The 112,987-nt window shown below is 53.7% G+C and carries 128 protein-coding genes, 2 tRNA genes, 12 pseudogenes and 1 riboswitch (1 of these 143 only partly in view); of the genes and pseudogenes, 69 read left to right on the plus strand and 73 right to left on the minus strand.

Going from position 1 to position 112,987, the window contains the following annotated elements:
* Window positions 1-26: 26 nt before the first annotated feature.
* From ACQ86N_RS35765 to ACQ86N_RS35775, 3 genes are all read left to right on the plus strand, one after another.
* Window positions 27-938 carry a hypothetical protein gene (locus ACQ86N_RS35765; RefSeq protein ID WP_431211221.1) on the plus strand — a complete coding sequence of 304 codons (912 nt, stop codon included), beginning with the start codon at window positions 27-29 and terminating at the stop codon, window positions 936-938.
* A 229-nt stretch (window positions 939-1,167) separates the two neighbouring features.
* Window positions 1,168-3,003 carry a glutamine--fructose-6-phosphate transaminase (isomerizing) gene (glmS, locus tag ACQ86N_RS35770; protein ID WP_431211222.1) on the plus strand — a complete coding sequence of 612 codons (1,836 nt, stop codon included), beginning with the start codon at window positions 1,168-1,170 and terminating at the stop codon, window positions 3,001-3,003.
* Window positions 3,004-3,062: 59 nt separating this feature from the next.
* Complete coding sequence (locus ACQ86N_RS35775; RefSeq protein ID WP_431211223.1) at window positions 3,063-5,273, plus strand: DUF4954 family protein; 2,211 nt, start codon at window positions 3,063-3,065, stop codon at window positions 5,271-5,273.
* 12 nt (window positions 5,274-5,285) lie between these two features.
* Here ACQ86N_RS35775 and ACQ86N_RS35780 read toward each other — a convergent pair whose 3' ends face one another.
* The 6 genes from ACQ86N_RS35780 to ACQ86N_RS35805 form a co-directional block, all read right to left on the minus strand.
* Window positions 5,286-5,486: a hypothetical protein gene (locus tag ACQ86N_RS35780; RefSeq protein ID WP_431211224.1), complete on the minus strand. Its 201-nt coding sequence runs from the start codon at window positions 5,484-5,486 to the stop codon at window positions 5,286-5,288.
* Between the two features lie 72 nt (window positions 5,487-5,558).
* Window positions 5,559-6,869, minus strand: a complete 1,311-nt coding sequence (gene der / locus ACQ86N_RS35785) for a ribosome biogenesis GTPase Der (RefSeq protein WP_431211225.1) — start codon at window positions 6,867-6,869, stop codon at window positions 5,559-5,561.
* A gap of 60 nt (window positions 6,870-6,929) precedes the next feature.
* On the minus strand, window positions 6,930-7,799 hold the full coding sequence (gene era, locus ACQ86N_RS35790) for a GTPase Era (protein ID WP_431211226.1): 870 nt from the start codon (window positions 7,797-7,799) through the stop codon (window positions 6,930-6,932).
* A gap of 62 nt (window positions 7,800-7,861) precedes the next feature.
* Window positions 7,862-7,936: transfer RNA gene (locus ACQ86N_RS35795), tRNA-Met, on the minus strand.
* 143 nt (window positions 7,937-8,079) lie between these two features.
* Complete coding sequence (locus ACQ86N_RS35800) at window positions 8,080-8,793, minus strand: head GIN domain-containing protein (RefSeq protein ID WP_431211227.1); 714 nt, start codon at window positions 8,791-8,793, stop codon at window positions 8,080-8,082.
* 9 nt (window positions 8,794-8,802) lie between these two features.
* Window positions 8,803-9,537 carry a head GIN domain-containing protein gene (locus ACQ86N_RS35805; RefSeq protein WP_431211228.1) on the minus strand — a complete coding sequence of 245 codons (735 nt, stop codon included), beginning with the start codon at window positions 9,535-9,537 and terminating at the stop codon, window positions 8,803-8,805.
* A 164-nt stretch (window positions 9,538-9,701) separates the two neighbouring features.
* Window positions 9,702-9,801: riboswitch (TPP riboswitch) on the plus strand.
* A 59-nt stretch (window positions 9,802-9,860) separates the two neighbouring features.
* Here ACQ86N_RS35805 and ACQ86N_RS35810 point away from each other — a divergent pair.
* Window positions 9,861-11,576 (plus strand): TonB-dependent receptor, encoded by a 1,716-nt coding sequence (locus ACQ86N_RS35810; RefSeq protein WP_431211229.1) that lies wholly within the window; start codon window positions 9,861-9,863, stop codon window positions 11,574-11,576.
* Window positions 11,528-12,127: a hypothetical protein gene (locus ACQ86N_RS35815; protein ID WP_431211230.1), complete on the plus strand. Its 600-nt coding sequence runs from the start codon at window positions 11,528-11,530 to the stop codon at window positions 12,125-12,127. The genes ACQ86N_RS35810 and ACQ86N_RS35815 overlap by 49 nt, the downstream gene beginning before the upstream one ends.
* A 65-nt stretch (window positions 12,128-12,192) precedes the next feature.
* Here ACQ86N_RS35815 and ACQ86N_RS35820 read toward each other — a convergent pair whose 3' ends face one another.
* The 5 genes from ACQ86N_RS35820 to ACQ86N_RS35840 form a co-directional block, all read right to left on the minus strand.
* Window positions 12,193-12,501: a rhodanese-like domain-containing protein gene (locus tag ACQ86N_RS35820; protein WP_431211231.1), complete on the minus strand. Its 309-nt coding sequence runs from the start codon at window positions 12,499-12,501 to the stop codon at window positions 12,193-12,195.
* Between the two features lie 82 nt (window positions 12,502-12,583).
* The gene (locus tag ACQ86N_RS35825) at window positions 12,584-12,790 is read right to left on the minus strand and encodes a hypothetical protein (protein WP_431211232.1); all 207 of its coding nucleotides are present in this window, start codon (window positions 12,788-12,790) and stop codon (window positions 12,584-12,586) included.
* A gap of 53 nt (window positions 12,791-12,843) precedes the next feature.
* Window positions 12,844-13,401, minus strand: a complete 558-nt coding sequence (locus tag ACQ86N_RS35830) for a PASTA domain-containing protein (protein WP_431211233.1) — start codon at window positions 13,399-13,401, stop codon at window positions 12,844-12,846.
* Between the two features lie 64 nt (window positions 13,402-13,465).
* Window positions 13,466-14,458, minus strand: coding sequence for a D-alanine--D-alanine ligase (locus ACQ86N_RS35835; RefSeq protein ID WP_431211234.1), 993 nt, complete (start codon window positions 14,456-14,458; stop codon window positions 13,466-13,468).
* A gap of 565 nt (window positions 14,459-15,023) precedes the next feature.
* Window positions 15,024-15,371, minus strand: coding sequence for a 4Fe-4S dicluster domain-containing protein (locus tag ACQ86N_RS35840; RefSeq protein WP_431211235.1), 348 nt, complete (start codon window positions 15,369-15,371; stop codon window positions 15,024-15,026).
* 263 nt (window positions 15,372-15,634) lie between these two features.
* Between ACQ86N_RS35840 and ACQ86N_RS35845 the strand changes: the two genes are divergently transcribed.
* The 3 genes from ACQ86N_RS35845 (at window position 15,635) to ACQ86N_RS35855 (ending at window position 18,503) form a co-directional block, all read left to right on the plus strand.
* Window positions 15,635-16,864 (plus strand): hypothetical protein, encoded by a 1,230-nt coding sequence (locus ACQ86N_RS35845; protein ID WP_431211236.1) that lies wholly within the window; start codon window positions 15,635-15,637, stop codon window positions 16,862-16,864.
* Window positions 16,865-16,977: 113 nt separating this feature from the next.
* Window positions 16,978-17,556 (plus strand): trypsin-like peptidase domain-containing protein, encoded by a 579-nt coding sequence (locus ACQ86N_RS35850; protein ID WP_431211237.1) that lies wholly within the window; start codon window positions 16,978-16,980, stop codon window positions 17,554-17,556.
* Window positions 17,553-18,503 (plus strand): PDZ domain-containing protein, encoded by a 951-nt coding sequence (locus ACQ86N_RS35855; protein ID WP_431211238.1) that lies wholly within the window; start codon window positions 17,553-17,555, stop codon window positions 18,501-18,503. Before ACQ86N_RS35850 ends, ACQ86N_RS35855 begins: the two co-directional genes overlap by 4 nt.
* 169 nt (window positions 18,504-18,672) lie before the next feature.
* Here the strand turns inward: ACQ86N_RS35855 and ACQ86N_RS35860 are convergent, their stop codons facing one another.
* Window positions 18,673-19,953 carry an alpha-amylase family glycosyl hydrolase gene (locus tag ACQ86N_RS35860; protein ID WP_431211239.1) on the minus strand — a complete coding sequence of 427 codons (1,281 nt, stop codon included), beginning with the start codon at window positions 19,951-19,953 and terminating at the stop codon, window positions 18,673-18,675.
* Window positions 19,954-20,305: 352 nt separating this feature from the next.
* On the opposite strand from ACQ86N_RS35860, the pseudogene ACQ86N_RS35865 reads away from it, so the two are divergent.
* Window positions 20,306-21,450: pseudogene (locus tag ACQ86N_RS35865) on the plus strand (4-hydroxy-3-methylbut-2-enyl diphosphate reductase).
* Here the strand turns inward: ACQ86N_RS35865 and ACQ86N_RS35870 are convergent.
* The 6 genes from ACQ86N_RS35870 to ACQ86N_RS35895 all read right to left on the minus strand — a co-directional run bounded on the left by ACQ86N_RS35870 (window position 21,437) and on the right by ACQ86N_RS35895 (window position 26,295).
* A complete protein-coding gene (locus ACQ86N_RS35870) occupies window positions 21,437-21,685 on the minus strand; it encodes a hypothetical protein (protein ID WP_431217722.1) in 249 nt (82 codons plus the stop codon). The pseudogene ACQ86N_RS35865 and the gene ACQ86N_RS35870 overlap by 14 nt on opposite strands.
* Entirely contained in the window at window positions 21,625-22,773 is a 1,149-nt protein-coding gene (locus ACQ86N_RS35875) for an acetyl-CoA carboxylase biotin carboxylase subunit (RefSeq protein ID WP_431211240.1), read from the minus strand. Before ACQ86N_RS35875 ends, ACQ86N_RS35870 begins: the two co-directional genes overlap by 61 nt.
* A gap of 52 nt (window positions 22,774-22,825) precedes the next feature.
* On the minus strand, window positions 22,826-23,323 hold the full coding sequence (gene accB / locus ACQ86N_RS35880) for an acetyl-CoA carboxylase biotin carboxyl carrier protein (RefSeq protein WP_431211241.1): 498 nt from the start codon (window positions 23,321-23,323) through the stop codon (window positions 22,826-22,828).
* A gap of 193 nt (window positions 23,324-23,516) precedes the next feature.
* A complete protein-coding gene (gene efp, locus ACQ86N_RS35885) occupies window positions 23,517-24,080 on the minus strand; it encodes an elongation factor P (RefSeq protein WP_431211242.1) in 564 nt (187 codons plus the stop codon).
* Between the two features lie 292 nt (window positions 24,081-24,372).
* Window positions 24,373-25,878 carry a M56 family metallopeptidase gene (locus ACQ86N_RS35890; protein ID WP_431211243.1) on the minus strand — a complete coding sequence of 502 codons (1,506 nt, stop codon included), beginning with the start codon at window positions 25,876-25,878 and terminating at the stop codon, window positions 24,373-24,375.
* Window positions 25,879-25,938: 60 nt separating this feature from the next.
* On the minus strand, window positions 25,939-26,295 hold the full coding sequence (locus ACQ86N_RS35895; RefSeq protein WP_431211244.1) for a BlaI/MecI/CopY family transcriptional regulator: 357 nt from the start codon (window positions 26,293-26,295) through the stop codon (window positions 25,939-25,941).
* A 108-nt stretch (window positions 26,296-26,403) separates the two neighbouring features.
* On the opposite strand from ACQ86N_RS35895, the gene ACQ86N_RS35900 reads away from it, so the two are divergent.
* From ACQ86N_RS35900 to mdh, 3 genes are all read left to right on the plus strand, one after another.
* A complete protein-coding gene (locus ACQ86N_RS35900) occupies window positions 26,404-26,553 on the plus strand; it encodes a hypothetical protein (protein ID WP_431211245.1) in 150 nt (49 codons plus the stop codon).
* On the plus strand, window positions 26,550-26,942 hold the full coding sequence (locus tag ACQ86N_RS35905; protein WP_431217723.1) for a TlpA family protein disulfide reductase: 393 nt from the start codon (window positions 26,550-26,552) through the stop codon (window positions 26,940-26,942). Before ACQ86N_RS35900 ends, ACQ86N_RS35905 begins: the two co-directional genes overlap by 4 nt.
* Before the next feature lie 80 nt (window positions 26,943-27,022).
* Window positions 27,023-27,952, plus strand: a complete 930-nt coding sequence (gene mdh, locus ACQ86N_RS35910; protein ID WP_431211246.1) for a malate dehydrogenase — start codon at window positions 27,023-27,025, stop codon at window positions 27,950-27,952.
* Between the two features lie 71 nt (window positions 27,953-28,023).
* Here mdh and ACQ86N_RS35915 read toward each other — a convergent pair whose 3' ends face one another.
* Window positions 28,024-29,091, minus strand: a complete 1,068-nt coding sequence (locus tag ACQ86N_RS35915) for a DUF3667 domain-containing protein (protein ID WP_431211247.1) — start codon at window positions 29,089-29,091, stop codon at window positions 28,024-28,026.
* 348 nt (window positions 29,092-29,439) lie between these two features.
* Here ACQ86N_RS35915 and ACQ86N_RS35920 point away from each other — a divergent pair, with 348 nt between their 5' ends.
* Entirely contained in the window at window positions 29,440-31,815 is a 2,376-nt protein-coding gene (locus ACQ86N_RS35920) for an ABC transporter permease (RefSeq protein WP_431211248.1), read from the plus strand.
* A gap of 249 nt (window positions 31,816-32,064) precedes the next feature.
* Here the strand turns inward: ACQ86N_RS35920 and ACQ86N_RS35925 are convergent, their stop codons facing one another.
* From ACQ86N_RS35925 to ACQ86N_RS35940, 4 genes are read right to left on the minus strand one after another with little or no spacing between them, the layout of a single operon-like run.
* A complete protein-coding gene (locus ACQ86N_RS35925; protein WP_431211249.1) occupies window positions 32,065-32,946 on the minus strand; it encodes a glycosyltransferase family 9 protein in 882 nt (293 codons plus the stop codon).
* 3 nt (window positions 32,947-32,949) lie between these two features.
* Window positions 32,950-34,197, minus strand: a complete 1,248-nt coding sequence (locus ACQ86N_RS35930) for an MFS transporter (RefSeq protein WP_431211250.1) — start codon at window positions 34,195-34,197, stop codon at window positions 32,950-32,952.
* Window positions 34,121-34,990, minus strand: a complete 870-nt coding sequence (locus tag ACQ86N_RS35935; RefSeq protein WP_431211251.1) for a DedA family protein — start codon at window positions 34,988-34,990, stop codon at window positions 34,121-34,123. The genes ACQ86N_RS35930 and ACQ86N_RS35935 overlap by 77 nt, the downstream gene beginning before the upstream one ends.
* Before the next feature lie 10 nt (window positions 34,991-35,000).
* Window positions 35,001-36,242 (minus strand): dicarboxylate/amino acid:cation symporter, encoded by a 1,242-nt coding sequence (locus tag ACQ86N_RS35940; protein ID WP_431217724.1) that lies wholly within the window; start codon window positions 36,240-36,242, stop codon window positions 35,001-35,003.
* A 140-nt stretch (window positions 36,243-36,382) separates the two neighbouring features.
* Here ACQ86N_RS35940 and ACQ86N_RS35945 point away from each other — a divergent pair, with 140 nt between their 5' ends.
* The 3 genes from ACQ86N_RS35945 to ACQ86N_RS35955 all read left to right on the plus strand — a co-directional run bounded on the left by ACQ86N_RS35945 (window position 36,383) and on the right by ACQ86N_RS35955 (window position 38,679).
* A complete protein-coding gene (locus ACQ86N_RS35945; protein ID WP_431211252.1) occupies window positions 36,383-37,339 on the plus strand; it encodes an amino acid permease in 957 nt (318 codons plus the stop codon).
* Entirely contained in the window at window positions 37,230-37,877 is a 648-nt protein-coding gene (locus tag ACQ86N_RS35950) for an APC family permease (RefSeq protein ID WP_431211253.1), read from the plus strand. The genes ACQ86N_RS35945 and ACQ86N_RS35950 overlap by 110 nt, the downstream gene beginning before the upstream one ends.
* Before the next feature lie 79 nt (window positions 37,878-37,956).
* Complete coding sequence (locus tag ACQ86N_RS35955) at window positions 37,957-38,679, plus strand: YebC/PmpR family DNA-binding transcriptional regulator (RefSeq protein WP_431211254.1); 723 nt, start codon at window positions 37,957-37,959, stop codon at window positions 38,677-38,679.
* Between the two features lie 76 nt (window positions 38,680-38,755).
* Here ACQ86N_RS35955 and ACQ86N_RS35960 read toward each other — a convergent pair whose 3' ends face one another.
* Genes ACQ86N_RS35960 through ACQ86N_RS35975 form a run of 4 tightly spaced genes read right to left on the minus strand, consistent with a single transcriptional unit; the run spans window position 38,756 to window position 41,148 of the window.
* Window positions 38,756-39,571: an alpha-ketoacid dehydrogenase subunit beta gene (locus ACQ86N_RS35960; RefSeq protein WP_431217725.1), complete on the minus strand. Its 816-nt coding sequence runs from the start codon at window positions 39,569-39,571 to the stop codon at window positions 38,756-38,758.
* Window positions 39,456-40,541 (minus strand): thiamine pyrophosphate-dependent enzyme, encoded by a 1,086-nt coding sequence (locus tag ACQ86N_RS35965; RefSeq protein ID WP_431211255.1) that lies wholly within the window; start codon window positions 40,539-40,541, stop codon window positions 39,456-39,458. The genes ACQ86N_RS35960 and ACQ86N_RS35965 overlap by 116 nt, the downstream gene beginning before the upstream one ends.
* Window positions 40,538-40,798: a hypothetical protein gene (locus ACQ86N_RS35970; RefSeq protein ID WP_431211256.1), complete on the minus strand. Its 261-nt coding sequence runs from the start codon at window positions 40,796-40,798 to the stop codon at window positions 40,538-40,540. Before ACQ86N_RS35970 ends, ACQ86N_RS35965 begins: the two co-directional genes overlap by 4 nt.
* Window positions 40,795-41,148, minus strand: coding sequence for a hypothetical protein (locus ACQ86N_RS35975; RefSeq protein ID WP_431211257.1), 354 nt, complete (start codon window positions 41,146-41,148; stop codon window positions 40,795-40,797). Before ACQ86N_RS35975 ends, ACQ86N_RS35970 begins: the two co-directional genes overlap by 4 nt.
* 369 nt (window positions 41,149-41,517) lie before the next feature.
* Between ACQ86N_RS35975 and ACQ86N_RS35980 the strand changes: the two are divergent.
* From ACQ86N_RS35980 to ACQ86N_RS36020, 9 genes and pseudogenes are all read left to right on the plus strand, one after another.
* A pseudogene (locus ACQ86N_RS35980) lies at window positions 41,518-41,571 on the plus strand (hypothetical protein); the annotation flags it as partial.
* A 7-nt stretch (window positions 41,572-41,578) separates the two neighbouring features.
* Window positions 41,579-41,866 carry a DUF1573 domain-containing protein gene (locus ACQ86N_RS35985; protein WP_431211258.1) on the plus strand — a complete coding sequence of 96 codons (288 nt, stop codon included), beginning with the start codon at window positions 41,579-41,581 and terminating at the stop codon, window positions 41,864-41,866.
* Window positions 41,867-41,871: 5 nt separating this feature from the next.
* Complete coding sequence (locus ACQ86N_RS35990; RefSeq protein WP_431211259.1) at window positions 41,872-42,303, plus strand: DUF1573 domain-containing protein; 432 nt, start codon at window positions 41,872-41,874, stop codon at window positions 42,301-42,303.
* Window positions 42,304-42,431: 128 nt separating this feature from the next.
* Window positions 42,432-43,403, plus strand: coding sequence for a pyridoxal phosphate-dependent aminotransferase (locus ACQ86N_RS35995; RefSeq protein WP_431211260.1), 972 nt, complete (start codon window positions 42,432-42,434; stop codon window positions 43,401-43,403).
* Window positions 43,404-43,414: 11 nt separating this feature from the next.
* A complete protein-coding gene (locus ACQ86N_RS36000) occupies window positions 43,415-43,630 on the plus strand; it encodes a hypothetical protein (protein ID WP_431211261.1) in 216 nt (71 codons plus the stop codon).
* 740 nt (window positions 43,631-44,370) lie between these two features.
* Window positions 44,371-44,444: transfer RNA gene (locus ACQ86N_RS36005), tRNA-Met, on the plus strand.
* 143 nt (window positions 44,445-44,587) lie between these two features.
* Window positions 44,588-45,586 (plus strand): Gfo/Idh/MocA family protein, encoded by a 999-nt coding sequence (locus tag ACQ86N_RS36010; RefSeq protein WP_431211262.1) that lies wholly within the window; start codon window positions 44,588-44,590, stop codon window positions 45,584-45,586.
* 250 nt (window positions 45,587-45,836) lie between these two features.
* On the plus strand, window positions 45,837-46,421 hold the full coding sequence (locus ACQ86N_RS36015) for a Crp/Fnr family transcriptional regulator (RefSeq protein WP_431211263.1): 585 nt from the start codon (window positions 45,837-45,839) through the stop codon (window positions 46,419-46,421).
* Window positions 46,422-46,572: 151 nt separating this feature from the next.
* Window positions 46,573-46,632, plus strand: a pseudogene (locus tag ACQ86N_RS36020) (hypothetical protein); the annotation flags it as partial.
* Window position 46,633: 1 nt separating this feature from the next.
* On the opposite strand, the gene ACQ86N_RS36025 reads toward ACQ86N_RS36020, so the two are convergent.
* Both ACQ86N_RS36025 and ACQ86N_RS36030 read right to left on the minus strand, forming a co-directional pair.
* On the minus strand, window positions 46,634-46,798 hold the full coding sequence (locus ACQ86N_RS36025; RefSeq protein WP_431218032.1) for a hypothetical protein: 165 nt from the start codon (window positions 46,796-46,798) through the stop codon (window positions 46,634-46,636).
* Between the two features lie 385 nt (window positions 46,799-47,183).
* Window positions 47,184-47,447, minus strand: a complete 264-nt coding sequence (locus tag ACQ86N_RS36030) for a hypothetical protein (protein WP_431211264.1) — start codon at window positions 47,445-47,447, stop codon at window positions 47,184-47,186.
* 196 nt (window positions 47,448-47,643) lie between these two features.
* Here ACQ86N_RS36030 and ACQ86N_RS36035 point away from each other — a divergent pair, with 196 nt between their 5' ends.
* From ACQ86N_RS36035 to ACQ86N_RS36080, 10 genes and pseudogenes are all read left to right on the plus strand, one after another.
* A complete protein-coding gene (locus ACQ86N_RS36035) occupies window positions 47,644-47,940 on the plus strand; it encodes an ABC transporter permease (protein ID WP_431211265.1) in 297 nt (98 codons plus the stop codon).
* Window positions 47,937-48,251 carry a hypothetical protein gene (locus tag ACQ86N_RS36040; RefSeq protein WP_431211266.1) on the plus strand — a complete coding sequence of 105 codons (315 nt, stop codon included), beginning with the start codon at window positions 47,937-47,939 and terminating at the stop codon, window positions 48,249-48,251. Before ACQ86N_RS36035 ends, ACQ86N_RS36040 begins: the two co-directional genes overlap by 4 nt.
* Window positions 48,252-48,261: 10 nt before the next feature.
* Window positions 48,262-49,398, plus strand: coding sequence for an ABC transporter permease (locus tag ACQ86N_RS36045; protein WP_431211267.1), 1,137 nt, complete (start codon window positions 48,262-48,264; stop codon window positions 49,396-49,398).
* 115 nt (window positions 49,399-49,513) lie between these two features.
* The gene (locus tag ACQ86N_RS36050; RefSeq protein ID WP_431211268.1) at window positions 49,514-49,738 is read left to right on the plus strand and encodes a hypothetical protein; all 225 of its coding nucleotides are present in this window, start codon (window positions 49,514-49,516) and stop codon (window positions 49,736-49,738) included.
* Between the two features lie 17 nt (window positions 49,739-49,755).
* The gene (locus ACQ86N_RS36055) at window positions 49,756-50,241 is read left to right on the plus strand and encodes a hypothetical protein (RefSeq protein WP_431211269.1); all 486 of its coding nucleotides are present in this window, start codon (window positions 49,756-49,758) and stop codon (window positions 50,239-50,241) included.
* The gene (locus tag ACQ86N_RS36060) at window positions 50,144-50,578 is read left to right on the plus strand and encodes a hypothetical protein (RefSeq protein WP_431211270.1); all 435 of its coding nucleotides are present in this window, start codon (window positions 50,144-50,146) and stop codon (window positions 50,576-50,578) included. Before ACQ86N_RS36055 ends, ACQ86N_RS36060 begins: the two co-directional genes overlap by 98 nt.
* A pseudogene (locus tag ACQ86N_RS36065) lies at window positions 50,466-51,418 on the plus strand (DUF2330 domain-containing protein). The gene ACQ86N_RS36060 and the pseudogene ACQ86N_RS36065 overlap by 113 nt, the downstream one beginning before the upstream one ends.
* A complete protein-coding gene (locus ACQ86N_RS36070; protein ID WP_431211271.1) occupies window positions 51,387-51,626 on the plus strand; it encodes a hypothetical protein in 240 nt (79 codons plus the stop codon). Before ACQ86N_RS36065 ends, ACQ86N_RS36070 begins: the two are co-directional and overlap by 32 nt.
* On the plus strand, window positions 51,623-52,039 hold the full coding sequence (locus ACQ86N_RS36075; protein WP_431211272.1) for a hypothetical protein: 417 nt from the start codon (window positions 51,623-51,625) through the stop codon (window positions 52,037-52,039). Before ACQ86N_RS36070 ends, ACQ86N_RS36075 begins: the two co-directional genes overlap by 4 nt.
* Window positions 51,972-54,341, plus strand: coding sequence for an ABC transporter permease (locus tag ACQ86N_RS36080; RefSeq protein WP_431211273.1), 2,370 nt, complete (start codon window positions 51,972-51,974; stop codon window positions 54,339-54,341). Before ACQ86N_RS36075 ends, ACQ86N_RS36080 begins: the two co-directional genes overlap by 68 nt.
* A gap of 107 nt (window positions 54,342-54,448) precedes the next feature.
* On the opposite strand, the gene ACQ86N_RS36085 is transcribed toward ACQ86N_RS36080, so the two are convergent.
* From ACQ86N_RS36085 to ACQ86N_RS36105, 5 genes and pseudogenes are all read right to left on the minus strand, one after another.
* Window positions 54,449-54,760 carry a DsrE family protein gene (locus ACQ86N_RS36085; protein ID WP_431211274.1) on the minus strand — a complete coding sequence of 104 codons (312 nt, stop codon included), beginning with the start codon at window positions 54,758-54,760 and terminating at the stop codon, window positions 54,449-54,451.
* 147 nt (window positions 54,761-54,907) lie between these two features.
* A pseudogene (locus ACQ86N_RS36090) lies at window positions 54,908-56,259 on the minus strand (EF-Tu/IF-2/RF-3 family GTPase).
* The gene (locus ACQ86N_RS36095; RefSeq protein ID WP_431211275.1) at window positions 56,241-57,044 is read right to left on the minus strand and encodes a GTP-binding protein; all 804 of its coding nucleotides are present in this window, start codon (window positions 57,042-57,044) and stop codon (window positions 56,241-56,243) included. Before ACQ86N_RS36095 ends, ACQ86N_RS36090 begins: the two are co-directional and overlap by 19 nt.
* A 296-nt stretch (window positions 57,045-57,340) precedes the next feature.
* Window positions 57,341-57,631 carry a hypothetical protein gene (locus tag ACQ86N_RS36100; RefSeq protein WP_431211276.1) on the minus strand — a complete coding sequence of 97 codons (291 nt, stop codon included), beginning with the start codon at window positions 57,629-57,631 and terminating at the stop codon, window positions 57,341-57,343.
* A 52-nt stretch (window positions 57,632-57,683) separates the two neighbouring features.
* Window positions 57,684-58,274, minus strand: coding sequence for a Crp/Fnr family transcriptional regulator (locus tag ACQ86N_RS36105; protein WP_431211277.1), 591 nt, complete (start codon window positions 58,272-58,274; stop codon window positions 57,684-57,686).
* Window positions 58,275-58,323: 49 nt separating this feature from the next.
* Between ACQ86N_RS36105 and ACQ86N_RS36110 the strand changes: the two genes are divergently transcribed.
* The 7 genes and pseudogenes from ACQ86N_RS36110 to ACQ86N_RS36140 all read left to right on the plus strand — a co-directional run bounded on the left by ACQ86N_RS36110 (window position 58,324) and on the right by ACQ86N_RS36140 (window position 63,587).
* Window positions 58,324-58,989 (plus strand): nitroreductase family protein, encoded by a 666-nt coding sequence (locus tag ACQ86N_RS36110; protein WP_431211278.1) that lies wholly within the window; start codon window positions 58,324-58,326, stop codon window positions 58,987-58,989.
* A gap of 817 nt (window positions 58,990-59,806) precedes the next feature.
* Window positions 59,807-60,163: pseudogene (locus ACQ86N_RS36115) on the plus strand (phospholipase D-like domain-containing protein); the annotation flags it as partial.
* 136 nt (window positions 60,164-60,299) lie between these two features.
* A complete protein-coding gene (locus ACQ86N_RS36120) occupies window positions 60,300-60,947 on the plus strand; it encodes a phospholipase D-like domain-containing protein (protein WP_431211279.1) in 648 nt (215 codons plus the stop codon).
* Window positions 60,948-61,060: 113 nt separating this feature from the next.
* A pseudogene (locus tag ACQ86N_RS36125) lies at window positions 61,061-61,243 on the plus strand (hypothetical protein); the annotation flags it as partial.
* 10 nt (window positions 61,244-61,253) lie between these two features.
* The gene (locus ACQ86N_RS36130) at window positions 61,254-62,375 is read left to right on the plus strand and encodes an O-acetylhomoserine aminocarboxypropyltransferase/cysteine synthase family protein (protein ID WP_431211280.1); all 1,122 of its coding nucleotides are present in this window, start codon (window positions 61,254-61,256) and stop codon (window positions 62,373-62,375) included.
* Window positions 62,376-62,513: 138 nt separating this feature from the next.
* A complete protein-coding gene (locus ACQ86N_RS36135) occupies window positions 62,514-62,867 on the plus strand; it encodes a hypothetical protein (RefSeq protein WP_431211281.1) in 354 nt (117 codons plus the stop codon).
* Window positions 62,868-62,876: 9 nt separating this feature from the next.
* Window positions 62,877-63,587, plus strand: coding sequence for a hypothetical protein (locus ACQ86N_RS36140; RefSeq protein ID WP_431211282.1), 711 nt, complete (start codon window positions 62,877-62,879; stop codon window positions 63,585-63,587).
* A gap of 2 nt (window positions 63,588-63,589) precedes the next feature.
* Here the strand turns inward: ACQ86N_RS36140 and ACQ86N_RS36145 are convergent, their stop codons facing one another.
* The 8 genes and pseudogenes from ACQ86N_RS36145 to ACQ86N_RS36180 form a co-directional block, all read right to left on the minus strand.
* Entirely contained in the window at window positions 63,590-65,305 is a 1,716-nt protein-coding gene (locus tag ACQ86N_RS36145) for a discoidin domain-containing protein (protein ID WP_431211283.1), read from the minus strand.
* A gap of 31 nt (window positions 65,306-65,336) precedes the next feature.
* Complete coding sequence (locus tag ACQ86N_RS36150) at window positions 65,337-65,528, minus strand: alpha-L-fucosidase (RefSeq protein ID WP_431211284.1); 192 nt, start codon at window positions 65,526-65,528, stop codon at window positions 65,337-65,339.
* Between the two features lie 262 nt (window positions 65,529-65,790).
* Entirely contained in the window at window positions 65,791-66,855 is a 1,065-nt protein-coding gene (locus tag ACQ86N_RS36155; RefSeq protein ID WP_431211285.1) for a family 20 glycosylhydrolase, read from the minus strand.
* Window positions 66,856-66,916: 61 nt separating this feature from the next.
* Window positions 66,917-67,189: pseudogene (locus tag ACQ86N_RS36160) on the minus strand (family 20 glycosylhydrolase); the annotation flags it as partial.
* Window positions 67,186-67,527, minus strand: a complete 342-nt coding sequence (locus ACQ86N_RS36165; protein WP_431211286.1) for a family 20 glycosylhydrolase — start codon at window positions 67,525-67,527, stop codon at window positions 67,186-67,188. The pseudogene ACQ86N_RS36160 and the gene ACQ86N_RS36165, both read right to left, overlap by 4 nt.
* Entirely contained in the window at window positions 67,527-68,426 is a 900-nt protein-coding gene (locus ACQ86N_RS36170) for a hypothetical protein (protein WP_431211287.1), read from the minus strand. Before ACQ86N_RS36170 ends, ACQ86N_RS36165 begins: the two co-directional genes overlap by 1 nt.
* Entirely contained in the window at window positions 68,401-68,844 is a 444-nt protein-coding gene (locus ACQ86N_RS36175) for a beta-galactosidase (RefSeq protein WP_431217726.1), read from the minus strand. The genes ACQ86N_RS36170 and ACQ86N_RS36175 overlap by 26 nt, the downstream gene beginning before the upstream one ends.
* Window positions 68,818-69,833 (minus strand): annotated as a pseudogene (locus ACQ86N_RS36180) (beta-galactosidase); the annotation flags it as partial. The gene ACQ86N_RS36175 and the pseudogene ACQ86N_RS36180, both read right to left, overlap by 27 nt.
* 162 nt (window positions 69,834-69,995) lie before the next feature.
* Between ACQ86N_RS36180 and ACQ86N_RS36185 the strand changes: the two are divergent.
* From ACQ86N_RS36185 to ACQ86N_RS36240, 12 genes are all read left to right on the plus strand, one after another.
* Complete coding sequence (locus tag ACQ86N_RS36185) at window positions 69,996-70,430, plus strand: sigma factor (RefSeq protein ID WP_431211288.1); 435 nt, start codon at window positions 69,996-69,998, stop codon at window positions 70,428-70,430.
* Entirely contained in the window at window positions 70,372-70,515 is a 144-nt protein-coding gene (locus ACQ86N_RS36190) for a sigma factor-like helix-turn-helix DNA-binding protein (protein WP_431211289.1), read from the plus strand. Before ACQ86N_RS36185 ends, ACQ86N_RS36190 begins: the two co-directional genes overlap by 59 nt.
* Complete coding sequence (locus tag ACQ86N_RS36195) at window positions 70,512-70,742, plus strand: hypothetical protein (protein WP_431211290.1); 231 nt, start codon at window positions 70,512-70,514, stop codon at window positions 70,740-70,742. Before ACQ86N_RS36190 ends, ACQ86N_RS36195 begins: the two co-directional genes overlap by 4 nt.
* Window positions 70,743-70,816: 74 nt before the next feature.
* On the plus strand, window positions 70,817-71,353 hold the full coding sequence (locus ACQ86N_RS36200; RefSeq protein WP_431211291.1) for a hypothetical protein: 537 nt from the start codon (window positions 70,817-70,819) through the stop codon (window positions 71,351-71,353).
* Window positions 71,350-72,021, plus strand: coding sequence for a FecR family protein (locus ACQ86N_RS36205; RefSeq protein WP_431217727.1), 672 nt, complete (start codon window positions 71,350-71,352; stop codon window positions 72,019-72,021). Before ACQ86N_RS36200 ends, ACQ86N_RS36205 begins: the two co-directional genes overlap by 4 nt.
* Window positions 72,022-72,344: 323 nt before the next feature.
* A complete protein-coding gene (locus tag ACQ86N_RS36210; RefSeq protein WP_431211292.1) occupies window positions 72,345-72,602 on the plus strand; it encodes an STN domain-containing protein in 258 nt (85 codons plus the stop codon).
* Window positions 72,603-72,616: 14 nt separating this feature from the next.
* Window positions 72,617-73,774, plus strand: coding sequence for a SusC/RagA family TonB-linked outer membrane protein (locus ACQ86N_RS36215; protein WP_431217728.1), 1,158 nt, complete (start codon window positions 72,617-72,619; stop codon window positions 73,772-73,774).
* A complete protein-coding gene (locus ACQ86N_RS36220) occupies window positions 73,761-75,563 on the plus strand; it encodes a SusC/RagA family TonB-linked outer membrane protein (protein ID WP_431217729.1) in 1,803 nt (600 codons plus the stop codon). Before ACQ86N_RS36215 ends, ACQ86N_RS36220 begins: the two co-directional genes overlap by 14 nt.
* Before the next feature lie 125 nt (window positions 75,564-75,688).
* The gene (locus ACQ86N_RS36225) at window positions 75,689-77,416 is read left to right on the plus strand and encodes a RagB/SusD family nutrient uptake outer membrane protein (protein WP_431211293.1); all 1,728 of its coding nucleotides are present in this window, start codon (window positions 75,689-75,691) and stop codon (window positions 77,414-77,416) included.
* Window positions 77,417-77,765: 349 nt separating this feature from the next.
* Window positions 77,766-78,248: an SDR family oxidoreductase gene (locus ACQ86N_RS36230; protein ID WP_431211294.1), complete on the plus strand. Its 483-nt coding sequence runs from the start codon at window positions 77,766-77,768 to the stop codon at window positions 78,246-78,248.
* Complete coding sequence (locus tag ACQ86N_RS36235; RefSeq protein WP_431211295.1) at window positions 78,223-79,044, plus strand: hypothetical protein; 822 nt, start codon at window positions 78,223-78,225, stop codon at window positions 79,042-79,044. Before ACQ86N_RS36230 ends, ACQ86N_RS36235 begins: the two co-directional genes overlap by 26 nt.
* Window positions 79,045-79,177: 133 nt before the next feature.
* Window positions 79,178-79,342: a hypothetical protein gene (locus tag ACQ86N_RS36240; protein ID WP_431211296.1), complete on the plus strand. Its 165-nt coding sequence runs from the start codon at window positions 79,178-79,180 to the stop codon at window positions 79,340-79,342.
* Window positions 79,343-79,529: 187 nt separating this feature from the next.
* Here the strand turns inward: ACQ86N_RS36240 and ACQ86N_RS36245 are convergent, their stop codons facing one another.
* Window positions 79,530-79,718, minus strand: coding sequence for a hypothetical protein (locus ACQ86N_RS36245; RefSeq protein WP_431211297.1), 189 nt, complete (start codon window positions 79,716-79,718; stop codon window positions 79,530-79,532).
* The gene (locus ACQ86N_RS36250) at window positions 79,711-79,845 is read right to left on the minus strand and encodes a hypothetical protein (RefSeq protein ID WP_431211298.1); all 135 of its coding nucleotides are present in this window, start codon (window positions 79,843-79,845) and stop codon (window positions 79,711-79,713) included. The genes ACQ86N_RS36245 and ACQ86N_RS36250 overlap by 8 nt, the downstream gene beginning before the upstream one ends.
* Here ACQ86N_RS36250 and ACQ86N_RS36255 point away from each other — a divergent pair.
* Window positions 79,840-80,121, plus strand: coding sequence for a hypothetical protein (locus ACQ86N_RS36255; RefSeq protein WP_431211299.1), 282 nt, complete (start codon window positions 79,840-79,842; stop codon window positions 80,119-80,121). The two genes, ACQ86N_RS36250 and ACQ86N_RS36255, sit on opposite strands and share 6 nt — an antisense overlap.
* A 73-nt stretch (window positions 80,122-80,194) precedes the next feature.
* Here ACQ86N_RS36255 and ACQ86N_RS36260 read toward each other — a convergent pair whose 3' ends face one another.
* The 5 genes from ACQ86N_RS36260 to ACQ86N_RS36280 all read right to left on the minus strand — a co-directional run bounded on the left by ACQ86N_RS36260 (window position 80,195) and on the right by ACQ86N_RS36280 (window position 82,263).
* Window positions 80,195-80,467, minus strand: coding sequence for a hypothetical protein (locus ACQ86N_RS36260; protein WP_431211300.1), 273 nt, complete (start codon window positions 80,465-80,467; stop codon window positions 80,195-80,197).
* Window positions 80,468-80,540: 73 nt separating this feature from the next.
* On the minus strand, window positions 80,541-80,855 hold the full coding sequence (locus tag ACQ86N_RS36265; protein WP_431211301.1) for a hypothetical protein: 315 nt from the start codon (window positions 80,853-80,855) through the stop codon (window positions 80,541-80,543).
* Window positions 80,848-81,132 (minus strand): hypothetical protein, encoded by a 285-nt coding sequence (locus tag ACQ86N_RS36270; RefSeq protein ID WP_431211302.1) that lies wholly within the window; start codon window positions 81,130-81,132, stop codon window positions 80,848-80,850. Before ACQ86N_RS36270 ends, ACQ86N_RS36265 begins: the two co-directional genes overlap by 8 nt.
* Entirely contained in the window at window positions 81,117-81,731 is a 615-nt protein-coding gene (locus ACQ86N_RS36275; RefSeq protein ID WP_431211303.1) for a sialate O-acetylesterase, read from the minus strand. The genes ACQ86N_RS36270 and ACQ86N_RS36275 overlap by 16 nt, the downstream gene beginning before the upstream one ends.
* Before the next feature lie 298 nt (window positions 81,732-82,029).
* Entirely contained in the window at window positions 82,030-82,263 is a 234-nt protein-coding gene (locus ACQ86N_RS36280) for a YciI family protein (protein WP_431211304.1), read from the minus strand.
* A 491-nt stretch (window positions 82,264-82,754) separates the two neighbouring features.
* On the opposite strand from ACQ86N_RS36280, the gene ACQ86N_RS36285 reads away from it, so the two are divergent.
* Complete coding sequence (locus ACQ86N_RS36285) at window positions 82,755-84,182, plus strand: M20/M25/M40 family metallo-hydrolase (protein WP_431211305.1); 1,428 nt, start codon at window positions 82,755-82,757, stop codon at window positions 84,180-84,182.
* 7 nt (window positions 84,183-84,189) lie between these two features.
* Here ACQ86N_RS36285 and ACQ86N_RS36290 read toward each other — a convergent pair whose 3' ends face one another.
* Both ACQ86N_RS36290 and ACQ86N_RS36295 read right to left on the minus strand, forming a co-directional pair.
* Window positions 84,190-84,459 (minus strand): aldo/keto reductase, encoded by a 270-nt coding sequence (locus ACQ86N_RS36290; protein WP_431211306.1) that lies wholly within the window; start codon window positions 84,457-84,459, stop codon window positions 84,190-84,192.
* Between the two features lie 16 nt (window positions 84,460-84,475).
* A complete protein-coding gene (locus ACQ86N_RS36295; RefSeq protein ID WP_431211307.1) occupies window positions 84,476-85,222 on the minus strand; it encodes an aldo/keto reductase in 747 nt (248 codons plus the stop codon).
* Window positions 85,223-85,387: 165 nt separating this feature from the next.
* On the opposite strand from ACQ86N_RS36295, the gene ACQ86N_RS36300 reads away from it, so the two are divergent.
* Window positions 85,388-86,134 (plus strand): AAA family ATPase, encoded by a 747-nt coding sequence (locus tag ACQ86N_RS36300; protein WP_431211308.1) that lies wholly within the window; start codon window positions 85,388-85,390, stop codon window positions 86,132-86,134.
* 1,138 nt (window positions 86,135-87,272) lie between these two features.
* Entirely contained in the window at window positions 87,273-87,638 is a 366-nt protein-coding gene (locus ACQ86N_RS36305; RefSeq protein WP_431211309.1) for a helix-turn-helix domain-containing protein, read from the plus strand.
* A gap of 45 nt (window positions 87,639-87,683) precedes the next feature.
* Here ACQ86N_RS36305 and ACQ86N_RS36310 read toward each other — a convergent pair whose 3' ends face one another.
* The gene (locus ACQ86N_RS36310) at window positions 87,684-89,981 is read right to left on the minus strand and encodes an ABC transporter permease (protein ID WP_431211310.1); all 2,298 of its coding nucleotides are present in this window, start codon (window positions 89,979-89,981) and stop codon (window positions 87,684-87,686) included.
* Between the two features lie 163 nt (window positions 89,982-90,144).
* Between ACQ86N_RS36310 and ACQ86N_RS36315 the strand changes: the two genes are divergently transcribed.
* On the plus strand, window positions 90,145-90,396 hold the full coding sequence (locus ACQ86N_RS36315; protein WP_431211311.1) for a hypothetical protein: 252 nt from the start codon (window positions 90,145-90,147) through the stop codon (window positions 90,394-90,396).
* A gap of 13 nt (window positions 90,397-90,409) precedes the next feature.
* Window positions 90,410-90,721 (plus strand): hypothetical protein, encoded by a 312-nt coding sequence (locus ACQ86N_RS36320; protein WP_431211312.1) that lies wholly within the window; start codon window positions 90,410-90,412, stop codon window positions 90,719-90,721.
* 237 nt (window positions 90,722-90,958) lie between these two features.
* On the opposite strand, the gene ACQ86N_RS36325 is transcribed toward ACQ86N_RS36320, so the two are convergent.
* Window positions 90,959-91,414, minus strand: coding sequence for a hypothetical protein (locus ACQ86N_RS36325; RefSeq protein ID WP_431211313.1), 456 nt, complete (start codon window positions 91,412-91,414; stop codon window positions 90,959-90,961).
* Between the two features lie 340 nt (window positions 91,415-91,754).
* Between ACQ86N_RS36325 and ACQ86N_RS36330 the strand changes: the two genes are divergently transcribed.
* Window positions 91,755-92,765, plus strand: coding sequence for a phospholipase D-like domain-containing protein (locus tag ACQ86N_RS36330; RefSeq protein WP_431217730.1), 1,011 nt, complete (start codon window positions 91,755-91,757; stop codon window positions 92,763-92,765).
* A 160-nt stretch (window positions 92,766-92,925) separates the two neighbouring features.
* On the opposite strand, the gene ACQ86N_RS36335 is transcribed toward ACQ86N_RS36330, so the two are convergent.
* The 5 genes from ACQ86N_RS36335 to ACQ86N_RS36355 form a co-directional block, all read right to left on the minus strand.
* On the minus strand, window positions 92,926-93,378 hold the full coding sequence (locus tag ACQ86N_RS36335) for a hypothetical protein (protein WP_431211314.1): 453 nt from the start codon (window positions 93,376-93,378) through the stop codon (window positions 92,926-92,928).
* On the minus strand, window positions 93,341-93,931 hold the full coding sequence (locus ACQ86N_RS36340; protein ID WP_431211315.1) for a metal-dependent hydrolase: 591 nt from the start codon (window positions 93,929-93,931) through the stop codon (window positions 93,341-93,343). Before ACQ86N_RS36340 ends, ACQ86N_RS36335 begins: the two co-directional genes overlap by 38 nt.
* Window positions 93,932-94,005: 74 nt before the next feature.
* The gene (locus tag ACQ86N_RS36345) at window positions 94,006-94,335 is read right to left on the minus strand and encodes a ribose-5-phosphate isomerase A (protein WP_431211316.1); all 330 of its coding nucleotides are present in this window, start codon (window positions 94,333-94,335) and stop codon (window positions 94,006-94,008) included.
* Window positions 94,232-94,483: a ribose-5-phosphate isomerase A gene (locus ACQ86N_RS36350; protein ID WP_431211317.1), complete on the minus strand. Its 252-nt coding sequence runs from the start codon at window positions 94,481-94,483 to the stop codon at window positions 94,232-94,234. Before ACQ86N_RS36350 ends, ACQ86N_RS36345 begins: the two co-directional genes overlap by 104 nt.
* Window positions 94,377-94,745, minus strand: a complete 369-nt coding sequence (locus ACQ86N_RS36355) for a ribose-5-phosphate isomerase A (protein WP_431211318.1) — start codon at window positions 94,743-94,745, stop codon at window positions 94,377-94,379. The genes ACQ86N_RS36350 and ACQ86N_RS36355 overlap by 107 nt, the downstream gene beginning before the upstream one ends.
* Before the next feature lie 403 nt (window positions 94,746-95,148).
* On the opposite strand from ACQ86N_RS36355, the gene ACQ86N_RS36360 reads away from it, so the two are divergent.
* The 6 genes and pseudogenes from ACQ86N_RS36360 to ACQ86N_RS36385 all read left to right on the plus strand — a co-directional run bounded on the left by ACQ86N_RS36360 (window position 95,149) and on the right by ACQ86N_RS36385 (window position 98,009).
* Window positions 95,149-95,640, plus strand: a complete 492-nt coding sequence (locus ACQ86N_RS36360; protein ID WP_431211319.1) for a pyridoxal-phosphate dependent enzyme — start codon at window positions 95,149-95,151, stop codon at window positions 95,638-95,640.
* A complete protein-coding gene (locus ACQ86N_RS36365; protein ID WP_431211320.1) occupies window positions 95,528-95,926 on the plus strand; it encodes a pyridoxal-phosphate dependent enzyme in 399 nt (132 codons plus the stop codon). Before ACQ86N_RS36360 ends, ACQ86N_RS36365 begins: the two co-directional genes overlap by 113 nt.
* A 160-nt stretch (window positions 95,927-96,086) precedes the next feature.
* The gene (locus ACQ86N_RS36370) at window positions 96,087-96,287 is read left to right on the plus strand and encodes a Mov34/MPN/PAD-1 family protein (RefSeq protein ID WP_431211321.1); all 201 of its coding nucleotides are present in this window, start codon (window positions 96,087-96,089) and stop codon (window positions 96,285-96,287) included.
* Window positions 96,284-96,370 (plus strand): annotated as a pseudogene (locus tag ACQ86N_RS36375) (Mov34/MPN/PAD-1 family protein); the annotation flags it as partial. The gene ACQ86N_RS36370 and the pseudogene ACQ86N_RS36375, both read left to right, overlap by 4 nt.
* A gap of 191 nt (window positions 96,371-96,561) precedes the next feature.
* Window positions 96,562-97,936, plus strand: a pseudogene (gene moeB, locus ACQ86N_RS36380) (molybdopterin-synthase adenylyltransferase MoeB).
* Complete coding sequence (locus ACQ86N_RS36385) at window positions 97,881-98,009, plus strand: rhodanese-like domain-containing protein (protein WP_431211322.1); 129 nt, start codon at window positions 97,881-97,883, stop codon at window positions 98,007-98,009. The pseudogene moeB and the gene ACQ86N_RS36385 overlap by 56 nt, the downstream one beginning before the upstream one ends.
* A 564-nt stretch (window positions 98,010-98,573) precedes the next feature.
* On the opposite strand, the gene ACQ86N_RS36390 is transcribed toward ACQ86N_RS36385, so the two are convergent.
* The 7 genes and pseudogenes from ACQ86N_RS36390 to ACQ86N_RS36420 form a co-directional block, all read right to left on the minus strand.
* Window positions 98,574-99,263, minus strand: a complete 690-nt coding sequence (locus ACQ86N_RS36390) for a transketolase C-terminal domain-containing protein (RefSeq protein ID WP_431211323.1) — start codon at window positions 99,261-99,263, stop codon at window positions 98,574-98,576.
* A gap of 109 nt (window positions 99,264-99,372) precedes the next feature.
* Window positions 99,373-100,641 (minus strand): annotated as a pseudogene (locus ACQ86N_RS36395) (thiamine pyrophosphate-dependent enzyme); the annotation flags it as partial.
* A 20-nt stretch (window positions 100,642-100,661) separates the two neighbouring features.
* The gene (locus ACQ86N_RS36400) at window positions 100,662-100,877 is read right to left on the minus strand and encodes a fumarylacetoacetate hydrolase family protein (protein WP_431211324.1); all 216 of its coding nucleotides are present in this window, start codon (window positions 100,875-100,877) and stop codon (window positions 100,662-100,664) included.
* Complete coding sequence (locus ACQ86N_RS36405; protein WP_431211325.1) at window positions 100,843-101,274, minus strand: fumarylacetoacetate hydrolase family protein; 432 nt, start codon at window positions 101,272-101,274, stop codon at window positions 100,843-100,845. Before ACQ86N_RS36405 ends, ACQ86N_RS36400 begins: the two co-directional genes overlap by 35 nt.
* Window positions 101,275-101,568: 294 nt before the next feature.
* Entirely contained in the window at window positions 101,569-102,147 is a 579-nt protein-coding gene (pth, locus tag ACQ86N_RS36410) for an aminoacyl-tRNA hydrolase (RefSeq protein ID WP_431211326.1), read from the minus strand.
* 163 nt (window positions 102,148-102,310) lie between these two features.
* A complete protein-coding gene (locus ACQ86N_RS36415; protein WP_431211327.1) occupies window positions 102,311-102,955 on the minus strand; it encodes a 50S ribosomal protein L25 in 645 nt (214 codons plus the stop codon).
* A 99-nt stretch (window positions 102,956-103,054) separates the two neighbouring features.
* Window positions 103,055-104,005, minus strand: coding sequence for a ribose-phosphate pyrophosphokinase (locus ACQ86N_RS36420; RefSeq protein WP_431211328.1), 951 nt, complete (start codon window positions 104,003-104,005; stop codon window positions 103,055-103,057).
* 139 nt (window positions 104,006-104,144) lie between these two features.
* Here ACQ86N_RS36420 and ACQ86N_RS36425 point away from each other — a divergent pair, with 139 nt between their 5' ends.
* On the plus strand, window positions 104,145-104,489 hold the full coding sequence (locus ACQ86N_RS36425) for a hypothetical protein (protein ID WP_431211329.1): 345 nt from the start codon (window positions 104,145-104,147) through the stop codon (window positions 104,487-104,489).
* A 148-nt stretch (window positions 104,490-104,637) separates the two neighbouring features.
* Entirely contained in the window at window positions 104,638-105,228 is a 591-nt protein-coding gene (gene radC / locus ACQ86N_RS36430) for a RadC family protein (RefSeq protein ID WP_431217731.1), read from the plus strand.
* Window positions 105,229-105,342: 114 nt separating this feature from the next.
* Here radC and ACQ86N_RS36435 read toward each other — a convergent pair whose 3' ends face one another.
* The 8 genes from ACQ86N_RS36435 to ACQ86N_RS36470 all read right to left on the minus strand — a co-directional run.
* Window positions 105,343-105,672, minus strand: coding sequence for a DUF3467 domain-containing protein (locus ACQ86N_RS36435; protein ID WP_431211330.1), 330 nt, complete (start codon window positions 105,670-105,672; stop codon window positions 105,343-105,345).
* Between the two features lie 194 nt (window positions 105,673-105,866).
* Window positions 105,867-106,346: a lipid-binding protein gene (locus ACQ86N_RS36440; RefSeq protein WP_431211331.1), complete on the minus strand. Its 480-nt coding sequence runs from the start codon at window positions 106,344-106,346 to the stop codon at window positions 105,867-105,869.
* A gap of 26 nt (window positions 106,347-106,372) precedes the next feature.
* Entirely contained in the window at window positions 106,373-106,771 is a 399-nt protein-coding gene (locus ACQ86N_RS36445) for a hypothetical protein (RefSeq protein ID WP_431218033.1), read from the minus strand.
* Window positions 106,716-107,888, minus strand: coding sequence for a SusD/RagB family nutrient-binding outer membrane lipoprotein (locus tag ACQ86N_RS36450; protein WP_431211332.1), 1,173 nt, complete (start codon window positions 107,886-107,888; stop codon window positions 106,716-106,718). The genes ACQ86N_RS36445 and ACQ86N_RS36450 overlap by 56 nt, the downstream gene beginning before the upstream one ends.
* Before the next feature lie 19 nt (window positions 107,889-107,907).
* The gene (locus ACQ86N_RS36455; protein ID WP_431211333.1) at window positions 107,908-111,153 is read right to left on the minus strand and encodes a SusC/RagA family TonB-linked outer membrane protein; all 3,246 of its coding nucleotides are present in this window, start codon (window positions 111,151-111,153) and stop codon (window positions 107,908-107,910) included.
* Between the two features lie 293 nt (window positions 111,154-111,446).
* Entirely contained in the window at window positions 111,447-111,935 is a 489-nt protein-coding gene (locus ACQ86N_RS36460) for a hypothetical protein (protein ID WP_431211334.1), read from the minus strand.
* Window positions 111,936-111,999: 64 nt separating this feature from the next.
* On the minus strand, window positions 112,000-112,533 hold the full coding sequence (locus ACQ86N_RS36465) for a carboxypeptidase-like regulatory domain-containing protein (RefSeq protein WP_431211335.1): 534 nt from the start codon (window positions 112,531-112,533) through the stop codon (window positions 112,000-112,002).
* Between the two features lie 88 nt (window positions 112,534-112,621).
* Window positions 112,622-112,987: the 3' portion of a DUF1735 domain-containing protein gene (locus ACQ86N_RS36470; RefSeq protein ID WP_431211336.1), read on the minus strand. 327 nt of this gene lie beyond the right edge of the window; only the last 366 of its 693 coding nucleotides appear in the window; its start codon lies off the right edge, out of view — the gene reads right to left on this strand; it ends in the stop codon at window positions 112,622-112,624.

Raw genomic sequence — 112,987 nt, forward strand, 5'->3', positions numbered from 1 at the left:
TTTCCAGCACATACTAAATGCGTGTTATGAACCCGAGAATATTAATCCCCCTATTCATTTTAGTCCTCGCCGGTATGTCCGTCACACCCACATTCGCACAACGTCGCGGAGGCGGCGGTGGCGGAGGCTTCAGAGGCGGTGGTGGCGGCGGCGGCATCCATTCTTCCGGCGGAGGCTTCAGGGGCTCCAGCGGATTCGGCGGCGGCGGAGGTTTCAGAACTGCCACCGGATTCGGGGGTGGCGGCACCCGCAGCGTCAGCGGCTTCAGAGGCGGCTACTCAGGCAGCGCCAGAACCATCAGCGGCTCCCACACCTATATCGGCAGCGGCTATCGCGGCGGTTACCGCGGCGGATACGCCGGCGGCTATCGCGGTGGATACTATGGCGGCTACCATGGTGGTTACTACGGAGGCTATCGCGGTGGCTACTACGGAGGCTACCGCGGCTATGGCGGCTGGGGCTGGGGCCTCGGTCTCAGCCTGGGCTGGCCCTGGTACGGATACGGGTACGGTTACCCCTACGGGTACGGATACCCCTATGGATACGGTGGCTACGGCTATCCCTACTACGCCTATCCCCCCACAATAGCACCCGCGCCCTACTACGACGAAGATTTCGACGACCCCGAAGACCCGTACGGCGACGGCACCCCATCTCACCGGCCACAACAACAACAGCAACAGCCGGACAATAACTACCAGCCCGACCGTAACAACAACGACAACTACAACGACAACTATAACGGGAACAACAGTAATAATGACAATTATTCCAACCCCAACGACACGACACTGTCCAACCGTCCCGGAACCAACGAACACCCCTCTTCCGGACAGTCCTCCCGCTCCTCCGAAAAGGTTTGGGTAAAAGGACACTGGAAGAACACCGACGCCGGCTGGGTATGGATCGAAGGATATTGGAAGAACAAATACAATTAAATCTATAATCGACACGTTTATCAGGGGCTTCCCAAAAAGGGAAGCCCTTTTGCTTTATTTAAAGATAATTGGCTAATATTGCCCCGGCTAAAATTTTGCAGGAATAGGGCTTACACAAAAATAACCCTATTCCTGCAAACCGCTAATGATTGGCCTTGCGGCCGAGCCGCTTCCAGCGGCTCATAATCGGGCTAAACCACCTGAACAACCTGCAAAAAAATAATATTCTATGTGTGGCATTGTCGCTTATATCGGTCCAAGGGAAGCCTACCCCATCATCCTGAAAGGTCTCAAACGCCTCGAATACCGCGGCTATGACAGCAGCGGCGTAGCCCTCCTCAACAACGACCTCCGCGTCTATAAAAAGAAAGGCAAAGTAGCCGAACTGGAAGACAGCCTCGTCGGCAAAGACCTCCACGCCAACGCCGGCATGGGACACACCCGCTGGGCCACCCACGGCGAACCCAACGACCGCAACGCCCACCCCCACAGCTCAGCCAGCGGCCGCCTCGCCATGATCCACAACGGCATCATCGAGAACTATACCCAGCTCAAGAACGAACTCAGCCGTAAAGGATACCAGTTCAAAAGCGATACCGACACCGAGGTCCTCCTCAACTTCATCGAAGACATCCAGAAAAATAACAACTGCGGACTCGAAGAAGCCGTCCGCATCGCCCTCAAACGCGTCGTCGGAGCCTACGTCATCGTCCTTCTCGACAAGGAATCCCCCGACACCATCATCGCCGCCCGCAAAGGCAGCCCGCTGGTCATCGGCATCGGAAAAGGCGAACACTTCCTCGCCTCCGACGCCAGTCCCATCATCGAATACACAAAAGAAGTAGTATACGTCAACGACTACGAGCTCGCCATCCTCAAACCCGACGAGCTCATCCTCAAAAATCTCGGCAACGAAAAACTTACCCCCTACGTCCAAAAGCTCGACCTCGAACTCGCAGCAATTGAAAAAGGCGGCTACGACCACTTCATGCTGAAGGAAATTTTCGAACAGCCCGACACCATCTTTGACTGCCTCAGAGGCCGCCTCGACGTCACCAAGGGCACCATCACGATGGCCGGGATCCAGCAGAACATAGAAAGACTCACCAAAGCCAACCGCATCATTATGGTCGCCTGCGGCACCAGCTGGCACGCAGGCCTCGTAGCCGAATACATCTTCGAAGAACTCTGCCGCATACCGGTAGAAGTAGAATATGCCTCGGAATTCCGCTACCGCAACCCCGTGATCCACCCCGGCGACGTCATCATCGCCATCTCCCAGAGCGGAGAAACCGCCGATACCATCGTCGCCATCGAAAAAGCCAAAGAGAACGGCGCCTTCATCATGGGCGTGGTCAACGTCGTCGGCTCCTCCATCGCACGCATCTCCAACGCTGGCGCCTACACGCACGCCGGCCCCGAGATTGGAGTCGCCAGCACCAAAGCCTTCACCGCCCAGCTGACCGTCCTGACCATGATCGCCCTCAAGGTCGCCAAGGAGAAAGGCACCATCGACACCACCCGCTACATGCAGCTGCTCGCCGAACTTCACAACATGCCCGAAAAAGTAAAAGAAGTACTTCAGCTCGCCAAACCCATACAACAGCTCGCGGAAAAATATAAAGACGCCGCAGACGCCCTCTACCTCGGACGCGGATACAACTTCCCCGTCGCCCTCGAAGGCGCCCTGAAATTAAAAGAGATCAGCTATATCCACGCCGAAGGCTACCCAGCCGCCGAAATGAAACACGGCCCTATAGCCCTCGTCGACGAACACCTCCCCGTCGTATTCGTTGCGACAAAAGACTCCTACCACGAAAAGATCGTCAGCAATATCCAGGAGATCAAAGCCAGAAAAGGAAAGGTCATCGCCGTCATCAGCCAGGGAGACGAGATCATCGAAAAAATGGCGAACGACTACATATCGATCCCCGAAACCGACGAGCTCGTCGCCCCAATCCTGAGCGTAATTCCCATGCAGCTCCTCGCCTACTATATCGGCGTGGCCAAAGGCTATGACGTCGACAAGCCCCGCAACCTGGCCAAGAGCGTGACCGTGGAATAAAGGGTCACCTACCTCCAGGAAGGCAACATTTAATAAGTGGAACGATACAACATCAAAAGATGAACGAAATAAAGAAGAGCCCTATCGATTCCCTGGGTTACCAATTCATCGATAGCCGCTATTTACCAAAAGGTAAAGACGAATACCACCTGCGCAATATCCAGAACCGCAGCGGCATCGGCTACCGCCAGCTGAGTGCCTACGAAATAGAGGTACTGGTCCGAAACCGCAACACCTCCGCCAACTGGAACCATATCCTCGTCTCGGACGCCTTCACGCCCGAACTCGTGCAGAACTGCAAATTCTTCGGCCTGGTCCGCATCGGCAAACTCGACCCGCTATACCTCGAGTTTCACGACCTCCGCCGCCCCGTCGGCCTCTATAACAGCACCATCATCAGCTGCGACTTCGGGGACAACGTCTGCATCGACAACACCAACTACCTCTCCCACTATATCATCGGCAACGAGGTCATGATCGTCAATACCAACGAACTGACCACCACCGACCACGCCAAATTCGGCAACGGCATCCTCAAGGAAGGCGAAGAAGAATCCATCCGGATCTGGCTCGAAGTGTGCAACGAAAACGGTGGGCGATCCATCATCCCCTTCAACGGCATGCTACCCGGAGACGCATGGATCTGGAGCCGCTTCCGCGACGACGAAGTCCTCCAGGAAAAACTCAAGGAATTTACCGCCGCCGCCTTCGACGCCCGACGCGGATACTACGGCAAGGTCGGCGACCGCACCGTCATCAAGAACTGCAAGATCATAAAAGACGTCTGGATAGGCAGCGACGCCTACCTCAAAGGCGCCAACAAGCTGAAGAACCTGACCATCAACTCCTCCCCCGACGCCAAATCCCAGATAGGTGAAGGATGCGAAATGGTCAACGGCATCATCGGCGTCGGCTGTCGTATCTTCTACGGGGTCAAAGCCGTCCGCTTCATCATGGCCTCCCACTCCCAGCTGAAATACGGCGCACGTCTCATCAACTCCTATCTCGGCAACAATGCTACCATCTCCTGCTGCGAAGTGCTCAACTCACTTATCTTCCCGGCACACGAGCAGCACCATAATAATTCCTTCCTCTGCGCTGCCCTCGTAATGGGGCAGAGCAATATGGCCGCCGGCGCCACCATCGGGTCCAACCACAACTCGAGAAGCCCCGATGGCGAGATCATCGCAGGCCGCGGCTTCTGGCCGTGCCTCTGCGTCAGCCTCAAACACAACTCGCGCTTCGCCTCCTTCTCGATCCTGGCCAAAGGCGATTACCCCGCGGAACTCGACATCCCGGTGCCATTCAGCCTCATCGCCAACGACGTCAGCAAGGACGAACTCATCGTAATGCCCGCATACTGGTTCCTCCACAATATGTATGCGCTCGCCCGCAACTCCTGGAAATATATCGACCGCGACAAACGCACCGACAAGACCCAGAACCTGGAGTTCAACTACCTTGCCCCCGACTCCATCAACGAAACCCTGCGGGCCATCCACCTGCTCGAAAAATTCACCGGCCAGGCCTACGCCCTGCAAACCGGACGCGGAGGAAAAAAACAGACCTCCGACGAATACATCGCGATCGGAGCCGAACTGCTCGCCAACAACCCGGAAAAAGTAGGCCAGCTCGATATCTTCGCCTACGGGTGGGAGAACGGCGACCGCAAAGTACGCCTCATAAAAGTCGTACAGGCCTGGACCCTGTTCCGCGAACTCATCGTACACCACGCAGTCAACCAACTGCTGCTTCTTATAAAGGAAAAGAATATCGGCAGCTTCGAAGCGCTGCAGCAGGCCGTCCCCTCCAGCCTGACCCTGGCCGACTGGGTCAACGCCGGCGGACAGCTCATCCGCGAATCGGAGATGCAAAAACTCATCGACCAGATCCACAGCGGACGCATAAAGAGCTGGGACCAGATCCACCAGTTCTACCGCCAGCAGAACGAACAATACAGCGCCGACCGGCTACAGCACGCACTCGCCGCGCTAAGAGAAAGCACCGGCATCTCCCTCCGCCGCAGCAAGCCCATCGCACTGAAGGGTCTGCTCGAACAAAGTCTCCGCACAAAGGAATGGATGACCAAAGAGATCTACACGACCCGCGCAAAAGACTATAGCAACCCCTTCCGCCAGATGGTCTATGACTCACCGGAAGAAATGGACGCCGTCATCGGCAAACTGAAAGACAATAGTTTTATAAGACAGGAGAAAGAAAACCTGAAGAAATACAGAAAGGAAATAGAAGAGATCATCTCCTTCCTGTAAGTGCGGATCGAACTACATCTTCTTTGTAGTGTCCTTGCTGGCACTGTCCTTCTTCATCGAAGAAGAATCAGCAGGAGCCTTGACGGAATCCGCGGCCATCCTCGTAGCGCTGTCAGCAGCTGCTGTCGGAGAAGCGGCCCCATCAGCGCCTGCACTGTTGTTGCAGGCAGCCATAGCCACAGCTACGGCAATAATGACAAATACTTTTTTCATGGAAATTTCTTTGCGGCGCAAATTAGGAAAATCCCTCTAATTTTTCCAAACCCCATTCCGTAGTTTACGACCTCACTTCTTCCGGAAGAATAGCCGCACCGGCACCCCCTTGAAATTAAAGTTTTCCCTCAGCTTGTTCTCCAGATAATTCTTATACGGCTGCTTTACATCGTCCGGGAAATTACAGAAGAAAGCAAATGAAGGCACATGCGTCGGCAGCTGTGTGATATATTTTATCTTCAGCGGATGTCCCCGCACTACGGGCGCATGGTAGGCTTCCACCGCTTTTAGCATCACCTCGTTGAGCTGCGCCGTAGGCACCTTGCGCTGCTTGTTCTCAAATACCTCCAGCGCCGCTTCTACTGCCCGGAAGATCCGGGTCTTCTCCAGCACGCTGACGAAAAGGATCGGCAGGTCGGTAAATGGAGCCAGACGCTCTTTCAGATTCTTCTCATAGTCCCTGGCCGTATTAGTTTCCTTCTCGATCAGATCCCACTTGTTGACCAGCACAACGATCCCCTTTCCTTTCTTGATGGCCATGCTGAAGATATTCAGGTCCTGCGCCGTGACCCCCTTGGACGCATCCAGCAGCAAAAGACAGACATCCGCTTCATCCATCGCCTTGATAGCCCTGATCACGGAATAGAACTCCAGATCCTCATGCACCTTGGTCTTGCGCCGGATCCCGGCCGTATCGATCAGTATAAAATCTTTCTGGAACAGATTATAGCGGGTATGGATAGTGTCCCGCGTGGTCCCCGCAATATCGCTCACAATGGTCCGCTCCTGTCCGATCAGCGCATTTAGCAGCGAAGACTTTCCCGTATTGGGCTGCCCGATGATCGCAAACTTCGGAAGCCCCTCTTCCCCTTCAAATTCCTGCTCCTCGGTGATCAGCCCGGTCACGGCATCGAGCAGCTCGCCCGTTCCGCTACCCGTCATCGAAGAAAGAAAAAAGATATCGTCAAAACCCAGACTATAGAACTCAGCCGCTTCCAGCAGCCTGTCACTGTTGTCCACCTTGTTGACGGCAAGAAATACAGGCTTGACCGTCCGCCTCAGCACATCCGCCATCGCTTCGTCCAGGGTCGTAATCCCCGTCGCCGCATCGACCATAAATATCAGGGCATTCGCCTCCTCCAGCGCGATCAGCACCTGTTTCTTGATCTCCCGCTCGAATACATCCTCGCTGTCCGGCACAAACCCGCCCGTATCGATAAGGTTGAAAGACTTTCCCGCCCACTCTGCCACACCATACTGCCGGTCACGCGTCACGCCGCTCACGTCATCCACGATAGCCTTCCGCTGCTCGAGCAAACGATTGAAAAAAGTACTCTTCCCCACATTGGGCCGGCCTACAATGGCCACTGTAAATCCGCTCATAACTTAATTAATTATACATAATCCCCTTCGATTCCTCCCATTTCACCCCTATTCTCCCCCTCAACTATATCCATACTCCTTCAAGAAATTCTCAGTGTCCCTCCACTTCGGCCTGACCTTCACAAAAAGCTCCAGAAAAACCTTCCGTCCTATAAACTCCTCGATATCCTTCCTCGCCTCCGAACCCAGCTTCCTGATCATCTTCCCGGCCTCGCCAAGGATAATCCCCTTCTGCGACTCCCGCTGCACTATAATATCCGCCCTCACCTTGGTCAGCGTCGTCTTCTCCTTGAACTCCTGTACCAGCACCGTCGCCTGATAAGGGATCTCATCCCCATATAAAAAGAATATCTTCTCCCTGATCAGCTCCCCGACAAAGAACTTCACCGGCAGATCGGTCAGGTCATCCCCCTCGAAAAAGGGCTCACCCTCAGGCAGGAACTTCAACACCGTCTTTAGCAGCTCGGGAACATTCGTCTTCTTCAGCGCAGATATCCCAACCACTACTTTACAATAATTCTTTTCCGCAAAATAGGCACGAACTTCTTCCACTTTCTCCCGGGGCACCCCGTCCAGCTTGTTCAGCACGACGATCGCCGGCGCCTTCAGCTTCAGCGCCTGGAACAGCTGGTCATTCTCCTCGGGATTATCCTGGATATCCACCAGCAGGATGGCCAGATCGGCATCCTCCAGCGAGCTCTTGACGGCCTGCATCATCTTCTCATGCAGCCGGTACCGTGGCTCGATAATACCCGGCGTGTCGGAAAAAATGATCTGATAGTCCTTCTCCGTCAATATCCCCTTGATACGATGCCGGGTCGTCTGCACTTTCGGGGATACAATAGCCAGCTTCTCACCCATAAGGGCATTCAGCAGAGTGCTCTTCCCTGCATTCGGCTTCCCAAAAATGCTTACAAATCCGACTTTCATGGTTCAAATATATTCCTCTCCTGTAACGAAAAAGGGGCCAAGGGCCCCTTTTTTCATCGATTTGGTTGCGAAGGGTGGGATCGAACCACCGACCTTCGGGTTATGAGCCCGACGAGCTACCGCTGCTCTACTTCGCGATGTGGACGGCAAAGGTACATGCATTTAGTTCCCCCACCAAAAAAATACAAATTCTTTTTCTCACCCCCCGCCCCACCCCCAAAAGGGCCGAAGCCCCTGCTATCCGCACGGCAACCGGGCCTTATCATAATCACCAACTTCTTTACGAACTCCTCTTTACCGTACTCGCCCCACTGGATCTTACTTCCGAGATAATCCCCTCTCCCTTATAATACACGCTGCTCGCTCCCGACGCATCTGCCTTCAGCTCCTTATTCACCGTGATCCGGGCGTCCGAAGCCCCGGAGACGGCAACATCACATTTCTCTACTTTCAGATCATACCCCTTTATATCGCTCGCGCCCGACAGCCTCATTACCGCCATCCCCTCTACAACTCCCGTTATATGCGCATCCGAAGCCCCACTCTGTTCCAGCGACAGCTCACCCACCCGGATGGCCCCCTTGAAATCACTCGCCCCGGAAAGATTCATCGACAACTTCCCCCCTGAGATCACACCATCGACATACACATTGCTCGCCCCCGAAATGATCAGCTGATCCAGCGCCGTGAACGACACATAGGCCTTCAGCTTGTTATTAGCCATATTGAAATGCTTCCCCTCCAGTCGTATCCGAAGTATGCCGTCAACGACCTCCGTCACGATCCTGTCCCTCACCTTTGGGTCCCGCGCACTCACAACGACCTTCTCCGCATCACCCTGACTGAGATACAGGTCTACCGCGCTGCCCACGTCAATGCCATGGAACCCCTTTACAGGACGCTCCACCGCATTCGGATCGTGAACGATCGTCTGCTGCGCCCAGCTACCCAGCCCCGAAAGGCCCGCCAGCAAAAAGAAAAACAACTGTTTCATACTCATAGATCAATCTTTCCTTGTTATACTCCCCGAACCGCTCGCATGCGACTCCTTTACCACTCCGCTGCCACGATAATGCACATCGCTCCCTCCACTCGCAGTCGCGACCAGCTCCCTGTTTACCGTCAGATACGCGTCACTTCCACCACTGGCTTCTACCTGACAATTGTCCGACACCAGCTCGTAGCCATGATAATCGCTGCCACCGCTGGCATGAATGAATAACCTGGTCGCACTTCCGCTGACATGCGTATCAGACCCGCCGGACTGATGCACGGACAGCTCCCCGAAAACCAGCTTCCCGCTGAGATCGCTGCCACCTGCCAGATCCAGATTCAGCCTTTCTCCCTTGAGCGCGTCCTGGATATATACGTCACTGCCTCCCGACGCGTTCAGCTTGTCGATCGACCGGCAGGCTACATAGGCCTTCAAATGCCTGTTCCCACCACCGCCCCAACCAAATCCTTTGGTGTCCATATAGATATGCAGCACGCCATCCAACACCTCCGTACGGATCCGGTCCCTCCATTCCGCTTCACTGGCGCTCACGGCTACCGCCTCCTCTCCTGCCTGATTCAGATATAGATCGATCCCACCGGATATCTCGATACCATGAAATCCCCTCACCTCCCTCTTCTGCGCATTTTTGTCGTTGATGACCTTATTATCCTGAGCCGTAACCCGCTCCACAGGGACCAGAAAGCACCCGGCAGTAAACAATAAAAAGAAAACGTATTTCATAATCAGCTTTTTTTAAAGACAACCAACCATGGACAATGTTGCGTCCGCCCTCCCCCGGTCCAAAACTATATAAAAAATTGAACGCCAGCCACACCCCAAAAGTTACAACCACAGTAAAAATAGGCTATCTTTGCAGCCTGCCTGCGCCAATTTAGCCAGGTATTTCAGATTCCTCGGGGTGCTTCCGCTGATAGCGGAGGCTGAGAAAATACCCGTGAACCTGATCAGGGTAATGCCTGCGCAGGGAAGGTGATCAGCAACAGTCTATACAGCTCTCCTTCGCATCAGCATTCCCGCCATTTTACTATTTAAGCGAACTAACTATGTATAAGACTATCTCTACTACGCTGCACGTATTTCTGGCCCTCCTCATCTCAGGCACCACCGCACTGGCCCAGGCCCAGCCGGCCCGTCCCCCCGACTCCCTAAGACTATTCCTGCAACCGGTCGAAGTCAGGGCCCTCCGCGCCGGCGAGAAAGCACCCTTCACCAAAACCGATATCACGAAGAAACAGATCGAACAGACCAATATTGGACAGGACATCCCCTTCATCCTCAACCAGACCCCTTCTGTCATCGTCAACTCCGACGCCGGCAACGGCGTTGGCTATACGGGTATCCATATCCGTGGTACAGACGCTACCCGCATCAACATGACCATCAACGGCCTCCCATACAACGACGCAGAATCCCAGGGCATCTTCTTCGTCGACCTTCCGGACTTCGCCTCCTCGGTGAACAGCATCCAGATCCAGCGCGGCGTCGGCACCTCGTCCAACGGTGCGGGCGCCTTCGGGGCGACCATCAACTTCGCCACCAACGAATTCAACGAAAAGCCATACGCCGAGTTCAACAACAGCTTTGGCTCTTTCACGACATGGAAGAACACCGTAAAAGCCGGCTCCGGACTCATCGACGGCCACTTCACCATCGATGCCCGCCTCTCCCGCATAAGCAGCGATGGATACATCGACCGCGCCACCAGCAACCTCAAGTCGTTCTATCTCTCCGGCGCATACATCGACGAACACTCTTCCCTACGTTTTAATATTATCCAGGGTACGGAAAAGACCTACCAGGCATGGAACGGAATTCCGGATGCCAAACTCTTCGGCGACAAGACAGCCCTCGACCAGCACTACGCCGACAACGCCGGCCCCGGCAGCGAAGGATACCTCTACGCTTCGACCGCAGACTCGCTGAATCTCTACAATTCCAGAAGACGTACCTACAACTATTTCACCTATCCCAACCAGACCGATAACTACCTGCAAAACCACTACCAGCTGTTCTTCAACCACCAGGTCAACGACAACGTCTCTTTCAATACAGCCGCATTTCTGACAAGGGGAAAAGGCTACTACGAGGAGTATAAGGAGCAGGACAACTATGCCAACTATGGCCTCGTCGGCCCCATCGTCGGTTCCGACACTACCCAAACCACCGACCTGGTCCGCCAGCAGTGGCTGGATAACTATTTTTATGGAGGCGTGTTCTCGCTCCAGTACAAACAGCGCGAGACTCAGCTGACACTCGGAGGCGGATGGGACAAATATGACGGCAAGCACTATGCCAACGTCATATGGACACAAAATGGCGGCGTCCCCAAAGACTACGAATACTATAATATTCCCGCGCACAAGACCGACTACAACGTCTATGCGAAATGGCAGCAACAGTGGACGACCCATTTCTCGACCTTCGCAGACATGCAGTACCGGCGCATCGGCTACGACCTCGAAGGCTTCCAGGACAACCCGACGCTCTTCATCAACAAACACTACGACTTCTTCAACCCCAAGGCAGGCGTCACCTATACAGGACACGAATGGCAGGCCTATCTCTCTTATTCCCGCGCCAGCCACGAGCCCAACCGCGACGACTTCGAGGCCGGAATGGACCAGCAGCCCAGACCCGAGACCCTCAACGACTTCGAGCTGGGTTTTGAAAAAAGACCCTACGCTATTCATGGGGCGCTACCGTTTACTATATGCAGTACAAAGACCAGCTGGCTCTCACAGGAAAGATCAACAACGTAGGCGCCTATACGAGGACCAATATCCCTGGCAGCTATCGCCTCGGCGTCGAACTCCAGGGCAGCTCGAAAATTTCAGACTGGCTGATACTCTCCGGTAATCTGGCGCTTAGCAGAAACAAAATAAAGAACTATACCGAATACATCGACGACTACGATAATGGCGGTCAGAAGAGCTATTTCCATGCCCACCCCGACATCGCCTTCTCCCCCGCAATCGTCGGCGGAGCCAACGTACAGTTTTTTCCCTTTCCCCACTACGAGATCGACCTTCCGGCCAAATATGTGAGTAAAGAGTATATGGATAATACGCAGAACGAAGGGCGAAAACTCGGCGACTACTACGTGCAGGACCTTCGGATGAGCTACAGGCTGAACTTTGCCCCCATCCGCGAGATGGACATTATCTTCCAGCTGAACAACGTCTTGAACAGGAAATACGAGCCCAACGGATATACCTACAGCTCGTTCTATGGCGGCGGCGTGGTGACGGAGAACTTCTACTTCCCCATGGCCGGTACCAATTTTATGCTGGCGCTCAACATCAAATTATAATCTATACACGGGCCCTCACCAGGGGGCCCTCACCCTTCCCCACCCCGCCAGGGGCGCGACACTTTTTAGGACCCGATCCTCTCCTGCCAGGCCATCATCCCGCCCGTGAGATTCTTCACATTGGTAAAACCCGCCGACTCGAGGATCATAGATGCCATTCCACTGCGATTCCCGCTGCGGCAATATACGATCACTTCGTCATTTTTCAAGGACTCGATCTCATCGGTATCCAACTGCTGTACACGTCCCAGAGGCAACAAGATACCTCCTATATTAAAGTCCGCATGTTCGTGGGGTTCCCGCACATCTACCAGGTTAAGCGACTCACCGGCATCTAATCTTTTCTTTACTTCCTCAACAGAAATAGCTTGCATATATAATTTTTGTAAAATTAGTAACTAATACCCAATCCCCGGGCCCCTCCCCCAATCCTTGGTCCGGCCGCGTCTCCCCACTCTAATACGCACTCGGCGAAGACTGCAGAGCCGTGGAATCACGCGAGGGCCGCTGCGCCCCGATCCATATATCGATCGCCATACCCTGCTTGATGCGGTTCGGCAATCCTCCATCCCCCATCTGGTTCGGCGCCTGCTTGTAGATATAGCCTTCCGCGGAGTCCCGCACATCCTTCGACATGACCACGGCGCCAATGGATATGTCCATAGAATCGAGACGGCCCTTCGCCTGGAGATAGGTCAGACCGAACAGGTCGGGAACTATAAACCCTGGCCTCCGCCAATACCGTTGCCCAATACCAGCGTTATCGCACTGCCTTGCTGTATCTGTGTTCCGGGTTTGATCGGATCGCCCTTGAACTGCTGCTCCAACACCGAATTACGCGCGAAATAGGGCTTGAAAATGGTGTCCCCGATCTTTAATCCATATTGCCTCAGTATTGACTCCGCATTCCGGAAACTCATACTCACCAGATTGGGCATCTGGATAAAAGGAGCCTGGGCCCGGTTGATCGTGAGATAGATGGTCCGGTTGATCTTGACCTGACTTTCCGCCTCGGGGAATTGTTTGACCACCTGCAGCGGCTTCATCGTATCGGAATAGACGGAATCCTGTATCTGGACGTCAAAACCTTGGGTCTCAAGGCTTTTCTTAGCATCCGTATAGGAAAGACCGGTCACCGTCGGAATCCGCATAGTCTTGCCATGCTGGGTCAGCAGGGCCAGCGAGCCCAGGAACAGCAGCAATAACAGCAACAACACGACTATACCGGCTAATATATTGACCCAGAGTGGCTTACTAGTCAGAAATTTAAACACTATTCAAATTTTAAGATGAGCCGACCGGCTTAACCCACCGCTCGGGCGATGTAAAATAAAGATTTTATTTCCTTCCCAGCGCCTCGTCGACCAGCGCCGAATAGAAATCTTTCAGCGTCCAGCCCAGCGCCCTCAGCTGCTGCGGCACGATACTCGCCTCGCTCTGGCCCGGCACCGTGTTTATCTCCAGCATAAACGGTTCTGCCTTCGCCTCATTGTAGATAAAATCGATCCGGATAATGCCCCGGCAGTTAAAAACTCTATAAATTTTCCGCGCAGCAGCCCTCACCTTCTCCGCGATCGCCTCATCGACTACGGCAGGCGTCGTCTCCTCATTCAGCCCCGCCGTATATTTCGCCTCAAAATCAAAAAACTCTTTCTTGCTCCTCACCTCCGTCAGCGGCAGCACGATGATCTCGCCCTTGGACTGGAATACGCCAACCGTAAACTCCCTCCCGGAAATAAATTCCTCAACCAGTACCTGGTCGTCCTCTTTAAACGCTTTTTCAATTGCCGCCCCCAACTCTTCGGAAGCCGAGTTTACCCTCGACATCCCAATACTCGACCCACCATTATTCGGCTTTACAAAAACTGGAAATTGCAAATTCTTCGCCACCTCATCCGGGCTCCCGATCCGCCCCTTCAGCAGGAATACCGACCTCGCCACATTGATCCCGTTAAAGGCGGCCACCGCCACCGTAAACCGTTTGTTAAAGGTCAGCGCCGACACAGCCGCATCACAACTGGTATAGGGCAGATTCAAAATGTCAAAATATCCCTGCAATTTCCCATCCTCCCCCGGCGTCCCATGGATCCCGATCAACACCGCGTCAAACCGCACTTTCCTCCCATCAACCAATACCGAGAAATCATTCTTGTCTACAGTCACCTTCTTTCCATCCCTCTGCTCATGAAACCACCCTTCCGGCGTGATATCTATCCGATACACCGTATACCGGTCATAGTCCAGATTCTTTTGAATGGTAATTGCGCTCTTGTAGGAAATAACCGACTCCCCGGAATAACCACCGGTAACAAATGCAATGGTTGGCTTCATTGACAGAAATGATTTTGCGCAAAATAACGAAAAAGGCAGGTAGTTTATTCTAATCCCACCATCCCAGTGCGGGGCCGCTCCCATAATCTCACCATCCCCCGTGCAGGGCCGCTCCCACAATCCCATCCCCGGGTCGCCTCATTACCCCAGGCCAACCCCACAATCCCATCCCCCCGTATCCACTTCCCCGTGTCCACTCCCTCAATCATTCCCCAGGGCGCCATCCCAGCGCTTCCCCAAATGCTCTCCATCAAATAAACTTCGTCAGGGGAGTACCGATGGGACTCTCCCCTCGGTCGCAACGCATATGATATTTTTGGCCCGACGCGACACTTTTAACTACAAGGAGCGTCGGGCCAAAAATAAGAAAGGTGAAGGAAACATCCCCTTCACCCCTTTTATGACGGGAAATATCACCCGCCTATTTTCATGTAGCATCCGCTACATTGGTAAACTAAAATACACTGACCTGAAGGTACCAATTTTTGGAAACTTTCCCAAAAAACAACTACTAATTTATCCACAACCGGCCTGCATTTCCGGGGCCGGCCCCCTCCCCCAACTTCTACAGGTGCAGCTTCTCCTTCTTGGCCAGCAGCTCTTCCACCGTCTCCTTGTACATCTCATCCGGCACACAACAGTCCACCGGGCAAACCGCAGCACACTGCGGCTCCTCGTGAAATCCCTGACACTCTGTACATTTATTGGGTACGATATAATAAGTATCGACACTGATCGGAGCATTCCGCTGGCTGGCGTCGATAACCGTCCCATCGAGCAGGGTGAACGGTCCCTTGACACTGGTGCCGTCCGTTACAGCCCATTCTACCCCGCCCTCATAGATCGCATTATTGGGGCATTCCGGCTCACAGGCACCACAGTTGATACATTCCTCTGTTATTTTAATTGCCATATTTTTTCAAAAATTTAGATATGATGAATACGTGCCGAAGATACGCTTTTCCAAAAATTAGCGTATCTGCGGCAAAACGCTAATAATTGTCCTCCGTCTGAACTTCGCTGGAGAGCTTCGAAAAGCGTCGTCCCTTACTTTTCTCGCTCGTTCCCTTCGGTTCCCTTGGGAACGTCCCTCGGTCCATCCCGTTCCTGAAAAGATCCGGGTCTTTCAGAGCCTTATGGTACCTTTGCAGCGTGCACAAATATAGCGTGGATTTTATGAAACTCGAACAACGGATAGATTTATTGGCCGAACTCGGAAACTACATGCTTTCCACGGCACCGGCCTGGGAAGCAGTTCAATACAAGGCCTCGAAAGAGAATGGCTGGTTCATCCCGGAGTTCATCCATCTCGCCATACAGCAGATCGCTAAAGAATATCTGCAAAAGGACAAGCTAGCGGCATGGGCGAAAAAATATGACCTGCCAGCCGAACAAAAGGCCCCCAAAAATATCGGACTCATCATGGCCGGCAATATCCCACTCGTCGGCTTCCACGACATGCTGTCGATTTTTATCTCAGGACACTACCAGCAGATAAAGGTATCCACCCGCGACGAGTCCCTGATCCGCCACCTCGTGGAATGGATGGCGGGTATACAGCCGGAAGTAAATACCCATATCAAATTCGCGGAGCGGCTCAACGGCTGCGACGCCTATATCGCCACGGGCAGCAACAACTCCGCCCGCTATTTCGACTACTATTTCGGAAAATACCCCAATATCATTCGACGCAACCGCACTTCAGTGGCCATACTCACCGGCGACGAAAGCGGGGCCGCGCTCGAAGCCCTCGCCGACGACGTCAACCAGTACTTTGGCCTTGGCTGCCGCAACGTGACCCAGATCTACGTCCCGGAGAACTACGACTTCCGCCCCCTGCTCGAAGCCTTCAAAAAATACGATCACCTCTCCGACCTTAACAAATACAAGCACAACTACGACTACCAGCTGACCCTGCTCATCCTCAATAAAAAATTCTATATGACCGACGGGACCATCCTCCTCACAGAGAACGAGTCCCCCTTCAGCGCCATCAGCGTACTTCATTATCAATACTACAAACCAGGCCATCCCCCTCCATCTCCACCGGCGCGGATTCCGATATCCAGTGCGTCGTCGGCTCAGCCACCGCCGCCACCACCGCCGGCTCCGCCACCACCGACAGATCCGCCGCCCCGGGCAGTTCCGCCCCCATCCCCTTCGGAAAAGCCCAGCGCCCCACCCTCGAAGACTACGCCGACGGCGTCGACACCCTGCAATTTTTACGGGACCTATGACCAGCTGACAGACCCGCCTGCAATAATTTCCGAATCGGGCAGCTGGCCGGAAGCCTCCCACCCCTCCCCTAAAATATTGTATTTCAAGTCCCTCTTTTTTCTTCGTACCTTTAGTAGTATGGCCGCTGGGCGATCTACGAAGGTCTTAGTAAATTATTTGTTAAACTAAGTATGCGGTAAGACCTTAAACCAAACCTTGGCGTTAATTTGATGTCTCAGGCATACAAATTGAACAACTACCCCGGCCAAAAAAGCCACTAAAACGAAAAAATTTTATTACAAATGAGAGCAAAACAAGTAGTAGCTGTTATTCTGCTCAGTGCATCGACCGCCTTTGCTACCATGTGGGGCTACAATCATTTCAACGGTGCAAAGACTTATGTATATTCTCAGCAGGATTCCGGCAAAGTTCCTTCTAACTACGCCAAATTCTTCGAAGGTAAGGAAGGGCGTGCAGCCAACGGGCCGGCCGACTTCAGCGACGCAGCAAGCGCCGCCATCCCCGCTACCGTCCATATCAAAACGAAGACAGTACGCACCGTCAGCAATAATCTCCCCAAGCACAACCCCTTCTCTGACCTCTTTGGCATCGACCCCGACGACTTCTTCGGCGGAGGCGGCAACGGGATGAGATCCATGCCGGAAATGGCCTCCGGTTCCGGGGTCATCATCAGCAACGACGGATATATCGTCACCAACAACCACGTCGTCGACGGAGCCGACGAAGTCACCGTTACCCTGAGTAACCGGAAATCCTTCAAGGCAAAGGTCGTCGGCGCCGACCCCAGCAGCGACCGGCCGTCATCAAGATCGACGCAGCCAACCTGCCCTTCCTGCTCTACGGCAACTCCGACGACGTGAAGATCGGCCAGTGGGTCCTCGCAGTAGGCTATCCGCTTACCCTCGAAACCACCGTTACGGCCGGTATCGTCAGCGCAAAGGGAAGAACCCTCGACATCAACAGACGCCAGAGCCAGACCCCGATAGAATCCTTTATCCAGACCGACGCCGCGGTTAACCCCGGCAACAGCGGCGGCCCCCTCATCAATACCGACGGACAGCTGGTCGGCATCAACTCTGCCATCGCTTCCCCAACGGGCTCCTATGCCGGGTATTCGTTCACCATCCCCGTCAACATCGTCAAGAAAGTCGTCAACGACATCATGAAATTCGGTACGCCGCAGCGCGCCTTCCTGGGTATTTCTTATCCCCGGGACGACATGAGCGAAGACCAGAAGAAAGAAGCCGGTATCAAGGACGGTGAAGGCGTATACGTGATGGACGCTACCGCCGACGGCGCAGCAGCCCACGCGGGTATAAAGAAGGGAGACGTTATTACAAAGCTCAACGGCATCAACGTAGTCACCGGCGCCGAGATGGTGGGCCAGATCGCTACCTACAGCCCCGGCGACAAGATAACGGTTACCTATAAAAGAGATGGCAAAGAGTCTACCGTTCCGCTCACACTCCGCAACAACTCGGGTACGACGGCAGTTGTCAAGTCCTCAGCCCTCGACAAACTGGGCGCCAAGCTCGAAACCCTCAGCAAAAAAGAAGCAACCAGCCTTGACGTAAAAGGCGGTGTCGCGGTAAGAGACGTTACTGAGAACGGGCTCATGGACAAATCCCGCGTACAGGAAGGCTTTATCATCCTGAAGGCCAATGGCCAGGAGGTACATAGCGTGGAAGAGTTCCAGAAAGCTGGTGGAGAAAGCAACCGGCACGATCAAGCTGGAAGGCGTCTTCCCTGGATACGAAGGAGTCTATACCTATCCGTTGCGCATCTCCTCGGGCAATTGATCCCATAGTCAAAAATAATTCCGAGGGCTGGCCGAAAGGTCAGCCCTTTCTATTTCCACCGGCCCCTCACCAAGCGGTTAAACCCACTCCGTCCATCCCTCACCACGCGGCTAACCCCACTCCGTCCATCCCTCACCACGCGGTCAACTCCACCCGGCCGCCCCTTCATCCGCGCGGTTATCCCTTCTTCTTCTCCAGCACAGCATATCCCCACGGCGAAACAGATATATCCTTCGCTTTCGAAAAATCAAACCTCGTTCCCGTAAACAGTTCATCATAAGCATCCACCAGCAGCAGCTCCGTATTCGATACCGTCAACCACCCATCGGAAAAATTCAGAAGGACCACCACCTCATCTTCCCCACTCCTTCGCGCAAACGCAAAACAGTTCTCCTCTTTCACGAACAACCTGTGCAATGTCGCCTCCTCACCTCCCGCCCGCAGAGCCGGATTCCTCTTCCTCAATCCCAATAACAGCTGGAAAAACCGGTGCTTCTCGTATCGTCCCGTCCAATCGATGACGTCCTTGTCAAAGAACTTCAGCCGCTTGGTATTCGGCAGCTCCCGGCCGCTATAGATCAGCGGCAAACCGCTCCACGTGCAGCAAAGCACTTCAAAGGCATCCGCCGCGGCCCCCAGCCGCTCATACTCACTGCCGCTATGCGAATTTTCATCGTGATTGGTAGTAAAAAAGACCCGCAGCGCGCCTGCAGGGAATTTTGTATCGTAGTAATTAAGGACCTCGTCCAGACCATCCACCGGCGTTACCTTTTTCCACACGTCCTCCATCCTGTGCAGAAGCTTCCAGGTATACGTCGCATCAAAAACTTCGTGATAGGCGATCTCCTCGCATTCCGCCAGCCAGAAAAGAGGCTTTATCGGATCCAGCGCCTGCCTCGCCTCTCGCCAGAAAGGCAGCGGGACCAGCATCGCCATATCGCACCGGAATCCGTCCACGTCACACTTCTCCATCCAAAACCGCATAACGTCGATCATTGCCTTCCTTAGCCCGGGGTTATCATAGTTGAGATCGATCACATCCTCCCACCCATTGGGATCATAAAATTTTCCTTCTGCGTTCAGCCGGTAATATTCGGGATGCTCCCGGGTCCAGCGATGATCCCAGGCCGTGTGGTTGGCCACTATATCGATGAGCACCCTAAAACCCATCCGATGCGCCTCCTTAACCAAATCGGCAAAATCATCCACCGTCCCAAACTCCGGGTTTACCGATACATAGTCGGAACAGGCGTAATAACTCCCCAGACTACCGATCCTCCTCTCCTTCCCGATCGGCGTGATCGGCATAAACCAAAGCACCTCGATTCCCATATCCCTCAGCCGGGGCAACTCGCGGCGAAATGCCGCGATCGTCCCCTCAGGAGTATACTGCCTCAGATTCACTTCATAAACATTGGACGAATAGATCCAATCCACCGGACGAAAAACTTCATTCATATTCAAATACTTTTATCCATATCCCAATCTTCTCTTTCCCTATTCCCACCTCTCTCCTTTCCGCCTCTCCCTTCCATCTCTCTCCCTCCCCTGTTCACCCCCCGGGTGGGCCACCGTCCCCCTCCCCGGTTCACATCCTCTTCACCGTCCCCCTCCCCGTTCATATTCCCTTCTCCCGATTCCGGTTCACGTCCCCCCAACTCCCCCAGTGCCCCCCAATTTAACATATATTCCTCTACCCCAACGGCCAGTTTCGTACCTTTGCCCCCTGATGAAAAACTTCGACATCCCCATCATCTATCGAAGCCCGCTGATCTCCGCCATAAAGAACCGGCGAAAACAGCAGGACAAAATGAAGAAGGACTTTACCCCCACCCTCCTCGACCTCGGCAACCTCCGGATCTACCTCGCCCGCCACTTCGGCTTCTGCTACGGCGTGGAAAACGCTATCGAAATATCCTTCCGCACCATCGACGAAAACCCCGGCAAACGCATCTTCCTGCTCAGCGAGATGATCCATAACCCCAGGTCAACGCCGACCTCCAGTCCCGCGGGATCCGGTTCCTCCAGGACACCCACGGCAAACAGCTGATCCCCTTCGAAAACCTCACAAAAGACGATATCGTCATCATCCCGGCTTTTGGCACAACGCTGGAGATCGAGAAAAGATTGCAGGACATCGGAATCGCGACAGAAAAATACAACACCACCTGCCCCTTCGTCGAGAAGGTATGGAACCGTAGCGCACAAATAGCCCAAAAAGACTATACCATCGTCGTTCACGGCAAACCAGGACACGAAGAGACCCGCGCCACCTTCTCCCACGCCGCCGCATCCACGCCCACCGTGGTGGTAAAGGACATGAAAGAAGCCCAGCTCCTCGCCGGATACATCAACGGAAAAGCAAGCCCCGACTCCTTCTATACGACATTTAAGGGCCAGTACAGCGAGGGCTTCGACGTAAAGAAAGACCTCACCCGCATCGGCGTCGTCAACCAGACCACCATGCTCGCCAGCGATACCCAGGCCATCGCCGACTTCCTCAAACAGACCATGACCGAAACCCACAACCTCACCCCCGCGACAGTTGAGAACCATTTCGCCGACACCCGCGACACCCTCTGCTACGCCACACTGGACAACCAGTCCGCCGTCCTCGGCCTCCTCGACACACCCGCCGACATGGCCATCGTCGTAGGCGGCTATAATTCATCCAATACCTCACACCTCGTGGAACTCTGCGAGGAAAAGATGCCCACCTACTTTATCAGTTCTGAAGAAAAAATACTCTCCCCTCAGGAGATCCTTCACTACAACTTCCATAAAAAACAAGAGGAAAAAACCCAGGACTGGCTGTCAACGAAAAAGGCCCCTCTGCGTATTTTGATCAGCAGTGGAGCCTCCTGTCCCGACGCTCTCGTCGAGGCCGTTATCCGCAAACTGGCGGGCTACCACAACGCAGCCCAGACAGTCGAAACGCTCGTTAAATCATTTTAAAACCCTCCAGGAACTTCGTATTGAAATCCCCCGCACGGAACCTCTCATCCTTCATCAACTGCAGGTGGAAAGGTATCGTCGTCTTTATCCCCTCGATCACATACTCGCTCAACGCCCGGTGCATCGTATTGATAGCCTCCTCACGGGTACGTGCAACCGCAATGATCTTGGCGATCATCGAGTCGTAATACGGAGGTATCGTATACCCCGCATACGCATGCGAGTCGACCCGGATCCCGTGTCCCCCGGCTGATGCAGCACCGTGATACGGCCCGGAGACGGCCTGAAATCGTTATACGGATCTTCCGCATTGATACGGCACTCGATCGCATGCCCCTGCGGCTCATAGTTCATTCCGCTGATACTGTCACCCGCGGCTATCTTGATCTGCTCCTTGATAAGGTCGAAATTCACTACCTCCTCCGTTACGCAGTGCTCCACCTGGATACGCGTGTTCATCTCCATGAAGTAGAAATTACGATGCTTGTCCACCAGGAACTCTATCGTACCCACGCTCTCATAGTTGATGGCCGATGCAGCCTTGATAGCAGCCTCGCCCATACGACGACGCAGGTCCTCAGTCATGAACGGCGACGGCGACTCCTCCACCAGCTTCTGATGCCTCCGCTGAATAGAGCAATCCCGCTCGCTAAGATGACAAACCCTGCCATACTGGTCGCCAGCCACCTGAATCTCGATATGACGGGGCTCTTCCACGAACTTCTCCATGTAGATACCGTCATTCTTAAAGGCAGCGCCGGCTTCCGCCTTGGCCGTGTTATACGCCCTTTCCATATCGGCTTCTTCCCAGACCACCCGCATACCCTTACCACCGCCGCCAGCCGTGGCTTTTAGAATAATAGGATAGCCTACTTCTTTTGCCATCCCCTTCGCCTGGTCCAGACTCTCCAGCAATCCCTCTCCACCAGGCACCACCGGTACACCGGCCTTGATCATGGTCTCTTTGGCCGTGATCTTGTCACCCATGGAATTGATCATCGCCGGAGTAGGCCCGATGAATTTGATCTCGTGCTCGCCACAGATCTCGGCAAACCGGGCATTCTCCGCAAGAAAACCATACCCTGGATGAATAGCATCCGCATTGGTGATCTCCGCGGCAGCCATGATATGGGGGATATTCAGATAGGAGTCAAAACTGGCTGGCTTTCCAATACATACAGCCTCATCCGCAAACTTGACGTGAAGGCTATCCTTATCCGCGGTAGAATATACCGCAACGGTCTTGATGCCCATCTCACGACAGGTACGGATAACCCTGAGGGCTATCTCTCCTCGATTGGCAATCAGTATCTTTTTAAACATTCTCTTTTTTTGTGGAATCGCTAATATCTGCGCGTCCGGCGCGAACCGGTTCTTAAGGCTCAACCAGGAACAAAGGCTGGTCATATTCTACAGGAGAGGCATCTTCCACCAGGACCTTTATTATCTTACCGGTGACTTCACTTTCGATCTCATTGAAAAGCTTCATGGCCTCGATGATACAAACCACCTTACCGGGCGTGACCTCGTCTCCGATATTTACAAATGAAGGCTTGTCGGGTGACGGGCTACGATAAAAGGTTCCGATCATCGGGCTCTTTATAGTAACCGTGTTGCCGGCCGGAGCTTCGGCAGCTTTCGCAGGCTTTTCCGCAGCCGTGGAAGGAGCAGCGCTCGCAGCAGCCGCCGCGACAGGGGGAGCAGCCAGCGAAGCGACAGGCTGAGCAGCCTGCAGAGGAGCGGCAATTAATTGTTGAACAGGTTCTTCTTTTTGCTTAATAGTCAATTTGAAACCTTTCTCTTCGATACTCACCTCGCCGATGTTTGACTTGTTGATCATTTTGATCAATTCCTGAATCTGTTTAAAATCCATATTGATGAATTTACAGTTTTATTTGGGCGACGAAAATAGGGATTATAGCCAAATATACCCAAAAACACCGTCGAATTTTCAAAATTCAACCCTTTGAGTATAAGCTTAATGTACCGGACCACCGGCCCACCATTGAACATAAAAGACCGTCAGAGCGCACCCCAACGGTCCGAATACTATTGAAATCGAAGTGTTATTTTACCCTTTCTACGTATTCTCCGGTCTTTGTATTGACCCGGATCAACTCGCCTTCATTGACAAACAGCGGAACATTCACCGTAGCTCCCGTCTCCACAGTAGCAGGTTTCAGCGTACGCGTTGCCGTATCCCCCTTCACACCAGGCTCGGAGTAAGTAACCAGCAGAACTATCTTGTCGGGCAATTCTACATTCATCGGCTGTTCAGTCTCGGTATTGATCAGAACCGATACTTCCTGGCCATCCTTCAGGAACTGAGGGGCATCGATCAGGTGCTCCTGTAGCGCGATCTGCTCGAAAGTCTCGTTGTCCATAAAATTATAACCGGTATCGTCCTTATAAAGATACTGGTAAGCCTTGCGCTCGACACGCACGGGATAGATCGTATCCCCGCTGTTCCAGGTCTTTTCAATACTGCGGCTATTGTCAACACCCTTCAGTTTTGCCCAAACCTTTGCAGCAGCCCGGGCCGTCTTGTTCTCCCCGAATTCTACCACGGTATACAAACTACCATCCAATTTGATGATCATGCCACGACTGATGTCTGCGGTATTTGCCATAAAAGCTGTAAAATTTTTTTAACGCGGTTTAAAATGATTGTCCTCCGACGTAGGCCCCCTGGACCTCATAAAAGAACCCCCTCCCGCCGGCGCCCGCCCCACTAAAAAACATAGCAGTAGCGAAACCCGGGAAGAGGGGGCAAATTTACAGCAAATTCAGTACCTGGCAAATATTGCTCTTACCAACCCATCTAACCCACCAACTCCTCACCCTAATGCCCTGCACTTCACCCTACCACCACCTCACTCACCACCACCTCCCTCACCGGCACCTCACCCTCCGGCACCTACACTATTGGCCTGGAACCTTTTCAGCCGTTATCACCACGTGATCTTCACCCAATTTTGTCCTGATCGTATCCGCCGTTATACTCATCGGCCCTTCCTTCGCGTCAATGGTCATCCGCGGGACATAGGAAGAAATTTTCTTCAGAACGACTATGACCACTCCATTCTTCCCTCTGTCTCCATACACGGCTTTGGCGGCTTCGTTCTTTATAACACTGATCGATTCGATCATATCCGGAGTTACGTCATTGGGTATCCCCGACACTTCCTTCCCATCCACCACATACAAAGGCCGGGCCCCGGGCCTCTCTGTAATGGCACTCAACAGCGGCCTGACACGGTATGTAAGAGTATCCTTCATTGCACCCTGATGCCTGTTGTGAAATTCTTTTGTCGTAATGGCAACGACCCCGTCCTTTCCCCGGTCACCAAACAACGTCAACGCCTGCTCGCCCTTAAGGACATTCACCGCATAAATATCCGCAGGCGCCAAAGCCTTAAATTCCCCGGTTGAAGCCTCCTTTCCATCCATTAGGTATAAAGGCTGAGCCGCCAGTTTCACGGTATCCTTTCCCGGCCTGGACGTATCACCCGTCACCCGCCTCCTGGCCACCACCGCAGGTGTCGCCAAATGACGCACCGCCTTCTCCACAGCCACCGCCTCCCCGACCTGTTCTGTCTTCATAGCCTCCTCCGCCACCACCGGTCGCTCCACCAGCCGGATTCTTGCATAAGTACTGCGAAACGCCAGCAGCAACACCGCCAGCAACGGCAAAACAAAAAGAAATTTCACCAAATGGAGCCGCGCGCTCCTGCTCTTGTTCATCATAACGATACGCTTTTTAAGGGATGAAAAATTATAACTGTTGGCGATCCGGTAGGCCGGCCGCCCCACCACATTTAATAGATGATACTGATAAGCCTTCCTGTCAACCCCGCTGCCCAGCACCTGCCGGTCCGCGATAAATTCCAGGTTCTGCCGGATAGAATGCCGGATCAGCCACACGAACGGATTGAACCAGCAAGCCACAGAAAGCAGCTCCGCAAACAGAATATCTACCGAATGGTTCTGCCGGATATGCACATACTCATGCATCACGATGTCCGCCAGCTCCGATTCCGTATGCAGCCCGGGGTTCAGATAGACCGCACGACCGAACGAGAAAGGTCTGACAGCGCCCTCCACCCGGTAGACTCTGATCCGGCCATCTTCCACCAGCAACCGGCTTCGGCGTCGCAGCCAGACCAGCGACAACCACCTCACCAGCAGCCGGACCAGCAGAACAACAGCCCCCGCTGCCAATACCGCTGCCACTACATCCCATATCCCCCAGCCCGCCTGCCTGACAGGCGCCGCAACCGCTACCACCGGGATCATCCGGATGACCCCGACAAGATCCCCTGCTCCCACCGCAGGCCCCACATCGACCAGCGGGATAAAGAAACACAGGAAAGAATAACACAACAGATACCACCGGTTCAGATTATAAAAGGTCAGCCTGCGAAGCACTCAGCTGATAGAACACCCACAACACCGCCAGGCTCACCGAGAGTTTTAAGACATAGAGCATCATTTCTTTTCAATTAAATCGATGATTTCCTTTAGTTCCTTGGCACTCAGCTTCTTCTCCTCTACAAAAAAATTCACCAGCGCCTTGTACGAATCGTCGAAATAATCCCTGACAAAGCCGTTCATGAACTTCTTCTTGTACTCGTCTTCTTCGATCATTGGTTTGTAGAGGTAAGTCTTCCCGATCATCCGGCTCGACAAATACCCTTTCTTTTCCAGATTCTTGATCGTGGAGGCCAGCGTGGTATAAGGAGTGCCCGGCGGCGGCATATTGTCCAGGAATTGCTTTACAGACCCTTCCCCAGTCTTCCAGACCGCCTGCATGGCTTCCTCCTCCTGATGCGTGAGTTTTTCCATTTCCTACGATATTTTCGTAAATCTACGAAAGATTCGTAAATCTCAAATAAAAAATTCCCTTTCCGTTAAAGATTTAATTTTACACCGGATTTTAAGAAACTACAAACGATGAAAAAAGCATTCCTGGCCCTCGCCATATTAGCCTTCAGCAGTACCGCCCTTTTCGCTCAGCAGCCTGCACCTCAGCAGACAACCCCGGACCAGGCAAACGAGGCGCCCTATCTCCGGTTCCCCACCATCCCCCCTTCCACCTCCTGAAACTCGATAGCTCTACCTATCTCACAAAGGAAGACGTCAAAAGGAACCACCGCACCATCATCATGTTCTTCAGCCCGGACTGCGACCATTGCAAACACCAGACGGAATCGATCCTCCAGGACTTTTCTAAATTCAGGGACGTCGAGATCATCATGGCAACCTACCAGCCCTTCGAAGAGCTGAAAGAATTTAATACCCACTACCGGATCTTCGAACACCCCAATATGAAGCTGGGCCGCGACGAAAAGTTCTTTTTGCCCCCCTTCTATAAGATAAAGAATCTGCCTTATCTCGCCTTATATGATAAAAAAGGTAATCTGATAACTACTTTCGAAGGCACGCAAAAGATCGACACTATCCTGGCCGCTTTTGACAAAAAGGGCAGCTAATCCTCGCTCAATTGCTCACCCTCCCCTACCTTTGTCGCGCAAGACAAGCAATCAATTTTATCACTCAAATATTTTAACAGATGAAAGTTACGGTTGTAGGCGCCGGCGCTGTCGGCGCCACCTGTGCCGATAATATTGCCCGTGCCGCTCTAGCTGAAGAATTGGTATTGCTCGACATCAAGGAGGGATTGGCCGAAGGAAAGGCCCAGGACATGATGCAGACCGCCGCCCTGCTGGGTTTCGATACCCGCATCACCGGCAGCACCAATGACTACTCGAAAACCGCGAACAGCGACGTCGTCGTCATCACCTCCGGCCTGCCCCGTAAACCCGGCATGACCCGCGAAGAACTCATCGGCACCAACGCCGGAATCGTAAAAGGCGTCGCCGAAAACATCCTGAAACACTCTCCCAACGCCATCCTGATCATCATCAGTAATCCGATGGATACGATGACGTACCTGGCGCTGACTGCGACAGGGCTTCCCAAGAACCGTATCATCGGTATGGGCGGAACCCTCGATAGCGCCCGTTTCAAATATCAGCTGAGCCAGCACCTGGGCTGTAGCCCCGCCGACCTCAACGCGGTCGTAGTAGGCGGCCACGGCGACACTACCATGATCCCCCTGATCCGCCTGGCTACCTGGAACAGCGCCCCCGTAACAAAATTCCTCAGCGAAGACAAACAAAAGCAGATCGTCGCTGATACTATGGTTGGCGGCGCAACCCTGACCAAACTCATCGGCACCTCCGCCTGGTACGCACCCGGCGCCGCCGGAGCAGCACTCGTGGAAAGCATCCTCCGCGATGAAAAGAAACTCTTCACCTGCTGCGTCTCCCTCAACGGAGAATACGGCCAGAAAGATATCTGTCTCGGCGTACCCGTCACCATCGGCCGCAACGGCTGGGAAAAGATCCTCGACTTCGGCCTCAACGCCGAAGAGCAGGCCCTCTTCAATAAAAGCGCCGACGCCGTCCGCAGCATGAACGACGTCCTCAAAACGCTCTAAGAACATTCCTTACTGCAATAAAAGAAGCGGGTGCCCGAATAGGAACACCCGCTTTTCATTTCTCCTCCCCTTTACGCCTGCAGTATCGCCACCACCGCCAACACCCACATGGACAACCCGATCGTCACCGCATAAAGCACCGAGACCAAAATTCCCTTCACGAGCGACAACCCCCACGACTGACCATACATCCCCCGCAATGCCGCCACAAGATAGGCAAACACCAACAGGTATCCACCCATCACAAGCCCCACGCTCACCCCCAGCAAACTCACCAGTGTCAGCACCAAAAAAATTAAAAAAGCGAAAGAATGAAAGTGAATTGAAAAAATAGCATGCTGTACGTAGTAATATTTCCTTCGGCTGTAAAACCAACCTGTATACAGCGCGAACAGCGGTAAAAACACAAACATCAGCTTCGGTATCGTATGCTCCAGATCCTTCTCTATCCTTATATGCCCGCGTCCCCCATGCTCCTCCTTTAACTTCATATTCCTCCGGGCAACCCATCCCCAAAATCCCGTATGACGCAGACTATCCGGCAAATGTGGCTCCAGAGAATCATACTCCCGCAGACTATGATACCTTGTCTGGACCAGATCGATCACAATTTTGCCTCCCGCACCGGCAGAAAAGAACATCGATTCCTCCCCCGCCTTCCCCTTCTCCACCGTATCCAGACTAGCCGCCAGTTCCTGATTCACCCGCCGCCTGACACTGTCCACCCCCTCACTGCGTAGACCACTCCCTCCCTTCCCCCGAAGACTCTCCCCTCCAACGTCCTGCGGACTAACCCCTCCCACATCCCGAAGACTGTCCGCCACCCGCTGCCTGAACAAATTCACCGCATGCCCCTCCCCGACAACTGTCCCCTCTTCTTTCCTCCCTGCAAAAAGCACCAGGAAAAAGACCGCCGAGATGAATATATACATCCTTATCGGATTCAGATACTGGACCCGCCTGCCCGCCACATACTCCCGCGTCAAAAACCCCGGCCTCAGCACCAGATCCTTCAGCGTAGTAAATAATTTTGAATCGAAATGCGTGACGTCCTCAATGAAATGCCCGATAAGATGTCCGATACTTTCTTTAGGCTCAGTATTCTCCTGACCACAATGCGAACAATATCTCTCCTCCACAATAGTCCCACAGTTTAAACAGGTCTTGTCATGACGAAGGTGATGGCGGCTCAAGTTTTTTCTAAAAATAACCAAAAAAGGGCAACCCCATAAACCATGGTTCCCCCCGTCCTTTCTCCATAAACCATCTTCCCATAAACCATGGCTACACCCCCGTCCCCTCCTGGATAAACCATCTTCCCATCCGGCCCCCATGAACCATCGCCTAACCCTCTACCCCCCACCGCACCACGCGTGAACCGTACACTCCACCGTATCATATCCGTACACCCTCCCGTTGTCAACACTCATAACCCCAACACCCCTAACCATTTACAACACTGGCCTCAGTTTTGCCACCACACTGCCATGCTCAAGAATTACCTTCGCTCCGCCATCCGCAACATCATCCGCCACAGGAGCTACTCCGCCATCAACATATCCGGCCTCGCCATCGGCATGGCCTCCAGTATCTTCATCCTCTTATGGGTCCGCAACGAACTCAGCTACGATAAATTCAATACCAACGCCGACCACATCTTCCGCATCACAGCCGACGCCTCCGGCTTCAAAGCCGCCGTCAACTGCGCCGGCATGCCATCCGGCCTCCTGGCGGCCATACCGGACATCCGCAACGCCGTCCGCCTCAGCCACAGACACACCATCCTGCTCGACGCAGGGAATAACCGCAAATTCGAAGAAAAGAACACCTTTTACGCCGACTCCACCTTCCTGGATATCTTCTCTTTTTCCCTCATCGCCGGCGACCGTAAAACAGCCCTCCTCCGCCACGACGCCATCCTGCTCACCGCAACGGCGGCAAAAAAATATTTCGGCACCGTCAACGCCATCGGCCACACACTAAAAAAGGACAACGGCTCCTATGTCACCGTCACCGGAGTCCTCGCCAACATCCCCTCCAATTCTCACCTTCAGTTCGACTGCATCCTGCCCATGTCCTCCATCGTGGCCGAAGACGACGACCTGAAGAACAACGTCTATACCAACTTCAATTTCTACAGCTACGTACTCCTGAATCCACAATCCGCCACTACCCCCGCGGCTCTGACAAAACTCGGCCAGCAGGCTGACCAAGTCTATCAGCAGCATGTTCCGCGTAATCAATTCAAAGTCAACTTTCAGTTCCAGCCCTTAACCAGCATCCACCTCGATACCCCGCTGCAGGTCGATTTTCCGGGACACGGCAACCGGCAATACGTCAACGTATTCTTCATCGTCGCCATCGTCATCCTGCTGGTTGCCTGCATCAACTTTATGAACCTTGCCACGGCCCGCTCGGCAAGACGCGCCAAAGAGGTCGGACTACGCAAGGTCGTAGGCGCCCTCCGCGGACAGATCGTCCGGCAATTCCTCGGCGAAGCCCTGCTGATCAGTTTCTTAGCCCTCCTGCTTGCCATCGGACTTGTATGGTCACTGCTTCCGCTCTTCAATGACCTGGCGCAAAAAGACCTCCGGCTAAACCTCACCGACGGCTACCTGCTGCTCGGCCTTCTGGCCATCACCCTGCTCACCGGTTTCCTGGCCGGCAGCTACCCCGCCCTCTTCCTCTCCGGCTTCCGCCCGGCAAAAGTCCTGAAAGGCAATCTCGCCGCTGCCACCGGCGCCCCACTCTTCCGCAACGCCCTCGTCGTCGTCCAGTTCGTGGTCTCCATCGTACTGCTCGCTGGCACCTTCGCCGTATACAACCAACTAAACTTTATCCGCAGCCGCAACATGGGCTTCGACAAAGAGAACCTGCTCTATGTACCCATGACCGGCGAAATATGGGGCAAACAAAAAGCCCTGCGCACAGAGCTCTTGCAAAACCCGCTGACCAGCAACTATGCTATCGTCTCCGAAATTCCCATCAACATCATCAGCGGTCACCTCAACACACAATGGGAAGGCAAAGACCCGCACTCTCAGATCGTTATCCCCTCCCTCGACATCAGCGAAAGCTTCATCAGCCTCTTCCATATGAAGATCATCAGCGGCCGCGACTTCTCCACCTCGTTCAGGGCCGATTCCTCCAACTTCATCATCAACGAAACGGCCGCCCGCATCATGAACCAGACGGCCGCCAGCGTGATCGGCAAACCCTTCACGATGGACGACATCAAGGGCACCATCATCGGCGTGGTAAAAGACTTCAACTTCAAACCCATCCACCAGACCATCGAACCCCTGGTCATGCGCCTCAACAACTGGGGCGGCAATATTGTGGTCCGGGCACAGGCCGGAAAGACAGAAGCTACAATAAAAGCAATGGAAAAAATATACCATACCCTCAACCCCGCATATCCCTTCAACTACAACTTCCTCGACCAGGACCTCGCCAGTCAGTATAAAGGAGAACAACAAATGGGCAATATCTTCAAGCTGTTCGCATTCCTGGCGATCTTCATCTCCGGCCTCGGCCTCTACGGCCTCTCCGCCTTCATGGCCCAGCAACGCACCCGCGAGATAAGCGTTCGAAAAGTCCTGGGCGCATCTACATTCAATATCGTATACCTGCTGACAACCGGCTTCACCCGCCTCATCCTCATCGCAGTAGTCATCTCCGTCCCCCTCTCCCTCTTTGCCATTCAGCAATGGCTGGAGTCCTTCGCCTACCACGTACAAATCGGCTGGCCCGTTTACTTTCTGTCATCCGCAGCCGCACTCTTCCTGGCCTGGCTCACCGTCAGCTTCGAAACCATCAAGGCCGCCTTCACTAACCCCGCCCACAGCCTGCGATCGGAATAACCTAACTCCCCGTGCCTATCCCACACCCACCAACGTGAACCGTTCCAAGACACCGGCTCCTACCACGTGAACCAATCCCACACCCCGCCACGTGGACCGATCCCACAGCCTCGACGTGAACCATCCTCTACAACCTCTTATAAAGAGCCGAAACAACTCCCTCCGGGCTCTGCTCCTCCATACACTTAAAATGCCCCTTCGGACACTTCTTATACCCTATCTTCGAACAGGGCCTGCAACCCAACCCCTTCACCTCCATAACATCATACGGCACACCCCCATTAAAATTCGAAAGATAATTCGGTCCATAATACGGATACATCCCAAAATCCGGTACCGTATTCCCCACACCGAAACCACCGGCCGCCTGAACGCCGCCGCAATATGCATCAGCCCCGTATCATGCGTAACCACCACCCTCGCCTGCCTCACCAGCGCCGCCGACTCATTCAGGCTGAACTTCCCGCAGGAATTATAGATCCTCACCGGATCGATCGCCGCAAGTCGCTCCCCAACCTCCGCATCCTCCGGTCCTCCCAACAGGATCATCGGAAAGCGGACCCGCTCACACACCTCACGCAGCTTATGAAAAGGCAGCCTCTTCGTCGCCAGCGCCGCACCCACCACAAGCCCCACATACCCCGCCTGATGCGAAGTCGGTATATCCCCCGCCGAAAGCTCATCCGCAGCAGGAATAAAATAGTCCAGCCCCGCCCCATCATTCTTCACCCCGAATGGTTCCACCGTATCCAGATACCGGTCCACAATATGCCTGTCCGGCATCCGGTTCCACTTGAAATTAGTGTACCACCATTTCTCGATATTCAACTTGTCAAAAGAAAACGCCTTCTTCCCCAACGCTCGCTTCACCCGGGCCGTACGCAGATTGTGATGCAGATCGATCACATAGTCAAAATCCTCCTCCCGGAGCGCATCAATGAGCCCCGAAAGATCATCGGAAAGACAGTGTATCTTATCTACATAGGGATTTGCTTCCAGTATCGGCCGAAAGGCCTTTTTCGTCAGATAATGAACCTCCGCCGTAGCCACCTGCCTCTTCAGGCACCGCACAACGGGAGTAGTGAGTACGATATCACCGATCGAACTGAATCGTATAATTAAGAATTTCATCCCCTACTGCTCAATATAATTCAAGTCTTTACCATAGGTCTCAGGCGTGATGATCAACGAGATGATTGCAATCACAAACACAATGATACCCGTTATCCAGGCCCCTTTAAAATAAGCCTGCTCCGCCGGCAGTCCGGTCTGAACCGTCCTGAAAAGCCAGGTCACCAGCACCAGCGAACCCCTCGCCATATTGGGTACCGTCGTCGCGACCGTAGCCCTGATATTCGTCCCGAACTGCTCAGCAGCCATCGTCACGAACATCGCCCAGAATCCCGTCCCAAACCCAAGTATCACACAAACCCAATACATCATATTCGCATCCTGCCCCTCCAAATTGAAGAACCAGATTGTACCGATGATGGAAATAAGATGAAAAATATACAGCGAAACCTTACGGCTCTTCACCCACTGACTGATAAACCCGATCAGCACATCCCCCACGGCAATAGCCGCATACGCAACCATGATCGCCTTGCCCGGATCAATAGCCCCTTTCACCTTCATCAGTAAGGCAAACTTATTGGAGAACGAGATCAGTATTCCGATCACAAACCAATTGGGCAGAGCGATCAGAATCGCCGTCAAATATTTCTTCAGCCGCTCCCCCTTCGTGAACAACATAAAGAAGTCTCCCTTACGGACATTACTTTCGGCGATATTCTTATACATCCCCGACTCCAGCAGACCCACACGCAGCAACAAAAGCACAAATCCAAGTCCGCCTCCTATAAAATAACAGGTCCTCCACCCCTCGGCAGAAGCCCCGAATTGCACTTTGATAAAGTAGGCGAACACCGCCCCGCTAAGCCCGATGCCGGCTACCAGCGACGTTCCCAGTCCTCTCTTTTCCTTTGGCATTACCTCGCTGACCAGCGTAATACCAGCCCCCAACTCACCAGCCAGTCCCAATCCGGTAATAAATCTAACCACCGCATACTGTCCCACCGTATGCACAAACCCATTCGCGATACTCCCCAGCGAATACAAAATGATCGACGCGAACAGTACTTTCAGCCTTCCCTTCTTGTCTCCGAGTATACCCCAGACGATACCGCCGATCAGCAGACCGATCATCTGCAGATTCAGGATATCCAGACCCTGCTTGTCCACCGCCTCCTGGGTCAGCCCCAGCGACTTCAGCGAAGGCACACGTATAATGCTGAATAATAAAAGATCATAAACGTCCACGAAATAACCAAGAGCCCCAACGATAACTGCCAGATTGAACAGAGATACTTTCTTTTGATTCATTGCCAGATCGGTCTTTTGATCCATTGTTTGAGCCATAAGGAATTATTGGTTTTTTCGCCTCGCCGGCATACGGGTCCTTCGCCTGCGGATCCTTCGCATACGGATCCTCGACAGGAGCAGGATGATCCCGGCGCCCGAAGAATAGCTTATACAGCACCGGCGCGGTAGTGAGGACCACGATCCCGATCACGATCACCTCCAGGTGCTTCTTCAGGTCGAAATTGAATTTGTCGAGGATGAACTCTTCCAGATAATGCCCCGCGAACAACATCAAAAACACCCAGGCCAGAGACCCGATGATATTGTTGAACACGAATTTCTTCCTGTCCATCGCAACGATACCCGCGATTATAGGAGCAAAGGTCCTGACTATCGGCAAGAACCTCGCAAAGATGATTGCCTGCCCGCCATGCTTGTCATAAAATTCCTTCGCCTGATACAGATGCTTTTTCTTGAACAGCAGACTGTCCTTGCGGTGAAATAGATAGGGACCGCTCTTGTGGCCAAACCAATACCCGACCGCATTCCCGATGATCCCGCAGATAGAGACCATGATCCACAACAGCACAAGGTCGAAAAAAGTACTTCCCGTCCCTCCCTTGATCATACTCTCGATCAACTTCTCGCTATAGATCCCCGCGACAAATAAAAGACTGTCCCCCGGCAAAAAGAACCCAACCATCAGGCCGGTCTCCGCAAAAACGATAAACAGCAACACCCAAAGGCCGCCATTATCAATGTAGAACTGTGGGTTTAAAAGGTCTTTGAAAGAGATCGTTAAGAGTTCAAACATATTAAAAGGATCATTTAATATTAACAGGGCTTCCTTCCAGCTCACCTTCCCACTTGCTCACAACCACCGACGCGATACTGTTCCCCAATACATTGGTAGCGCTCCGTGCCATATCGAATATCTGGTCGATGCCGAGCAAAAGTAACAGCCCCTGCTGCGGTATATTATACAGTGATAACGTTCCTGCCACCACGACAAGCGCCGCCCGCGGTACACCCGCGATCCCTTTGCTCGTCAGCATGAGAACGAGTAACATCGAAACCTCCTGCCCCAGCGTCAGCTGCACCCCGTATGCCTGCGCCACGAACAGCGATGCGAAGCTCATGTACAGCATACTACCGTCCAGATTGAAGGAATACCCCAGTGGCAGCACAAAAGCAACGATCTTCGGCGGACACCCGAAATTCTCCAGCTCGACGATCAGCCGCGGGAACGCCGCTTCCGAACTCGCCGTACTGAAGGCCAGCAGGATCATATCTTTTATATTCATCGCCAGCTCAAATACCCGCCGGCCTATAAATATCGAGGCGATCCCCATCAACAAGATCCCCAGCAAAAGAATAGCCAGATAAAGATCAGGATGAACTTCCCCATAAGTATACAGCAGCTCCGGCCCCTTTACAGCCATCACCGAAGCGATAGCCGCCATCGCAGCCACCGGCGCCAGATACATGACATAGCCAGTCATCCGGAGTATGATCAGCGATAAGGAATCCAGCGCCTTGATAACCACCTTCCCCTGCTCGCCGATCGACGCCGTCGCGATCCCGAAGAACACCGCAAACACCACGATCTGCAGTATCTGATTATTGGCCATCGCGTCGAAAATACTGGTAGGAAATATATGCGTCACAAAAGACTTGAAGGTGATAGAAGACTCCAGCCCGGTCGCGGCAGCCCCGGTCGGCATCGGCAGATTCAACTCGCTGCCCAGCGGAAGATTATGCATGATCAGCAGCCCCAGCGTCAACGACAACAGCGAGGCGCCCATGAACCACAGCAGCGTCTTCCCTCCGATCCGGCCTACCGCCCTGATATCACCCAGCTTGGCGATCCCCACTACCAGAGTCGAAAACACCAGCGGCGCAATGATCATCTTGATCAGACGAAGAAACACGTCAGTGATCATATTGATCATCTCCGAAAATGTGCCGATCTGCACCGAAGTGCAATTATAATGTACCCAAAGCCCCAGCAGTACCCCTGCTATCATGGCAATCATTATCCACCCTGTCAGACTGATCTTTGGCATAATAGGGTGCAAAGAATCGAATTTTCTTCATTTGAACAAACTTTACCCCCAAAATTCACACCCGGCGACAATTGAATATTAAATATTTGTTTATTTTCGGCCCAAATCGTCACACATCAAATTATCAAAACAAGCTTAGTATGAGTTTATTCCGAAAAAATCCCTGGACTCCCTTATGGCGCAGGCTGCGGATTCAGAGAAAGGTCTCAAGCGTACGCTCGGAGCACTGGAGTCTGATCGCATTGGGTATCGGCGCCATTATTGGCGCCGGTTTGTTTGTACGGACTGCCGCCGCAGCCGGGGAACACGCCGGTCCGGCCGTGACCATCTCCTTTATGGTAGCAGCCCTGGGCTGTTGCTTCGCAGGCCTTTGCTATGCCGAATTCGCCTCGATGATCCCCATCGCCGGCAGCGCCTACACCTATGCTTACACGACCATGGGCGAACTCGTGGCCTGGATCATAGGCTGGGCACTCGTACTGGAATATGCGCTCGGTGCCGCGACCGTATCCATTTCCTGGAGCGAATACCTTAATAAATTATTGGCCGTCTTTGGTACCCAGGTCCCATTCGAATGGTCCCATTCGCCATTTGAACGGGCACTGGACGCCGCCGGAGTCATGCACCACGGCATCATCAACATTCCTGCACTGATCATCCTCGCACTCCTTTCGCTGCTGCTGATGAAAGGCACCGAGGAATCTGCCACCGTCAACTCGGTCATCGTCGTCGTAAAAGTATCTATCGTACTGATATTCATCGCGCTCGGCTGGCAGTTCATCAACCCCTCCAACCACCATCCCTATGTGATCCCCGCCGACGCTCCCGCCGCCCAGCTGCGCGACGGCACATTCTACTCCTACGCGAACTTCTTCAGACACGGCTGGGGCGGAATCCTCTCCGGCGCCGGCATAGTATTCTTTGCCTTCATCGGCTTCGACGCAGTATCCACAGCCGCACAGGAAGCCAAGAACCCCGCCAGGGGACATGCCCCGCGGCATCCTCGGTTCACTCGTGATCTGCACCATCCTCTATGTATTGTTCTCCTGGGTCCTCACCGGCGTTGCGCCATATACGGACTTCGTCAAGTCGGGTAAAGAGGCTTCCGTTGCCTATGCCATCGAAACATATATGCATGGTTATCACTGGCTGTCGACACTCGTGACCGTCGCCATTCTGGCCGGTTTCTCCTCGGTGATCCTCGTGATGCTGCTCGGCCAAAGCCGGGTATTCTATACGATGGCAACAGACGGACTGCTCCCCAAAGTTTTTTGCGAACTGCACCCCAAATGGCGCACGCCCTATAAGTCCAACATGATCCTGTTCGTATTTGTCGGTCTCTTCGCCGGTTTTGTGCCCGAGAGCGTCGCTGGCAACCTGACCAGCATCGGCACCCTGTTCGCCTTCATCCTCGTCAGCATCGGAGTGGTGATCCTGCGCAAAGCGGATCCCAACCGCCCCCGGCCATTCAGAACGCCCCTGGTTCCGGTCGTTCCGATCCTGGGCGTACTCGTATGTACGGCTATGATCGTCGGCCTCGACTCCGCCACCCAAATCACTGCGCTGATCTGGATGGTCATCGGCCTGATCATCTATTTTAGCTACAGCAAAAACAACAGCAAGCTAAAAGCTTAGTAAAACCTTACTCAGAAAAGCCGTACACCCGTTGTACGGCTTTTTTATTTACTTTTGCCCCCCAAACACAAAAGATTCTATGGGTCGCATATTTGAAGTACGTAAACACGCCATGTTTGCCCGCTGGGACCGGATGGCCAAACAGTTCACCCGTATCGGTAAAGAAATAGCCATCGCCGTCAAGGCCGGCGGCCCCGACCCCGCCACCAACCCGGCCCTCCGCCGCTGCTTCCAGAACGCCAAGAGCGTCAACATGCCCAAAGACCGCGTCGAAGCGGCCATCAAGCGGGCACAGGGCAAGGAGATGGAGAACTACGAAGAGATCCTCTACGAAGGCTATGCCCCCCACGGCGTCGCCGTCCTCGTTGAAACCGCCACCGACAATCACGTCCGCACCGTCGCCAACGTCAAAATGCATTTTACCAAAGGCCACGGCGCCCTCGGCAATAGCGGCAGCGTCGCCTTCCAGTTCAAAAAGATGGGCGTCTTCAAACTGAAGCCCGAAGGCATCAGCATGGACGACCTCGAACTCGAACTCATCGACCACGGCCTCGAAGAAATGGGCGAAGGCAGCGGCGAAAACGACGAAACGGTAATCGTACTCCGCGCCGCTTTCACCGACTTCGGCAACATGCAAAAAGCCCTCGAGGAAAAAGGGATTACCCCCATCAGCTCCGAGATCGAATGGATCCCCACCACCACCGTCGAGCTCTCCGAAGAGCAGGCTCAGGACGTACTGAAGCTGGTGGACAGGCTCGAGCAGGACGAAGACGTTCAAAAAGTATTTCACAATCTGAAATAACCGCATTCCTCCCGCATTCCACGCACGAAAAAGGCCCCAATCGGGGCCTTTTTTATTATAAGGATTTTTTTACTTTCTACTCCGCCATCATCTGCCTTACCACGTCGATGATCTGCTCCGCATTGGGCTTGCTGAAATAATCCCCGTCACTCGCATAAGCCGGCCGGTGAGCCTGCCCAGTTATAGTTCTGGGAGCCGTATCCAGCCACCGGTATCCACCCTGCTCTTCCATCACCTTATTAAAGATATACCCCGCCGCTCCACCCGGCACATCCTCATCCACGATCAGCAACCTGCTCGTCTTCTTCAGCGATTCGAGTATTCCGTGGTGGATATCGAAAGGTATCAGCGTCTGTACGTCGACGACCTCGCAATTGATCCCCTCTTCCTCCAGGTCCTTAGCGACCTCCTGAACGATCCGAAGGGTAGACCCATAAGAGACGATGGTAATATCTTCTCCTTCCTTGACGACCTCCGGAACACCCAGCGGTACCCGGAATTCCAGCAGATTCGCCGGCAGCTTTTCCTTGAGCCGGTAGCCATTCAGACATTCGATCATCAGCCCGGGATCTACTCCCTCCAGAAGGGTATTATACATGCCCGCGGCCTGCACCATATTCCGCGGTACACACACATGCAGTCCCCGAAGCGAGCCCAGAATAAGCCCCATCGGCGAGCCGCTATGCCAGATGCCTTCCAGCCTGTGCCCGCGCGTACGGACGATCAGCGGAGCCGTCTGCCTGCCCGCCGTCCGGTATTGCAGCGAAGCCAGGTCATCACTCAAAGGCTGAAGACCATATAGAAGATAGTCGATATACTGGATCTCCGCGATGGGCCTCAGTCCTCGAAACGCCATGCCGATGCCCTGTCCCATGATCGTGAGTTCCCGGATCCCGGTGTCGAAGATCCGCTCTGCACCATGCCTGTTCTGCAAACCGGCAAACCCCTGATTCACGTCCCCGATCTTTCCCGAGGTCTTCGCCAAAGGCAATTACTTTGGGGTTATGCGTGAACAGCGCGTCAAAATAGCGGTTCAGCACTTCATAGCCGTTCATCAGGGGCGAATTCTCTTCGTATACAGCTTTGATCTCGGGTACCCGCAGAATATTGCGCGCCCCTTCGTGGTAAAGATGTGTGTTGTATAATGCCGCGTTCTCTTTTATCAGATCGTCATAATAGGCCTTTGCACTACGCGCAGCTGAAGTCTTGCCGGCGATCCCGATCGCCTTATGCAGCGTCTGGAGTACTTCCTTGCGCCCCGGCTCGCGATTGGCAGCCAGCGCGGAAGCCGGCTTCTGCAGCAGGGCCGCCTCATCAGGAGCATCTCCCGCCATATTGCGGATATGCTCGACCGACCGGTTCACCTGCAAAAGAATGGGCTCCTGATACTTCTCCCATGCCCGGTTCTTGCTGTTGCGGACCATTTCCTTAGCCTCGGTCTCGAGATCGTTCAGCTCCTCTTCACTCGCGAGCGTATTCTCCATTATCCATTCCTTCAACTTCTTTATTCCATCCCAATCCCTTTCCCATTCGAGGCGCTCCGGGCTTTTATACCGCTCATGGCTGCCTGACGTGGAATGTCCCTGCGGCTGGGTTACCTCTTCGACATGGAAGAGCACCGGCGTATGCGTCATCCTGGCATTCTGGATACCGGCCTCGAAAGCCTCGCACATACCCGCGTAATCCCAGGCCTTTACTTTATAGATCTCGATACCGTTGGTACCGTCCTTCTTCTGAAAACCCTTCAGCGCTTCCGAGACAGACCCTTTTGTCGTTTGATACTCACGTGGGACAGAGATGCCGTAGCCGTCATCCCATACGAAGATGGCCAGCGGTACCTGCATTACACCCGCAGCATTCACCGTCTCCCAAAATGCCCCTCACTCGTCGAAGCATCCCCGATAGTGCAAAAACATACCTCGTTGCCGTTACTCGACAGTTCAGTAAAAGGCTGGAGCTGAGCAATCTCCCTGAACGCCTTCGAGGCGGAGGCAAGCCCCAGCGCCTTGGGCATCTGAGCCGCAGTGGGCGCCAGACCGGCCGTAAGGTTCTTTCTGTTCACCAGGTCCAGCGTGGCTCCGTCCATGTCGACAAAGGCAGTCGCAAAATGCGAGTTCATCTGTCTGCCGGCGCTATGTGGATCGTGTGTGACATCGGGATCGGCGTACAACTGGGAGAAAACTCTTCTACCGTAGCAGCACCCGTCGCAAAAGCCAGGGTCTGGTCGCGGTAATAACCGGCATAAAAATCCCCGGGCTTAAAGAACTTGGCCATCGCCACCTGCGGGACCTCCTTACCATCTCCAAAAATGCCAAACTTGGCCTTCCCGGTCAATACTTCCTTACGCCCCAATAGGCTGGCCTCCCGGCTCTCGCAGGCGATCTGGTAGTCCTTTAACACTTCCTCCCGGAACTTATCAAACGATAGTTTCTCAGGATCAATGACTTCGCTGGAGAAAAGATTTTGCATTTGCGTAAAATTTGAAGTCAATTCGGCATGTTTTATGGCCGTAAAATTAGCATTCTTCCGCCCAAACCTAACAACCTATCCCACTGATTGTTATAAATTTTAATTTGGCAATTCGCAAACCCCCGTTCGTCCCTTTCCGGCCTCTCCCGGTCCCAATCCGCTTCCACATAAAGTCTTTTCTTAATCCCCCATTTTTAGGGGATAATTTATTGGAAAACCTGACGTTTACTTCTTAATTTTATAGCTGATTCAGCCAAACTATGAAAAAATTAGCAATTGTTATCGGCCTTTTCTCCACCGTACTCGCCGCCCGCGCACAGGCTGTGAATACCGGAGCCGCCACGCCCAAACCAGCCGACCCACTTGCTGGTGAAAGAGAACAGCCACAACTTCGGCAAGATCCCCCAGGGGAGACCGGCAACCTATACTTTTGAGATCGTCAACACCGGCAGCACCGCCCTCCGGCTGGACAACGTACAGAGCCTCCCGCGGCTGTACCACTCCCGACTGGAACCGCGACGCCATCGAACCCGGAGCCACGGCCAAAATAAAGGTCGGCTACAACGCCTACGCCGAAGGCCAGTTCAGCAAGAACGTAACGATCGTATATAATACCAATCAGACAAAGATGCTTACGATCACCGGGGAAGTATACAAATCACCCGCCAGCTCCGCACCCGAAAATTCCTCTGTCCAATTATTAAAACAAATAAATTGATAAAAATGAAGCAACTATTCCTGTTTGCAAGCGCACTCGTTCTTTCTGTAGGTCTTTTCGCCCAGGCAAAGAAAGCAGACGACGTGATCAAGTTCAAAGAGATCGCCTACGACTTCGGAAAGATCAAACAAGGTACTCCCGTAACGCATGATTTTGATTTCACCAATATCAGCAACTCACCCGTTATCATCGAATCTGCCGTCCCCTCCTGCGGCTGCACCACGCCGGTCAAGCCTGAAGGCGCAATCGCAAAAGGCAAGGACGACAAGATAAAAGCTGGATTTAACGCCGCCAACGCCGGCCCCTTCAACAAGACCATCACGATCAAGGTTGCAGGAGTCGACATGCCGCTCCAACTGCGGATCACCGGTGAAGTGCTGACCGCCGAAGCCTACGCCCAGTACGTAGCCGCCAAGGGCAAATCAGCAGGCAGGTAAGGTTATATAATTTATTAATATTGAACCTCCCGCCAACCGGGAGGTTTTTTTTGTCTCCTCCCGTCCCCCAATTCCCATTATCTGTCCCCTCGTCAGAATAATTAAAAGAGAGAATGTAATTTTGCGCCATGTTAACTATCAGCCAACGCGGACAACACATGCCGGCATCACCGATCCGGAAACTCGTTCCCTTTGCCGAAACCGCCAAAAAGAAAGGCATTAAAGTCTACCACCTCAACATCGGCCAGCCCGACATCGAAACCCCAAAAATGGCCCTCGACGCCGTCCGGCATTTCGATTTCAAAGTACTGGAATACAGCCACAGCGCCGGCAACGAGAGCTACCGCCGCAAATTGGCCACCTATTATAAGAACGTCGGCATCGACGTCGACTACCAGCAGATCATCGTCACCACCGGTGGCTCCGAAGCCATCCTCTTTGGGTTCATGACTTGTCTCGACCCCGGCGACGAAGTCATCATCCCCGAGCCCTTCTACGCCAACTACAACGGATTTGCCACCGCAGCAGGCGTCATCGTAAAACCGCTGACCTCTTATATAGAGACCGGCTTCGCCCTACCCCCCGTTTCTGAGTTCGAGAGGCTGATCACACCCCGCACCCGCGCCATCGTCATCTGCAATCCCAACAACCCCACCGGCTACCTCTATAGCCGGGAGGAAATGGATACCCTCAGGGACATCGTCATCAAACACGGGCTCTATCTCTTCTCCGACGAGGCCTACCGAGACTTCTGCTACAGCGGCGAACACATCAGCGCCATGAACCTCAAAGGCGCCGAACAGAACGTACTCATGATGGACACCATTTCCAAAAGATACAGCGCCTGCGGCGGCCGCATTGGCGCCCTCGTCACCCATAACCAGGCCGTCCTCGACACCGTCATGAAATTCGCCCGAGGCCCGCCTGAGCCCCCCTCCTTCGCCCAGATCCTCGGCGAAGCCGCCACCGGGTTACCACCGGACTACTTCGACGCCACCCGCGCCGAATACCTCCACCGCCGCGACACCCTCGTCAACCGCCTTAACAAGATGCCCGGCGTCTTCTGCCCTCAATCCCGGCGGCGCCTTCTACGCTTATAGCCAGCCTGCCGGTGGACGACACCGACGTCTTCTGCCAGTGGCTGCTCGAATCTTTTTCATATGACAACCAGACCGTCATGCTGGCGCCCGCAGGCGGCTTCTACGGCACCCCCGGCTACGGCAAAAAGGAAGTGCGCCTCGCCTACGTCCTCAACGCCGACGACCTCAACAAGGCCATGGACTGCCTCGAACAAGCCCTAAAGCAATACCCGGGCAAAACCAAATAACTATCCAGCTAAACAACCACCCGGGGGCCGCCTCAAAACGGCCCTTTTTCTAATCCCTTTACAAAAACACGCAAACACCCCATTTTTGAATTTCTCTATTACCAATATCAAATAATTAATATTATGCATATAATGTGCCTATTATCGAATAACCCTATTTTACCACCTAAATAGGTCAAAATTGGCCTAAAAAGCCCTCACAAAGTATATTACAAAATATTCTATATTTATTTTTGCACGGCACCGGACAAAAATTTTTAAAAAACTATCGAAATTAATTTCAACTTCTCATATAAACTTCCGATATTGCACTCAGAAACGGTTTTAGAATGGGTTCGGAGATAAAAGGATTTAGCAACAACATTTTTTTAACCTTTTGATATTATTGAGTTCGTCCTTTGCACCTTATTTTTGTGCCGCAAAGGACAAGTGAGAATGAATCCCGAGGCAAAACACAACATCGATTTTTTGAAGATTTTTCATATGGCAAGCAATCGTTAGACGGCCTTCTGTTTCCACAGAGGGCCTTTTCTTTCCCCCACCGGCTCCCATTCCTGCCCACCCCCCGCTCATCTTCCGCCTCCCATCTCCGTCCCTGATTTCCCCCTTCCTCCTCCAATTTCCACTTCTCCTCCCCCAATTTCTTTACCCTATTTTCACCTCTCAAATCACCTTTTGTCAATCTTTTTTACCTATCTTCGCACCCCATTTAAGGAAAACCAATCTCCCTAAATGCTCCCGGCGAGATAGCTCAGATGGTTAGAGCGTCGGATTCATAACCCGGAGGTCTCGGGTTCAACTCCCGATCTCGCTACTCCCCCAAAAGGGCTACTTTTAAAGTAGCCCTTTTCTGTTCTACATAGATGAACCTAAATTCGAGTTCACCAACCGCCAGATCGTGATAAAATTCCGTAAATTACCAGCTTTGTAACCGTTTACAAACAGCGGCCTTCCCATATGAACAATCAAAAGAAACTCAGAAGACAATTCCTAAAAGACTCCGTCAAGGCCTCCGGCCTGATGCTCATGTCCCCTTTACTCGAAAACGTCAAACACCTGCAATCCGCCGAAAAGCCGAAGGAAATAATTACGGCCGCCGGCCGCATAAAATTTGCGGTGATCAATATCGATCATCCCCATATCTATGGGATAACCGATGCCATCAAAAGAGGAGGCGGGGAATTGGTAGCGTTGTATGCTGCATCACCCGACCTGGCCGCCGCATTCCTGAAGACCTATCCCGAGGCTAAACAGGTAAAAAGCGAAAAAGAGATCCTTGAAGACCCGGCAATTCAATTGGTGCTGAGCTCCGGCATACCCGATGAAAGGGCTCCATTGGGAATTCGCGTCATGCAGCACGGCAAAGACTACCTCACCGACAAACCTGGCATCATCACCCTGGAACAGCTGGCCGAAGTCAAAAAGGTCCAAAAAGAGACCAACCGGATCTATTCGATCATGTACAGCGAACGGTTTGAGAACAAAGGCACCGAAAAAGCAAGCCAACTGGTAAGAGCGGGAGCGATAGGCCAGGTAATCCAAACCGTCAATCTCGCACCACACCGGATCAACAATGGCGTCGGGAAATCCGGGTTAGCAGTAAGGCCGGATTGGTTTTGGGATAAGCATCGGTTTGGCGGGATCCTTACTGACATCGGCTCTCATCAATTCGACCAGTATCTCCATTTTACCGGCTCTACCGAGGCGCAGGTCCTCATGTCACAGGTGGGCAATTTTCATCATCCGGACCGACCGCTATTCGAAGATTTTGGGGACGTCATGCTAAGCGGCAATGGCGGTACAGGGTATATCAGAGTCGACTGGTTTACCCCGGATGGCCTGGACACCTGGGGCGATGGTAGACTGACCATCCTTGGAACGGATGGATATATCGAAGTCGAAAGAACACGGACGTCGCTTCGGGAAATAAGGGCGGCAATCATTTGTACCTGGTAAATAAAAAAGAAATGGTACATATGGACTGCAACAACGAGATCCTGCCGTTCGGGCCCTTATTCGTCGACGACGTACTGAACAGAACGGAGACGGCAATGACCCAGAGACATTGCTTTCTCACAACCGAACTCGCATTAAAGGCACAAAAAAATGCCAAACCCATTTCAGTGAAGAAATAACCACGCGCCACCAAACAATTTACTACCAGCCCCATGTCCCCTCCCCAGCCAAAACCCCGAATTCTTTACCTTTGACCCAATGGAAGAATTCGAACTATACCTTCGCGCCCGCACCGATCTCAGCGCCGCGGACATCAGCCACATCCTGTCCCACGGCAACCCCGAGGCACCTGCGGCGCAGCGAGATTCCTCCTCCGCGAAGGCGAAGTCTGCCGGTACAAGATCTTCGTCAGCAAAGGCATCCTGCGGACCTTCGGCACCGCGGCAGACGGCAGCGAACACATCCTTCAATTCGCACCCGAACACAGCTGGACCCTCGACGTGAAAGCTACGATCGCCAGCAACCCGCCCACAGCAACATCGCAGCCATAGAGAACTCCGACGTCCTCCTCTGGCCCAAATCTGATTTCGACAGCCTTCTTTCCACCATCCCCCAGCTAAAAGACCTCTCCCAACAACTCATCTCCCGCAACATCTACAACAGCCGCCAGCGTATACTGACGGCACTCAGCGCAACACCGGAAGAAAAATACCAGGAATTCGTCCAGACCTTCCCCGACTACCTCGCCCGCCTGCCCCTGCACATGATCGCCTCCTACCTCGGCATCTCGATCAAGACCCTCACCCGCATCCGCCAGGCACAGCTCCGACGCTAACCCTCTACCCTAAAACTGCCCCCCAACCCTTCCCAAAACCACGCCTCAAAAAACCGATCCCTCCCAAAACCCCTCCGACCAAAATATGGTCAAATGACCTTTTTCCCGGACCATCCGAGCCCAATTTTGCGGTATAAAAATAATCATCGTTATGCGCGTATTTGTTACAGGAGCCTCAGGCTTCGTAGGCTCGGCTATAGTTAATGAACTCCTCACCTCCGGCCACCAGGTCCTCGGCACTGGCCCGCTCGGACAGCTCCGCCCAAAAGATCATCAAAGCCGGCGCCGACGTCTATCGCGGTGACCTCGACGACCTTCCAGGCCTCCAAAAGGGCGCTTCCGGATGCGACGCCGTCATCCACACCGGCTTCAACCACGACTTCTCGAAATTTAAAGCCAACTGCGAAGCCGACCGCCAGGTCATCGGCGCCCTCGCTGCCACGCTCAAAGGCTCAGACCGCCCACTTGATCATCACATCCGGCATCGGACTTGTCAATATCGGCCGTACAGCTACAGAAGACGACGCGCCCCCGGTGACCTCAGACGTTATGCCCCGCGTCGCCACGGAAGAAGCCGTAAGCGCAGCTGCCGCCTCGGGCACCAAAGCCTACCTAGTCCGCCTCCCCCCAACCACTCACGGCCAGGGCGACCACGGCTTCGTGCCCATGATCATCGACATCGCAAGATCCAAAGGCGAATCCGCGTATATAGCAGAGGGAAAGAACCCCTGGCCTGCAGTTCACCGCTTCGACGCGGCAGTACTATACCGCCTGATCGCCGAACAACAACCGCAGCAGCAGGTCTTCCACGCCGTCGCAGAAGAAGGCATCCCCTTCCGCAATATCGCCGAAGCCATCGGCCACGGCCTTAACCTTCCCACAACCTCCAAATCCGGCAAGGACGCGGAAGCCCAGCTTCGGCTGGTTTACACATTTTGCATCCCTCGGCTGCCCCGCATCCAGCGCAAAAACCCGCCATACCCTGGGCTGGCAGCCAACACAACCCAGCCTCTTCGAAGACCTCAAATCCGCATCCTACTTCTAACCCCGACGGCAACAATCGTCCCTCTTACCCACCACCGGAGGCCCCGGGGTCGCCCCCGTCATGCAACATTATCTATTTTTCCGCGCCCTTATGGCGGCGGCATGCCATCCCATTCTCAACCAACTAATATGAACAACCAGCTTCAAAATTGCCCTGCGCCACCTCCGCAGAAGCAAAATGTATTCGTTCATCAATATCTCCGGTCTGTCGATAAGCCTCGCCGTGAGCATTCTATTACTACTATGGGTCAACGACGAGATCAGCTACGACCGCTTTAACACCAATGCCGCCAACCTTTACCGCCTTTCACCAATAGTCACCAGCGGCATCAATTCCTCGGTCTGGAGCAATACCTCCGCCCCCATCGCCATATACGCAAAGAACGAACTGCCGCAGGTTGAGGACGCCTGCCGCATGATCGACAACTGGGGAATGTCATATTTTGTATACCCTACCACATCACCGGCGTCATGAAAGACCTGCCCGAAAACTCATCCATAAAATTCAACGTAGCCTTCAACTTTCAGCAGCTGGAAAAAGAATTCGACACTACCCACTACTGGAAAAGCCTCAACAGCAGCTGGGGCCAGTTCAACTATGACACCTACCTGCTGCTAAAACCAAACACTAACACTTCCAACACCGAACAACAACTGGCCGATATACACCGCCGCAACGAAAAAGACGATTTTACCAAACACCTCAGCTACGTCCTGAACCACTCGCCACAGGCCTCATCTTCCTGGCGATGCCCCTGTTTAACAATATTGCGGACAAAAACATAAGCTTCCGGCCATGATCGCCCGAGGTGCTGGCGGTATATGGCCTTACCCTGCTGGCGACACTGCTAATGGCGGGCATCACCCAGCCATCACCCTGACCTCCTTCAAACCACTGGAAGCCATAAAAGGCCGGATCAGCGGCATCGGCGGCAAAGGCAATTTCCGGAAAGTACTGGTCGTCATTCAGTTTAGCTTTTCCATCATGCTTATAACGAGCACTATCATCATCGGTCAACAACTAAAATATATTCGCGAAAAGAACCTCGGCTACAATAAGGAAAACGTCTTCAACTTCTGGATGCTGAACATCGACAAGCACTACGAGGCGGCAAAATCCGAACTGCTGAAGGAGCCGGGCATTCTAGGCGTTACAGAATCCGGCCTTGATATCACCGACGCCCACTCCGGCACGGTGGACGTCAGCTGGGACGGCAAGCGACCCGACCAACAGGCATTCAATATAGGCCTGATGCCCGTCGAAAAAAATTTCACCGAAGTAATGGGCATACACCTGGTGGAAGGCAAAGGATTTACCGGCAGCCCGGCCGACAGCACCAACTTCATCCTCAACGAAACCGCGATAAGGGAGACGGGTATCACCGGGCCCGCCGTCGGCAAACGCTTCACCATGCACGGTGTAAAAGGCGTCATCGCAGGCGTGGTAAAGGACTTCCATTTTCAAAACATGCGTACCCCGATACACCCTCTGGTCATTTACTATAGTACGGACTGGCGCGGAAAAATGTACGTAAAGACCTCCGGCAAAGACGCATCACAAGCTCTGGCAGCAACCGAACGCATCTGGAAAAAATACAACCCCGACTATGACTTTATCTATAACTTTCTGGACACCGAATTCAACGACCAGTACAAAAGCGACATTCACGTCGGGCAGCTGTTCAACTGCTTTGCCGGACTCGCCATTTTAATATCCTGCCTCGGCCTCTTCGGGCTGGTTACCTATACCGCCGAAAGCAAGGTCAAAGAGATCAGCGTTCGCAAAGTCCTCGGTGCGGGCGTGCCGCAGATAGTCACCCTCCTGTCCAAAGACTTCCTCGGTGCTGGTGGCCATCGCCGCAGCCGGCTCAATAACCCTGCTGATCTCAATCATCACCGTGAGTCTCAAGTGCATACAGGCCGCACTGGCTAACCCTGTAAAAAACCTCCGGACCGAATAACCGGCCCCCGAACCCCTCCGTCCCGGGGGCTTCCACCCCTCTTTATGTAATTTCCAAAATACCTGCATCATAAGAAAAACGCATCTTATGCTGCAACTACCATCCGCCCCCGACCCCCGCTGGTTCGGGGTCCTCTTCCGGGCCTTCTTCCTCGGCTACGGCCTCCTCTTCCCTCAACTGGAACCTGGACTGGCCATATTATACAACGATCATCACCGGCTGCCTCGCCTTCAGCTATATCGCCGAAACCATTCGCCGGACTCGCCTCCCCTCCCCTCACGGGTAACTCCGGCTTCAAATCATGGGGACTAAGCATACTCATCAGCGCCATGGGCCTCTGCCTCCTCCTCAAAACAAACCATCTCTATACCGCATTAATAGCCGCATTCCTGACTGTCGTCTCAAAATATCTCCTCCGCTTCAAAGGCAAACACATCTTCAACCCCTCCGCCTTCGGCATCGCCGCAACGATACTGATTACCGGAGACGCCTGGCTGTCACCCGGACAATGGGGCAACGGCGCCATCCTCTTCTTCCTCGTCCTGACCCTCGGTACCATCGTCGTTACCCGCGTTCAAAAAATGGATACCAGCCTCGGTTTCCTCCTGACATTCGCAGGCCTGCTCTTCTGGCGACAGGTCCTCACACTCGGCTGGCCCCTCGACTATTTTCCTCCATTCTATCACGACCGGCAGCCTCCTGCTCTTCAGCTTTTTCATGATCAGCGACCCAAAGACCTCGCCCAATCACCCCCTCGCCAGGGTGCTGTGGGCGGCAGGTATCGCCATTATAGCTTTTTATCTTTCCGCCTTTAAATGGCTGAATAATACACCCGTGTGGTTACTGGCCGCCGCCGCTCCGCTCGTCCCGCTCCTGGACCATATCTTCCGGGCACACGGCTTCGACTCGGCAACACCCCGGCACGAACCACCCGGGAACCCGCCCCTTTTTTCCAAACTCAAACAACTTTTTATGCGTACAAAAACCAGAAAACTCACCGCCATGGTCATAATGATCGCCATGGTCAGCAACGAAAGCAATGGCCTTCTGCGGATTTTATGTCAGCAAGGCCGACGGCACCCTGAAGAACAAAACTTCCCAGGTCATCCTCGTCCGCGACGGCGACAGGAACACAGTCACGATGTACAATGACTTCCACGGCGACCCCAAAGACTTTGCCATGGTGGTACCGGTACCGGTCGTGCTGAAAAAGAGCGACATCCGCGTCGTCGACCAGTCGATCTTCAACACCTTCAACGAATACAGTAAACCAAGACTCGTCGAATACTTCGACCAGAACCCCTGCGAGATGCGGGAGTATGACAAAAAATTGAATGCCGCCGTCCCTGGCATGTCCCTTAACGATGTCGTCGTCACCGGCTTTGGCACCGCAAAAAGATCCGGCGTCACCATCGAAGCAAAATACCTCGTCGGCGAATACGACATCCTCATCCTTAGCGCCAAAGAATCCACCGGCCTAAGGACATGGCTGACAGAAAATGGCTACAAGATCCTTCCGGAGCCGAAGAAGTACTGGAACCCTATATCCGCAGCAACCTCAAATTCTTCGTCGTCAAAGTCAACGAAGAGGAAAAGAAAAAACTACCCGGCAATTTCCTTCGGCCCATCCAGATCTCCTTCGAATCGCCCAAATTCATGCTGCCCATCCGTCTGGGCATGGCCAACGCCGACGGCGACCAGGACATGATCGTGTACGCCTTTACCAGGACCGGACGGATAGAATGTACCAACTATCCCACGGTATCCCTCCCTACCGGAAAAAACGTCCCCGTTTTCGTTCAGAACAACTTCGGGAACTTCTATTCCAATCTTTTCCAGCATCAGTGGTTCGGCGCCGGCAAATCAGTCGCCATGCTCGAATACGCACTGGGACGTCAGCCCCTCCAACTACGTGAAATGCGACCCCTGCATCGCCTCCGCACCTTCCACCCGCGACCTCGTGCAAGCAGGTGTCGACTGGGTATCCCGTAGAAATGACCCCGACGACCAGGACGCCAATCGTCCCTCCAAAGTCTATTTCACCCGTCTCCACGTCCGCTATAACAGACAGGCATTTCCCAGGGACCTTTTCTTCGAGGAAACTGTCAATACCAGCAATTTCCAGTCCCGCTACATCATCACACATCCCGCCTCCGGCGACTTCAGCTGCGAAGCAGGAAAAAATACCTCGATGAATTGAAAACAAGGCGCAGGGACGAGTTGAAGATGCTCACCTACCTCACCGGAAAGACCTATGACGACTGGGACGTCGTCGCAACAACGGAAGAGAACAAAAACATCCCCGCCGCCGACTCCTACGCCGCCGCAGCCCAGGCGATCCGGAAAACACCCGCCGGCAACGGACGCGTACTGATAGCCGGTATCGGCATCATCGGCCTGCTCTCTGTCGTCGGCCTCGGCAGGCGAGACCCACAGATCCACCCCGACCTCCTAACGACCATAGGGCTCCGCCGGACTGCGGGGCCTTTTTATTTCCCCAATCCCCGACAAATCCGCTATATTAGAAGTCAATTCCCCGAAACAAATGCTCATCAACTACCTAAAGGTCACCCTCCGCAACCTGTGGCGCAACCCAACCTTCTCCGCCATTAATATTCTTGGCCTTTCATTGGGTATCACCTGCAGCATCCTCATCTTTCTCTGGATCAGGGACGAGCGCGACATGGATAGTTTTCACGCAAACACAAATACACTCTACACGATCATTCAGCGGACATACGCCGGAGACAAAATGGGAATCGGCTATGAAACTCCCGCCCTGCTCGGTGAAGAGATGAAGCGGACCTTCCCGGAGATCGGGTATGCCGCCAGCTATTCCACATGGGGCAACCTCGCAACCTTCCGGACAGGCGACAAGACAATAAAGGTCAGCGGTGAATATGCAGACGAAGACTTCTTCCGCCTGTTCAGCTTTCCCCTTCTCAAGGGCGACCCCGGTACCGCGCTCAGCACCAGCGCCAGTATCGCTATTTCCAAATCCATGGCCACGAATTTCTTCGGTAGCCCCGCGACAGCCATCGGAAAGACAATTCGGTTTGAGAACAGAGAGGACTTTACCATTTCGGCCGTTTTCGACGTCCCGGCCAACTCGTCGATGCACTTCGACTACCTTATCAACTGGAAATATTTCAAAAGAGAGAACGCCTGGGCAAAAGACTTTACCAACGTAGCGCCCTACACGACAGTCCAGATAAGAAAAGACGCTAATCCCGAACAGTTCAGAACCCGGATCAAACATTTTCTCGACAACCTCAACACGAAACAAACGCCAGACTACCGCGTCGAGCTCGACATGCAGCGCTTCGACGAAATATACCTCAACGGCGCTTTTAAAAATAAGCAAATAGGCGGCGGTCGCATCGAATACCTATGGCTGTTCAGCCTGATCGCCGTCTTTATTCTGTTGATCGCCTGCGTCAATTTCATGAATCTAACCACGGCCCGTTCGATCCGGCGGGCAAAGGAGATTGGTATCCGAAAGACGACCGGCGCAGGAAAAAGCGCCCTCATCACGCAATTCATCGGGGAAGCCATGATGTTCGCCCTACTCGCCGTGGCCCTGTCCATTTGCGCAACCACCGTCCTGCTGCCCGCATTTAATGCGATCACCGGCAAGAATATACAGCCTCCGTTTGGCAATGCCAGCTTTTGGCTGGGACTGACGGGGATCACCCTCGTCAGCGGTTTGGTCTCCGGCAGCTATCCCGCCTTCTTCCTTGCGTCATTCAATCCGGTACAGGTGCTGAAAGGCCCGGTACGGCTGGGTTCCGGCACCAGTCGCCTTCGCAAAGGACTGGTCATATTTCAGTTCACGCTCTCGTCATTGCTGATCATCGGTACGATCATCGTTTCGAAACAAATAAAATTCATCCAGGCTACCAACCTTGGCTTCGACAGAGAGAACCTCGTATCTATTCCACTGGAAGGCGCCCTGGTCAAAGACTATTCCCTGTTTAAACAACAGCTGTCAAGAATGCCGGGCATTCTGCAGGCGACAGAAATTTCACAATCACCCGTACAGACCGAAAACTATTGGATCAACGATATTCAGTGGGACGGCAAAGACCTCAGCACCCACCCCGCCTTCGCTATCATTTATTCGGAATACGACCTGGCAAAAACGATGCGGCTCCAAATAAAAGAAGGGCGTGATTTTTCCAGGGACTTCCCCACCGATACCACAGGCTATATCTTAAATGAATCGGCCGTGGCGGGAATGGGGATCACCAGCCCCATCGGCAGCCAGCTGACCTGTCTTGGCAAAAAAGGACCGGTCATCGGCGTTGTCAAAGATTTCCATTTCAATTCCCTCCACAAGCCTATTGCTCCGCTGGTCATCGCATACGGCGTAACCGAAGGCAACAGCGTCCTGGTCCGTACCGCTGCGGGACAAAGTACGACAGCCATTGCCAGTATCCAAAAGGCATGCAAACAATTCAATCCCGACTTTCCATTTAGCTTTCAATTTTCGGACGAAGCCTATCAACGGCTATACAGCAACGAAGAAATGGTAGGCCAGCTGGCCTCTTATTTCGCCATCCTTGCTGTTTCCATCTCCTGCCTCGGGCTGCTAGGACTATCCGCATTCACGGCCGAACAGCGCGGTAAAGAGATAGCCATAAGAAAAGTGCTGGGAGCCAGCCTTCCTCAACTGCTTATGCTATTGTCGCGGGATTTTCTAAGGCTCGTCCTCATCGCCTTCGCGATTGCAATGCCCGTTTCCTGGTGGTTGATGAGCAAATGGCTGGAGGGCTTTGCCTATCGTACTCCTATATCCTGGTGGGTCTTTATAGCTGCCGCCGGCTTGTCGTTATTCGTCACAATGGCTACAGTCAGCTTTCACGTGATTAAGGCATCCATTGCCTCACCCATCAAAAGACTGCAATCTGAATAAACCCGTCGCCCGTCACTACCGGATCCGCGGCCCATGGCCGGGGCGACACCTCCTTTCACCTCGCCGCCTTGATATACCCCCACCCCTCTTTCTGTTTACTGATGATTTCATAGATCCCATCCGGGACAACATCGATACCCGCCAGCAGCATGATCCCGCCCAATATTGTTGTTTTTCATGGCGATCGCGCACACCTTAAAGCTGATATTCTTATTGGCCGTCAGCCGGTCGATATCATTCGTCACATAGGACTTATCCTTCACCACAAGCTCCAGTCCCTTTCCATACATGACCACTTCCATTTTCGCCTGCGGATTGGCACTACTGATCTCCGTCAGCCATCGGACGATATTCTTTTGATCGAGGGTATCCCGGCTGGTAAGGTCAAAAAGCACCTTGTAGTCGGATTGCTGGGCCATCAGCGAAAAGAGCTCACCAGCAGTGACAGCAGTAACCGATACTTTTTCATATGCCGAAGTTTTAGTTTCACGCTTCCTTGCAGCGCACAAGCCGCTTGCACTTCCCGGCCACGGGCCGCTTATGCTAACTCATAGGCTGCGGGCCGCTTATGCTTCCTGATGCGCCGCAACCCGGTGGTATTCGTCGATCAGCCGGCGCTGGATTTCTGGTGGAACAGAGGCATACTCCTGGAATTTCATCTTGAACTTGGCGCGACCCTGGCTCATCGACCGCAGAGAAGAAGAATAGTCGTGCATTTCCGCCAGGGCACCCTCGCGATAATCTTGGTAAAATGACCCTCCGTATCCATGCCTTCCATGATGGCACGCCTGGTCTGAAGATCACTGATAATGCTGCCGGTCTGATCATCCGGACACAGCACCGCGACTGTATAGACAGGTTCCAGTATCTGGGGATCCGCCTGCTGAAAAGCCTGTTTAAAAGCCATCATACCGGCGATCTTAAACGAAATATCATTGGAGTCCACGGGATGCATCTTCCCATCATATACGATAACCCGTACATCCCGGACATGAGAACCCGTCAGCGGACCCTCATGCATTTTGTCCATCACGCCCTTTAATATGGAAGGCAGAAAACGTTGATCGATAGCCCCGCCCACAATACAGTTCAAAAACACCAGCTTGCCGCCCCATTCGAGATGAAACTCGTCGCGGCCGCGTACCGACAACCCCTTCGGGTCGGGCATACCCTCAAACCAGGGCTCTACCTGCATATAAACTTCCCCGAACTGCCCGGCGCCCCCAGACTGCTTCTTGTGCCTGTAGCTCGACTGCACCGGCTTGCGTATCGTCTCCCGGTAGGGGATCCGCGGCCTGCTGAATGTCGCGCGCAGGTTCTTGGAAAAATGCTCCAGCTTCCATTTGATCACGGAAAGATGCAGCTCACCCTGACAGTGGATGATCGTCTGCTTCAGCTCCTGCGACATCTCCAGCAGCACCGTAGGGTCCTCCTCACAGACCTGCCGGATCGCCGCGGCCAGCTTCTCCTCATCGCCCTTGAGCGCAGACTCTATCGCAATGCTCATGAGGGGAGAAGGAAATTCGATGGGCTCGAGCTCGAGGTCTTTTCCCGGTGCGTGAAGGGTATTGTTAACGTGCGTATGTTTCAGTTTGATCGTGGCTCCGATATCACCCGCGGACAATTCATTGACCGGGATCCGTTTGCTCCCTTCCACCACGAACAGCTGGTTGATCTTTTCTATCGTACCGTCGGCCCCGTTCTCCAGTTCCATACCTGGCCTGATCGTACCCGAGTATACCTTGAAAAAGGACATTTCTCCGATATGGTTCTCCGAGAAGATCTTATACACAAAAAGGCAGGGTGGGCCATCGGGATCACAGGGAAGGGACATCCCCGACAAGGTCCGCTGTGGCGGCATATCGGCCGGACCGGGACAAATATTGTCGATGAAACCCATCAGCCGTCCGCTACCCATATTCTTTTTGGCAGAAAGACAGAAAGAGGGAACAGGTCATGATTGATCATCGCCTTTTTGAGGCCCTGCCGCATCTCATTCTCTTCCAGATTGCCCTTATCGAAATACTTCTCCATTAGGGTCTCATCGTTGCCTGCAATCGCCTCGATCAGCTCTTTATGAAGTAGGTCGGCCCGTTCCCTTTCCGATTCCTGGATCGGCAGCTTCTCCGGCCTGCCCCCTTCCAGTGGAAATCTGTACTGCGTCATCTGCAGCACATCGATGATCGTATTGAAGCCAAGACCCGGGTTCAGCGGGTATTGCACAACTACCACATTATTGCCGAAATGATCCCGGGCCTGCGCCACAGTACGGTCAAAGTCCGCCTTGTCCTGATCGAGCTTATTCACCGCCAGTACCATCGGCGTCCGGAAACGTTCCGTGTAGTCCCATATGATATCCGCCCCCACCTCCACCCCAAAATTGGCATTGAGCAACAGCACACCCGTGTCCGCCACGCGCAGCGCCGCAAGCACATCCCCCGCAAAATCGTCATAGCGCTGGCGTATCCATGATATTGATCTTGTACCCCCTCCACTGGGTATGCAACAACTTGGAAAAAATCGAATTCCCCCGCTGCTATTCCAATTCGTAAAAATCACTGGTGGTATTCCTTCTTCGACGGAGCCCCGCCGGGTCGTAAGTCCTGCTTCGTAGAGCATGCACTCCGAAAGAGTGGTCTTGCCAGAACCGGCGTGACCAAGCAAGACTATATTCTTGACGTGAGAGGTGTCAAAGCTAGTCATGGCAAGCGTATTTGCTATTAAGTTACGAAATAATCAATCAATTTCCCGCACGCCGGACCCGGCTCTGACGCCAATACTACCCTCAAAAAATTGAATTTGCAACCAATTGGTTTCTTTTTGTACCTTGCAACCAAACGGTTGCCGACCACCCCTCAGTCATGGCATGCCGTCCTCAGACGAATTATCTTGTGACCCGCTACTTCAACGCCCGTCGCTTTCGCCGACGAGAACGGTACCCCTTCACGGCACATCTTCCATTTTATAATACACAGCCAGCCCCCTCTCCATCGCGATCCTCACATCCTCGTCCGCCCCCTTCGAAGCCCCTCTATCCTGAACACCGCGTCACACTTCTCCAGCAACCGGTGCGCCACCGGATACAGGATCTCCTCGTAAGCCGCATCCCCCGGCCTCTTCGACCCCGCCTGCTCCAGCAACGGCAGCGCCACCCACTCCCCGATCATCGGCACATGCCCCTTCCTGAACAGCGGCAAAGCCACAGCCTCCAGCCGGCGCAAATTCTCCCTCATCAATACCGGATCATCATTGGTCCCACTCCTGTACGGACCTGCAATAAGTATCAGCATAAAATTTTTTCACAAAGAAAACATCTAAAAAACACCGCGCGATTAAACTAGTTTAAGATCGCGGTCGCCGACTCTTATTTTTCCTGATCATACTCAAAAATTCCGGCGTTATCCCCAGGTAGGAAGCTATCTGCTTCTGCGTCACCTGCTCCGCGATACGAGGATATTTTTGGAGGAAATTATCATATCTATTCTCTGCAGGAAGCGAAAGGTTCTCCATTACCCGCAACTGCTCCCTCGTATAGGCATTCTGCATAAGTATCCGGAAGAACCGCTCGAACTTTGGTATCTCCCGGAACAACCCATCCCGCTTGTCCCTGCTCAATTGGAATACACAGCTATCCTCGATGGCCTCTACATTCATCATCGCCGGGCACTCGCTGACAAAACAAAACATATCAGTGATCCACCAGTCCGATATCGCAAACATAATGGTCGCGTCCTTCCCCTCTTTATCCATATAGTAAGCCCTCAGCGCTCCCGAATGGACATAGCTGATACTCCTGCAAAGCTGGCCCTCTTTTAAAAGAAAAGCCTTCTTCGGCACTTCCCTGAATCCCAGTAACGAAACAAAACGCTCCTCCTCCACCTCATCCAGCCGGATATGCTTCGCGACATTTTGCAGAATGCGATCGTGCGTCATACACCTCTAAGATAAGCGGTTTCCCCTTTTTTCTCCGTACTTTTACTTCATGGATAAATTCATTGTATTACAGGACATAATCACCAGCCGGCGCAGTACAAAACCCGCCGTCCTGAATGGCAGAAAGATCGACGACCAACAGATACAACAGCTGCTTTCCCTCGCGAACTGGGCGCCCACCCACGCCAACACCGAACCCTGGCGCTTCATCGTCTACAGCGGCGACGCCGTACAGCAGTTCTGTCACCGGCACGCAGAACTATACAAGCAAAGCACCCCGCCCGAAAAATTCAACACGGCCAAATACGAAAAACAACAGCACAACGGCGACAAAGCCTCCCACCTCATCGCCGTATACATGCAAAGAGGCACCAACCCCAACATCACCGAACTCGAGGAAATATGCGCTACGGCGGCGGCCGTCCAAAACATCCTGCTCGGCGCGGAAACCCTCGACATCGCCGTCCTCTGGAGCACCGGCGGCTCCACCCTCGCCCCAGCCATGAAAGAATTCCTGGGCACTGGGCAAGGAAGACCGCATGATCGGACTGCTGTACATGGGGTATGCGGACGAACCCGCCAAACCCGGCCGCCGCCTCCCCATAGAACCCAAAACAAAATGGATCAAAGACTTTCAGGACTAACACCCGAAAACCTGTTTTTTCCCTCGCGCTGTTTCCTTTCCAAACAAAAACTTCGACCAATCACCGGATAACGATTAAATAACCATAATTCCGTAAAAACACGCTTATCTAAAATACCCGCAACAGCTATCTTTGATCGTCATTCTTCTCCTGACGCGACCCCTATTTGTTCACACAAAAAATCCTCTATGGCCGTCAAGACAAACCCAGCCAGGAAAGCCGCCACCCCCGAAAAAGTGACCTCCAAAAAAGTCGCTGCCAAAAAAGCACCCCACAAAAACGGCGCTTCCCAAAAAGCTACCCCAAAAAATTCAACCCCTCCCCCTTCGAAGTCATGGGAAACGGCTCCCCCCTCTTCACCCTCAAAGTCTACCGCGGCGAACAAATGGCCCTCCTAGCGATGAACTGGGCTCCCGGTCAAAAACCACCCGACAACTTCGTCGGCTTCGCCATCGAATACAAGGAGCCGGGCGGCACTCAATTCTTCGCGGTCAAAAACCGGCTCTCCTTCCTCCAGAACGACGGCAACGTCAACCCAAATATCCTCTCCACCCGACTCTCCCCCATCCAGAAGTTCCGGTGGACTCACTTCCCCTTCCACCCCGACTTGCCGGGTAACTACACCTACCGCGTTACACCCGTCTTTATGGACAGCACAGGCGTGCTCAGCTATGGCGACCACCAGGAAGCCGCCATCCAGCTCGGCAGCGACACTTATCCGGGTAACATGAATATCGCCTTCACCCGCGGCTTCGTCGCCTCCCAGGCATTCGTCGACAATTTCGGCGCTAACGGTGGCGTGGGAACGATCCTCCCGCAAAAGGCAGACGACGGTCTCACCTTCAAACCGACCGATCCCAAAGCGGCCGCAGCCATGGACTGGATGGGATTCGAAGCAAGAGAGGTGATAATGGACGCACTCAACAAGGCAGTCGCCGACCCGACCGCCAGGTACGCGTCACGGCCTACGACTTCAACGAACCCGAGGTTGTCAACAAACTCGTCCAACTCGGCAACCGCCTTAGTATAATCATCGACGATTCAGGAACACACGGCCGGACCAATTCACCCGAAAGCACAGCCGCAGGAATGCTCACCGCAAGCGGAGCCAAAGTCCAGCGCCAGCACATGGGCAGCCTCCAGCACAACAAGACCATCGCCATCAACGGCGACAACATCCAAATGGCCGTCGGCGGCTCTACCAATTTCTCCTGGCGCGGGTTCTTCGTACAGAATAACAACGCAGTCCTCCTATACGGCCCGCAACCCGTAAAGATCTGGTTCGACCAGTTCCAGCACTTATGGGATAGCCCCGACAACCCCGCAGGCTTCGTTACTACCTCCTCCGCGGACTGGAGCACCCTTGGCATCGCCGGCGTCAATGGACAAGGTGTCCTTCTCTCCGCACAACAACCAAAATGCACGGCTCGCCACCATCGCATCGGATATCGCCGGCACCACATCGAGCCTGCTCTACTCGCTGGCCTTTCTGTACGAAACACCAGGACCGATCCTCAATGCCATCACGACGGTCACCGGCAACGACAACCTCTTCGTATACGGACTCTCCGACAAGACAGTCGGGGGACTGGACCTGCAAAGACCCAACGGCAATCCTCCCATCGCCTATCCCGCCAACCTGCTTACCAATGTTCCCGAGCCCTTCAAGGCCGAGGCTACAGGCGGCAGCGGCACCCGCATGCACCACAAATTTGTCGTGATCGATTTCGACAAGCCCACGACAAAAGTCTATACCGGATCCCATAACTTCTCTTCATCCGCCGACACAAAGAACGGCGAAAACCTATTCCTCTTCCAGGACCGCCGGGTAGCAGTAAGCTATATGATCGAAGCAGTCGTGATGTTCGATCACTACGAGTTCCGCGACGCCATCTCCAAATCACCCACACAACAACTATTTCTGAAAAAACCGCCCACCCGGCAAGGCGACAAACCCTGGTGGGACGAAGACTACACCAACTCCGCAAAAGCCCGCGACCGGGAATTATTCTCCCGCCCAATGGATTAACAATACCCGCCATTTGGCCGCGACCGGCATCCGTTCGATAATCCGTCCAAATACGGCACTGGCATCGCTTTACCTTCGGGGCTCAAAACAACCTTGTATGAGTAACTATCATTTTGAGACCCTCCAATTACACGCCGGTCAACAGATCGACCCTACCACAAAGTCGAGAGCAGTCCCCATATACCAAACTACCTCCTACGGCTTCGACAAGCTCGGAACACGCCGCCAGTCTCTTCGGACTAAGAGCCTTTGGCAACCTTTACACGCGCGTCATGAACCCCACCACCGACGTCTTCGAACAACGCATTGCTGCACTGGAAGGCGGCGTGGCTGCGGTCGCTACCAGCTCCGGCCAGGGCTGCCCAGTTCCTCGCCCTCAACAACATCCTCCAGGCCGGCGACAATTTCGTCAGCACCAGCTATCTCTACGGCGGCACATACAACCAGTTCAAAGTTTCATTCCGCCGTCTCGGCATCGACGTCCGCTTCGCGAAGGGCGACGACCCGGAAAGTTTCGTAAGACATATCGATAAAAACACAAAAGCTATATACCTGGAAACCATCGGCAATCCAAGATTGAATATTCCGGACTTCCAGAAGTTCGCCGACCTCGCAAAAGAATATGACATTCCATTGATCGTGGACAACACCTTTGGAGCAGGCGGTTATCTCTTCCGGCCCATCGAATGGGGCGCCAACATCGTTGTCCGAATCCGCCACCAAATGGATCGGTGGCCACGGCACCACCATCGGCGGTGTCATCATAGACGCAGGCAACTACAACTGGGGCAATGGCAAATTCCGCAGTTCACAGAACCATCCGAAGGATACCACGGCCTTAAGTTCTGGGATACCTTTGGCGAAGGCAATCCCCTCGGCCTCCCCAATATCGCATACGCCATCCGCGCAAGAGTCGAAGGCCTCCGCGACTTCGGAGCCTCCCAAAGCCCCTTCAATTCCTTCCTCCTCCTGCAGGGTCTGGAAACACTTTCCCTCCGCGTACAACGCCACGTCGACAACGCACAGATTCTCGCCGAATGGCTCGAAGACCATTCCTGCGTCGAATTCGTGGAGTATCCCGGCCTGACTAGCAGCCCCTACCACAGGCTGGCAGTAAGATACCTGGACCATGGCTTTGGAGGTATCCTCAACTTCGGCATCAAAGGCGGAAAAGAGAACGCGGCAAAATTCATCGACTCGCTAAAACTCGCCAGCCATCTCGCCAACGTCGGCGACGCAAAAACCCTGGTCATCCACCCTTCATCGACAACGCACGAGCAGCTCACGGAAAACGAGCAGATCGCCGCAGGTGTACTGCCCAACCAGGTAAGGGTCAGCGTAGGCATCGAACATATCGAAGATATTAAGGCGGACTTTGAACAGGCCTTTCACACGATCTTCCAGCACCGCCATCATACAACCATCTAACGCATCGCCCGCATACAACCATTGACCATACCAGCCGGTCAGAGCCAGCTTCATCAGGCGGGGCACACCAACCTCACCCGACGAGCGAGGCCAACACTGTGCCGGCTGGATTCCTACCCCGTACCCCAACCATTAACCATGACAAAGGTATTCACGTTCAATAAACCCATCGTCCTCGAGTCAGGCGCCGTTCTTCCAGGCTACCATTTGACCTATTCGGCACACGGAAAGCTCAACAGCAGCGGAACCAACGTCGTATGGGTATTCCACGCGCTCACAGCCAACAGCGACCCCAACGAATGGTGGCCAGGACTTGTAGGCGAAAACAAACTCTTCGACCCCGACAAATACTTTATCGTTTGTGTAAACATGCCGGGCAGCTGCTACGGCAGCCTCGGACCGCTGGATGACGACCCCGTCCTGCGCGAGCCCTATTATCACTATTTTCCTTTTTCACCATCCGTGATATGGTCCGCGCCTACCGGCCGCTAAAAGAACACCTTGGTATCCGGAAGATACACATCGGCATCGGCGGCAGCATGGGCGGCCAACAGCTGCTCCGAATGGGCTATCGAAGAACCCGAACTCTTCGAATACATCTTCCCGATATCCACCAGCGCACAACACTCTCCCTGGGGCATCGCCTTCAATACCGCCCAGCGAATGGCCATCGAAGCCGATAGCACATGGCCCGAAAAGACCGAACGCGCAGGCATCGAAGGCATGCGCGCAGCCCGCGCCATTGCCCTGCTCTCCTACCGGCACTACGACACCTATTTGAAAATGCAACCCCGCTCCACCGGTTTCCTCGCCGAGACAGACTCAGGCAACATCGACACCAGCGAAGGCGCCGCCTCCTACCAGCGCTACCAGGGAGAGAAACTGGTCCGCCGCTTCTGCGCCTTCAGCTACTACAAGCTTAGTCAGAGCATGGACTCGCACGACGTATCCAGAGGCCGCGGCAGCCTCGAAAAAGCCCTCCGGCGCATACGCGCCAAAACCCTCGTAATGGGAATAACATCGGACATCCTCTTCCCCCTTCAGGAACAACAGCTGTTGGCAACACTTATCCCCGGAGCCTTCTTCCGCACCATCACCTCGCTCTACGGACACGACGGCTTCCTGCTGGAATGCAACCAGATCGAACAACTGGTGATCGACTTCCTCAGCCACGCTCAGGCCGGGGACATCGGAGCAACCGCCCCCAGATAGCGCTACCTCACTCCCAGTTCGTTCACGACTACTCCATTGCCGGCAAGCACATCTATCGCTGAAAATCTGAAATATCGCGCCTTTATCGGATGGTCCAGCGGAACCACCTGCTCCACGGGATTGGCCCGGATATTGGAGAACTCACCCTCCGCCACCTTCTCCCAGTCCTTCCCGTCAAGACTTATATAAAAAGCGTACCGGTCTACTATTCCTTCTGTCCGGCGGTCCTGCCTCGGCAAATACGTAAATGCCCTGATCACACGCTCATTTCCCATGTCGACACTGATATCCTGCGGAAATTTCGCGGCAGGCAGCTGATCCTTCTGCAGGCTGCTCCAGTTCGTTTTCTCATCCTCATCGATGGCCCGGTCAACCACTCCCTTTAACACTTCCCCACCGGCCTTCGCCTCGATCACCTTCCATCCCGCCTTCGCATATCCCAGCTTTTTCGTCGCCACCTCGCCCGCCACATTCTCGTCAAAACTCCGCGCCTTCACCACTCCCCCGCTCGGCAGTGCAAACGGTCCCAGATACAAAGGAGATCCCAACCCCGGCTCCGAACCATCCAGCGTATAGTGTATACTCCCAAGCGGTCCCGACACCAACACGTTTACCATTCCTGCTCTGTCACGAACGATAGATGGAGGGTCGGCATGCGCAGGCTCCCTGAACAGCCCAAAATCGCTTAATGCCACACTCGCCGCAGCGCCGACTATCCGCAACCGCACCTCATTCGTCACCACATTTTGCTGCAGACGAACCAGCCGGTTCGCCCCGATACTCGTCCCGGACCCGATCAGTTTCCATCCCCCGTCGACAAACGCATCGATCGCAAAACTATCGATCCGTTGCCCCAGCTTGATATCCTCCCGAAGACGTATTACGTTAAAGGTTACCTGCTTTCCGGCGTCGACTACCAGCTCGGCCTGCTTCACATCATCATCGGTCGCCCAATAGCTGTACCTGTCCCCATCCACCAGCCGTGCCGGCCCGTACGACCGGACATCACCCCCACGAATATTGCTGGCCTCAAATGACGCCCCACTAGCAAGATTAACCGAAAATATCTGCCGCAGCAGATCTCCAAACCCCTTCAGAGACGCCACGTCATGCCGATCCAATACACCCTTGCGGTTCGGCGCCAGCCCGAGGTCAAGATCGGCGCCGCGCCCTACACTCTGGTAATAAAGATCCAGCAACTGATACGGCGACTTCACCTGCTCGTCCTGCGTTTCATGATAGAACCATCCCGGCCTCAGCGGCACGTCGCACTCCGCCGGCAGCCAGAACTTTCCGTTCCGCGTACCCTCCGTCGCCTCCCAGTATTTATTGTAGCCATTAGCCGGTCGTTTGCCCGGGTCCGGCGCCTCGGGCGTGTACGTTGCCCAGCAGGTCGTTCCGGCACGCCCTTCTTCGTTCCCCACCCAGCGTACATCGGGACCGATATCCCCAAAAATGTTTGCCCCCGGCTGCAACTTCCGCACGAGTCCCCACGTCGTATCCCAGCCATAATAAGTAGTCCTGTCGATCTTGCGCAGCTCCCGTGTTCCCCCATAATAACCATCTCCCCCATTCGCTCCGTCATGCCACGACATGAACAACGGACCATAGCCCGTATAAAGCTCCCTTATCTGCGCCCGGTACGTCTTCACATACGCAGGTGTACCATACCCGGCATTGTTCCTGTCCCACGGCGAACAATACAACCCCATCTTCATCCCCGCTGCTGACAGGCCTGCTGATACTCCTTTACCATATCTCCATGGCCACCCTTCCAGGGCTTTTGGTAATATTGTGTTCTGTCGTTTTTGTCGGCCAGATACAAAGCCCATCGTGATGCTTCGCTACGATCACCACGCCCCTGAACCCACCCGCCTTGGCAGCCCCTACGATCTGCTTCGCGTCAAAATCCACCGGGTTGACCAGTTTCGGATCCTCCATCCCCATAACCCCACTCCTTATCCGTATACGTATCTACCCCGAAATGGATAATGCAATACATCTCCGTCTCGTGCCGGGCCAGCTGCCTCGGGCTGGGCAAAACCCCATACGGCTTCGGCGGAGCCACGGCCTTCATGCGCGGGCCCTCACCATTTACGCGCGGGCCATCCCCATCCACGCGAGCCGCCTCCCCCTCGGGCCACCCTGCCCAAAACACCCGTCCCCACCACCAACAATACAACTGTAATTAATTTCATACTTATTAATGTTTTAGCCATTCCGCCGGAATATCCTGCGGTTTACCGCCATTAAAACTATATTTCAGCCGCAACGCATACCCTCCCCCTCCTTCGATAAAATCAAGCGCCAGCTTCTGCAACCCCTTCTTCAGCGCCACCTGCCCGTTCTTCTCCAGCGGCGGATGATTCCCGTCATTATTGACCACCTCCCTTCCCGCGATATTCAGCACACCCCCATCATCACAAGTCAGATACCAACTATAAATGCCATCCTTAGGTATATCCAGATAACCCCGGTACTGCAGTCCGAACGACGGCGCCTCCAGGACCTTCGGCACGGCAACCGCCCCCACCGTCATAACAGTATCCGGCTGACGACCAGCCATACCCGCAACAGACTTGAAACTCTCCCTATACCGGCTGCATACCAGTCCATCCTCAACACCCGGCACCCGATCGGGTTCCGCAAGCGACTGCTTTTCATATTTTATATCATAGACATCTCCCTTCGTCCCATCCGGCCGGAACGCCGCAAGGCGAAACTGTCGCGACTCCCGAACTACCAGCGGACCACTCAGCACCGTCGATCCGGCACCCGGCACACTCCCATCAGTCGTATACCGCACAGTCAACCCATCCAAAGGCTTCCGGATATCCAGACGCCCCTCATCGGTGAACACATTCGACGAAAGAAATCCCTCCAGATCCGGCAGCCGGTAATGCACCTTCATCGCATCGAGGCGCTGATACCCCAGACGCAAACGCTCCTGATAAGAATCAATGTCTTTCCTCGCCGTCCACAACACCTCCGCCAGCGCCGTCATCCTCGGCATATACATATAATCCGCACGGTTCTCCGTAGGAATATACTCCGTCCATATATTCGCCTGAGCCCCCAGAATGTTTTTGGCCTGCTCGCTCGTCAATCCCCTCGGGATCGGATTGAAATTATATACCGCCGTCAACGAATTCCGGTCCTGCCTGCCATCGAAGTACAGGGGATTGCCTGGAGTCATGATGACAGGATTCCCGTTCTGCGCCGCCTCGACGGGCGCCTTCGGCACCCAGGTCCTCCAATACATCACCATCGCCGTTTTGCTGATACCCCCTTCCAGTATCTCGTCCCACCCGATCAGCCTGCGCCCCTTTGGAATTAAAGAACTGCTCCATCTTCCGGATAAAATAACTCTGCAGCTCAGCTGTATTCTTCAACCCTTCTTTTTCCATCAACTGCTTGCATTCCTCTGACTTTGCCCACAATGTCCTGTCCACCTCATCACCTCCGATATGCAGATAGGTGCCCGGAAAAATATCCATGATCTCGGAATATACGTCCTCCGCAAAACTATAGGTCATCGGCAGACAGGGACAGATAGGAGTAGAGAATAACTTGCCGAAAACACTCGTCCCGTCACAGCTCAAAAATTATACTGATTGATCGCCGCCATCATATGCCCCGGCATATCTATTTCCGGAATGATATCGATATGCCGGTCTGCCGCATAAGCCACCAGCGCCTTCATTTCCTCCTGCGTATAAAATCCGCCGTACAACTGCTTCCCGTCCCGTTCGATGATATGCGCAGGATCGATCGCCATGTCCGGATTCTCTTTTGCAAGCCGCATACACGCCGAGTCCTGGTTATTAAACGTCCGCCAGGCGCCGCGCTCCGTAAGTAAAGGATATTTTTTTATCTCTATCCGCCACCCCTGGTCATCCGTCAGATGAAGATGGAATTTATTGAACTTATATAACGCCATCAGGTCGATGAACTTCCGCAGATAACCGATCGAAAAAAATGTCTCGACACGTCCAGATGCATACCCCTCCACGCATAAGCCGGAGCGTCCTGGATCGTCACCGCCGGCAACGGCCCCCGCCGGTCGGCAATAGCTGCCGTATCGTCTCCACCCCTCTGAACATTCCAACAGGTGTCCTCGCCGCCAGCACCACATGCCCAGAGCCGGACTATCAACTTATACCCTTCCTCCGCTGCCACACTCTCATCCTTCTTCATCTCAATATACGGCCTACCCCCGGCACGGGCCCCCACAACCAGCGCACCACCAAACACTCCATTCAGCGCCCCTGCCTCCTTTTCAAAACCATCCGCCCGCACCAGCACCGTGCCTGGCTCAGCCACGAATTCTCCATCCGCCGGCCACAAGGAGGTCGGCAAGGGTATGATGGGATACCGCGTCGCCGTCTCATGCGTCAGCGAATCCAATATCGGTCTGTCCAGCGTCCGCAGCTGACTATGCCCACCCTTCAGCTCATCGAACACCACCACCTCATTAACACTCTTCTTTAACCAACCCGCGGGGACATATATCGTCTGCTGCGGACCGATCTGCCAGTACTTCCCCAGATTTCGTCCATTCAGAAAAACAACCCCCTTCCCAAACTCCCGCATATCCAGATACAAATCGTGTTGCCGGCTCACACTGAAACTTCCTCTGTATAATCCTGGCAAGTTCCCACGCCCCTTCCCTTCCGCAAACCTAAACCTGCCCACTCCATCCATTGGTAATTTATACATCTTCCAGTCAAACAACTCCTGTCCATTTAACGTCACAGCTTCCGTTATCCCCTGCCGGTTATCCGCCAGAAAAGGTCCGTAGTTGATCCTCCCGTTATTCTCCACCAATATATCGAGCACAGCACCCGCCGGTACACCATCCAGCCAGATGGAATCCTCGGTTCAGCCTCCTGTCCAGCACACCCTGCCGGCGGCCGTTTATATATACGATGGCATAATCCCTCAGCTGCCTTGGCCGGAGCCAGCCGCTCCCGGAAGCCCCAACAACAGTCCTGTATAAAACAAAACCATAAGCCTGCCCCAGGTCCTCAAAGCAAAGAGGCCTCTTCCCCACCACAGGCGCCGGCAAATTATCGAACAACCCAGCATAGGCCGCCAGCCGGATAGGAGCGATACTTACCGCCACCTTCCTCGCCGGCACTGGCGGCAGCCGCTGCCCCGCCGGCAGATGCTTTTCGATCACCCGCCTGAAAGCGTAATATTTTTCTGTAGGATTACCCTCCTCGTCCAGCGGTGCGTCATAGTCATAGCTGGACACCTGCGGCGCATAGGGCGAATGCTGATTCATATTCGCGCCATTCATAAAACCCCGCGTAGTCCCCCCATGAAACATATATATGTTCACAGAGATCCCCGCACTCAGTATCTTGTCATAGACAGCCGCGGCATGCTCCACACCCGTATGCGCGTGCGGCTTCCCCAGTCATCGAACCAGCCCGGGTACCATTCCGCAATATAATAAGGCCCTTTGCCCCCGTGGTATTTATTGATCAGCGCCTTCACCTTGCCCGGATCCTCCTCCCCGTTGACGGCCGGTAAATAGCCCGGCAGATACCCTCTGCCCATCTGCTCGGCGCCATCACAGGTAAACAATAGCCCGTCGAACCCGGCTTCCCGGAATATCTGCCTGTTCAGATCGAGATAACTTTTGTCGTCACCATAAGAACCATACTCATTCTCCACCTGCACCATCAGAACATTTCCCCCATGCGTTACCTGCAGCGGCGCCAGCTGCCGCCCCAGCTGCATGATGTAGTTACGGTACGCCTCTATGAATCGGGTATCCCTGCTCCTCACCTTCACCGAGCTGTCCTTCAGCAGCCAGTACGGATATCCTCCGAACTCCCATTCAGCACACACATACGGACTCGGCCGAAGCACCACCCACAAACCCTCCTCACCGGCTATCCGCACAAACTCGGCAATATCGTTATTCCCCGTAAAATCATACCTGCCTTTCTCCGCCTCATGTACATTCCAGAATACATAGGTGCCGATCGTATTCAGTCCCATCGCCCGGGCCATCTTCATCCTGTCCCTCCAGTACTCCCTCGGAACCCGGGTATAGTGCATATCGCCGCTGATTATCTGTAGCGGCTTCCCGTCCAGCATGAAACTGCTATCCCCGAACGAAAAGCTATGCTTCGGCCCCCGCACAACACCCGCTGCACTTCCCCGCGTCCCAACTCTACTCTGCTGCGCCGCTTTCACCCCACTCACCACCCGACTCCGTTGCGCCAACAACATATCCTTAACAAAAAAACAACAATAAGAGAAAGGATTATTCTTTTCATATACTGTCTTTGGACAATTTTTTAAACCAAATTGCCTACAAGGTCAACAAAAATATTTGTAGTTTAGTGTTTTGACTAGAACAAACGATTGCATATCCTGCACATCTCAACTGCTTTGAAGAATAAAAACGTCGATATTCTCAGTCTATGGAAACTCATCAGCTCGCATGATGACCCCAAAGCATTTGAATCCCTCTTCTACCTCCTAAACCCGCCACTGATCAAGTTTTCCATGATGTACCTCCACCAGAAAGAGGTGGCGGAGGAAATCGTCTCCGACGTCTTCGTAAAATGCTGGCTCAATAGAAAAAACCTGACCGATGTGCGTAATATTGACACATATTTGTACGTCGCCGTAAAAAATCAGTCCCTCAACCACCTTAAGAAATACTCCCACATCCACCTCGTCCAGGTAGAAGATTCCAGTGAACTCAGGCTTCTTAAACCCAACACCCCCACGAAACACTCGAGAAAAAGAACTGCTCTTCAAGATGGAGCAGTCCATCGAACAACTCCCCCAGCAGTGCCGCATCATCTTCAGACTAATTAAGGAAGAAGGCATTAAATACAAAGAGGTCGCCGAGATCCTGAACATCTCCCCCGCACCGTCCAGACCCAGCTGTTCCGGGCCATGAAAAAACTCAGCGCCGTCCTCACCGACTACCTCAACCCAGCATCCGACAGTTCCGCACCCGGGCACCCAATATCCGAACACCCTGCTTCCAAATACCCCGCACCCGGAAACCCCAGCTCCGGAAACCCCTCATCCGCTAACGGACGTTCCGCTCCCGGCAAAAGCGACACGATCCTCACCATCCTCCTCCTCATAACCCTCGGTCAAATATTTTTTTCCGGCTTGTAGGCAATTTCCTCCAAATCATTGTCCACCACTCTAAAGGCCGCAGACAACAACCCGCCGCCTGCTATAACTGCACTATGACCAATGACCGCTTTATCATACTGCTCACAAAGGAATTATGTGAACAACTCACTGAGACTGAGCGCGAAGAGCTATTTTCTATTCTAAAGGACAATCCCCGCTACCGCGACCAGCGCGAGCTGTTCAAAGCATACTGGGAAAAAGACCGCAACGAATACCAGGCCAGCTCCGCCCTCTTCAAAAAAGTACAGGAAAAGATCATAGCCGAAGAGACCGCGAACCAAACCCCGGAACAACCATTCCTTACCGACACCCCGATTCAAACCCCGGGGCAACCATCACCTACCGGCACCCCGATCCAACCCTCCGGCACCCCCCGTCTCTTCCCGGCACCCCCGAGCCACTGCACTCCGAACATTCACCCGCCCCCCGCCGCAACAACATCAGCCGCATCTGGTACAGCGCCGCAGCCGCCCTTATCCTCACCATCGGCGGGATCGCCTACTATCATTCATCACCCCATCCCACCGGCAAAGAGACTACAGCCCGCTGGCTCCAGACCGCAACCCGGCCAACCAAAAAAGACGTCCTGACCCTCCCCGATGGCACCTTCGTTACCCTCAACTCGGCGACGACCATAAAATATCCCGACCATTTCGGTGGCACCACACGCGAAGTCTGGCTCGAAGGAGAAGCTTATTTCGACGTCAGTAAGAACCCCGGCCGCCCATTCATCATCCACGCCGACAAAATGAATATCCGCGTCCTGGGCACCTCATTCAACGTCAAATCATATAAGAACGAAGCCTTCGGCGAAGCCACACTGATCACGGGATCCATCGAGGTCACCCTAAACGACCGCCCATCCGACCGCATCATTCTCAAACCAAAGGAAAAACTCATTGTACAAAATAATCGGGTGACAAGAAGACAACTCGCTCCAACTATCCCCGACAGCGCCGGCAAAAGCACACGCTACGCACTAACCAATCTCACCTATTTCCGCAACAATGTCCACACCGTCGTCGAAACCTCATGGGTGGAGAACAAGCTGGTGTTTAGCAACAGAGACTTTGTCGACATCTCCGGCGATCTCGAAAGATGGTACGGAGTACACATCGAGTTCATGACCGAACGCGCAAAACACTACAACTTTTCCGGCTATTTTGAAAAGGAAACCCTGCCCGAGGCACTGGACGTTCTGAAGATGATCGACCACTTCAACTATAGGATCGAAGATTCAACTGTATATATCTATTAAACCAAAACACACTAAAAAATGAGACGCCGGAAAAGGCGGGAACCGCCCTGAAGCAAATCCCCGCCACACAATGCTTAAAGATTCGGTATGCCGTTATCTCTGGTACAGATCGCGGCAATTATAAACCTTTAACTCAGTAAACATATGAAATTTTTGAAACACCCCAAAATGGGTGTAATGGGGAACCCATGGTTGCTTAAGTCCATCTTAATCATGAAACTAACGCTAATTCTCTTATTATTTTTTAACCTCAACGTTTGCGCGGACGCCTTCTCGCAGACAAGAGTCACCCTTAACCTTAAGGCAACCGACTTCAAAAAATAATGGCAGGTATAGAAAAACAAAGCATCTATCACTTCGTCTACAGCGAACGCAAAATTCCCAGCCTGAAAGGAGTCGACATCAACGTCCGGAACGAAGAAGTCCCCACTCTGCTCGACAACCTGCTGGCCGGTTCCGGCTTCAAATATAACCTGCTCGCCAATCACCTCATTGTGATCACCAAAGCCGAAGAAGAAGCCCCCGTAATGGCTCCCCCTTCAGCGGGAAAATTACCGACGAGAAAGGCCAGCCCCTCGTAGGCGCCTCCGTCCGGATCAAAGGCTCCAGGACTGGAACCAGCACCGACGCCAGCGGATCATTCACCCTCGAAGTCCCGGATAATACAACCCTCGTGATCAGCTACCTCGGCTACGAAGACAAAGAAGTCTCCGCCACCGGCACGACCTCCCTCAATATACAACTCAGGCTCGCCAACAACAGCCTCAACGAAGCCGTCGTCGTCGGCTACGGCACGCAGAAAAAGATCAACCTCACCGGCGCAATCGCCACCGTCAACGCAGACAAGCTCGAGGGCCGCCCCATGGTGAACCTCGCCGATGGCCTCGAAGGACTCATCCCGAACCTCAACGTCAACCTCAACACCGGCCAGCCCGGCACCAAAGCCTCCTTCAATATAAGAGGTCTCACGACGATCACCATGGGATCCAGCGCCGCCACGACGCCCCTGATCCTCGTCGACGGCGTCTCCCGCGACCCCAACCTTATCGATCCGAATGACGTAGAAAGCGTGACCGTCCTGAAGGACGCCGCCTCATCGGCCATCTACGGCAGCCGGGCCGCCAACGGCGTCATCCTTATCACGACAAAGGCGGGAAAGAAAGGTCCCGTACACGTTTCCTATTCGGGCTCGTACACGACCTCCCGTCCCACACAGCTGGTCCATCAGGTCAACTCGGGCGACTATATCAAAATGTTCAACGAAGCCAACCGCACCGGTCTCGCCAGCGGCGCCTACACGACGACGCCGTTCTCCTCGACAGACTCGACGATGGCCGCCGCCTATCGCGCCGACCCAAAAAATAACCCCGACGCATATCCGGATCCGGCCAACCCCAAACGCTATCGATACGTCGGGAATACAGACTGGATACACGTCCTCTATCCGGGCTGGGCTCCGCAGACACAACACAATATTTCCATCTCCGGAGGCCAGGATAATACGACTTTTATCGCTGGCATGGGCTACTACCGCCAGGAAGGCCTCGAAAAGACCGCCAATCAGGTATTCCAGCGCTACACACCCTCCCTCAAGGTCAACAGTGACGTGACAAAATGGATGACCCTGAACCTCAACCTCTCTCTTACGCACGTAGACAACAACCAGCCCGCAACCAGCCGCATCGGCCAGTGGCGGCCCCGTCAACGGCGGCTGGCTCGAATCCGGCCTTCCCCCGGTGATGCCCGTCCGTAACCCCGACGGCAACTACGCCGGCCAGGGCAACTACTCCAATCCCGTCGCCATCAACGCCCTGTCAGGAAGAGACATCGACCAGCAGAACGATTTCTGGAGCACCGCCCGCATCATTCTCAAACCGGTTAAACACCTTAGCATCACCGCCGACTATACATGGAACTCCTTCACGGAATTCGAGAAAGCCAACCTGATCCCCTTCAATGAATACGGCGTCAACGGCGCATTCCTGGACATCTTCCCCTGGACCAATCCCTCACAGGTCACCGAGACCAAAAGGAACTATGTCTATAAGGTCATCAATGCCTACGCTACCTACGAAAATACATTTGCGAGGGACCACTACGTAAAAGCCCTGGTTGGCTACAACCAGGAATACAATCGCTACCACGTGGACACATCGCTTGTAAAGAACCTCATCGACCCCAGCTTCCCCGCTCTCGGCCTGAATAACGACCCGAAACCCACGGTCAGGGAGACGGAGACGGAATCTGCGCTCGTCGGCACCTTTACCCGGCTGAACTATATCTACAAACGGAAATACCTGCTGGAGCTCGACGGCCGCTATGACGGCACCTCCCGCTACCAGCCCGGCAACCGCTATGTCTTCTCTCCGTCAGCATCGGCCGGATGGAACATCGCCGAAGAATCATTTATGGAGAATACCCGCGGCGTCCTCGACGTCCTTAAGCTCCGGCTATCCTATGGGCAGCTGCCCGATCAGCTGCCGCCGGCAGGTGGCCCATCGGCAAGAAATCAATACCCTTACATCGCCACCATGCCCTCAGGCACGGCTAGCTATCTCATCAACGGACAACCGGGCATCGCCATCTACACGCCCGGACTGGTCTCGCCTAACTTCACCTGGGAAAAGGTCCGCACCAGGAACATAGGCCTGGACTATTCCTTCCTGCACGACCGGCTCAACGGTAGCTTTGACTACTTCCTCACGCAGATCAAGGACATCCTGGTCGCCGGCCCGCAGCTGCCGGCCGTACTCGGTACGCCCGCTCCGGCAGGCAATTTTGCCGACGTCAAAAGCCATGGCTACGAATTCAGCATCAACTACCGCGACAAGGCCCTTGACGGACAGCTGTCCTATAGCCTGACCTTTACCCTCGCCAATTCGTCCAACGTAGAGGTCACCCGCTACCAGAACAACCCGACCAATCGGATAGCCGACTTCTATCCCGGCACCCACATCAACGACCTATGGGGTTTTCACAATAAAGGCTTCTATGCCAGTGACGCCGAGGCGCAGGCCGTCAACAACTCCGCACTCTCCGGCTACAAATGGCTGGCAGGCGACATCAAATATGAAGACGTCAACAAGGATGGCAAGATCGACTATGGCAACGGTACCCGCACCAATCCCGGAGACCAGACCCTTATCGCCAATACCACCCCGCACAACAGGGTCGGATTCAGCCTGAACCTTGGCTATAAAGGCTTTGACCTCACTACCTTCCTGCAGGGCGTGCTCAAACACGACTTCTACCCGAACGAATACATATTCTACTCCTTCCGCGACGACGAGTATAGCATTCCTTCCCAGTTCGCCACCGACTACTGGACACCGACACATACCAACGCCTTCTTCCCGAGAATGGGCTTCGCCCGCGGCGGCAACGAGCAGGCGCAGGATAAATATATTCTCAACGCCGCTTATCTTCGGGTCAAACAGCTGAGCCTCGGCTACACCGTACCCAGAGCCGTGACTACCAGGATGAAGCTCCAGTCACTTCGCTTCTACGTGACAGGCCAGAACCTCTTCACCTTCACCCCCTGAACAAGAACTACGATCCCGAAGCGATCAATTTCAATACCTATCCGCTGAACAAATCGATCTCGTTCGGCGTCCAGGTCGTGTTGTAAACAGTAGTAGCCAAGAGCATCAATCTAATTATTACCAAAATGAAAAGTAAACATATAGCATATCTCACAGGCCTTGCCGTAATGGTCTTCAGCGCCTGTAAAAAAGATAGTTTCCTCAACCGCGCGCCGCTGACCGATATCAGCGCTCAGGCCTTCTTTAACAACGAGACCGACCTCCAGCTGTACTGCAACCAGTACTACTACACCCTGCCGGTAGAGACGCTGGTCCGCGCAGACGACCAGTCCGACGACAAGGCGGCTACCCAGATCAATGCCCTGCTCGCAGGCGCATATACGGTCCCGACACTGACCGACACGACAAAGGACATCATCGGTACAGGATCTTATAAAGACCCCAACGGCTTACTCAACGGCACCGGCACCAACTGGAATTTCTCTATCATCAGAAGCTGCAATTTCTTTCTGGCCAATTACAAAAAAGCCGATGCTTCCGACTCCGTCAAAAACATCTACGTTGGCGAGACCCTGTTCTTCCGCGCGATGGACTATTGGAAAAAAGTAAAGGCCTTCGGAGACGTACCCTATATCAATACCTATATCACAGATACATCCAAAACCCTCCTGTACGGCCCCAGAATGCCCCACCAGCAGGTAATGGACTCCGTTCTCAGCGACCTCAGCTTTGCCGTCGCTCACTTGCCCGTTGCATCACTGCAAACCGGTCGTATCACCAAATATGCGGCTCTAGCCCTGAAAGCTCGCATCTGTCTCTGGGAAGGTACCTACCGGAAATACTGGTCCAACGCCGGCGACCCGGCGGCGTATCTGCAGGGCGCCGTCGATGCCGCCGAACAGCTGATGAGCTCGGGCAAATTCGGCATCTACAATACTGGCAACCCAATGTCCGACTACTACAACCTCTTCATCCAGGAAGACCTCACCACCAACAAAGAGGCCATCCTTCCGATGCAGTACGTCAGCGCCGTGCTCACCAACGGCTTTGACCGCGCCCTGGGCGAAAGCGGGGACGGCTACAGCAAGGATTTCGTCCGCAGCTATCTCTGCACCGACGGCCTCCCCATCGCCCTCAGCCCTCTTTATAAAGGAGACGATTCTATTGAAGCGGAGATCCGGAACCGTGACCCCCGGCTCCAGCAGGCGATCGCAACAAGAGGCTTCGACCTGCTGAACGGAGACATCGTCACAGTACCCCGCATCAGCACCAACGCCACATCCACGGGCTATATGCCCATCAAGGGACGGTCCAACAGCATTGCGGCCTGGAACGCCAATGCATCCACCTACGATTGCTTCATCTTCCGGTATGCCGAGACCCTGCTCATCGAAGCAGAAGCCAAGGCCGAACTGGGACAGTGTACACAGGACGTACTGGACAGGACGATCAACCTGCTGCGGACCCGCGCGGGCATGCCCGCCATGGTTATTGCCAGCCTCGTCAAGGATCCCAACTCCGACTTCCCATCCCTGCCCGTACTGCTGGATGAGATCAGGAGAGAAAGAAGGATCGAGCTAGCCTCCGAGGGCTTCCGTTTCGACGACCTGCACCGCTGGCATGCCGGCACACTCATCAACAACCCCGCGACTATTCTCGGCATCAAATTGCTGCCGCAGTACCGGAATGATTATACCTACGATATCAGCGGCGTGGTCGTAGACGCCAACAACTATGTGAGGATTTATCCCGGCATCACCGCCCGCCAGTGGGACGACAAGATGTACCTCTATCCTATTCCTATTCCCGAACTGACACTAAATGCCAACCTCAAACAAAACCCTGGTTGGTAATCATACCGAAGGCCGCCCGATCAGGCGGCCTTTTATTGCTTTTACCATTTGGTAACTTCCCTCCCATTTCAATCCCGGAACTTTGTGCCATAAAAAATCAACAGATATGGCACAATTACTCGCACAAAAAAGAATCATCCTCCTCGGCGCCAGCACAGGCATCGGCCTGGCTACCGCAAAATCCGCAGCCGCCGAAGGCGCCAAATAGTCATCGTATCCAGCAACCGGAAGCGCATCGACCAGGCCCTGAAAGAACTCCCCGCCGGCAGCGAAGGATACGCCGTCGACCTCAGCCGCGAACAAAACATCAGGTCGTTCTTCGACCATATCGGGAATTTCGACCACTCTCGTGTACTCCGCCGGAGAGAACCTCACACTGGCGCCCATCGCTGACACCGATATCGAACAGGCCCGCCAGTTCTTCACCATCCGTTTTTGGGGTGCATATTCCACGGTGAAATATGCCTCCACACACATAAACCCCGGCGGCTCCATCGGCCTGATGGGCGGCAACGCCGGCCTCCGTCCCGCTAAGAACTGGACAATTGCTGCCAGCATCTGCAGCGCAATGGAAGGCCTCACCCGCGCACTAGCCGTCGAGCTGGCGCCAATCCGCGTAAACCTCGTCGTCCCCGGAATCGTACGCACCGGCCTATGGGACGGCCTTCCTCCAGCCGACCGCGACAACTACTTCAATACCATCGCCGAAACCCTTCCCGTGCACCGGATAGGGACACCCGATGACATCGCCCAGGCGTATATCTATTTGATGAAACAGGGCTACTGCACAGGACAACAGCTCGTTGTTGACGGAGGACACATACTCGTCTAACCGAGCCGTCCAATACATCTACCTCGTATATTGCGACCCACGCCAGTGGGTCGCTTCTTTTGACGAATGCCCCAATTCCCCTACATTCACTGCAAAAAGTGAGCAAGCCGTTATCCAGACGCCAATTCTTCCTTTTCACCGCAGCCGGCACCATCGGACTGGCAGCCGCCCACAATACCCTCGCCGCATCCATCAAAGACCTGCCCGCCTCCCCTTTCATCCCAACCGGTCCCGCGAACCATCCCTAACATCCTTTCACCAGCCCTTCATCCCTCAGGAAGCCTCCGAGCTATATACCTTAAGTAATTCCCTGACCGGGACCTGGGCCAAAACACTCCTCAGCCTTCAGGTCCTCGACCAGTCGCGCCCACAGGAATACGGCGGCATCCTCTGCCCCACCGAACACATCGTCCACGGTCGCGTAGGCGACACCATCTATCCCTTTCTCCACATGGCCCGCCGCACCGGCGACCATCGCTATATAGACGCTGCAGTCCTGCTGTTCCGCTGGATGGAAGCCTATGTAAGCCAGCCGGACGGATCATGGGTCAACGAGCGAAAAGATTCATGGAAAGGCACAACGGTCTTCTCCACCATCGCCCTCTGCGAAGCCCTGCGCTACCACGGCGAACTGCTGGACCCGTCATTCCGTTCTGAAATAGAAGCAAGGCTCCTGAAAGCTGGCAATTTTATCTACGATACCGTAAACATCGACTACGGCAATATCAACTATCCGCTGTCTGCGTCCTACGCCCTCTCCCTGCTCGGCACCCTGCAGGACCAACCTCAGCTTTAAAGAAAAGGGAAAACTCCTGTCGCAAAAAGCCTTCAACTTCTTCTCCCAAAATGACAACTTCATTTTCGGCGAAGGCACCCCCTACTACCAACCCAGTCCCAAAGGCTGCTTCTCCGTCGACCTCGGCTACAACGTGGAGGAGACCCTTCCCTCCCTCGCCCTCTACGGCCTCCTCAACAAGGACGAAGAACTCTTGCAGCGGCTCACCGCGGCCCTTCGCACACATATGGAGTTTATGCTGCCCGACGGCGGCTGGGACAACAGCTGGGGTACCCGCAACTACAAATGGACCTGGTGAGGGTAGCCGCACCTCCGACGGATGCCAGCCCGCCTACGCGCTCCTCGCCGACCGCGATCCCCGCTTCTATCGCGTAGCCCTCAAAAACACCCCAGCTTCTCCAACGCACCACCATCGACGGCCTACTCTCCGGAGGCCCGCACTACGCTTCTCACAACGTCCCCTCCAGCGTCCACCATACCTTCTGTCATATAAAGGCACTTACCACCATCCTCGACCATACCGCCGCCGCTTCCACCGGGCTAGTCACTCCAACCCCTTCCGCCTCCACCGGGTCGCCCACTTCCACCCAACCGGCCTTTACCGGGTCATCCACCTCCACCCAACCGGCCACCCCCGCTTTATCCACCACCCCCAAAACAACCTCTTCATCCAAAATCCTCCTTCCCCGTGAAATCCCCTACGGCGCCCGCTTTTTCCCCGACATCCAGACCTGGCTGGTCTCCACCGGCGAATACCGCGCCACCGTCACCGGCTACGACCGCGAATACAAAGCCATGCACAACGGCCACGCCACCGGCGGCGCCCTCACCATGCTATGGCACAACCTGACAGGTCCCCTCTTCGTAGCCAGCATGAACGCCTACCAACTCGTCGAGGCCGGCAACATGCAGGCAGACAAAGACCCGCTGTCCATGCCCCTGACACCCCGGGCCGAGTTCACCTCTAACGGTATTGCATACATGAATATCTCCGATATAACAGCCACTATCACTTTGGAAGAAAAAAGACCTCACTACAACAGCAGATCAGAATCAGCACCCGCTCAAGGCTGGTAGACAAAGACCAGCAGGATCCCCCGCAAGGCCCGATCTATTGCCGGACGAACTATATATTCAGTCCCGAAGAAATTCACCTGTCTTTCAACTGCACCACCGGCACAGCCAACACTCCCGCCGCCATACCCGGCGTCCGTATCGTCCTCCCTCTCATCTCACCCACAGGCGAAACACTAACAACAAATAACAACTCCATCCTTCTCCAAAAAGCTGCGGCATCAGTCACTGTCATCGCAAACCAACCCATCCACTCACTACCCACCACAGGCGGCCGTATCTTTAACTTCGTCCCTGGCCTCGAAGCCGTCCCCCTCGCCATCGACCATTCCTCGGCAGCAATAACCATCGCCACCAAACCCAGCCCCTAACCTTCCTTTCCTGAAAACCCAGCTCCAAACATCCCTTTCCTCACCCCCCGCTCACAATGGCACCTCCCATCCATCCGTACGAAACGGCGCCACCGGCAACCCACTCTTGCCAAACAAATTCCCCACTCCGGAATTACTGTACTGATACCGCACCGCCACCGGCTTCTTCACTTCCTTCGAGGATACTACGATCCTGCTTTCCTTTATCTTCACGCGAGCCGGATAAAACACCCTGTCCTCTCCCGCAATTAACACCTCCTTTACCTCCGGCCCCTTTACGACCAGTCCGCCCCCCGTCTCGCCGATCGTTATCTCGACCCTATCCCCCTGCACCTGCATTCCCTGATAAGCGGGGTTTTTATACACTATATTTTGCCGGTGATATGTATCCGCCAAAGCCCAGCTCCGCCAACCGCCACCCCACATCGTGTTTGTCCCTGGGATGAATATCTGCCGTATCACCCGTAATATCGCTGACCACCACCATACCCGTATTCTCCATCTGCTGGCTCTTCGCCTGCTGCTCCCGCAACAGACTCCCCTGATCTTTTACCTCATAGGTAAATGGCGCTATCTGCACATAATAGAACGACAGAGGCCTGGCCCAGGCCTTCCTCCACGAAGCGATCATTGTAGTGAACAACTGACTGTAACTCCACGGTGACACCGTATTGCTCTCCCCTGATACCAGATAACCCCCTCGGCCGCCAGCGACGTCAGCGGCGCTATCATGGCATTGTAACAATAACCCGGCGTGAACGGCCAGCCGTCGCTCGGCTTTTGTTTTCCGGCAGCATTCCTAAGAACCGAGTCCCTCGTCACAAGCTCGGCAGGTGTCCATACTTCAGCAGGCGTCCCGCCCCACGCCGCTTCCACCAACCCTATCGGAACATTCAATTCCTTGTTCAGCCGCTTGCCAAAAAAATAGCCGACGGCGCTAAAACGCCGCAGTGTACCGGAATCACAGGGAGCCCACCTCGCACTGCAGTCCTCCTGCGGATAGGCCGACGTTGCCTTCGGCAGCTGGAAGAACCGTATATTCGGATTGGCACAAACAGAAAGCTCCTCTTTCACATCCGGCAAACCCCAGGTCTCACACATCTCCATATTCGACTGCCCCGAACAAACCCAGACCTCTCCAATAAGCACATTCTCCAGCAAGATCCTGTTGCTCCCCCTTATCTCGATGGTGTAAGGTCCCCCTGCCGCAGGCGTCGGCAATAACAACTCCCACGCTACCATCCCGGCTACCCCTCACCGAATCCGTCCGGTGATCCCAGGAGAGTAGTAACATATATCCGCTCCCTCGGCTCCGACCAACCCCAAAACTTCACATTCGTCCGTTGCTGCAATACCATATTACTGGAAAGCACAGCCGGTAGCCGCACCTCCGACCTCAAACCAACAAAACCCATCAACAAAAAAAAGAACAGGCAGGATCTTTTCATATTCAATCGATTTAGCAAACAAATATACGTCCCACCCGCTCTTATCCCTTACCCAGGACCCCAATTCTTCTTCCCCCGCTTCCATCCCGTCCCTACCCGGCAACAATCTCTCTCACTTCCGCCGACCCATCATAGTCAAATATCGGACACCCCCTCGCCGACTCGATCGCATCCCCCAGATCGGCCGCCTTGATCACGACAAACCCTCCCACGACCTCCTTACCCTCCGTAAAAGGCCCGTCGGTCAATTCCTTCTTTTTCCCGGTGAGTACCGACCCGCTCCTCGTCAGCCGCTGTCCCGTCACATACCTCCCCTCACGCGCCAACTCCCTCAGTCCAAACCCTCCACTTCTGCATCGCCCGCTCTAATTCCTCCGCACTCGCCCTCGTCACATCCAGACCGCCCCTGAATAAAAACATAAAATCTTTCATCGCTTCTCATTTTAAACTGAACAAATTACTGTACACTGCGTGTACAAACTGGACTACGCCCAGTTTATGACGAACGCCCACCCAAAAACCGGACAAAAAGAATAATTTTATTTACTCCAAAAATTCCGACATGCAACAAAAACTAACCATCTGGTTCCCATCTGCCGAACCGCCATCCTGATCCTTCTCCTTCCAATATCCCAACTCCACAGCCAGGGCCGGGGCGACAGAGCACCGCGCGGCTGCAGGCACGGAGACACCCGCATCGCTCAAAGACGCAACCATCGACAATATCGTCAAAGAAGAAACAGACCACTCCCAGCTGCAACAGCTGGCACACGAACTCTTCGACGGCATCGGCCCCCGCCTCGTCGGTACCCCTCAAATGGAAAAAGCAAACGAATGGGCCGTAGCCAAATATACCGGCTGGGGCATCACCGCCCGCAACGAACAATGGGGCCAGTGGCGCGGCTGGGAAAGAGGTATCTCGCATATCGATATGGTCTACCCGAGAACAAAATCACTGGAAAGCACACAACTGGCCTGGAGCCCCGGCATGGGCGACAAGACAGTCACAGCAGAGCTCGTGATCCTGCCCGACCTCGAAGATTCCCTCGCCTTTCAGAAATGGCTGCCCGCGGTGAAAGGCAAATTCGTCATGGTCTCCATGCTCCAGCCCACCGGCCGCCCCGACTACAACTGGCAGGAATTCGCCACCCCCGCGTCCTTTGAGAAAATGAAAAAAGACCGCACAGCACAACAGGAGGCCTGGACCAACCGTATCAAAAAGACGGGCTATACAAATAAAACCCTGCCCGTCGCGCTCGAAAAAGCCGGCGCCGCAGGAGTCGTAGGCTCCAACTGGTCGGCCGGCTTCGGTGTGGACAAAATATTCGGCGCATACACAAAGAAGATACCAACCATCGACATCGCCCTCGAAGACTACGGACTCCTCTACCGGCTGACCGAGTCGGGAGACAAACCGAAGATCAGTGTACACACCGAATCAAAGGAAAGAGGCGTCGTACCCACATTTAATACGATAGCAGAAATAAAAGGCAGCGAAAAACCCGACGAATACGTCATCCTTTCCGCCCACTTCGATTCCTGGGACGGCGGCACCGGAGCCACCGACAACGGCACAGGCACACTCACGATGATGGAGGCCATGCGCATCCTTCATCTCGTATATCCCCACCCAAAACGCACCATACTCGTGGGACACTGGGGCAGCGAAGAAGAAGGACTCAACGGCTCACGCGCATTTGTTGAGGACCACCCCGAAATAGTCAGCAAGGTCCAGGCCGTATTCAATCAGGACAACGGCACCGGCCGCGTGGTCAACCTTTCAGGCCAGGGATTTCTCAATTCCTATGACTACCTCGGCCGCTGGCTCGCGAAAGTCCCCTCCAATATCCGCGATTCGATACAAACCCATTTCCCCGGTACACCAGGCGGCGGCGGCTCCGACTTTGCATCTTTCATAGCCGTCGGCGCGCCCGCTTTTTCCCTCAGCTCTCTCAACTGGTCCTACGGAACCTACACCTGGCACACCAACCGGGATACCTATGACAAGATAGTATTCGACGACCTCCGCAACAACGCGATCCTCGTCGCCACACTTGCATACATGGCCAGCGAAGACCCCGCAACCTCTTCCCGGGAAAAAGCGTGCTGCCCGTCAATCTCAGGACAGGCGAGTCCACCAAATGGCCCGAACAAACAAAATCCATCCGTAAAGGCGGACTTGACTAACTACCACCCAAAAACAAAAGGCCCCGAACGGGGCCTTTATTATTCTACGATTTCATGATAGTCTCTTAATAAAATTCCGGTAACGGCAACAACGCCGTATTCTGTCGCTGATGCCAGTATGGATAGACCGGCTCCACCGCACTCACCTCATCCAGCCGCCTGACCTGATCCGTAGTCAGCTTCCAGTCCGCAGCCCCAAAATTTTCCTTCCGCTGCGTCTCATTTCTTGCCCCGATGACCAGATTGACGACAGTCGGCCGCTGCAACAACCAGTTCAGCGCAACCTGCGCTACCGTCTTGCCGGTTTCCTTTGCAATGACATCCAGCTCATCCACCACTCTGAATATTAACTCATCGGGCACCACCGGTCCATGCGACCCGCCCTCGGCTGAGACGCGATTCCGCGGGCCTGGGGTTACTGCGCCTGAACTTGCCGCTCAGCCGCCCCATGGCCAGTGGACTCCACACGATGGTCCCTACCCGCTGGTCGATGCCCAACGGCATCAGCTCCCACTCGAACTCCCGCGTAAGCAGGGAATAGTAGGCCTGATGTCCGATATACCTCGCCCAACCATACCGCTCGCTGACCGTCAGCGACTTCATCAGATGCCAGCCCGAAAAATTCGAACACGCGATATACCGCACCTTGCCGCTCCTGACCAGGTCATCCAGCGCACGAAGCGTCTCTTCCACCGGCGTCACCCCATCAAAACCATGCATATGATAAATATCGATATAGTCCGTCTGCAACCGCTCGAGGCTGTCCTCACAGGCCCTGATCAGGTGGTACCGCGAACTGCTGTAGTCATTCACCCGGTCACTCATAGGAAACGTCGCCTTGGTCGAAATAAGTGCCCTGTTACGCAATCCTTTGAGCGCTTCCCCCAATATCTCCTCCGACCTGCCCAGCGAATACACATTGGCCGTATCGAACAGGTTGACACCGGCGTCCATACAAAGCCCGACCATCTGCTTCGCCTCTTCCACATCCGTATTACCCCAAGCTTTAAAAAAGGCATTTCCGCCACCAAAAGTGGCCGTGCCAAAACTCAATACGGGCACTTTCAAGCCCGACGCGCCTAAGGTCCTGTATTCCATTATTTTTAATTTAAGATTACCACGAATTTACCCCCAATAACCCAACTATCCCGCCTCCCCCGATCCTTTTCTTTCAACGCGCCGGCTCCCCCATCCCGCTCTCTCTTCTCACCCGCATATTTTGTTCCTAAAATCAGGTCCCCATGAATTAAATTGCAGGTCCCCATGACTACCGATCCACATAATCCCGTATTCGAACTCGCGGCCCGCTTCGTCAACCAGACCGCCAGGCACGTATTTTTGACAGGCCGCGCCGGCACCGGAAAGACGACCTTCCTGAAATATATCCGCGACACCAGTTTTAAGAAAATGGCCGTCGTCGCACCCACAGGAGTAGCCGCCATCAACGCCGGCGGAACGACCATGCACTCCTTCTTCCAACTGCCCTTCGGCCCCTTCATCCCAACACCCCAATACGGCTGGAATCCAGAAACGCCGGGATACTCCGACCCCAATACACTCTTCCGGAACATCCGGTTCAATGCCAACAGACGCCAGCTCCTGCAGGAGCTCGAGCTCCTCATCATCGACGAGATAAGCATGGTCCGGGCCGACACGCTCGACGCCGTGGACACCATCCTCCGCCATTTTCGGCAACAGCCCGACCAGCCATTCGGCGGCCTGCAGGTGCTCTTCATCGGCGACCTCTTTCAATTGCCGCCCGTCGTACCAAAAGAAGAATGGCAGCTCCTGCAACACCACTATACCAGTCCTTCTTCTTCGACTCGAAAGTCATCAGACAGGCGCCACCCGTATACCTCGAGCTCACAAGGATCTACCGGCAGAACGAGACCGAGTTCATCGGCATTCTCAACAACATCCGCAACAACCGTCTGCAACCCGAAGACATGGAAAGACTCCACGACTTCTACCAGCCGGAATTCATCCCTCCCAGCTATGACAATTATATAACCCTTACCTCCCACAACGCCAATGCCGACGCCATCAACCGGGAAGAACTGGCCAAACTCCCCGGCCACTCACGCGCATTCGAAGCCAGCATTACCGGCGAGTTCAGCGACAAATCCTTTCCGGCGGAAAGAACCCTGACCCTGAAAGAAGGCGCCCAGGTCATGCTGATAAAGAATGATAAGGGTGAGACGAGACGCTACTACAACGGAAAGATCGCCATCGTCAAAAAGATAAAGGACGACAAACTCATCCTTGAATTTCCGGATGAACCGGACGAGCTTGTACTCGAAAAAGAAACCTGGAGGAATATCCGTTATCAGTACAACAACGACCTGGACAAGGTGGAAGAAGAAGAGCTGGGCACATTCCGCCAATACCCCATCCGGCTCGCGTGGGCCATTACCATCCACAAAAGCCAGGGGCTGACATTCCAGAAAGCCGTCATCGACGCAGGCGCATCCTTCGCCCCCGGACAGGTATACGTTGCCCTCAGCCGCCTCACTTCCCTGCGCGGCCTCGTCCTTCGGTCGCGCATACGCCCCGGCTCCATCAGCACAGACCCAAGAGTCGTCATTTATACAGAGGAACAAATGCCGGAAGGGGCAGCCGAACAGGAACTGGGCAACGAACAACTCTCCTTCATCACCGATACCCTTCTCAAAACATTCCACTGGTCCCGCTTCGTCACCCAACTGCAGGACCACCACGCCGGCCACGCCCACCGGCAGATACCCGGCAAATCGACCGCGGTACAGCTCAGCAAAAAATGGATCGACAGCTCTCTTGCCCAGCAGGAGATCGCCAAAAAATTCTCCCTCCAGCTGGAAACACTCCTGCCGGCGGCAGAAGCAGACGGCTATCAGCAACTGCTCCAGCGCACGACGGCAGCCGTAGACTATTTTTCCCGCGAGCTCCGCAGCCAGATACTCGACCCGCTCCAGGAGCACATCGCCGATATACGCGCCAGCAAAAAGCGAAGAAATACCTGCAGGAGCTCAAGACCCTGCAACTCGTCTGCAGCCGAAAACAGCAACAGGTCGACGACGCACTGAAGATCGTCACCGGCCTCCAAAAAGGAGTAGACGCGACACGGCTTTTATCGACCATTCAGGAAGAGCGGCTAAGCAAGCAGGAAAAAATGGAAGAGACAGACTCGCAGCCTCCCGGCAAACCCCAGAAAGGTGATACCCAACGGACCAGCCTCCGCCTGTACAGGGAAGGGGTCTCTATATCCGACATAGCCACTCAGCGCGGCCTCAGCACCGGCACCATCGAAGGGCACCTGGCTTCGTTTATTCCTACAGGTGAGATTGACGTGAAACAACTGGTTCCTGAAGACAAGATCCAGACTATCCTCACTGCCATCCGTTCGGTCGGCGGCTCAGCCCCCGGCCCCATCAAAAGCCGACTCGGCGATGGCTACTCCTTCGGCGAGATCAGAGCCGTCATGACCTGGTCCCGATCTACTCCCCCTACTCCGTCCTCAAACTCCTCACCGGATTAGCCAACGCCACCTTCACCGCCTGGTAACTCACCGTCACCAGCGCGATTAGCAACGCCAGCACACCCGCCAGCAAAAACACCCACCACTCCAACTGTATATGATAGGCAAAATCCTGTAGCCAGGCATGCATCGCCCACCACGCAATCGGCGTCGCCAGCAGGAACGCCACCAGCACCAACTGCAAAAATCCTTCGATAGCAACCCGAACAACGTCCCCACCTTCGCCCCCAGCACCTTCCGGATGCCAAACTCCTTTGTCCGCTGCTCGGCCGTAAACATCGCCAGCCCCAGCAGCCCCAGACACGAGATAAAGATGGCCAGCGCTGCAAAACAGTTGGAGAGCCGATGCACCGTCGCCTCGCTCTTATACAGATCGCGGTACTCGTCGTCGACCCACCGGCTGCTGAAAGGGAATCGCGGATTCAACTCATGACAAACCGCCTCCAGCGCCGCCAGTACCTGCCGCGACTGCCCCGCCCTTACCCTGACCAGCGCCGTCCCATACGTCTCCTGCTCGCCAAAACGAACAACCAGCGGTCTTATCGGTTCATGCAGCGAATTGAAATGGAAATCTTTGATGACGCCCACAATTTTCCCTTTCTTCTGCCGCTGCGTTAGCCGCCTGCCGACCACATCCTTCGCAGTGAAACCCATCCTCCTCATCGCCTCTTCGTTGAGCAGATAACCCGCGGAATCCGTAGGAAAATCCGGAGAGAACTCTCTTCCCACAGCCATCTTCAGACTCATTGTTTTGGCCAGATCATACCCCGCCGAAGCATTCGTAAACATGATCATATTGTTCGGATCCTTGCCATCCCAGTCAACACCACCGGTACCATTCTCGATATTGGTAGGCATCTGGCTGATCCGCGATATATCTCCTACGCCTGGTATACGAAGCGCCTTCTCTTTAAAGATCTTATACTTTCCCGTAAGATCCCCTTCCAGCGGTATCGATACCAGATTGTCCCGGTCATATCCCAGATTGATGGACTGCACATAACTCACCTGCCCCGAGACAACGATAGTCCCTACGATCAGGACGATCGACAGGACGAACTGGAATACGACCAGCCCCTTCCTGAACCAGGCCGCACCCGCACTGAATTTCATGGTCCCCTTCAATATCCTTATCGGCTGGAATGAGGAAAGGAACAGGGCCGGATAGCTGCCCGAGACCACTCCCGTAACAACCGTCAGCCCCAGCAGGCTCAGCCAGAAAGAAGACGCCGTCCAGGGAAAAGAGATTTCCTTCCCCGTCATTTGATTAAAAGCGGGTAGTGCCAGCAGCACAATCCCCAGCGCCAGCACCACGGAGAACAGAGATAGCAACATAGCCTCCCCGATGAACTGCCGGATCAGCGCCGGACGGACCGCCCCCACCACTTTGCGGATACCGATCTCCTTCGCCCGCTTCACCGACCGGGCCGTCGTCAGGTTCATGAAATTGATACACGCGATCAGTAGGATAAAAATGGCTACCACGCTGAACAGCCGCACATACTCTATCCGGCCGCCCACGATGACACCATTCTTGAAAGTCGAATGCAGATAGACGTCCGGCATACGCTGCATCCCCAGCTGTATCCTGAAACTCTTGCTTTGTTCCTTGTTGTAATTATCCAGAAAATGCGTCAGCTTCCCAACCACCAGCGAAGGATTGGCATCCTTTCGCAGAAGTATATAAGTGCTGGGCCCATTATTGCCCCAGTCCTTGGCCCAGGAATTGTCATCCAGAAACGCCCTCCAGTTGACCAGATAGTCATACTTGTCCGAGCTGTTCTCCGGAAGGTCTTCGAACACAGCCATGACCTTAAAATCTTTCCTGTTCCCATAGCGGATCGCCTTCCCGATAGCCGCAGCCGGACTGCCAAAGAAATGCACCGCCATTTTACGCGAAATGGCAATGCTCAGTGGCCCGTCCAACGCCGTAGCAGCCTTCCCTTCCAGCAGCGGATAGCTGAACATCTGGAAATAGTCGGCACCGGCACTGCTCCCCGACTCCTTCAGGATCTTGTCACCTACCTGGAAAGCGGCCTCGTCCCTCCACGTAAATCCCGAAGCCATCTCCACCTCCGGAAGCACCCTTTTCAGTTCATCCGGCAACACCCCGGGCGTATAATACCCCGCTTCGATCTTCCCGTCATAATACTGCCGCTCATACACCCGGTAGATCCGATCCCCGTTGGCGTGGCCGCCGTCTACGCTTTTTTCATCCCTGATCCACAGCAGAATCAGCAGGCTACAGGCCATCCCCATGGCCAATCCGAAAATATTGAGGAAACTATACCCCTTCTGCTTCCAGAGATTGCGAAGGGCGACTTTCAGAAAGTTCTTTAGCATAAGCAATTATCTCCCAAAATAGGACGTTCCAATTGGACCCATGTTGCACCAGTCTCACCCCGGCACCCCCAAAAACTTCCCCTTTTAACATTTCTATAACACGTGCCCCATAAAACTATTCCGTTTTAGCGAAGTCAAACCACCCATAAACACACCAACAATTATGAGACGTCTCTTTACCGTGATCCTGACTCTTGCATCCGTATCCTTCTTTGTTGTGAGTTGTAGCAGCTCGAAAATGTCCCGGAATAACTTCGTCCCCTTTACCCGTGACCTCAAACAGAAACTGGAAAAGGAAAATATCGACCTCAAACAGGTACAGTTCTACGTAGACCAGAAATTGATCCTCAACCGTAACCTCGGAGACGAGAAAAATAGCCGTTACGTCCGGCGTTGTAAGACTGGAAAACGGTAAATACATCAACGAAGTGATCGTCCCCTCATTCACCCCCGGTATCTGCGAAGGCGCCGACGGCGACAAACTCCTGATCAGCTTTGAAAAAGGAAATAATAACCTCGCCTTTGGCCCCGGCAGCGGCTATACATTTAATGAATATGTGTTATATGGTACCGAATGGAAGAATGGTACCGCCGCAGTTACCTACGATTCCAATAAATTCCGCGCCCGCTGCGGCACCTGCCAGGACGTGGCCTCTGCTACCCTGGTCATCCGCAAGAAAGTAGCCGAAAAATGGGAACACAAATCACGGACCCTCAAAGGCCGTACAGTATCAAAATAATTCACCGGCCGGCCACCCCATGATCTCCGCGATCACGCTGCCAGCCACCAAACATTCGCGATCACCCGGTCAGCCATCAAATAATTTGGAGAGACGGTAGAAAACCAACAACCCAGCGGAGTCCACTCAAAGGACTCCGCTATTCTTTCCCCTCACCTCTTCGTCAAACCCCCATTGACCAGGTCCTCCAGCACATCTATCTTCCCTTCACTCACCGACAAGGTCTTCACCGACTCGTCACTGACAACCTTCACCAGATAAAAAACCTTCTCCCCGTCCGTGATCTCCGTCACCACATCCAGCTCGATACCCGGGATATTTCCTCTTCACCAGATCAGCCGATACCTTCGGCATCTTCGTCCCCGCATAGTATTTCAAGGAATACAAATACGTGCCCCGTATATCAAAATACGCCTGATGCCGCAGAGCATCCTGTACGAACGATACCTGATACCCCTCGGCCGACTTGAACCAATATTCACTACTAACCCCCGACGAAAACAGCCGGTGAAAATGACGATAGGCATGAATACTGATCTCATTCAACGGAACATTACAGGAAATATCCCCCCAGCTTCCGCCGGGGAGCTCATTATACCGATATCCAGCAGGGCTGATTTCGTTTTGTGCGGTAGTATAACGGGGCGCCCATAGGAGCCCCGCCAACAGGCAATACATAAGGCAAGCTTTCATGCTCAATCGTTTTAAGATGGTGACAGAACCTTCTTCAATTCTCTTACTTAAGTTAACAATTAATTAATATTGTAGCAAATATATTTTAGCCTATCTTAATTGGTTTTATTCGACCCGCACCGGCGGGCGTGTAAATTTTCCGATCTTTACCTATGCGCAAACGACGAACCCCAAAATTGCTGGCGGGCTATACGCATCACAACAAGGTGCGCCTCGTCCACGGAGGAAAAGACTATTTCACCACCCTCGTTAGTCTCATCGACAGCGCCAAAACATCCATCCACTACAGACATATATATTCGACGGAGACGAAACCGGCCGCACCATCGCCGACGCCCTCATCCGCGCCGCAACCCGCCAGGTAGAGGTCTTCATCCTCCTCGACGGCTACGCCTCCCAGCACCTGGACAAACACATCATCCACCAGTGGAAATCCGCAGGCATCCACTTCCGCTGGTTCTGGCCCCTCCTAAAAAGCAAGAAATTCTACCTCGGCCGGCGTTTGCACCACAAGGTAATAGTCATCGACGCAGCAATAGGCATGGCCGGCGGCATCAATATCAGCAACCGCTATAACGACATCGACGGCAAGAAAGCCTGGCTCGACCGCGCCCTGCTCGTAGAAGGACAGGCAGCCCTCAAACTCCACATCATCTGCCGGGACATGTGGTCCAAGGCCTACTGGAAAAAGACGCAGCAACAAAAAGAAGACCACGAATGGGTAAAAGGCGTCGTCCCCGAGGCAGAATGCATGGTCAGAGTACGCCGCAACGACTGGGTACAGGGACAGAACCAGATCTCGCGCAGCTACGTGGAAATGTTCCGCCATGCCCAATCCCGCATCATCGTCCTTTCCAGCTACTTCCTTCCCGGCTCTATCCTCCGCAAACAGATGGCGCAGGCCGCCGCACGCGGAGTGACCATAAAGATCATCGTCGGCGGCGTATCCGACGTGCAGATCGCCCGGCTGGCCGAACAGTACATGTACCGCTGGCTCTTCAAAAATAAAATCCAGATTTACGAATACCAGGACACCATCCTCCATGGCAAGTTGGCCACCTATGATGGGGTCTGGATGACCGATGGCTCCTACAACGTCAATCGCATCAGCGCCTACGCCAGCGTCGAACTCAATATGGACGTACGCAACGAAACCTTCGCCGCCCGGGTAGAAAATGAATTGGAAGAGATCATAAAAAACAACTGTATCCAGATCGTCGAAGAGAACTATTTTCAACACCACGGCTTTCTCCGGCGCTGCTGGCAAAGAGCCGCGTACGAATCCATCCGCCTGATCTTTTTTCTCTTCACTTTTTATTTCAAACAGGAAAAAGAGACCGGCCGGGATTAAACTCTCAATTCCTTCCTCCCTCACCCAACCCAAACCATTCCCTCAACCACATTTTGACTCCCAAACCCAAACGCCTTCCTCACCCAAACCAGTCACCCAATCTCCCCTTCCCTCCAAAAGGGTCTCACCCAGTCTCCCCTTCCCCCAAAGGGCGTCTCACTCAATTCCCCCAAATCCTCCTCCAAAAAGCACGCACCGTCCTCCCGTTCCACCCGCTCATCCTCCCACGCTGTACCACCACCGCATTATTCCCCGGCCACTTGCAAAAATAATGAAATACAAACCTCGCCTTCGGATCCGCCCAGCCCCGTATCTCCCCAAACCGCAGGTCGTTAAAAACAAGCGTATCCCCCCAGTGCTCCACCGTATAATACCCCTGACTGAACCGTAAGAGATATTTCACATCCTCCTGCCCGCGGAACGGCCTCAAGAGGGAATCATTGCGGGGCTGCCATCGGAAATGCGTAGGACCGTGATCAAATATCGACCGGTATCCGGTACGAAAACCGCCGCTATCCGCCGCCACTACATACCACAATAGACTGTTCAATGGCGTAGGTGTAGAGAAATATCGGCTATAAGTCACCCCCTGCTGCTGCAGATCGCTCTTCACTATCCCGTCTATACACAGCTTGTTCACGATACAGCAACAGAGATAACAGCTGCTTCCGATCAGCCCCACCAACGCCCAGCTTCCTCCGGGCACGATCCCTCGCAAAGAACGCCAGCACCACCGTAGTCACCAGCAGCCAGATCGTATACAGCGGGTCCGCCACGAACAACACATTCCAGGACACCCGGTAGTGCGAGAACGGCTCGAACCACCCCGTACCGTACGCGTTGAAAGCATCCAAAAAATATGCAGGAAAAGTTGAAGACCAAAGAAGAACATCCACCCCCGCCGGCTGATCCCGATATGAGGCCATAACCTCCGGGCCAGCCACGCCAGCAGCGGCGTCACAACCAGCACGAATAAAAAAGAATGCGTGATCCCCCGATGCGCCCACATCATCCTTCGCCGTGGGCAACCACATCGAAGCGAGACCATCTATATCCGGCAGGCTATTGGCGACAGCGCCCAAAAACATGGCCCGCTTCCCCATCCTCCGGCCCGCCACCAATTCCCCGACCGTAGCCCCCAATACTATATGCGTGATCGAATCCATTTTCTAACGGGAGCAATCATCGGACCAGCTCCACTCCCTCCAACCACCCCGGCCACAAAGCACATCCCATCACCTCAACCACCCGGACACCAACCATCCCGGCCCCGCCAATCCATAGTCCACCCTACCCCTTCGTCAACACACTGATCTCCCCCACCCGGAGTCCCTGAAACAACTATATCGGCCATACCAATAAAGAATCCGTCCTCCATCACCCCCGTGATATCGCTCACCTGCCGGTGCAGCTTCGCCGGGTCGGCAATCGCCCCAAACGAACAATCAAGAATATAGTGCTGGTTATCAGTCAGGAACGGCACTCCATCCTTCATCCGCATCCTGGGCTCGCACCCCAGCTCCCGTAACCGGCGCCCGGTCAGTTCCCAGCCAAACGGAGTCACCTCCACGGGCAGCGGAAACGCCCCCAGCTCGGCGGACCAGCTTGCTCTCATCCACAATGATGATATAAAATTTGGTAGCAGCCGCCACTATCTTCTCCCGCAGCAACGCCCCACCACCTCCTTTGATCAGGTTCAACTGCTGATCCACATTCATCCGCCCCGTCGATCGTCACATCCAGGTAGTCGATCTCCGAAAAAGGCACAATGGGAATGTTCAGCTCCCGGGCCAGGTTCTCCGACTGAACCGAAGTTGCAATAGCCCGTATCGAAAGCCCTTTCTTCACCATCTCCCCGATCCCCTGGATCGCCCAGTACGCCGTAGAACCCGTTCCCAGACCAACCGTCATCCCGTCTTTGATATATTCTATCGCCTTCCCGGCCGCTAGCTTTTTCCCGCTGACTGCTGCATTCTCCATATTTTGATGTGTTTTAGCGCACCAAAAGTATTAACTATCTTTTAATTCCCCCAACCAGCCAGCCCCCTTTTTTCATTGACACTCAGTCTTTTTTACCAAATCCGCGCAGCCCCGCCACCCCCAAACCCATCCGATCGCGGCCTTCAGTTCCATCAAATTCCTACCTATTTGGTAGGAAATACCGGGAGTTTCCCCTACATTTGTTTCATCATCCATCAATGAACGCGGCGTTTAGTCATATTATCTGTTGTTGTTGTTGTAAACAAACCACGGTTATTACGGTGGAGGATGACCTCTTATAAGCTGAACCAACTTATTGTAACGATAGTTAAAAGCTCCACCACCAGTGGGGCTTTTTTATTTATATCGGACCAAATCCGGAAAAAGGCAAACAGTAATTCATATGTCAACAACGACCATATCTCCCGCTGATCCCGCTCTCCTCTCGGCCGTCAGGGCCCTCGGGGAAGAGATTGGCCATACCCCTCTCCACCACGTCACCGGACTTTTCCGGCACGACAAAGTGCAGATCTACGCCAAGAAGGAATGGATGCAGCTGTCCGGCAGCGTAAAAGCGAGGGCGGGATATAATATTATCCGCCGGGCCATCGAACAGGGCAGGCTGACCAGCGGCAGAACACTGCTGGACGCCACCAGCGGAAATACGGGCATCGCCTACGCACACATCGCTGCCCGCCTCCGCATCCCAGTGACACTCTGCCTCCCAGAGAACGCCTCCAGGGAACGCAAGGAGATCCTCGAGATCCCTCGGCGTCAACCTCGTGCTGACCTCCCGCTACGAAGGCACCGACGGCGCGCAACAGGTCGCAAGAGCACTGGCAGACGAAGACCCCGAAAAATATTTCTACGCCGACCAGTACAAGAACGAGAATAACTGGAAAGCCCATTACCATACTACAGCACCCGAGATCATCGGGGACCTGCCAGGAATCACACACTTCGTGGCCGGCCTCGGCACCACCGGCACCTTTGTCGGCACCGGACGGCGGCTGCGGGAACTCAAACCCTCGGTCAGGCTCATCTCGCTGCAGCCCGACTTCGCCCTCCACGGAATGGAAGGCTGGAAACACCTGGAGACGGCGGTTGTCCCGGAAATATACGATCCTTCCATCGCGGACGACAACGAAGAGGTCAGCACCGAAGAGGCATACCAGCGATAAGAGACGCCCGCGAAAAAGAAGGACTACTGCTAAGTCCCTCCGCCGCCGCCAACCTCGCCGGCGCCATACGCGTCGCTAAAAGACTGGAAGAAGGCATCGTCGTAACCGTCCTTCCCGACAACGCAGACAAATACAGTGAAATAATAAAAAAGATACTATCATGATCATAATCGATTCCCGGGTCAGACAGCTACTGGTAGAAGACGCACTCAACACCTTCCCCGACGAATGCTGTGGCTTCCTGTTCGGACGGGAAGAGACAGAACGGCACACGCCTGATCCTCGACATCCTCGTTGTCGACAACTCCAAAGCAGGAGACAAGACCAGAGCGCTTCGAAATATCCCCGCTCGACTACATGACCGCGGAACAACACGCACTGGACCACAACTGGACCCTTCTCGGAATTTATCACTCGCACCCCAAACACCCGGCAATCCCGTCCGAACACGACCGGAAAGCCGCCCAACCCTTCTTCTCATACGTGATCATCTCCGTACTCGAAGGAGGCGCCGAGGGAAGATCCCTCAGCCCGGCCGGTTACACAATTAATTTGCGAAGCTGGCTGCTTAACGAAGAAGAACAATTCGAAGAAAGAACAAATAATAGAACATCAACTAATATAAACACTCAAACATGGCAACAGTCATTATTCCCACTCCGCTACGGAAATTTACCAATAACACTGCCCGGCTGCAGGTCAGCGCGGGCACGATCAAAGACACAGTACAGGAACTCACCGTCAACTTCCCGGACCTTAAGAAACACCTGCTCGACGAAGGCGGCAATATCCGATCGTATGTCAATATCTTCGTCGGCAACGACGACATTCGCGACCTCCAGCAGGAAAAGACTGCGGTAAAAGAAGACGCCGTCATCAGCATCGTACCCGCCATCGCTGGCGGCACTCCCGACACACCGGGCGGCGCCAAAGCCTCCTCCCTTTTCACTAAGGAAGAACTCGCCCGCTACAACCGCCACATCATCATTCCCGGCTTCGGCATGGAAGCCCAGCAACGACTCAAAGCCGCCAAAGTTCTCGTCATCGGCTCGGGCGGCCTCGGCAGCCCCGTTCTCTTATATCTGGCAGCAGCCGGAGTCGGAACCATCGGAATCGTAGACTTCGACGTCGTCGACGACAGCAACCTCCAGCGCCAGGTCCTGTTCGGCGTCGACGAGATCGGCAAACCAAAAGTAGAAGCAGCCAAAAGAAGACTCGAAGCGCTGAACCCCTATATCAAACTGATCCTCCACAACACCCACATCAACTCACAGAACGCACTCGATATCGTAAAAGACTACGACGTCATCGCGGACGGCACAGACAACTTCCCCACCCGCTATCTCGTCAACGACGCCTCCGTTCTCCTTGGAAAACCCAACGTATACGCCTCGATCTTCCAGTTCGAAGGTCAGGTGTCCGTATTCAACTATCGCGACGCGCAGGGCCGGCTGGGTCCGAATTACCGCGACCTCTACCCCACACCCCGCCCCCGGACTGGTTCCGAGCTGCGCCGAAGGCGGCGTGCTGGGCGTGCTGCCGGGCATCATCGGTAGCCTCCGGGCCCTGGAAGTCATCAAGGTCATCACCGGTGTAGGTGACACACTCTCTGGTCGTTTCTATATCTTCGACGCCCTCAACTTCGAAAGCAGGACCTTCACCATCCGGTCACGAGAAGACAACCCTCTCACAGGCAAGAACCCCACCATCACCGGCCTTATCGACTACGAACAATTCTGCGGCATGCGCGCCGTCGAGGAAAAACCGCTGAAAGAGATCACCGCAAAAGAACTCTACGACCTTCAGGTAAAAGGAGAACCCTTCCAGTTGATCGACGTCCGCGAGCCCCACGAATACGACATCGTCAACATCGGCGCAGAACTCATACCGCTGGCAACCGTAGCCGACAACAACGAACGTTTTGACAGAGACAAAAGTGGTCGTACACTGCAAGATGGGCGGCCGCAGCGCAAAAGCCATCCGCGAACTGGAAGAGAAGTTCGGTTTTAATAATCTTTACAACCTGAAAGGTGGGATACTCGCATACATCGACGAAGTTCAACCCGAGCTGACAAAATACTAACAACTATCGGCCGCGCTACCCGCGTCCCGTGGTCCGCAACAGCCCGCATCCCGCTGGTCACAACAACCCGCGTCCGGACCCTAACACCCGTGTCCACCAACCAGACGTCTACCGGCCGTGAAATACCAGCAAAATGGCCACGATGGCCAGAAAGGAAAATATCGCGAGACGCTGCTGCATAGTTCTTTTTTTATTACTCCCTGATGCCCTGGCAACCACTGAGTCAAAGGATTAAACAACCACCTGCCAATCCTCCAAATCACGTTCGCAACCAGGGCATCAGGGATTTTTTTCGCGGAAAACCATGCTCCGCTTTAACAACATAAAGATACCAGCGCCTTTCTTCATCTCCAAATAAATAGTCCACTATTTTTGTAGACTTTTAAAATATTTTTTCACCCCTCCCCCGGCAAAGGCGACGATTCTCCCTTTCCCTCCGTGAGGGCCACGATCCATCCGAGTCCGGGACAAACTATCCCACCCACGGCCGCAAAACCCGGGCAAAACCCGCGGTCGCAAAACCCGCGGCTACATCCCGAGGCCCCGGCCAAACCCAATAAAATCTTAGTAATTCAACAATCTCCCCAACACCCCCTTCACCTTCTCAGGCGTCGGCAACATCTCCGCCTCCAGCCCCGAATTCATCGGCACCGCGGGAAGATTCATAGCCCCCAACACCTCCACCGGAGAATCGAGCGCAGTAAAACAGTTTCTCGTAATGCGCCAGGCAAGCGCCTCCGCAAATGAATTATTCTGCTGTTCCTCGGTCAGCACCAGACATTTCCCGTGCTGCCGGACAGTCGTATAGACGAGCTGCTCATCCAACGGATACAGCGTCCGCAGATCGATCACAGCCACCCTCCCGGGATAGGCGGCGGCCGCAGCCTTCGCCCAGTATACACCCATTCCATAAGTGATAACGCAACAGCTGTCCCCCTCTTCCATCATATCCTCGTCCGCCTCCAGCACACACGCCCCCTTTCCGAATGGCAGCACGTAGTCGCTGGCCGGCTCAATCGTCTTCGCCTCTTCCGTCCCCGGCACCTTGCTCCAATATAACCCCTTATGCTCCAGCATGACCACCGGATTGGGGTCGAGAAAAGCAGCCTTCATCAGACCTTTCATATCGGCAGCATTGGAAGGATAGGCGATCTTTATTCCTTTTACCGACAGCAGGGTGGTCTCGATACTGCCGCTGTGATAAGGCCCTCCTCCGCCATAAGCCCCTATCGGAATACGGATCACCGCCTGCACCGGCCAGCTTCCCCATGCTGAGATAACAAGACTTGGATATTTCCGTGACCAGCTGATTGAATCCCGGATAAATATAATCTGCAAATTGCACCTCCACGATCGGCCTCGCCCCCACCGCGCTCATCCCCACCGTGGAACCGATAATATAGGCTTCCTGTATTGCCGTATTGAATACCCGATGATCCCCGAATTGCTCACCCAGCGTCGCCGCCTCGCGAAACACGCCACCCAGTCTGCGACCCACATCCTGACCATACAACAACGCCTCCGGAAATTCTTCCATGATCTCCCGGATAGCAAAAAGGGCCGCGTCGACCATGATCACTTTCTCCCCTCCCACAGGCTGGCGTTCTCCCTTCTCTTCCACTACGGGACTAGGCGCAAATACATGCTCCCCAACCACCGAAGGATCAGGCTCCGGGGCAGCCACCGCCAACCCGAACTGCCGCGCAACCTCCGCCCCCGCCTCTGATTCTATCTCCCTCAGCGCCTCCTCTTCCACTCCCAGCGCGACCAGCCGGGCCCTCAGCCTCGGACGCGGGTCCAGCGCCGAATGTTCTTCAAGGTCCTTTGCGTCCCGGTAGAACTCCCGGCGAACGCCGCTAGTATGATGCCCGAGAAGAGGCACTTTCGCCTGCACCAGCCAGGGCCTGCGCCCTTTCCGGACCTCTCCGATCACATGCCCCATACATTCATAACTCTTGAGAAAATCGCTGCCGTCCAGCCGCAGCCGCTCCAATCCCCTGAAACCCGCCGCATACTCGAAAGCATCCATCGCCCTCGACTCCTCCGACCTCACGCTGATGCCCCAGTCATTGTCCTGAACCAGATAGACGATCGGCAGTTGCTTCAGCACGGCAAACTGCAGCGCCTCACTGACCTCACCCTCCGTGACGCTGGCATCACCCAACGAACAAACTACTACGGGCAACTCTCCCTCCGGTCCCCGCCGCAGCAGCGACGACCCGATCGACTCCAGATACTGGATTCCCTGAGCCAGCCCCGTCGCGGGAATAACCTGCATTCCCGTTGCACTGCTCTGATGGATCATCTGGGGCCTGTCAGCCCCCCGGTAATTGGGATGCGAATAATATTCACGACCGCCGGTAAAAGGATCATCTCCCTTCGCCAGCAGCTGCAACATCAGTTGATAAGGCTCCCAGCCCATGCCAAGCAAAAGGCTTTCGTCTCTGTAATATGGGCTTACCCAGTCGAAGGATTGTAAATGAAAAGCGGTCGCCAGTTGGATGGCTTCGTGTCCCCGCGAAGTAGAATGGACGTATTTGCAGACGGGACGATTGCTTTCATAGGTGACGGCCATCTCACTGGCCATACACATCAGCCGGTAGGCTTTTAAAAGAATGTCGACGGTGATCATCAGACCGCCCGGAGGCAATTTTATTTTATTTCAACAGTGAACAGACTATCGTCTTCTATAAAACCTTCCAGTTCGTCACCTACCACGCATTCGCCAACACCGGCAGGGGTACCCGTAAAGACCAGGTCTCCAATATTGACGGAAAAATAATTGGATATATAGGACACGATCTTGTCAAAATTGTTGATCATCAGGTTGGAATTACCCTGCTGCACCAATTCCTTGTTCTTGTACATACAGAAATTGATGTCCTTCTTGTTCTTGACGTTCTGCAAAGGGATCCAGCTTCCCGATAGCCGCCGAGTTATCCCAGGCCTTGGCCTTCTCCCAGGGAAGCCCCTTCTCCTTCAGTTCGTTCTGTATGTCACGCGCAGTAAAATCTACACCGACAGTGACGGCATCATAGTATTTGCTGGCAAATCGCTCCTGGATATATTTACCGTTCTTGGATATACGAAGCACCAGTTCGCACTCGTAATGCAACTCGTTGGTGAACTCGGGATAATAGAACGGTGTATGGGCTTGCAACAAAGCGCTCTTAGGCTTCATAAATATGATCGGCTCGTCCGGAACGTCGTTATTTAACTCCTTGGCATGAGCCACATAGTTACGGCCAACACAGAATATTTTCATATTCAATCAGGGTTTTTATATGTGGGAGATACACTACCAATGAAATAGCTCATCTCTCACAACAAGTTAATATCTGCAGAACTTCTGCTCGCACCTCTGGTGCGACCCTCGTTCGCGGGTTTCGTTCCTCACCCGTGAACAAGCCACCTGTGGTGGCTTAGGAAAATTCTTAATCCTAGTTTTCATCTGGCCTGAAGAGACCCGGGTACTACATAGGCATATTGAATATCAAAATACTTACTCATTAAGGATGAATGCAATATTTATGCGAAAATAAAGATTCCCCTTTACAAATCATAGTTCGAACTCCAAATTATTGTACTGGCTCATCGTCCGCTCAATCCCAATGGTGACGTAGCTTTCGATGATTTCCACCGACTTCCCGATCTTCTGCTGGACGACAGGCATCTCTTCGGCGGTCCACCGTCCCAGGACAAAATTCACCTGTCGGCCCTTGGGGAAATTGTTTCCAATACCAAATCTCAACTTGGGGTAAGCATTCGTGCCCAGACTTTCCTGGATACTTCGAAGGCCATTGTGACCGGCATCACTGCCTCCGGGCCTCAGCCTGAGTCTGGTCAGGGGTAAAGCCAGATCGTCCAGCACCACCAGAATATGGTCGAGGGCGATCTTCTCCCTGTCCATCCAGTACTTCACCGCCCGGCCGCTCTCGTTCATATAGGTCGTAGGTTTGATACAGACCAATATCTGTCCATGCCACTTTATTTCCACCATCTCGGCTAACCGCTCTACACTAAACCGGCCTTCCTTACCCGCCACCAGCGAATCCAGCACATCAAAACCAATATTGTGCCGGGTGCCGGCGTAATCAGCTCCGATATTCCCAAGGCCGGCTATCAGGTACTTTCCCATATTACAGATGAACGCTCTTCGATCCCCTCGCCGGCCATCAGCCCCGGAATCCCGGTGGCAGCATCAGACCCGCAACAGCCACGGCAGGCAGCCTCAAAAGGGGCATTAAAAATAAACAAAAAACCCGGTTAATGTTTAACCGGGTTCCTACTATTAAATTAATTTATTTTTTGGCTGGTGCCGCCTTCGCAGCAGCTGGAGCAGCGGCCGCAGCAGGTTTACCACCCGCCGCAGGCGCGGCTGAAGCGGCTTCTTCCTGTTTCAGCTGACGCGTCAGTACGACAGATGCGATAGGAATACGGGGAGAGTTCAATATCTCGTAATTCTCAGCCTTCACGTCCTCAACCCGCAGGTTGCCATTCAGGTCCAGGTTGGTCAGATCAACCTCGATGTTTTCCTTCAGATATTTGGGATAGGTCTTTATCTTCAGCGCCTTCATCTTCGTGATCAGCTTACCGCCGTCTTTCACACCCTTGGAAGTCCCCGTGAACTTCAAAGGAATAGTTGCCGTGATTGGCCGGTCCTCGACCAGCTCGAGAAAATCAACATGGATCAGCTCATCCGTTACCTTATCAAACTGCAGGTCCTTCAGGATGCATTTGTAAGTCTTTCCCTCTACTTTGACTTCCGCTAACTGGAAATCAGGCGTATACACCAGTGTTTTGAACGACGCAGTCGGAGCCGAAAAATTCACCTCCTTTGCACCCCCATAAATTACACCGGGCACTTTCTCCTCAGAGCGAAGTTGGCGGGTGGCTTGTTTGCCCATTTCGGTCCTGAGTTGTCCTTCGATGGTAATTGTTTTCATTGTATGCTTGTTTAAAAATTAACTCATTTATTCCTCATTCCTGTGCGGCGGTCCCGCTAATACCTCATCCCTGCACAGCGGTTCCGCTTCCCCCATGACTCATTTGTTCCTCAGCTGCGAGTGGATGAACAAACCCGTGATGCTCCTGTTCTCGTGCGCATTCCTGATCGCCACCGCGAACAATTCCGCCACACTCAACACCTTGATCTTCGAACTCGGACGCTTCAGCGGGATCGTATCACATACTACCAGCTCCTCCAATACACTGTTCTCGATATTCTCATACGCCTTTCCGGACAACACCGGGTGCGTACACAACGCCCTCACACTCTTCGCTCCCTTCTCCTTCAATAACCCGGCAGCCTTGGCCAGCGTTCCCCCCGTATCACATATATCATCGATCAGCACAATATCCTTATCCGTCACATCCCCGATAACCACCATGCTCGCAATCTCATTTGCCCTCTTCCTGTGCTTATCGCAGATCACCATCTCCGCATTGAAATAGCTCGCAATCTCCCGGATACGATTGGCGCTACCCACGTCAGGGGCCGCAAAGGTAAGATTTTCCACCTTAAGTTGCTCAATATAGGGTATAAAAATAGCCGAGCTGTCCAGGTGATCCACAGGAATGTCAAAATACCCCTGTATCTGGGGAGCATGCAGGTCCATGGTAATGACCCTATCCGCCCCCGCCGAAACTAACATATTGGCTATCAACTTACTACCTATAGCCACCCGGGGCTTGTCCTTCCTGTCCTGCCGCGCATACCCGTAGTACGGAAGCACCGCCACCACCTTATAGGCGGACGCCCGGCGCGCAGCGTCGATCATTAGCAACAGCTCCAGCAGATTCTCGGCCGGCGCACACGTGCTCTGAACCAGAAAAACCATATCCCCGCGAATACTCTCGTTATAGATGGGCTGTATCTCCCCGTCGCTGAAATGCTGGATCGTGATCTTCCCCGTGGGAATACCAAATTGTTGGGCTATTTTTTCGGCAAGGTACTGTGACCCCGTACCGGAAAAAATCTTAGCTTGATGCTGCATAATGTGGATGGTAAAATATGGGGCGAAGATACAGGTATGCACGCAATTGTAAAAGCGTAAAAATCTGCTATCGAACGCGGCATTCACATCTTCAGCCGAACACAAAAAGGCCAGACCCGGCAATCACCGGGACCAGCCTTTGAATAATGTTTATGAACGCTCTTATCAATGCCCGACAGACGCCAGCTGGAGGCCGGGCCGAGCTAATAATAGCCGTTTTCTCGGCAGCTTTAGCCGCAGACTTCGCATTGAAGGCATAGAAAATGGAGGAACAGACAAAAATGGAGAAAAACAAAGCGACTACATACATGCCGATACAAAAAAGGAAAGGCTGCCAGCCGCCGATCGCGTTGAAAGTTCTTCGATTCATTGGATTTTAACTTTAGTTTTCAAAGGTTACGGTTGTGATCAACCGCGGGTTTCAAATCGTATAACGGCCGGAACGATTGCTTATTTCATTTCGTCGTTATCAATCACAAAATAATCATAAATATTGAACGATGCAAGCGAAGAGAACCACAAAGAAAAAAAGACCGGAATTACTCAATGGGCCGTTACCGACCGCCCCAGAGAGAAATTAATGCTCAAAGAGCCCCCGGAACCTCTCCGATGCCGAACTCCTCGGCATCCTCATCCGCACCGGCAGACGCGACAAGAGCGCCGTCGAGATCGGCAGGGAATTACTGCGCCTCAACAGGAACGACCTAAACGAGCTGGGTAAACGCACCGTCCGCGAACTAATGAAAATCAAGGGAATAGGCCTCGCCAAGGCCGTTACCATCGCCGCATCCCTCGAACTCGGGCGCCGCAGACAATCCGCCGCCGCCCTCAAAAAACCCGTCGTCAAAGACAGCAGGACCGCCGCTGCCTACCTCGGCCCCCTCCTCGAAGACTACAACTACGAAGTATTCGTAGTTCTCTACCTCAACCAGGCCGGCCGTATCAAACAGGAGGACATCGAGATCCTCAGCCAGGGTGGCATCAGCTCGACCGTCGTCGATCCCCGGATCATCTTCAAGAATGCCCTCGAACTCGGCGCTTCCAGCCTCATCGTCTGCCACAACCACCCTTCCGGCAGCCTCCAGCCCAGTCAGGCCGACAAAAACCTGACAACCAAACTCCACAACGGCGCAAAGCTGCTGGACATCAAATTACTGGACCATATCATCGTAGGCGGCAAGACCTATTTCAGTTTCGCCGACTCCGGCCTCCTGCAAACCTGACCACCCACCGAGCGCGGCGGCAACCCGACCACCCGCCAGGCCGCAACCCGGCACCCCCGTCGACCACCGGCGTCAATCCCGACCCGGGCACCCCGATCCCCCGGGGCATCAACCTCACAAGCTCCCGGCACCTAAGCCTGCGCCGAAGGCCCCAAAATTCATCGGCAACTGCGCCTCCTCCAGGTCCTGGATCTTCCCATTGGCCGCCTCAAACCGAACTATATTCTCCGTCAACGCCTTCATAAACCGCTTCGCATGCTGCGGCGTCAGAATAAGCCTCGACTTCACCTTACTCTTCGGCGTCCCCGGCATCACATTCACAAAATCCATCACAAACTCCGCATGCGAATGCGTAATGATCACCAGATTGGCGTACTGCCCCTCGGCAACCTCCTCGGATATCTCGATATTCAGCTGATTGCTGGCTTGCTGTTGCTCTGTCATTGAACGATTTTGGACAAAGATAAGCAGCCCCTCAGGCCCGACATCACTCCTCCAATAAAAATCCCCTCCCTGGGCCACCGTCCACCGACCCTCCTCATCCCGACACCGTCCAACCTCCTCAATAAAACGACCCTAAAAAGAACGGGGCCCCAAACAAGAGCCCCATTCCAATCGTCCAGATCAAATATTATCAATCAATACCAGTTATCCTCGGGATCAAATCCAGTATGCGATACCCCCGAAACAGTATACGTCGTACCCGGATCCTCCGGCATAGTGATCTTGAAATAAATGCTGTCCGCTACATTTCCAGCCTTTGAATGCCCGGCCTTGGGGATGATCTTTCCGTCCGTAACCGTCGCCGTCGTACCGTAGTCATTCGTCAGATTGCTACCGGAGAACGTCAGCGCATTGAAATCGATCTTCACCTTTACTTTGTAAGGAAAATTATCATAACCCTGGTCGTCAAGCCAGAGACTGTCTGTCTGATCGACCACATTATAAGTAACGATGGGAATATGTGCCTGTCCGGTCGTATCGCCATTCGGCGCGGTGATCACCCACCAGGAATTAGCCGCTTTTACCGCGTTGGTTGCACCAACCTCATACTTTTTGCAGCTAACGGAAAAAGCCAACGTGATTGCTATTAGCGTTATATATTTTATTTTAGACATTTGCTGTTGTTTTCGTACTTAAGAAATTATTTTCCCCACCATACAGGTACATAGATCGGAACCACCTGCTGAGGCGCACTGTTGTTGCGGGAAGTTTCGTTGTACGGATATGGAAACCGCTTCGGCATCTGCGCCAGAGGCTTGCTGAGAATAGAAGTCTTCGAGATCACAAATTGTCCGGGAATATAGCCGGCAGCACTCGAATAGATGGTGCTCGTTTTCGGGAAATCCGTGCGGTTCTTTAAGAACCATCCTTCAGCCTGGTGACAACCATAGGCAAAGCTCGCCCATTCCTGACGCCAGATTTGCTGCTTTGCGGTCAGGGCTACCATATTTCCGGTGCCGTCATCTTCCTTTTCATGTCCCCATTCATAAACACCGCCGGGAGCAATATAAGGAGACGCATCCAGTGTTAAGGTTCGCAAATGCTGCTGTAACACCACTCTCATACAACGACTGTGAATTACCCGCAACTCCAAATTGCTCTACAGCTTCCGCCTGCATGAAATAAGATTCAGCAGCCGAGATCAGCTCCACCGGATCGGTCGGGCTCTGTACAAATACATTGCTGACAGCGCCCGCAGAAGTATTGCCATAGTCGCCCTGATCCTGGGCCAACGGATGATAAACACTGAAAAACGCCTTCGCCCGCAACGTATCATTATTAGCTGCCATCCAACTCGTAAAGGTCTTGCTGGCCCTGAGATTCGAAGTAGTATTCAGCGTACGCTGGTTGTATTCGAAGAACGGATTGTCCTGCGAAGGATTGTCTTTGAAATTGGTTACTGCAGCATCCGAGGTCAAAAATTTTGCGCCGCTGGTGTACATGGCCTGTATGCCAGCCTGAGCAACATCCGCATGCTTGTTGATCATCCGCAGGTATAGTTTCAGTTTCAGCGTATTCGCAAACTGTTTCCACAAGTCCATATCGCCGCCAAATACGAGGTCCTCCCCGCCGGGGATCGTATTGGTCTCAGCCGTAAAGTCCTTGCCCAGCGCAGAATCGATACTCTTGATAACAGAAGTATATACCGAATATCCGTCGTCGAATTTCGGATTCAGGTTGCCCGTCCCTGACAGCGCCTGGCTATAGGGGATAGAATCATACAGGTCTACAAGAAAGGCCGCCGTATAACCTTTCATGACAGTGGCAACAAGATAGTAATTCCAGTCACTGGCTGCTTTAGCCTTGTCCTGGACGAACTGATAATTCTTTAAACCGAGCGTATACAGATCGGTGAACACGTCGTTCGTAAAGAAATCCGAGTTCGTCATATTATACGCATCGACCGTTCTGAACTGACTGGCGAGGGCCGACTGCGTAAAATACTGGCCCCAAATACCACCCACGATCGCCATATCCCCACCCGTCTTCGCAATTGTGCCGACGACGGCAACTGGGAAAACTATCTTCGCAGTGGCCTGGTCAGGCGACGGGAAGTTCGGATTGTGGTTGATATCCAGTTGCTTTTTACAGCCGGACAGCACCCCTGCAGCGGCTACTAAAGAAAATATCGTCTTTATAAAGAATGTTCGTTTCATTTTTGAATCTTTTTTGTGATTAGAACGCCAGTTTCAGGACAAATCCATAGCTCTTCGACAACGGCGCTGTCCCGAACTCACCCAGCAGGCCCGTAAGGTCGTTGCCATAGTTCGTAGATTCCGGATCGACATAAATATTTGCCTTCGGAGTCCAGAGCAGGAAGTTACGACCATACACACCGAATGAGCCACTGGACATTCCTATCTTAGACGTGATCCTCGCAGGCAGACTGTAGGACAGGTTGATATCCCGAAGCTTCAGGAACGACCGGTCGAATATCTGATACTTATAGATCTGTGCCTTGTCCGTGGAAGTATACCAATAAGAGTAGTACTGATCGGCCTGCCATCCACCTAAATTACCACCGATATAAGTAGAGTTCGGAGTATACACCGGTTGGTTGGCGGGTCCCGATTTGTTGACCGAATTCGGGATAATGAAGGGTTTGCGATCATTGTAGGTCGTAGCCTTACTGTTACCCACGAACAGGCTCAGGTCGGCTGTATTGCTGTACATAACCCCGCCATAGCGGAAGTCGAGGTTAAAGTTCAGCGACCAATCTTTGTAAGTGAACGTATTGGTCAGACCCATCGTATAGTTGTACAGACCGCTTCCATAATAACCGTTCTGTAAATTGTACTTGTCCAGCGGAGTCGTGTTGACCACCGGCAACCCTGTATTGGCGCTGACCACAATGTGCTTGCCATCGGGAGTCATCTGGGGCACCGGCGCATAGATCGAAGCCACCGACTTTCCGATCACCGCTCGCATTTCCGCATCATAAGCACTGTTGAGAACAGGGTTGGGGCTCGTTCCGGTCAGGCTTAGCACCTTGTTCCAATCCTTTGCAAAAATATAGACGATGTTCCAGTTGAAATCACGGGATACCACAGGCTTCAGGTTCAGTGTAATCTCGATACCCTTGTTGTCGACCTCACCCAGGTTCTGCACATACGCCGTATAGCCGGTAGAAGGCGCGGTGGGCAGAGTAAAGATTTGACCCTTCGTCTTCTTGTCATACAAGGTCAGGTCCAGACCGATCCGGTCCCGGAGGAATCGGGCTTCTGCACCGACTTCTACCTCATCCGTAAATATCGGCTTCAGCTGGTCGTTATAGATCGTATTGGCCAGGCCATAACCACCAACGCCGTTGAAGGGGAAGGTCAGCTGGCCGTCATACAGCAGTACAGTACCCGAACCAAGACGGGAATAAGTCAGGTACGGAGCGGGGTCCGAACCCGTTCTACCATAAGCAGCGCGGAATTTCAGGTAAGAAACCGTATTGTTACCCGAGAAGTTCTGGGAAGCCAGCCAGGATAGGTTGACGCCCGGATAGAAGATGGAATTCTTGTTCTTCGGCAGCGTCGAAGACCAGTCATTTCTAACGTTGCCGGTCAGGAACAGCTGATCCTTATAGGTCAGTGTCGCCTGCGCATATCCCCCGACCCTTTTTTGGTTGAACAGATTGTCAACCGTCTGAGGCGGAGCAGTGCTATTGGACAAATTAAAGAATCCCGGAGCGATCAGGTTGGTTACCGTTGCCGTCTCCGTACGCTGACTGGACTGATAATAGTTCGCACCCACAAGGGCGTCCAGGTTGAAATCATCGCTCAGGTTCTTGTTGAACTTCACGATAAAGTCACCGTTGATCACTCCGAGATAATCCGAACCCTGGAACACCGACCCGACCTCCGGAGTCTTGTTTGCTCCCTCCGTATTCGTCGGATTCACTGTAGCATTCCAGGTGCCAGGCGCCGCCGCATTTGGCTGTTTCCACTCGAACGTCCGCGTATTGGTAAAGTCTCCGCCCAGACGGAACTGAGCAGACAGATAATTGGTGAACTTATAGCTCATGTCCAAATTACCAAAGAAGCGGCTCAGGTTCTGCTTGTTGCCATTCTCGAACAGACCGAAATAGGGGTTATCCGCATAAGGCGTAAAATAATTGTCTACGTTGTAGTACTTATTCTTATAGTCCTTGAACACATTGATCGGAATATCCACGGGGATCTGCAGCAACGACTGGAATACACCGCCGCCGCTGGCATTGCTCTGACCCGTATTCGGAACGTTCAGCCGCTGATCGACATAGTTCATCGAAGAGTTGAGCGTGAAATTGCCGAAATTGCTGTTTGTCCGAAGCGAGAACGTGTTCCTTGCCAGATAGTCCGTCTTCGTAGGAATGATACCGTCGCTACTCACATTGCTGTAGGATAGATAGAACTTGGTAATATCATTACCACCGGAGAGCGAAACACTATTCGTGATCTCGTTCCCGGTCGTGTAGAATCGCTTAAGCGGATTCTTTATCGGGGAGAACGGCTTCTCCTGCTGCACGCCATCGACAACCGAACCCCATTTCCTCATCTTGCCGTCGAGACGCGGACCCCAGCTGCCATTTTCACCCGGCACGAAGTCACCGCCCCAGCCCTGACCGAACTCACTCTGATAGTCCGGCAGCTTGCCTACAAAGCTCCAGTTAGCACCACCGCTGTATTCTACGCGGAGCTTTCCGGCCCGGCCCCTCTTCGTAGTGATCATGATCGCGCCGTTCTTGGCCAATCCACCATAAAGAGAAGAAGCCGCAGTACCCTTCAACACCGTGATGCTTTCGATATCGTTCGGGTTGATATTGTTCATCCCGTTACCATAGTCCGAACCATCAATACCAGTCATGGAATGCTGAAACTGTCCGTCACTTAACGGCACACCGTCGATCACATACAACGGCTGGTTGTTCGCGCCAGTGTTGGAAATATTTCCATAACTTCTCAAAACCACCTTCGTGGATGCGCCGGGACCGCCAGTGGACGAAATGTCCGCACCGGCGATCTTACCCTGCAGACCATCCAGAGCCCCGACTACTGAGTTCCGGTTGATCACAGCGGAGTTAAAGGTCTGAGTCGAATACCCGACCTTCGCCTTGTTCTGCGTCTGACCCAGGGCAGTCACAACCACCTCCGTCATCGCCGCATTCCTTCTTTCGAGCGTAATGTTTAACCTAAGTGATTCTCCGACAGCCACTTCCTTCGCCGACACCCCCGTTCCGGAGATCTCGAGCAGGTCGCCCGTCTTTGCCTTGATCGTGAAATTTCCATCGCCGTCGGCGCTAACGCCTGTTTTGGTTGATTTTACCTTGATTGTTGCGAATGGAACAGGTTGGCCCTTGTCGTCTGTGATTCGTCCGGTTAGAACTTTAGTTTGAGCAAATACCAGTACAGACGACAGTACTAGCACTGCTAACAGTGTCAGAGATTTTCTCATGATGAGAAGCTGTTTAGGTGACTTAATGTTGACTCAGTGATTTGGCGCCCCCTAACTTTATAAAAAGTTAAAAAGCGTCCAATATTAGTTAAATTATTTGACAATTATTTAACTCAAACTGCTGCAAACGCTAAAGAAAACTTAATGGGATATAAATACATCCCCGGCCGATACGTTGAGAATCAGGGAGAAATAAGTGAAAAAATAACCTGCTTACAATTGTTAATAATGTGTTAAAAGGGACTGAGGCTGGTCGTTAAGGAAATCAATTAAATCTTTTAATAATGTCTCATTTATAAGATCATACCGATGTTTTGAAAAAATTCGTCCACCTTATATTTCTCTTCCGGAATGATCTCTTTTATGTATTTCCTCTTCATTTCCAGTCTTCTGGCGCGCAGACCACCCGGCAGTACCAGAAAATATGAGTTATTATCTACATATTCATCATATGGCCGTCCGCTTTCAGTCATTCCGTCAGAATGATAGTCTGACTTCATAAATTTCGTCCGGAGGTCCCGGTATAACGAATACTTCCCCCCAACCGCCGGAACAATAACCAAAAAATACCTCGACGAATCGATCGCCGCTACCCTGTCAAATATCATCAGCGAATCCCCATCCTTTATCGCAAACGCCTTAATGTTCTGATTATCCAGCTCGATGACAGTTGTTAAGTCCCTGGTTGCGTATAACTTCTGCTGGATCTTGTCGAAATTGAACTTCAGCGCCCGGTTGTCTATCAGACTGTCCGCCGCCGTCACCACAACCCCTGGCCCCACCGGTCACCCAGCAGATAGCGGTTCCCCTTCGTGTCCTCCTTAATAGAAAAAGACGGCAACGCCGTCATCCGGTAAAAGTATTGGCCGGGACATTCGTCACATAGGCCTGTGAAGCATCGCGGACGTGCCCGTGCTGCGTAAAATTATAAGGAGTCACCATCGTCTGCCCGCTGTACATGATCTCCTTCTGCATGAACTCATCAAGCACGGCCCCCGCCGAATGCGTTACCATAATATGCATCGGGTCATTCGTAGCAGCCTTCGAATCAACACCGTTGACCACAATTCCCTCCAGCGAAGTCACCCGCGGCCGCAATACAAAAGCAAGCCGGCTGGTAGTATCCTGGATTTTGACCGTATCTCCCTGATATCCAATTGAATTAACGCAAATTACATCACCCGGCTTCACCCTGATCCTGAAATTGCCGAGCGAATCCGCCGAAACCCCCGCCCGGCGCCCCAGCACCTGGACCGAAGCCGCATTTACCGGCTTACCCTGACCATCCCTTACCATACCAGAAAGGCCAAAGATCTTTTGTCCCCGCCCCACAGCAGGCACCAATCCAACCACCAAAAGCAGAAAAATAACATTTTTCATAAAGAAGGTTTTTCCCGGTACATCCTAAGATTAAGGCTGGTTCACCAGGGATGAACCAGCCTTGTACATATAAATTTTAAACGAACACCTATTTATTAAATTTATCCGTAATGTTTCTTGCCGCTCCGGCCGAGTTATTATAGGTGAAATTGAACTGGAACACCTTATTGACCGGATCAGCGGTAATGATCGTCGGACCACTCGTGATCGTGATACCGTTGTCACTGGCAGACCCGGGACCCGAATCCGGGAACGCAACCGTGAAATTACTCAGCACTCCATTCGTATTCACAAAACTCAGCTGATAATTGACTCCCGTTCCACTCGCAATACTGACCGTGGTCGGAGAGACAGGAGTAAAGGTAGTATGGTCAAATTCATCGTAGTCAGGAGTGCCCGAAGCGGTGGACTGATTATACCGGATCCACTCGCTCGTATAACTCCCCGCCAGCGG

The sequence above is a fragment of the Puia sp. P3 genome (genome assembly GCF_050632245.1).
GTDB lineage: Bacteria > Bacteroidota > Bacteroidia > Chitinophagales > Chitinophagaceae > Puia.

Bases quoted from the DNA above. Each gene is read 5' to 3' on its own strand.
- ACQ86N_RS35765 (WP_431211221.1), top strand. From the start codon at position 27: ATGAACCCGAGAATATTAATCCCCCTATTCATTTTAGTCCTCGCCGGT.
- glmS (WP_431211222.1), top strand. From the start codon at position 1,168: ATGTGTGGCATTGTCGCTTATATCGGTCCAAGGGAAGCCTACCCCATC.
- ACQ86N_RS35775 (WP_431211223.1), top strand. From the start codon at position 3,063: ATGAACGAAATAAAGAAGAGCCCTATCGATTCCCTGGGTTACCAATTC.
- ACQ86N_RS35780 (WP_431211224.1), bottom strand. From the start codon at position 5,486: ATGAAAAAAGTATTTGTCATTATTGCCGTAGCTGTGGCTATGGCTGCC.
- der (WP_431211225.1), bottom strand. From the start codon at position 6,869: ATGAGCGGATTTACAGTGGCCATTGTAGGCCGGCCCAATGTGGGGAAG.
- era (WP_431211226.1), bottom strand. From the start codon at position 7,799: ATGAAAGTCGGATTTGTAAGCATTTTTGGGAAGCCGAATGCAGGGAAG.
- ACQ86N_RS35800 (WP_431211227.1), bottom strand. From the start codon at position 8,793: ATGAAACAGTTGTTTTTCTTTTTGCTGGCGGGCCTTTCGGGGCTGGGT.
- ACQ86N_RS35805 (WP_431211228.1), bottom strand. From the start codon at position 9,537: ATGAAATACGTTTTCTTTTTATTGTTTACTGCCGGGTGCTTTCTGGTC.
- ACQ86N_RS35810 (WP_431211229.1), top strand. From the start codon at position 9,861: ATGTATAAGACTATCTCTACTACGCTGCACGTATTTCTGGCCCTCCTC.
- ACQ86N_RS35815 (WP_431211230.1), top strand. From the start codon at position 11,528: ATGCAGTACAAAGACCAGCTGGCTCTCACAGGAAAGATCAACAACGTA.
- ACQ86N_RS35820 (WP_431211231.1), bottom strand. From the start codon at position 12,501: ATGCAAGCTATTTCTGTTGAGGAAGTAAAGAAAAGATTAGATGCCGGT.
- ACQ86N_RS35825 (WP_431211232.1), bottom strand. From the start codon at position 12,790: ATGGACATATCCATTGGCGCCGTGGTCATGTCGAAGGATGTGCGGGAC.
- ACQ86N_RS35835 (WP_431211234.1), bottom strand. From the start codon at position 14,458: ATGAAGCCAACCATTGCATTTGTTACCGGTGGTTATTCCGGGGAGTCG.
- ACQ86N_RS35840 (WP_431211235.1), bottom strand. From the start codon at position 15,371: ATGGCAATTAAAATAACAGAGGAATGTATCAACTGTGGTGCCTGTGAG.
- ACQ86N_RS35845 (WP_431211236.1), top strand. From the start codon at position 15,635: ATGAAACTCGAACAACGGATAGATTTATTGGCCGAACTCGGAAACTAC.
- ACQ86N_RS35850 (WP_431211237.1), top strand. From the start codon at position 16,978: ATGAGAGCAAAACAAGTAGTAGCTGTTATTCTGCTCAGTGCATCGACC.
- ACQ86N_RS35860 (WP_431211239.1), bottom strand. From the start codon at position 19,953: ATGAATGAAGTTTTTCGTCCGGTGGATTGGATCTATTCGTCCAATGTT.
- ACQ86N_RS35875 (WP_431211240.1), bottom strand. From the start codon at position 22,773: ATGTTTAAAAAGATACTGATTGCCAATCGAGGAGAGATAGCCCTCAGG.
- accB (WP_431211241.1), bottom strand. From the start codon at position 23,323: ATGGATTTTAAACAGATTCAGGAATTGATCAAAATGATCAACAAGTCA.
- efp (WP_431211242.1), bottom strand. From the start codon at position 24,080: ATGGCAAATACCGCAGACATCAGTCGTGGCATGATCATCAAATTGGAT.
- ACQ86N_RS35895 (WP_431211244.1), bottom strand. From the start codon at position 26,295: ATGGAAAAACTCACGCATCAGGAGGAGGAAGCCATGCAGGCGGTCTGG.
- ACQ86N_RS35900 (WP_431211245.1), top strand. From the start codon at position 26,404: ATGAAAAAAGCATTCCTGGCCCTCGCCATATTAGCCTTCAGCAGTACC.
- mdh (WP_431211246.1), top strand. From the start codon at position 27,023: ATGAAAGTTACGGTTGTAGGCGCCGGCGCTGTCGGCGCCACCTGTGCC.
- ACQ86N_RS35920 (WP_431211248.1), top strand. From the start codon at position 29,440: ATGCTCAAGAATTACCTTCGCTCCGCCATCCGCAACATCATCCGCCAC.
- ACQ86N_RS35925 (WP_431211249.1), bottom strand. From the start codon at position 32,946: ATGAAATTCTTAATTATACGATTCAGTTCGATCGGTGATATCGTACTC.
- ACQ86N_RS35930 (WP_431211250.1), bottom strand. From the start codon at position 34,197: ATGAATCAAAAGAAAGTATCTCTGTTCAATCTGGCAGTTATCGTTGGG.
- ACQ86N_RS35935 (WP_431211251.1), bottom strand. From the start codon at position 34,990: ATGTTTGAACTCTTAACGATCTCTTTCAAAGACCTTTTAAACCCACAG.
- ACQ86N_RS35940 (WP_431217724.1), bottom strand. From the start codon at position 36,242: ATGCCAAAGATCAGTCTGACAGGGTGGATAATGATTGCCATGATAGCA.
- ACQ86N_RS35945 (WP_431211252.1), top strand. From the start codon at position 36,383: ATGAGTTTATTCCGAAAAAATCCCTGGACTCCCTTATGGCGCAGGCTG.
- ACQ86N_RS35950 (WP_431211253.1), top strand. From the start codon at position 37,230: ATGCCCCGCGGCATCCTCGGTTCACTCGTGATCTGCACCATCCTCTAT.
- ACQ86N_RS35955 (WP_431211254.1), top strand. From the start codon at position 37,957: ATGGGTCGCATATTTGAAGTACGTAAACACGCCATGTTTGCCCGCTGG.
- ACQ86N_RS35970 (WP_431211256.1), bottom strand. From the start codon at position 40,798: ATGAACTCGCATTTTGCGACTGCCTTTGTCGACATGGACGGAGCCACG.
- ACQ86N_RS35975 (WP_431211257.1), bottom strand. From the start codon at position 41,148: ATGCAAAATCTTTTCTCCAGCGAAGTCATTGATCCTGAGAAACTATCG.
- ACQ86N_RS35990 (WP_431211259.1), top strand. From the start codon at position 41,872: ATGAAGCAACTATTCCTGTTTGCAAGCGCACTCGTTCTTTCTGTAGGT.
- ACQ86N_RS35995 (WP_431211260.1), top strand. From the start codon at position 42,432: ATGTTAACTATCAGCCAACGCGGACAACACATGCCGGCATCACCGATC.
- ACQ86N_RS36010 (WP_431211262.1), top strand. From the start codon at position 44,588: ATGAACAATCAAAAGAAACTCAGAAGACAATTCCTAAAAGACTCCGTC.
- ACQ86N_RS36035 (WP_431211265.1), top strand. From the start codon at position 47,644: ATGTATTCGTTCATCAATATCTCCGGTCTGTCGATAAGCCTCGCCGTG.
- ACQ86N_RS36040 (WP_431211266.1), top strand. From the start codon at position 47,937: ATGAAAGACCTGCCCGAAAACTCATCCATAAAATTCAACGTAGCCTTC.
- ACQ86N_RS36045 (WP_431211267.1), top strand. From the start codon at position 48,262: ATGATCGCCCGAGGTGCTGGCGGTATATGGCCTTACCCTGCTGGCGAC.
- ACQ86N_RS36050 (WP_431211268.1), top strand. From the start codon at position 49,514: ATGCTGCAACTACCATCCGCCCCCGACCCCCGCTGGTTCGGGGTCCTC.
- ACQ86N_RS36055 (WP_431211269.1), top strand. From the start codon at position 49,756: ATGGGCCTCTGCCTCCTCCTCAAAACAAACCATCTCTATACCGCATTA.
- ACQ86N_RS36060 (WP_431211270.1), top strand. From the start codon at position 50,144: ATGATCAGCGACCCAAAGACCTCGCCCAATCACCCCCTCGCCAGGGTG.
- ACQ86N_RS36080 (WP_431211273.1), top strand. From the start codon at position 51,972: ATGCTCATCAACTACCTAAAGGTCACCCTCCGCAACCTGTGGCGCAAC.
- ACQ86N_RS36085 (WP_431211274.1), bottom strand. From the start codon at position 54,760: ATGGCCCAGCAATCCGACTACAAGGTGCTTTTTGACCTTACCAGCCGG.
- ACQ86N_RS36095 (WP_431211275.1), bottom strand. From the start codon at position 57,044: ATGACTAGCTTTGACACCTCTCACGTCAAGAATATAGTCTTGCTTGGT.
- ACQ86N_RS36100 (WP_431211276.1), bottom strand. From the start codon at position 57,631: ATGCTGATACTTATTGCAGGTCCGTACAGGAGTGGGACCAATGATGAT.
- ACQ86N_RS36105 (WP_431211277.1), bottom strand. From the start codon at position 58,274: ATGACGCACGATCGCATTCTGCAAAATGTCGCGAAGCATATCCGGCTG.
- ACQ86N_RS36110 (WP_431211278.1), top strand. From the start codon at position 58,324: ATGGATAAATTCATTGTATTACAGGACATAATCACCAGCCGGCGCAGT.
- ACQ86N_RS36120 (WP_431211279.1), top strand. From the start codon at position 60,300: ATGGACAAGGTGTCCTTCTCTCCGCACAACAACCAAAATGCACGGCTC.
- ACQ86N_RS36135 (WP_431211281.1), top strand. From the start codon at position 62,514: ATGACAAAGGTATTCACGTTCAATAAACCCATCGTCCTCGAGTCAGGC.
- ACQ86N_RS36145 (WP_431211283.1), bottom strand. From the start codon at position 65,305: ATGAAGATGGGGTTGTATTGTTCGCCGTGGGACAGGAACAATGCCGGG.
- ACQ86N_RS36150 (WP_431211284.1), bottom strand. From the start codon at position 65,528: ATGGAGGATCCGAAACTGGTCAACCCGGTGGATTTTGACGCGAAGCAG.
- ACQ86N_RS36155 (WP_431211285.1), bottom strand. From the start codon at position 66,855: ATGGTGATGTATTGGAGGACCTGGGTGCCGAAGGCGCCCGTCGAGGCG.
- ACQ86N_RS36165 (WP_431211286.1), bottom strand. From the start codon at position 67,527: ATGGCGTTATATAAGTTCAATAAATTCCATCTTCATCTGACGGATGAC.
- ACQ86N_RS36190 (WP_431211289.1), top strand. From the start codon at position 70,372: ATGGAGCAGTCCATCGAACAACTCCCCCAGCAGTGCCGCATCATCTTC.
- ACQ86N_RS36195 (WP_431211290.1), top strand. From the start codon at position 70,512: ATGAAAAAACTCAGCGCCGTCCTCACCGACTACCTCAACCCAGCATCC.
- ACQ86N_RS36200 (WP_431211291.1), top strand. From the start codon at position 70,817: ATGACCAATGACCGCTTTATCATACTGCTCACAAAGGAATTATGTGAA.
- ACQ86N_RS36210 (WP_431211292.1), top strand. From the start codon at position 72,345: ATGGCAGGTATAGAAAAACAAAGCATCTATCACTTCGTCTACAGCGAA.
- ACQ86N_RS36220 (WP_431217729.1), top strand. From the start codon at position 73,761: ATGCCCGTCCGTAACCCCGACGGCAACTACGCCGGCCAGGGCAACTAC.
- ACQ86N_RS36225 (WP_431211293.1), top strand. From the start codon at position 75,689: ATGAAAAGTAAACATATAGCATATCTCACAGGCCTTGCCGTAATGGTC.
- ACQ86N_RS36255 (WP_431211299.1), top strand. From the start codon at position 79,840: ATGCACAACGGCCACGCCACCGGCGGCGCCCTCACCATGCTATGGCAC.
- ACQ86N_RS36260 (WP_431211300.1), bottom strand. From the start codon at position 80,467: ATGGTTATTGCTGCCGAGGAATGGTCGATGGCGAGGGGGACGGCTTCG.
- ACQ86N_RS36275 (WP_431211303.1), bottom strand. From the start codon at position 81,731: ATGGTAGCGTGGGAGTTGTTATTGCCGACGCCTGCGGCAGGGGGACCT.
- ACQ86N_RS36285 (WP_431211305.1), top strand. From the start codon at position 82,755: ATGGAAAAAGCAAACGAATGGGCCGTAGCCAAATATACCGGCTGGGGC.
- ACQ86N_RS36295 (WP_431211307.1), bottom strand. From the start codon at position 85,222: ATGGAATACAGGACCTTAGGCGCGTCGGGCTTGAAAGTGCCCGTATTG.
- ACQ86N_RS36300 (WP_431211308.1), top strand. From the start codon at position 85,388: ATGACTACCGATCCACATAATCCCGTATTCGAACTCGCGGCCCGCTTC.
- ACQ86N_RS36305 (WP_431211309.1), top strand. From the start codon at position 87,273: ATGGAAGAGACAGACTCGCAGCCTCCCGGCAAACCCCAGAAAGGTGAT.
- ACQ86N_RS36310 (WP_431211310.1), bottom strand. From the start codon at position 89,981: ATGCTAAAGAACTTTCTGAAAGTCGCCCTTCGCAATCTCTGGAAGCAG.
- ACQ86N_RS36315 (WP_431211311.1), top strand. From the start codon at position 90,145: ATGAGACGTCTCTTTACCGTGATCCTGACTCTTGCATCCGTATCCTTC.
- ACQ86N_RS36325 (WP_431211313.1), bottom strand. From the start codon at position 91,414: ATGAAAGCTTGCCTTATGTATTGCCTGTTGGCGGGGCTCCTATGGGCG.
- ACQ86N_RS36340 (WP_431211315.1), bottom strand. From the start codon at position 93,931: ATGGATTCGATCACGCATATAGTATTGGGGGCTACGGTCGGGGAATTG.
- ACQ86N_RS36350 (WP_431211317.1), bottom strand. From the start codon at position 94,483: ATGAATGTGGATCAGCAGTTGAACCTGATCAAAGGAGGTGGTGGGGCG.
- ACQ86N_RS36355 (WP_431211318.1), bottom strand. From the start codon at position 94,745: ATGGAGAATGCAGCAGTCAGCGGGAAAAAGCTAGCGGCCGGGAAGGCG.
- ACQ86N_RS36360 (WP_431211319.1), top strand. From the start codon at position 95,149: ATGTCAACAACGACCATATCTCCCGCTGATCCCGCTCTCCTCTCGGCC.
- ACQ86N_RS36370 (WP_431211321.1), top strand. From the start codon at position 96,087: ATGATCATAATCGATTCCCGGGTCAGACAGCTACTGGTAGAAGACGCA.
- ACQ86N_RS36385 (WP_431211322.1), top strand. From the start codon at position 97,881: ATGGGCGGCCGCAGCGCAAAAGCCATCCGCGAACTGGAAGAGAAGTTC.
- ACQ86N_RS36400 (WP_431211324.1), bottom strand. From the start codon at position 100,877: ATGTACAAGAACAAGGAATTGGTGCAGCAGGGTAATTCCAACCTGATG.
- ACQ86N_RS36405 (WP_431211325.1), bottom strand. From the start codon at position 101,274: ATGAAAATATTCTGTGTTGGCCGTAACTATGTGGCTCATGCCAAGGAG.
- pth (WP_431211326.1), bottom strand. From the start codon at position 102,147: ATGGGAAAGTACCTGATAGCCGGCCTTGGGAATATCGGAGCTGATTAC.
- ACQ86N_RS36415 (WP_431211327.1), bottom strand. From the start codon at position 102,955: ATGAAAACAATTACCATCGAAGGACAACTCAGGACCGAAATGGGCAAA.
- ACQ86N_RS36420 (WP_431211328.1), bottom strand. From the start codon at position 104,005: ATGCAGCATCAAGCTAAGATTTTTTCCGGTACGGGGTCACAGTACCTT.
- ACQ86N_RS36435 (WP_431211330.1), bottom strand. From the start codon at position 105,672: ATGACAGAGCAACAGCAAGCCAGCAATCAGCTGAATATCGAGATATCC.
- ACQ86N_RS36440 (WP_431211331.1), bottom strand. From the start codon at position 106,346: ATGTCTAAAATAAAATATATAACGCTAATAGCAATCACGTTGGCTTTT.
- ACQ86N_RS36450 (WP_431211332.1), bottom strand. From the start codon at position 107,888: ATGAAACGAACATTCTTTATAAAGACGATATTTTCTTTAGTAGCCGCT.
- ACQ86N_RS36455 (WP_431211333.1), bottom strand. From the start codon at position 111,153: ATGAGAAAATCTCTGACACTGTTAGCAGTGCTAGTACTGTCGTCTGTA.
- ACQ86N_RS36465 (WP_431211335.1), bottom strand. From the start codon at position 112,533: ATGAAAAATGTTATTTTTCTGCTTTTGGTGGTTGGATTGGTGCCTGCT.